The organism is Bacillus changyiensis, from assembly GCF_027706145.1.
Taxonomy (GTDB): domain Bacteria; phylum Bacillota; class Bacilli; order Bacillales; family Bacillaceae; genus Bacillus; species Bacillus changyiensis.
This window is the reverse complement of sequence record NZ_JAQFWW010000001.1, coordinates 287,640-402,982: the sequence shown is the minus strand read 5'-3', so window position 1 is coordinate 402,982 and position 115,343 is coordinate 287,640. Positions and strand designations below refer to the sequence as shown.

Genomic DNA, 115,343 nt, shown 5'->3' with positions numbered 1-115,343 from the left:
CCTTCAGAAGCTTCGCCTAAATACGCTGCGACACCGCCAAATTCAGTACCATCGATCAACTCTTCTTGTTTAATGCCCAATAAATCCATTGTCATTGTACACGCCATTAGCTTAACCCCCTGCTCGTTCGCCAGTTCGATCAATTGCGGCAATGATAGGGCATGGTGCTTCTTTATGACGTGTTTAATCATCTTTGGACCTAGACCAAGCATATTCATTTTTGATAATGGTAGGTGATCAGCACTTTTTGGCATCATCCAACCAAACATTTTTTCAATAGCTCGTTTTGCTATTGGTGTTTTGATGTTTTCTTTTTTTAAGGTGTTCAATCCCCAAAATGTAAAAAAGATCGTTACTTCATGGTCATATGCGGCCGCTCCATTTGCAATGATAAATGCTGCCATCGCTTTATCATAATCACCGCTAAACAAGATGATATTGGTTTTTTGATTTGGCATCTTTTCACCCTCTCTTTCATACCTCTACGGGTATATTAATATACACAAGGGGGTATGTCAATATTTTTTAAAATCTCAGTGAAAAGAAAGGACGGCCAAAAAATAATCACATCTTTTATCGTCATTGTAAACGTGATTAAACGGGCAGCCCTTAAATGCTAAAAAACAACTATACATGAAGTATTTCTTATGGTTGCTATTTATATTGGAGATAAAAATCAAGTCCGTGCACGATCAGCAACTTTGAAGGTACCACCTTGAGTATCACTTATTGTTGTTATTGCACCAACTGCTATACCGGTTAAAAGAATTGCACAAATAAACATTTTTTTCATAAAGATTCTCCCCTTTCAATTTGTCGCTTCGCTTCATTAGCTTGCCGATAAAACTCAGCTGCTCCCCAAGCATCTGATCGGCTAAACAGAATGTCACTACCGATTCACCGTAATGCTCTTTTTCAGCATAAACATTTTTTTCATTGAAGAAATCGACTGCTTCTCACACTTTAATTAAATGATCTTCAAGAAACAACCCCTTAACGATTTTTAATGCAATCATATATTCAGGAGGCTTACCTTGAAAGCCTTTTTGTCTCCATAGCAATTAACATTTGTTATTTGAACAATATCTCCAAGATAGATATCCTTATCCCGCACTCTTTATTTTTGGCTTGTTTTCCTTTATCAACTCTGGTAAAGCATTTAATATGCTTTTGTATTTGACAAGTTTTAAGTTTCATTATATTTTAGTCCGTGCATTTTTTTTAGGTTATGCTTGCATTTTTTTCTTTGATAAGATCGGACTCTTGAGCTTTGGCAAGCTGTGTGAACAGCAAAATTCCAACACCAGCGAGAAGTTGAATTAAACCACCAATTGCAATAACCTTACCTGATCCAATCGCTTCTGCTGCATATCCACAGATCACTGAACCTAATGGAAGTGCAAGGTTTCCAATCATATTGATAACAGCAAACACTTGCGGCTGATCATCTCCATCTACAGACTTTTGAATAATGGTGTACTCTGGAACATTGATTGAGCTTACTGCTGCCCCAAATGCAAAGGCAGCCAGGAATACAAGAGGTACAATTGTGAATAGCCCAGTGATAACGTAAGATGCACCTTCAATCATTCCAGCTGTTATAAAAAGAAATCCGTATCTGTTGATCTTCACTTTAGCCAGAATAAATCCAAGTGTAAATGCACCAATAGCTGTTGTAGCCTTCAGAAGCGTATGGATAAACGGTGTACCATTTAAATCTTCTGAAACATAAATTGCGGACAATGCTTCCCATGGTGCTGCTGCTAAATTCATAAAAATACAATAGATGGCTAAAGGGAATAAAATTCTATGATGTCTCACTAAAGAAAACCCTCTTTTTAATTTTGCCATGTATGTGCCTCTTTGATTGACATTGTCATGCTCAGTAGATGGCTGATCTGCTTGATACTTAATACAAAGAACCAAAATCCCAGAAATGATATAAAGTGTGAAGGAAATGATCATGATTGGTGCTGGACCGATTAAAGTGAGAAGACCTCCACATAGCGTAACAATTCCAAGCTTTACAATTTCAGAGGAAGACTGTATGATCGCATTTGCTTTTTGCATGAAGTCATCATGGACAATTTGCGGAATCAGTGTAATTGACGCAGGATTATATGTCGCACCTGTTGCTGAATGAATAATCATAAGTCCAATAATAAACCACATTGGAGAAAACCCGTTAAAATAACTAATTGGTATTGAGAGTACAATCAATGCCCTTGTTAAGTCAGAAAAGTACATCCAAAACTTTAATGTGCTTCTTGTCATTAAAGGACCTGTCACCGGTGCTAACATTGCTTCTGGAAGAAAAGTAACAGCAATTAATAAAGCAGTGCCAATCGCTCCTTTTCCACTAAAAATCAGAAACCACAAAATCGAGTAAAATGCAAAGCTGTCAGCCGAAACCTTGATGAGCCTAGAGAAAAAAAGAAGTGTGAAATTCTTATTCCAAACAGTTAATGACCTATTTAATTTTCCCATCAACCAAAGTCCACTCCCTACCCTTTTATACAACATTTAGATAATATGAATAATTTTAACACACAATCAATAAAATGATTTGCTTTTTTGGAAAATACATTTGTCCTCTTGTTTACATTCGGTGTCACGCAAACTTTTTTCAAAACAATTTTTTTTGATTTGTTTTTGGAATTTTTGTGCTATTCTTAACATAAAAAGGTTATTTTTAAAAAGAAAGGAATGAGGGGTCTTGAAAGTCATACCATCTTCTGTTGTAGGAATGAAAATTAATGCATGGTATAACGAAATTCAAAAATTAGACGTAATAGAAGCAGAACGGCTTAAAGAGGAAGTTCGTCAAGAGATAGAATACATGGAAGAAGATCAGGATACGCTGTTGTATTATCAGTTAATGGGATTTAGGCATCAATTGATGTTGGACTACCTTTATCCAAATGAAAAAAAAATGTCCCTTGCGGATTATCTTAGAGAGATAGAAGGACAGGGAAGAAAATTTTCTGGATTATTAGAGTATTATTTTTCTTTCTTTTCGGGAATGTATTATTTTTCAGAAGGAAAATACTTAACAGCGATTCAATCTTATAGACTGGCAGAAAAAAGATTATCGAAAATTTCAGATAAAATCGAAAAGGCAGAATTTTATTTCAGGATGGGTGAAGTGTTTTATCACATGAAACAAACGCATATGTCTATGTATTATATATCTCTGGCATATGAAATTTACAAAAAGCAGGCTACATACATGGTTCGCCGTATTCAATGTCATTTTGTTATTGCAGGAAATTATGATGATTTGCATATCCATGATAAGGCTTTGCCTCATTTACATAAAGCTTTGGCTCTTTCTCAAGAAATTGACAACTGGCCTATGATCACAAAATCACTGATAAATATGGCGAACTGTTATCAACGTATTGGAAGCTTTCAGGCTGTCCCTTATCTTCTTGAGGCTATTAAAGCAACAGAAAAAACAGGGTCAAAAGACATTACATTAGCTTATTATCTTTTGGCATTAATCCATTTCATTGATGATAAAAAAGCCGAAGCAGAGAAATGGTTTAAACAGGCTATAGATAGCGCCCAGAAGTTTGATGATAGTTTATCATTAATTTTGTTAAATTTTTTAGAGGTGTTGTTTATTAAGCAAGGAGATAGGTCAGAAGTGTTGGAATCTCTTGAACCACTTAGAAATAATCAGGGTTATCCTTATTTGGAAGAACTGGCTTTTGTGGCTGCGGAATTTTATACTAAGAATAGGCGTCCTGATGACTCTGTGTTTTTTTTAAAGCAGATGATGGAGGCCCAAAATCAAATTCGAAGGGGTGAATTCCAGTATGAAATTTAAAAGTTTTATTTCTGCTGTGTGCATTTTGGGAGTATTAACGATAGGGATAGGCGAATTTTTTCAAACAGATCATAGCGACATGCACGTTGCAATACGAAATCTTACTTAATTAAGGATAACTAAAAGTCAGTATAGGGTAGATCAATGCGATCTGCCCTGTTCTTGTTTAAAAGAAATAAACTTCATAAGAATCCTTAAGTTTATGGAGATATAGGGCTTAACAGAGCCAAAGGCTGACAAAAATTTGCTGCCCCCTCTATTTTTGGGGAATTACATTTAGAGAATATTTATTCTTCCTCGTCTTTTTCAACCTCAAATCCCTGAATGTGACCAAGTATCTCCCCGTCACTCTCAGAACGAAGTGAAAATCCCCCCATCTCTTCATGTGTCGTACAGGTAAACCATTCAAGATTGTTTTTAATAAATGTTAAGTCTTCTGGTAATGGTGCTACCCAGTCATATAAGGAGTTCGATAATTGTTGCAGCAATTGACAAGTATCTCGATTTGCCTTGATGACATATACAGTAACAGCTGGACCTCTTTTTATCGTCTGTGCCCATTGGTTTGTTTTATATGTTTCAATCACATGAGGTTGAAATTTTTCGAGGACCTCTTGATTGTAGTCGAATTCTTTCATTGTCACAAAGTAGAACTTATCTGAGTGATCACACAATACCTTGATGAAATAGCGATAAGTCTCACCTTTAGGATTTTTTATTAGATGCCAGTACTCCATTTTGCAACCTCTTTCATGTGATTTTTCAGAGAGTATGTATGTTTTATTTTAATCATTTTCATGCGTTTCTACTACTAACTCCATGGTTCTTTTTAGTGGCCATTACTCAACTGAACATGTTGAAATCAACCACAATTTTTACTCGTTTATTTCATCATGTTCCCGATAAAATGATGATCTTTGAGATAAAATAGTAAATAATATATGAAGACAGGCGGGATAAAATTGAACATCACGATCATGACATTCAACATTCACCACGGAAAAGGAATCGATAAGCGGCTTGATCTTGAGAGAATTGCCGATATTATGGCAAAAAGTGATGCTGATATTATCGGTCTTAATGAAGTCGATAAACATTTTTCAAAAAGAAGCGAGTATCAGGATCAAATAAATTTCCTTGCAGAACGATTGCAGATGAATCATGCATTTAGTCCGTCATTATCAAAGCCCTCCAAAGATGCCCTCACAGAGAGACAATACGGAAATGGTCTTCTAACCCGTTTTCCAATCATCACAGTAAAGAACCACCTATTAAGTTTTGGCCCAAAGTTTCATGAAGGAAGGTCTGTTCTTGAAACTGTTGTGCAAATTGAGGAAAAGCGCCTTTTCATTTTTGTGACACACTTGAGCTTAAATCCTCTTTTCCACCGTAAACAAACAGACTTTATCATTGAAAGAATGAAGCAGCTTGATGAGCCGGTCATTGTATTGGGAGATTGGAATATGAATCCGAATTCACGAGGCTGGACAAGGATGGCTGAGGAGCTTAGCGATAGTTGGAATCAGGCCGGAGCTGGTCATGGCTTCACATACCCGTCACAGCGTCCGAGAAAACGGTTAGATTACATTTTTGCCAGTCCTTGTCTTCACGTAGTAAAAACTGAAGTGATCAACTTGAATCCTCAAGCGTCCGACCATTTACCAGTCAAATCTGTTATGATCTTGTGAAGGACGGTGTCCCCAGGCGGTCCTTCACTAGTCACTTGAGCCACGGCATTTCGGGAATGAGAGCGGGAGAATTGTAAATATTAGCTCTTAATTTGTCCTTGATTCCAAGTGAATTTTTGTTTAAATCCTTTAAACTAAAATGAATACTGCCCAAAACGTTCAATGAGCGGTTTAGTGCAATCTGTCTCGGGTACTCATCAGGATCAGACCAAGCATGATCAGCATTATTATTAATCTTATAGGCTGCTTGTCCAATATATAAATGAACGGGGTGCCCTTTTACTTCATTTGTCCACCAATTGACTAAAATATGATAGGCTGCGGGCGGAAAATTGATACTCCAATAGATTTGTGGTGCGATATAATCAATGTATTGTTTTTGAATCCATTCTCTTGTGTCAGCATAAAGATCATCATAGTTTGTGACTCCAGCTGTTGTGTTTGAACCTGTAGGGTCATCAGCTATGTTTCGCCAGACACCAAACGGACTGATTCCAAATTTGACAAACGATTTTTCTTTCTTGATCATTTCACCTATTTGTTTGACGATCTGACTGACATTGTCCCTTCGCCAGTCTTCAATATTTGAAAAACGATCTTTACCATAGCGTGCAAATGTATCAAGGTCAGGAAAGTCTTTGCCAGCGATTTTATAAGGATAAAAGTAATCATCCATGTGTATGGCATCAATGTGATAGTTTTTAACAACTTCTTCGATCCCTGCAATAATAAAATCTTGGACTTCAGGAATACCGGGATTGTAATAAAGCTGATGGCCATATGCGACAACCCAGTCAGGATGTTTTTTAGCAGGATGATCGTTTGAAAGTTTTGTTATATCAGTATGATTCATTGTGATACGGAATGAGTTAAACCATGCATGAAATTCAAGGCCTCTATGATGTGTTTCGTCAAGTAAAAACTGAAGTGGATCATAACCAGGATCTTTTCCTTGAACACCTGTTAAATATTCAGACCATGGTCCATATGTTGACGGATAAAATGCATCAGCGGTAGGTTTAATTTGAACGACAACAGCGTTCATTCCCATCTCTACTACATCATCCAACAGTTTGATGTACTCTTTTTTTTGTTGTTCAGGTGAGAGACCTTTTTGCGAAGGCCAGTCTAAATTTGTGACTGTAGCGATCCAGACTCCGCGCATTTCTTTGATTTGGCTGTTTTTGCTCATTACACACCATCCCCTTTTTTCTATTATGATATGAATAAAGACCAAGACATATTAGTGTCTTAGCCTTTAGGATGAAAAATTTCTTTGACCTGAGTCATTAAGAATTGGATGAATGTCTCATCTCGAACTAACCATGCCGCATAATGCCGTTTAATAAAATACTCTGCCTCTTCAAACGAGGCGAAGGATTCTGGGTGTGTGACACCATTTAACTGGATGTTCCAACCATCTTCACAAGGAAAAAGATAAAAGCGATCTTCTTCTCTATTTACATAAAGAGCCCCAGAGTCAGACGCTTTCAAATTATACATATTTTTAAAAGCATCGGCTCTCACTGGTTCAAGCTGAAATGGCTCAGAAACATAAAGTTTGAACACTTCATTGGTTAATGGGCATCCAGATGCCTTCGCATGGCCACCTCCGCCAAATGTGGCGGCGATTTCTGAGACATCGATTTGGTCATGGATCGTGCGAAGGCTGACCTTTTTTCCACCCGGATTTAAAATCGCGATATAATCAAGGTGGGGGTTGTCTTTACCAAGTTCATTTCCTACCTCTGAATGATAGTTTTCGGCATAGACAATTCCAACGCAGTGTCCATTAATAAACGTTTGTACGATTTCTCGTCTTTTTCGACGAATGTATCGTTCAATTTTTTCTTCTTCCATATCGAGAATTTTTTCTTCGAATTCATTAAATGAAAACTGTTCGTTTTCTTTTAGACGGCGAATCATTTTTTCTTCAAATTCATCTATGGAGACCATAAAAAACAAATCATTTAACCGTTTTGCCTGAAGATCTTCTGTACGTTCCCATTCCCATGTATCATATTTCCGAACAAGCTCGACAAATTGATCCAATGCCTTCGTTTTTGTAAGTAGGCCGTTCTCAATTAAGTATTCGTAAAAAAGAGAAGTGGCTGATGCAAGTCGTCCATCTTCGTATTCAACTTTGACGATCCCCCATGGATACTGATTAAAATGCAGCGCGGTTTTATGATGATCAATCAGTTTGATTTTGCCGCCTGACTCTGCATAGTCATTCAATCGTTTTTCGTTGTCTTGATGTACAGATAAATCTGTGATAAACAGACCTTCTTGGGTTTTTCGTCTATTTTCAACAGCACCCAAAAACCTTTCCACTTGGATGTCTAAGCTTGTTACAGAATTGTAGCGAACTTCCACCTGTTCGCCAAAAGCTATTTTTGCGATAATTCCGCAGCCAACCCCATCTAGATCATTATGTGAATATACATAGTACATGGCACTGTCCACCTCAATTTTGTTGTCTTTCCTCTGTTTTACTATTGTAAAAAAACAGCAAATTTATGCAAGTCTTAAAAAAAGACAGCTTCCCTTTTAGAGAAGTCTGTCATTGAGAAATATTCAAATGGGCGGTTAACAGTTTGTGAGCATGTTCAACACGTTCTTCACTAGGAGGCTCGATTCCTGCTAAAGGATATTCGAGTCCAAGTGCTTCCCATTTGTAGACACCTAATTTATGATAAGGAAGAACTTCGACTTTTTCAACATTTGAAAGTGTTCCAATAAATTGGCCGAGTTCAGCTAAATCTTCATCAATGTCTGAGATCGTGGGAACCAAGACATGACGAATCCAGACAGGCACCTGATGATCGCTCAAAAATCGGGCGAAATCCAAAATATGGTCATTTGGCATTCCTGTTAGTTTCATGTGCTTTTTCCGGTTTATATGCTTTACATCAAGTAAAACAAGATCCGTGTACTGAATCAACTCTTTGATTTGTTCTTGAAATGATGAAGCATTGGAATAACATCCCCCTGAGGAATCAATCGCTGTGTGAATCCCTATTTTTTTACATTCTTTAAATAGCTCTATTAAAAATGGGAGCTGTAAAAGAGGCTCGCCTCCACTGACAGTGATTCCTCCGCCAGAGGATTGAAAAAACGGGAGATATGTTTGAATATCATCAACAATTTCTGAAACAGGCATTTGTTTTCCTGTTCCGATTTCCCAAGTATCAGCATTATGACAAAATTGGCAACGCAATAAACATCCTTGTGTAAAAATGATATAACGTATACCCGGTCCATCGACCGTACCGAATGTTTCAATAGAATGAATGTTTCCTTTCATGAGCGTGAGCACCTCTTTATTTAGAAACGGAGCGTGGGAAAACGCTCCGTTTTTCTATTACATAGATTCGTGGAACGTACGGCTGATGACATCTAGTTGCTGTTCTTTTGTCAACTTAATAAAGTTAACAGCATAGCCTGACACACGAATCGTTAATTGCGGATATTTTTCAGGATGATCCATTGCATCAAGCAATGTTTCTCTGTTAAATACGTTTACATTTAAGTGATGTCCTTCTTTGTGAGCATAGCCGTCAAGAATGCTGGCTAAATTTTGTGCTCTGCTTGCTTCATCTTTTCCTAGCGCTTTTGGTACGATAGAGAACGTGTTAGAAATTCCATCCATTGAATAGCTGTAAGGCAATTTTGCAACTGATGATAAGGAAGCTAGAGTACCTTTTGAATCACGTCCATGCATCGGATTTGCACCTGGAGCAAATGGTTCACCAGCTCGGCGGCCATCAGGTGTATTGCCTGTTTTCTTACCGTATACAACATTTGATGTTATCGTTAAAATTGACATCGTATGAATGGATTGACGATATGTTTGATGTTTACGCAATTTTTTCATGAAACACTTAACAAGATCAACAGCTATACTGTCAACTCTGTCATCATTATTTCCGTATTTAGGGAACTCACCTTCTGTTTCAAAATCAATGGCAAGACCATTTTCATCACGAATGACTTTCACTTTTGCATGTTTGATAGCGCTTAATGAATCAGCGACAACACTCAATCCAGCAATACCTGTAGCCATTGTCCGCATAATGTCAGTGTCATGCAAGGCCATTTCAATTCTTTCATAACTATATTTATCATGCATATAATGTATCACGTTGAGTGTATTAATATACAGACCGGCCAGCCATTCCATTGTTTGATCAAACTTTTGCATGACTTCATCATAGTCTAGCACATCGGCGGTGATCGGTGTCATTTCCGGACCGACTTGATGCTTGTGCTTTTCATCTTTTCCACCATTAATTGCGTAAAGCAGCGCTTTTGCTAAATTGGCACGTGCCCCGAAAAATTGCATTTGTTTACCGATTTCCATTGCGGATACACAACATGCAATTCCGTAATCATCACCATATTCAGGACGCATAATGTCATCATTTTCATACTGGATGGAGCTTGTTTTAATGGACATATTTGCACAGTAATTTTTAAAGTGTTGTGGAAGTCTGACAGACCAAAGAACAGTTAAGTTCGGTTCTGGTGCAGGGCCAAGATTATCAAGCGTGTGCAGGAACCGGAAAGAGTTCTTAGTGACAAGCGGACGTCCATCATGTGCCATTCCACCAATTGATTCTGTTACCCAAGTTGGGTCACCACTAAATAATTCATTGTAATCTGGTGTACGTGCGAATTTGACCAGGCGCAGTTTCATAATAAAATGGTCAACTAGTTCTTGTACTTCTTGTTCTGTCAATATACCATTTTGTAAATCTCTTTCAATATAAATATCTAAGAAAGTGGACACTCTACCTAAGCTCATTGCTGCACCATTTTGTTCTTTAATGGCTGCCAAATATCCGAAATATAGCCATTGGAATGCTTCTGCAGCATTGTTGGCTGGTTCTGAAATATCAAAACCATAGCTTGCAGCTAATGTTTTTAATTCAGTCAATGCACGAATTTGTTCAGAAAGTTCTTCACGAAGGCGGATGTTTTCTTCAGACATAATTGGTGTTGTACCAGCTAAGTCTTTTTTCTTTTCTTGAATTAAGAAATCTACACCATAAAGAGCGACGCGGCGGTAATCACCAATGATACGTCCACGGCCGTAAGCATCAGGTAAACCTGTGATGATCCCAACTTTTCTAGCAAGTCTCATTTCATCTGTATATGCATCAAAAACTCCTTGGTTGTGTGTTTTACGATATTCTGTGAAAATTCTTTCGACTTCTGGATCAAGCTCATACCCATAAGATTCACAGGATTGCTTTGCCATACGAATTCCGCCAAAAGGTTGAAGTGAACGTTTGAATGGTTCATCTGTTTGGACACCAACAATTTTTTCAAGATCTTTATTCAAAAACCCAGGATTGTGTGATGTAATTGTGGAAACGTTTTCAGTATCCATATCAAGAACACCACCATTTTCCCTTTCCTTTTTCGTTAAATCCATTACTTGTTCCCATAATTTTGTGGTAGATTCGGTTGGAGATTCTAAAAATGATTCGTCTCCCTCATATGGACGGAAATTGCTTAAAATAAAATCGCGGACATTTACCTCTTTTTGCCATACGTTTGTTTTAAAATCATTCCATTGTTTCACTTTTATCCACCTCTTCTTATTGTTAAAAAACTTGTATAACAGATTATGCATTTACATCATAATCTTAATATAACAGATTTGAATGTGAAAAAGATCACATAATTTGTGAAAATCGTAACAAATTTGAGGACTTTTTATGAATTAAAGCGATTACAAAATTGATTTTTATATGTAAAAATGAGGATATTCCAAATATCTGTACTATAATAATACATACTATTCGTTGAACTGTTATACAAAAACAATCACCTAATATATGTCATTTAATGGATAAAAAAGCCGAAAAAATGTCCGGCTTTCACCACTTTTAACTAGGTCCGACTAACTTTGTTTCGTTTCCGAATTTCTCCAAGGTGCTTTTCAAGACATAACTTCCTGCGGGAAGCCACTGGAATTCGTAAGAACCATTTGGATTGACAGGTTTTGTTTGAAGTAAAACACCTGATTGGTCATAAAGATGAATATAATGCTGTTGGTTTGTTAATTCTTTTCTCAATTCCTCATGAATGTCCCCTGATAATGTAAATCCTGATTCAACAGACTTGATCGTTTTGCACTGGCTGAGTATTTCTCTTTCTATTTGTTGTTTATCTTGCACTGAACGGGTTTTTGTTTGTTGATACAATTTTTCAATTGATTTGATATGACGATCGATGTCCCAATAATTCATCGCTTTCCTCAATGCCTGTTTTCCTATTTGTGAGCGGATCGAGCTGTGATCTAGCAAAAACCGTAGTTTTTCTGCTAGTGCTTCGCTATCAGCTGACTGAGCGATTAAACCGTCAGCTCCATCTGTCATGATTTCTTTCATACCACCAACATTTGTGGCGATAACAGGTTTTGCGGAAAACTGTCCTTCTAGTATGACGAGTGGAAATGTATCATGTAATGAAGGGAGGACAATAATATCACTTTTATTCATGAGATATGGAATATCATTTCGTTTTCCAAGAAAAGAAATGATAGAGCTGATTCCGAGATTGTTTGCTAATTGTTGAAGTGCGGTACGATCTGGTCCCTCTCCTGCTAGGAGACAGTGGAAATCTTCCCTTTCTCGGCTTAGTTTCCAGAGCGCTTTTAATAAGTAACGCTGCCCTTTTATAGGGACCAATCGTGCAGGGCAAAGAATCACTTTTTTGTCTTCACCTATTTTCGAGATCTTACTTGTCATAAATGGCTCTTTGGTTATTCCATATGGAATAACCTTAATGTTTAACGGTGTGACACCGATTTTGATTAACTGCTTTTTGAGCCATTCACATGGAACGGCAACAACATCGCCTGACATCGCCCCTATATATTCTTCAGTTTTCATGTATTGTTGTTCTTGACGGCTTTTCGCGTAAAACTCTTTTGTTATTTTTGATTCATGATATTTGAAGTTATGAAGCGACACAACGAATCGTGTATGGGAAGGTTTGGAAAGAGCAATTGCTCTTGCTGTCATAAAATCATGACAATGAATCAGATCATATTCGTTTAAGTCAAGTTGTTTAATTGCTTTTTCCAAACTTAGGCGCTCCATTTCGCGCCAGAAGATCCAGAGCGGATATTTAGTAGAGTAAGATGTCTGAAAACGATCAATTAGAGTGTTTTTTATTTTGTATTTATTGACTTTTTGCTGATTGGAAATCTGGATGTTTAGCCAGTCCTTGTCATGGGATAACAAATCGACAGTGTGCCCTTTGTCTTGTAACATTTTCCGTAGTGTATCTATATAGATGGATGGACCATTTGAATGTGGAGAGTACCGATAATATGCAAACAATAGTTTCATATATTTCCCCCTTGCCTGTCGGTCAGTTAGAAACCAGTCTCTTAGCATTATATGGCCGGTATTGAAAAAAGTACGTCAGAATAAACGAATTTTATCACAATCCAAGTAGTGGATTCAAAAAGAATTCCACTAACTTGGATTGTATGTAATCGTAATTTTCATTGAGCTGCTAAGATTTCAACAAGTTTGTCTTCAATGTCTTTGCCTTTGTCTTCATCCATTAGTTGGTTTAAGATGATGGAGAAAATCAGCGTTTTACCGCTTTTCGTATCGACATAGCCTGATAATGAGCTGACAGTTGCAAGAGTGCCTGTTTTTGCTCTGACTTTCCCTTTCACAAGCGGATTTTTGAACCGGTTTCGTAATGTTCCGCCCACCATTCTATCGCTATTTCCCCCGACTGGCAATGATCGAATATATGTGGAAAACCATTTTTCACCTTGAACAACATACAATAGCTTTGTGATTTGATCTGCAGAAATTGAATTAAGATGCGAAATTCCTGATCCATCTCTCAAAAGCAATTGGTTTGTATGAAGCCCTAATCTATCTAATGTTGTGTTTAACACTTCAAGACCTTTTTCCCAGCTACCTTCATGTTTGACCGTCTTTCCCATTTCTTTGACTAATGTTTCGGCATGACCGTTATTGCTAAGTTTCATGAAAGGAATCATAAGCTTTGCAAGCGGTATCGATTGATGAACGGTTATCCGTTTTGCTTGCTTCGGTGTAACGCCGATCTTTTCTGTTCCGATCATGTGAATGCCTTGTTGGTGAAGAGCTTGTTTAAATAAATCAAGTGCATAGTGGGAAGGTTTCCAGAGCGCGACCCATTTTCTTATTTTTGTAGTCTCTTTGGGAATCGTTCCATTCATTTCAATAATATTGGTTCCATGCAATCTTTCTATGTTGATTTTTTTCTTTTCTTCAGCTGTGACTGTTTTGGCATTGTTCATGATCTTAACTTGATTTGTTTGCGGCTGAAGTGTGACCTTCGGTTTTTGACCTGCCAGTCTGCCAGGACTTATTTCTAAAATAACTGTACCAGCATCATAATCTTCATTAGGAGAAGCAGTTAAAGCAGAGACTTGGGCCCCATAATATTCGTCTTCATCATCCCAGGTGAGATCAGCAGAATAGCGGACATCATCATACCATGAGTCATCCCCTATGAGATTGCCAAAGATCGTTGTTATCCCTTTTTTTCGAATCTTTTCAGCTATTCGTTTGAAATCAGCTGCTAACAGAGTTGGATCACCTTTTCCTTTTAAGTAAAGATCTCCTTTTAGACTGTTACCGATCTGATGTCCGTCAGTCAAAACCTCTGTCTGAAATGAATAATCTTCTCCTAACACAGAAAGAGCAGCTGCAGCTGTTAAAAGCTTCAAGTTTGAGGCAGGTCTAAGACGGATATCTCCCAGATGACTGTATAAAATTTCACCGGATGAAGCAGATCTAATGCTGATTCCGGCAAGCGTACCTTGTAAAAGTGGATCATGTTTTAAAAGTGGATCTATTTGATCTGATATTCTGTTGTTAGTTGCTGAGGCTGATTTATTCTCATGTATACCAGAAATAAACGCAAATACAAACAACATGAAGATACATAAACTAGCTTTAAGATTTTTGGTCATCCCGTTTCCCATCCTTTTTCGTATGTTTTCGTAATTTATGTCAAAAACGAGATTTGTATACTTGTGTTTGATTAGGATTGTTGATGTCATGATCAACAGCAAATGCGAATATCACTTTAAACATATATAAACACAGTAAACAAGAGAGAATAGCGGGAAGTAATTGAAATAAGAGAAGGATGCATATACTGGAAGTCGCCAAAAAAGCAGCTATGGTTCTTTGTCCTGGATGTTTTACCAAATGATTAACAAGCAGTGCAGATGTGATGGTATATCCCCAAACAGAAAGGCATATCCAAATATAAGGAACAAAGAGAAAGCCTAACACGATTGGCTGAAAATGAATTGAAATAAAAATAAGCCGGACTTTAGCATTTTGTTGATAGTAATGATTGGTTGATGATGTGAAATTTGCAAGCACCCCTCCTGTAATATCAAGCGCTAATATTGCGAGCAGCACGCTTTTCCAAACATCAAGATGAAGCCATTGGGAAGATGTCACAGTTAAAATCAATGCAGACATTCCAATTCCAAACAAAAGTGTTAAACATAAATCCAACAAAAAAATTTTTTTACCAAAAAACTCATGAAGTATTGCCGGTACTTTTAACGTTTTCATTGTTCTCATCCTCTCTATCTGACTGACTTGTTAGCCCATTTTGAAATATGTCATGGAGCCGTCAAATTTAAGGCGTAAAAAAACACCACTTATCGTTTAAAATGATAATAAGTGGTGCATGATTTAACTACTTAATAAACTAAACTGAAAAGACCTTTAATATGTGATAAATAACGGACATTGCTTGCTTCTTTCATTAAAGAAGCGGGCAGACCTTTAAGAGATGTTGCGTTTGCACCGATAACAGCGACTGCATCTTTACGTCCAAGACTTGCAAGTGTGCCTGAGTTTACAGGGTTAAATGATTCTAATGATTTATTTTCTAAATATGCATATAAATTATAGCCAATTAACTCACCCATTTGCCATGCAATTTGTGCTGTTGGTGGGTATGGACGATCATTCGGGCCAAAGACAACAGCGCTATCTCCTGCAACAAATACATTTTCATGAGATGTAGATTGAAGAAAATCATTAACTGTCGCGCGTCCACGATTGACTTCAAGTCCTGATTGGCCAACAAGAGGGTTTCCTTGGACACCACCTGTCCAGACAAACGTATTCGTAACAATTGTTTGACCGTCTTTCAATTCAACAGTATTACCTTTGACATTTGTAACAGGCAGACCTGTTAAGAATTCTACACCGCGTTTTTCAAGGCTAGCTGTTGCACGTTCAATCAGTTCATCAGGAAGAACCGGCAGAATTTTAGGACCTGCTTCAACCAATTTTAGCTTGATATCTTTAGGGTCTACACCATAATTTTTTGCAAGGTTCGGCAAGATATCAGCAAGTTCACCGACAAGTTCAACACCTGTTAAGCCGCCACCTCCAACTAAAATCGTTGCGTCAGCTTCATTTTTTGTTTTAGAGTACTCGCACACTCGTTCTTCAACATGTTGAAAAATCTTGTTCGCATCGTTTGCCGATTTCAGCACCATACTGTTTTCTTCAAGTCCAGGAATACCAAAGTAGGCTGTTACAGAACCAAGTCCGACAACAAGTGCATCATATGTTAAAGAAGTGCCATCAGAAAGTGAAACTTCTTTTTGATCAACTGAAAAAGAAGTGACTTTTGCAATTTTCAGATCGATATCTTTTCCTTTAAAAAGTTTTGTAAGCGGCATAGCGATCGCTTTTTCGGACACATTTCCAGCCGCAAGGCGATGCAATTCTGTAATAATTTGGTGAGTTGGGTATTGGTTAACTACCGTAATTTTCGCTTGTTCTTTGTTGTAATATTTACGAACTGTTAATGCAGATAGTAATCCGCCGTATCCAGCACCTAAAATGACAATATGTTTTGACATCATGTATCCTCCGTCCTTATTGTAAATGTATTCTGAAGGTTATTGTTGTTTTTGATTTTCGCGCTCTGACAAGATTTGTAGATAAGATTGGGCAAAACGGAACATTTTCTGAGCTTGTGGATCTTTTAGCATTCTTAACAAACCAAATAGACCGATCACCTCATTGTTTTGTTCTGCGCGGTCTTTTGCTTCAATTGCTGTTTGTGCGATATCTTTTGCCGTTTCTTTTACCGGCTCAAGTATTTCAGTAATGGCACCAACAGTATCATTTTTTAATACCTCATCAGTTGCAACTGATTGTGCAAAATCATAAGATTTTGTTAAAATGTTTACCAGTTCAGTCAGCTTTGGTAGCTGATCAACTAAAACGGTTAAAGATTCTTGTACTTCGGGCTTTAACAGCTGATCAATGAGATCACGTTGGCTTTGATTGACAGATTCTTTTGTTTGATCAATTGTTTCCGGCATAACCAATTCTCCTTTACGATAAAAAATATGCTGTTCTTTTCTTTGAAGGCGAGCTAGTTTGTGAATTTATGCACAAACTACACCATACGCCTTCTTATTTTTTTGCTGTTTTCAGTACACTAAAAACTTGCAAGCTATTTTACTATTAAATGATAACATTTTTTGAACAAAAAATGAACGTGATTGTTTCGAAAATGTAATAAAATTATTAAATCCTTGATTTATAAGGGGTCTTCAATTCCTTTTATTCCCTTAATTGTGTCATTTGCTTTGACTTTTCCCCTTTTTTTGCTTGTTCAGGGAAGGCAGGAGAAATCATTATTAGCATAATATAATAAAATATTAGTTTACATAATATTTTTATGGTATACACAGTGACTAATCTTCATCTTTTACATCCGGATCTTCAGGAATTGGTTCGCGAAGTATCGCTTCAATTAACTCTTTATACTTTTTCATTTGTTCTAAATGGGTGTTAAACTGCTCTTTGTAGATTAAATACTGCTCTCCATCATGAATGAAACGGATTTTCTTTTGGTTCATGAGCTGTTTGATATAGGCTTCTGTAACTGATAAATATTGTGCTGTTTCTTTAATTGTTAAATACATCGTTTCATTTCCCTTTCTAGTTGCTGTCAGATCAAATTCCGGCAGCTGTCTGATGTTTTATCATGTATATATCTTTCTCAGTAACTTTTGTTCTCATTTAAAAATGTCGTCTTCCGCAGTTAAACGTGTGTTATTTTATTGAAAAAACATTCTGCGCAGGAGAAAGAATGTTTTTAAACAAATGAACATCATGAAAGATGCATTTGATTAAGGGTACAAGCAAATAACAATCGGATCATTTCTACATGACTGGATGGTCTTATTCACTTTCAATTTCTAAAGATGATTATACATTCTATTATCATCATTTCAAAATGGGCTCCATAAAACCAACCTCTTGAAATTCAGTTATATTTATCATACATTTTGGCTCATCCCCTGTTTCAAGCGACCTATTTCATGATGGCTACATGTTAATTCTTCCTTGTTAAACAAATAAACCTTCCTTTGGAGTGTGTGAAGTTAATAGGGAAGGTTTATCTCCATTTTCTTTGAGCTGAAACGGCCCTTTGATGGGCCTGAACTCAACTGTTACAGCTGTTGGATCTCTTTTCGTTTATACAATTTAAATAGAAACTAACCTTATCTTTCTAATAACAAAAAAATGATTTTTTGCAGGATTATTTATAAGATCAATTTGTCGAACGACCCAATTTAAAACGACAATGGCTTTGATAATACACATCAAATGCCAAAGAAGAAGTCTTACAGGTAGAAAATTGACACATTTAACTAGCATTCATAGTGCTAATTTGGTAGCTGTTTAGCTATTTTAAAAGATAAAATGCTAATGTGCTGAAAGTCGAGTCATTTCTTCATACACATCTGGATTTTCCAATGTCGATAAGTCGCCTGAAGGCTCATTTAAATATGCACTACGAATCAGTCTTCTCATGATTTTAGCATTTCTTGTTTTAGGAAGACCGCTGACAAAATATAATTCTTTAGGTTTGATTGCTTTCCCCATCATGTTGCAGACAAGTTCTAACAGATCGTTCTTTAATTGTTCTTGGGAGATCTCTGTTTGTTTAAGAACAATGAAGCAGACAACTGCCTGCCCTTTTATATGATCAGGAATACCGATCACACCGGCTTCGACCACAGCCGGATGGCTTACTAAAACCGATTCGATTTCTGCTGGCCCGATTCTTTTCCCAGCTACATTGATCACATCATCAGAACGTCCGTTAATTGTCCAGTATCCATTTTCATCCCTTTTGACCCAATCACCGTGCACCCAAACATTTTTAAAGCGGTTCCAATATGTTTTTTCATATCGGTCTGGTTCATTCCAAAAACCATCTGTCATGCCGACCCATGGTTTTGTCAGCACAAGTTCACCAACTTCATTTATCATTTCTTTTCCATCTTCATTAAACACATTGGCGGCCATTCCCGGCAAGGTCGAGTTAAAGGTCATTGGCGTAATCGGTAGAAGCAGAACATTCCCTAATATACCACCGGATATTTCTGTTCCCCCTGAGTAGTTGACGATGGGGAGTTTTCCTTTTCCAACATGCTCGAAAAGCCATAACCATGGCTCAAGGTTCCAAGGTTCACCAGTAGAAGCGATCACTTTGAGACTGTTTAGTTCAGGAAAATCTTCACCATACTGAAGCAATGAGCGGATCAGTGTCGGTGAGACACCAAGGTGTGTAACATGATGGCGATGAATAAGTTTCCAGAGTCGATCATGTTCTGGAAAATCTGGTGCTCCATCATACAATAAAATGGATGCGCCATTTATTAAACCGCCAAAAATTAAAAATGGTCCCATCATCCAACCGATATCTGTAAACCAAAAAAACGTATCACCTTGTTTGACATTCATACCAAATCCGGCATCAAACGCGGCTTTAATTGGAAAACCGGCATGGGTATGCACCGTACCTTTCGGAGTGCCTGTTGTTCCAGATGTGTAAAGTAGCATGAGGGGATCAGTGCTTTCCATTTCTTCCGTTTTCTCTAGTGGTTTGTTCTTTAGCAGTTCATCCCAATTGATATCTAACTGTTCATTCCATGGTGTTTCGATATCATGAAGTTTGCAAACGATGACTTTTTCAATAGATTCCGCCATTTTTACAGCCTCATCTACTTCTCTCTTCATGTTGACGATCTTGCCTCTTCTTAAAAAGCCATTGGCGGTAACAATCATTTTAGTTTTACCAGCCTTTAATCTGATGGCTGCTGCATGAGCACCATAGCCAGAAAAAATCGGTAATACAACCGCCCCGAGTTTGGCGGCTGCAAGCATCGCAATAACGGTTTCGGGGAGCATTGGCAAATAGATGGCAATGACATCCCCTTTAACAATTCCCAGTTTTTTTAATCCTTGAGCTGTCCTTGAGATGACCTCATTTAATGCTGAAAAAGAAATCTGTTTCGTTTGCCCAGCTTCACTTTCCCAAATGATCGCTGTCTGTTTGGCAGTTTCTTGATGATGCGCCCATTTTTCGACTGCATTATATACAACATTTAAGCGGCCTCCAGTAAACCATCTTGGCCATTTAATGCCGCGATCAATATTTAACGTTTCGTTGTATCGCTTGTACCAGCTGATGTCTAGCGCTTTTTCAGCTTCTTCCCAAAACCAGGCGATATCATCTGTAGTGGCTTTGAGGAAGTCGGTATATTCGGAGAAACCGAGGGATTTCATCCATTGGAACAGCCTAGTTGATTGAATGAATTTTGAATCAGGTTGCCAAACTGCTTTTTCAGTCATCATGCTCCTCCTTTTTCGTTTTCTCATTAGACTGGATATACAGGATGTTTTCTTTCCGTAAAGATCATCGATTTTCCGGCATAGGCCGAAAGACGTTTGCTTAGTTCTGTGCGTAAGGAGTTGGCAGGAATGATAGCGTCGACAATCATTTCAGAAGCGAGCCTATAAATATCGATGTCTTTTTGATACTCCTCACGCTTTTCGGTAATGAATATGGATCGCTCTTCTTCGGGCAATTCTTTAATCTTATTGGCATAAACAGCATTGACTGCAGCCTCAGGCCCCATCACAGCAATCTGTGCTGTCGGCAAGGCCAAGCAGCAATCTGGTTCAAAGGCTGGTCCTGCCATAGCATATAACCCAGCACCATATGCTTTTCTAATAATGACGGACAGTTTTGGAACGGTTGCTTCTGCCATTGCTGAAATCATTTTCGCTCCGTGCCTGATAATTCCTGCACGTTCCACTTTTGTACCGATCATAAATCCGGGAATGTCCGCCAAAAAAAGCAGTGGGATATGATAAGCGTCACATAAATTGATAAATTTTGCCGCTTTATCTGCAGAATCATGAAAGAGGACACCGCCTTTAACCATCGGCTGATTTGCGATGATGCCTATTGGCTGTCCTTGAAGCCTCGCCAGTCCTGTAATCAGTTCAGGAGCAAACATTTTTTTAATTTCAAAAAACGAATCTTCATCAACCAGGCGGTAGATGAAATCCATCATTTGAAATGGTGCATTTTGATTTTTCGGTATGATATCTTCTAATGGTGTTTCATACATTTTTGGGGGTTTTGTTTCACAGACTGGAGCTTTTTCAGTATAATTCGCTGGAAAATAAGCCAGATAGCGGCGTGCCGCAAAAATCGCTTCTTCCTCAGTTTTGCTGAGAATGTCCCCACACCCCGATACAGAGCAATGCATTCTTGCACCACCCATTTCTTCGAGTGAGACTTTTTCCCCAATCACCATTTCAGCCATGCGTGGAGATCCTAAATACATCGAGGCGTTACCTTCGACCATGATAACAACGTCGCAAAAAGCCGGGATATAGGCACCTCCCGCAGCAGACGGGCCAAACAATAAACAGACTTGGGGAACACGGCCGGATAGTTTCACTTGGTTGTAAAAAATGCGGCCTGCTCCTCTTCGACCTGGAAACATGTCGACTTGATCAGTGATTCTTGCACCGGCTGAATCAACTAAATAAAGCATTGGACAATTTAACTTTTCGGCAGTTTCTTGGATACGAATGATTTTTTCAACGGTCCGTGCCCCCCATGAACCGGCTTTAACAGTTGAGTCATTGGCCATAACACAAACTGTTTTCCCTCCGATTTGCCCGATTCCTGTTACGACTCCATCCGCTGGTAATTCGTCAGAAAGACAATTGGCAAAGAATGCCTCTTCAAGTTGAAGATCATTGTCAAGCAGCAGTTCCAGACGGTCTCTGACAAACATTTTTCCTTTTTTTTCATTAGTAATATGATATTTTTCTGCTCCGCCCTTCAATATCTTGCTCATCCGTTTGTTCAGTTCTTTTTCAGCTGACATAAGGTTTCTTCTCTCCTTTTCAATCTCATTCTCCTTTATATTGAGGCTTTCGCTTTTCTAAAAAAGCTTTCAGTCCTTCTGTTCGATCATTTGTTGGAATGGTCAGTTCGTAAGCTTTTTGTTCGATGGAAAGTCCTGTTGCAAGATCTATTTCGAGCCCTTTGTTGATGGCGAATTTTGCTTGTCTAACCGCAATCGGACCGTTTTCAGCAATTTTTTGTGCGATATTTTCTGTTTTTTCTTTTAGTTCTTGTAATGGGACGACATATTCGACAAGCTGAAGATCTTTTGCATCTTTTGCTCGGAGGCGGTTACCGGTAAAGATCATTTCCTTTGCTTTTCCTCTACCGATTAAACGTGGTAAGCGCTGCGTTCCACCTGCTCCTGGAATAATGGCTAATGTTGTTTCTGGAAGGCCGAGCTCGATATGGTTAGCAGCTATTCTAATATCACAAGCTAATGCCAGTTCAAGGCCGCCTCCTAAAGCACTACCGTTTAATGATGCGATAACAGGCTGAGGTAATTCTTCAATCTCCTTAATCACGTCTTGGATGAGGGAAACCGTCTGTTTTGTTTCCCCATGGTTCATGTGTGCTCTTTCTTTTAAATCAGCACCTGCACAAAATACTTTTTCTCCTGTTCCCGTTATGATGACAGAGCGGATAGCTGAGTTGGATTTAATGCTATTGAGATGACGGTGAAGTTCTTCAAGAAGAGATGTTGATAGGGAATTGGCGGCATGCGGTCTGTTTAGTGTTAAGGTGGCGATTGATTTATAAATAGAAAAAAGAATGTTTGGTGCCACTCATCATACCTCCGTTTCTTTATGAAAAACAGTCTAATGATTTGGCTGCCTGCAAATTATGGCTTGGTAGCTGTCTACCTGTTTTTTCTTCGATCCACTTGGCAGCGAGCAATAGCTTCCCAAGCTCAACTCCTGTTTCTATGCCCATTTGGGCACACATATAAATCAGATCATCTGTTGCAGCATTGCCTGATGAGCCAGGTGCGTATGGACAACCACCTAGTCCACCACATGCTCCATCAAATGTAGTGATTCCCATATTCATCGCTGTGATGATGTTGGCAAGTGCCATGCCTCTTGTATTATGAAAGTGGAGAGCAATTTTTTCTTTCGGAAAGCGATTTAACAATGTTTCCAAGATAAGCTCTACTTGTACGGGATTAGCGGCACCGATCGTATCTCCGAGGGAAAGTTCATCAATTCCCATTTCAAAAAGAGTTTCAGAGATACGAACGATTTGTTCTAGTGGCACGTTTTTTTCATAAGGACAGCCAAAAACGGTGGATAAATAGGCTCTTGTGGTAAGCTTGGCTTCGATCGCTTCAGTGATCACTTCTTTTAGAATTGGAAATGTCTTGTTGATTGGTTTATTAATGTTTTTTTGATTGTGCGTTTCACTCGCTGACATAAATACTGCCGCTTCATCAATATTTCCTGAGATCGCTCGTTCAAGCCCTTTTCGATTTGGAACAAGTGCGGCATATGTCACACCGGGCTGACGTTTGATTCCTTTAGCAACATCGAGTGCATCTCGAAGAGGTGGAACCCATTTAGGGTGAACAAATGATGTAATTTCAATATAGGAAAGCCCTGTCACAGAAAGCATATCGATCCAGGAGATCTTATCACTCGTACTGAGGAGGACCTGTTCATTTTGCAGACCGTCCCGCGGTCCGACCTCTTTAATGGAGATTTTTTTTGGAACATTCATCTGTTTGCCTCCTAGCATGATTGAAGCTCTAATAATACATCACCTTCATCAGCAAATTCCCCCTCCTTTTTTTTAACTTCAATGACGGTCCCGCTTGTCTCAGCAATGATGGGAATCTCCATTTTCATAGACTCTAAAATCGCAACTTCTTGCCCTTTTTCAATTTGATCGCCCTTACCCACTAATATCTTCCATATGTTTCCTGCCATATTGATGACAACAGTATTCATAAAGCGCCTCCTTTCTTTTTTATTTCAAGAGATGCTGTTGGACAAAGTTCGTTTGGACACCACCTTTTTGAAAGTCTGGTGATCGTACAATCTCTTCAAGCAGAGGGATGTTTGTTTTAATTCCTGCCACCTTATATTGCGCGAGCGCTTTTGTTAAAGTTTGAATCGTCTCTTGTCTGTTTTTTCCTTTGACAATCATTTTAGAGATCATGGGGTCGTAATATGGGGTGATCTTCATCCCAGTGGATATCGCACATTCATGACGGATATTCGGGTGTTCAGGCAGGTTGAATTCAGTGATGGTTCCTGGTGATGGAAAAAACGTCTTTGGATCTTCAGCATAGATTCTGACTTCAATTGCATGACCGTCTCGCTTAATATCATTTTGTGAGAAAGTGAGCGGCTTACCCAAGGCTGCATAAAGTTGTTCCTCTACAAGATCAAGACCAGTAATTTCTTCTGTGACCGGGTGTTCGACTTGCAGGCGGGTATTCATTTCAAGAAAATAAAAACGGTTGTTTGAATCAACTAAAAACTCGATCGTCCCAGCATTGGTATAGCCGATCGATCGTGCCGCTTTTACAGCAGTTTCTCCAAGTTTTACTTTTATGTTTTCGTCTAGTAATGGAGCTGGGGCTTCTTCGATCATTTTTTGCTGTCGTCTTTGAATCGAACAGTCACGTTCCCAAAGATAGACACCTTTTCCATATTGGTCTACTAATATTTGAATTTCGATATGGCGGGCCTGCTCAATATATTTTTCGATATACATAGAACCATCACCAAAAAAATCTGTAGCTCGTTTTTGGTTCCCTTCATAAGCTTTTTTCAATTCGTTTTCATTGTGAACAAGCTGCATGCCAATCCCACCACCACCAAAAGCTGCTTTTAGCATGATGGGATAGCCAATCATATTCGCCATCTTGATCGCATCGTCTAGATTTGATAAGCTTTCGGTTACACCTGGAACAACTGGAACTCCAGCTTGTTCCATCGCTTTTCTCGCTGTAATTTTGTCCCCCATTTTTGCGATCACTTCCGGTGATGGTCCAATAAATGAGATATTCTCTTGATGGCACCTTTTTGCAAACTGGCTATTTTCCGAAAGCAGTCCATAGCCCGGATGGATAGCGTCTACACCTGCTTGTTTTGCTGCTTTGATGACCTTTTCAATACTTAAATAGCTTTCATTGACATGCGGTTTTCCAATCAGCCATGCTTCATCAGCCATTTTGACATGTAATAACTCAGCATCTGCTTCAGAGTAAACAGCTACTGTTTGAACACCAAGCTTCTTGCAAGTACGAATAATACGAAGAGCAATCTCGCCACGATTAGCAATCAGTATTTTTTTATACAAAAAGTCTCCCCCTTTCATGTTAGTCACGGATGAAAGATAAAATTACAATTGAAAATATTTTATTGCTTGTTCTCTTAACTTGAATTTTTGTATTTTTCCAGATGCCGTCATCGGAAAGTCGTTAACAAATGCGATATGACGTGGAATTTTATAGCGGGCGATTTTTCCTTTACAATAATCTAGTAATTCTTGGGTTGTTAATGATTCCCCGCTTTTCACTTTTACCCATGCGGAAACTTCTTCACCAAGTGTTTGATCAGGTACACCGACAACCTGGACATCAAGAATTTTCGGATGCTGATATAAAAATTCTTCAATCTCCCTTGGATAAATATTTTCGCCTCCTCTAATAATCATATCTTTTAATCTGCCAGTTATTTTGCAGTATCCATCTTCATCCATGACAGCTAAGTCACCTGTATGAAGAAACCCATCCTCATCAATAACTTGAGCCGTTGCTTGCAAATCTTTATAGTAACCTTTCATAACATGATAGCCTCGTGTACACAGTTCACCTTGTGTTCCCCTTTTCACTTCTTGGTTTGTTCCTGGTTGTGTGATTTTCACTTCGATATTTGGCAGGGCGCGACCAACGGTTTCAACTTTTCTTCTAAAAGAATCATCAAATCTTGTTTGGGTAATCACTGGTGAAGCCTCTGTCTGCCCATAAGCAATCGTAATTTCAGACATCCCCATCTTGTCAATCACTTCTTTCATTACTTCAACTGGGCAGATAGACCCTGCCATGATTCCAGTTCTTAAAGAGGATAGATCGAACAATTCAAAATCTTTTTCACTTAGTTCCGTGATAAACATCGTTGGAACACCGTGAAGTACAGTACATTTTTCCATTTCAACCGTCTGCAGTACAGTTTTCGGATTGAATTCTTGAACGGGTACCATTGTACCTCCGACAGTTACACATACTAAATTTCCGAGTACACAGCCAAAACAATGAAAAAAAGGGACGGGTATACACATTCGATCCATTGTTGTTAAGTTCAAACATTCCGCAATATTGATGGCATTGTTAACCAAATTATAATGGGTGAGCATGACTCCTTTTGGAAAACCGGTTGTTCCCGACGTATACTGGATATTGATCACATCATGTTGATCAAGGCTTTCCATTCTTTCTTCAAGCTCTTGTTCACTTATGTCATCAGCAAGCTTCGCCAAATCATCCCAAAGATACATTCCAGGATGTTTGTTTTTTCCTATCATGATGATATTTTTTAATAAAGGTAGTGTGCTAGATTGAAGATCACCAGCTGCGGAGTTTTTCAATTCTGGAACCACATCATCAAGAATTTTAGTAAAAGAAGTGGTTTTGTAAGATTCCATTAATATGAGTGTGGTTGAAACAGAATGTTTAAGTACATATTCAAGTTCTGATGATTGATGATTTGTATTTATGGTGACAAGCACCGCGCCAATTTTGGCAGCAGCAAACTGTGTTAAGAGCCATTCCGGTGTATTCGAAGCCCAGATGGCGACATGTTCACCTTTTTTAATACCTAGTTTCATCAATCCTTTTGCCGTTCTACGACACAGTTGATCAAATTGTCTGTATGTTATGTTGAGGCCGCGGTCGGGGTAGACAACGGCTTCATGATCAGGTATCTGGTTCGCTGTTTTTTCTAACAGTTCTCCGATCGTCAAATGAATCCGTTCTGCCACTTGTTTCCCCCCTTTTATTAGTAAGCGCTTTCACTGTGATGCTTGTTTTTTTAAACCAAGTTGTCTAGCAATGACAAGCCGTTGAATCTCTGATGTCCCTTCTCCAATTTCCATCAATTTTGCATCACGTAATAAACGTTCAACCCCATATTCTCTCATATAACCATATCCACCATGAATCTGAATCGCTTGATTGGATGCTCTAACAGCCATCTCTGAAGCATACAGTTTAGCGAAAGCTGCTTCTTTTGTGAATGGTCGTTTTTGATCTTTTAACCAGGCGGCTTTCAGGACCATATTTCGTGAAAGTTCAATTTCCATCGCCATATCGGCAAGTTTAAATTGAATGGCTTGAAAACTGGAAATCGGCCTGTTAAATTGCTTTCTTTCATTTGCATATTTTAATGAAGCGTCAAATGCAGCCTGAGCAATTCCAACCGAAAGTGCAGCAATCGAAATTCGGCCGCCATCGAGCGTATATAAAAATTGTTTAAATCCTTTGGCAGGACTACCTAATAGGTTTTTTTTCGGAACACGAACATTTTCTAATATAAGTTGTGAAGTGTTAGAACCGCGAACTCCCATTTTGTCATATTCACTCTTAATCGTAAATCCTTTGACATCAGTTGGAACAATGATAGCTGAAATGATATTTTTTCCCTGATCATCTTTGCCGGTTACCGCTGTGATAATGACCGTTCGAGCATACCCTGCATTGGTGATCCAGCATTTTTCTCCATTGATCACATAATCATTTCCGTCTTCTACAGCTTTGGTTTGTGTGCCTCCAGCATCAGAACCGGCATTTGGTTCAGTTAAGCCAAACGACCCCAGCCCTAGACCTTGTGCAAGCGGAACAAGATACTCTTGTTTTTGTTCTTCCGTACCAAAATAGGCAATCGGGGAAGCCCCTAGTGAAACAGCAGCAGCATAGCTGAGCCCTGTACTGCCGCACGCTCTACCAATCTCTTCAACGGCCAATGCATAAGAAATCGTATCACCACCTGAACCGCCATATTTTTCTGGAAACGGAATTCCCAAAAGTCCAAGTTTCCCCATTTTCCGAAAGGTTTCGATGGGGAAATCTCCTGTCTTGTCAAGATGTTCAGCATGCGGTGCAACTTCATGTTTTGCGAAATCTCTAGCAAGTTCGCGAATCATTTGTTGTTCTTTACTTAATTCATAATTCAATGGAATGCCCCCTTTTTATCGTCTTGATGGATGAGCTTTCTATTATCATATTAGGGAAACATGTTCTTCATGCTTTTAAACGAAGTGAAAAAATAAATAAGGCTGTCATCATTCCAAATTGAATTGGAATGATGACAGCCTAAAGTAAAATGCTATGCTCTAATATGACCGTTACCTGTCATCACATATTTACATGTGGTAAGTTCTTTTAAACCCATCGGTCCACGTGCATGAAGTTTTTGGGTAGAGATGCCGATTTCTGCCCCGAAACCGAGGGCTCCCCCGTCTGTAAACCGGGTTGAGGCATTATGGTAAAGTGCTGCGGCATCTATGATGCTTAAAAATGCTTTAGCTGTTTCTTGATTTTCTGTAACGATTGCTTCTGAATGCTTTGTTCCATATGTTTCGATATGGTCGCATGCTTCATCAAGATGACCGACAACTTTAATGGCAATCTCAAGACTTAAATATTCATTTTTCCAATCGGTTTCATCAGCAAGGGAAGCTCCTGGAATAAAGCGCACAGCTTTTTCATCCCCATGAACCTGAATTTGATGTTTATTTAAGACTTCGATTAATTCTGTCGCATTTTGCTCCAACCACTTTTCATGAACAATCAGTGTTTCCAGAGCATTGCAGACGGCTGGGCGGTCTGTTTTTGCATTGATGAGAATGTTGAGTGCTTTTTCTGTATCAGCTTCACTGTCAATATAAAGATGACAATTACCAACTCCTGTTTCAAGAACAGGAACTGTCGCATTCTCGACAACCTGTTGAATTAAGGCGCCTCCTCCACGAGGAATTAATACATCTATATGCTGTTTCATTTTAAATAAAGCTTTTGTAGCGTTACGATCCGTACTTTCTATGAATTGAACAGCATCTTTCGGTACTCGCGTATCAGATAGAGCGCTATGCATGACAGAGACGATCGCTTTGTTAGAATGAATAGCAGATGATCCACCTTTTAAAATAATTGCATTTCCCGATTTTAGCGCAAGCCCTGTCGCATCGACCGTTACATTTGGCCTTGCTTCATAAATCATCCCAATGACACCGAGTGGAACACGGATTTTTTCAACTTTTAGTCCATTCTCAAGCGTCCAATTGGATATCGTCTCACCGACCGGGTCATCCAGTTTTGCGACCTCTTTTAAGCTGTTGGCAAAATCAATCACTCTGTTTTCATTTAGTGACAACCGATCAATATAGGCTGCATCATATTTCTTCCGAGCGGCTTCAATGTCTTTTCGATTTTCCTTGAGGATAAAATCAATGTTTTTTTCAAGATGTTCGGCAAGTGCATACAGCGCTTCGTTTTTTTCCTGTTCCGTAACCAGTCGCAATGATTTCGCTGCTTGATTTGCCTTTATTGCTTTTTCCTCAATTGTTTGTGCTATGTTGACATCAATAGTTGCCATGTATATTCCTCCTCATATTTTTAGAGTGGGGCTGATAGCTCTAAATGACAAACAAATGCTTCTCTGTCAACGACAGCCTGTGAAGAAGAGGCTGTTTCCTGATTCACATCCTTCTTCCATTTACGAAGTTCTGCTGAAGAGAAATTGACAATTCCCAAACCGATCTCTTCTCCTTCTTGATCCAAGATTCGAACGACTGAACCGTTGCTAAAACGTCCGTTTATTTCGTAAATACTAGAAGGATACAGGCTTTTTTTACGGTCGATGATAAACTCTTTGCTTTCATTACTGACAATGATATCGCCTTCTGGACCAGAGTTAAAAGCGATCCATTGTTTTTTATGGTTAAGAGTGAGCGTATCAGCATTTGATTCAAAATATGTTCCACGTGCGGTTCCATTCACTGCTTTTTGCAAAATATCAGGATGATCAGCCTTTCCTAAAAATCCTTTAATACCTGAGGCCATTGTAATTTTAAAAGCGTCCAGCTTTGACTTCATGCCACCGGTTCCAATGTCACTTCCGGCATCACCTGCAGATGCTTCAATTTCTGGCGTGATTTCACTGACTTCTTTGACAAGACGGGCACCTGAAGTTTGCCGAGGATTTGCGTCATACAGTCCGTCAATATCTGAGAGGATCGTTAAAAGATCTGCATCAATTAGACCGGAAACTTTTGCTGCAAGCGTGTCATTATCTCCAAATTTGAGACGATTGACAGTGACTGTGTCATTTTCGTTAATAATCGGGATAATTCCCCGCTCCAAAAGGACATTCATCGTGTTTCTGACATTGTTGTACCGTTTTTCATCTGAAAAATCGCTTCTTGTAATTAAAATTTGTGAAGCAATATAACCATGTGATAAAAACAGTTTTGAATAAGACTCGATTAATAAACCTTGCCCGATCGCCGCAGATGCCTGTTTTTCCGGTAATGTATCAGGCCTGTCGATAAATCCGAGTTTTCGGTAACCTGCTGCGACTGCACCTGAGGAAACGAGCAGCACTTCGTGTCCTGCATCCTTCAAACTGACAATCTGTTCAACTAACTTTTCAAGCTTTTTTCTGCTAATTTCACCATTGAGGCTTGTTAATGAACTACTTCCCACTTTGACAACAACCCTCTTTCGATTAGAGGTCATCTTATCACTCCTGTAGAATTTTTCCTTCTCTTTTAGGTGTTTATCTTGCTGTAACTAATTGTTTCAATTCGAGGCTGATGGATTTCGATCGTTTCGCGGCGTGTTTGATCGCCTGCTCGATAGCTTCGCCTCCACCGCTTTCTTGTAATGCTTTTAAACCGGCGGCAGTCGTACCGTTAGGAGAGGTAATGTTGTCTTTGAGAACAGTAGTGTCTTCCGAGCTTTCCAAAAGCATTTTCGCAGCGCCTAACAGCGTTTGTGCACCGATTTCCCGAGTTAGTTTTCGGCTTAAGCCAGCATCTGACCCTGCTTTTTCAATATGCTCCATTAAATAATAAAAATATGCGGGACCGCTTCCGGCTATTCCTGTGAAAATATCCATCTTGCTTTCATCGATGATATAGACTTCCCCCATACATTGCAGTAATTGTTTTGCAACTTGTGATTGTTCAGCTGTAACACCGCTTCCTTCAGAAATTGCAGTGGCTGAAGCACCGATCGTACTCGAAGTATTAGGCATCACTCTTGCAACAGGCTGGTTGGTGTGCAAGGCGTTTTCAATAAATGAAATAGAAATGCCAGCTAAAACTGACAAAATGAGTTGATGAGGTTGAACATGCGGTTTTATGGACATCAGAGCTGCCTCGGCATCTTTCGGTTTCATTGCTAAGATGATGCAATCCATCTTCTCATAATCAAGCTCTTCTTTTTTGAGGCCCTGTATTCCATAGTTTTGTTGAAGTTCCTTTAAGCGGTGGTGATTCGTATGGTTTGTAACATAGATTTGGCTTGGAGAAAGTTTTTTAGACTGGACGATGCCTGAGATCATCCCTTCTGCCATTGAACCTGCCCCAATAAAAGCTACATTTTTTTGAATAAAGATCTTTAACATCTCCCTTTGTTTTGTTCGCATTCTGTTCGTATTTTTTTGAACATGGTTAGTATATTAACACTTTAGATTATTATGTCAAGTATGTGGATTTTGACTGGACGGAGTGCTTCATGCAGAAAATGAAGATTTTTGCAGAATGATGGTCTTTGTTAACAGTGAAAAATAGATCATTTGTCATACAAATAGATTTTCATCAGGTCAGCTTTATGTCAACTAGTGACAATACCTTTAGGAGTTAAGTCGATTGACTTAGTAGAAAAGCATCATTTCAGATGAAAGCTGAAAAAACGAGCTCGATTGATGTCGAACTCGCTGTCTGTCAGTATGTTGAAACATAAAACTGATGTTCATCTTCTCTCCATTCGGCATACAGAACATCACTGTATTTATTAATATTGTAGTTGGATAATTGTTTTTTCAACCATTCTTCATCAAAGCCAGCCATGTGCAAGTTGTCTTTTGCAAGCTTGCCGTCAAGGATAATGGAAACAGGGAGACGTACTTGTTTAGCAGTAATATTTAAGTCTTTATTTGTTGGTACATCGTATTGATGTTTTAAGAGAACACTTATTGTTCCGTCCGTTTCTAACAGCGCATATTCAACTTCATGAAGGGAAAAACAGCCTTTCTCACGAACTAACGTTTGTAACTGATTAAGATCCAACTTGTTTTTTTTGAGGGCGTTGTAGTCGACTTTTCCTTTGTTAATCACAACGCTTGGCTGTCCTTCAAGAAATCCTCTCATTCCTTGAACTTTTTGCGATAGTATCTCAATTGAATAGATAAGAACACCCCATACGATAATGGCAAAGAGAATTTTCCAGATGGTGACTGATTCGTCAAAAATCGCATTTCCCACCATTTCACCCAATATTAATGCAGAAATAAAATCAAACGGAGTAATTTGAGCAAATTGGGTTTTCCCCAGTATTTTCGTCATAAAAAATAAAGCGGCGAATCCAACTGTTAGTTCAACTGTTAAATGTAAATAGTCCATTTTTCGGGGCCCTCCTCCTCACTCATTGTTTACCATCTGTAGGCAGTTTAAACCAGTTGAATTGTTGAAAAACAAATTCTAATGAACTGTATATAGGATTCAAAAAAAGTTAACTGAAATCCCTCCACGCAGCTGGTTCTCTCTCCCGTTTTCTTGTTCTAATGATATACTTTATTTTATCTTTTCTATTGTTTTGAGATTTCCATTTGCCTGTGTGCTTCATAAGACTGACAGACCCAAGGGTAGCAAGAAATACGCACAAAACAATAGAGATGGAATAAGGATCAGCCTCAAGAAATATTTTGACGAGACTATAGGAAATCACAAGCGAAAAAACAGGAGAAACAAGCCAGACTTTTAGCAATTTTTCAATCACGCTTTTACGAAAAATGGAGCAGCCTTTTTCAGATAGACCAATTCCAATAATGCTGCAGGTTGTCACTTGTGTTTGTGGAATCGGAATCCCTAACAGTGATGCACTGATGACTAACATTGCACCGAGTCCGGAGACAGCTGATCCTTGTAAAAGAGTGAAATTAGTAATTTTTTTTCCGTTTGTTTCAATGACTCTCTTACCAAGACAGATGGCTCCGAGAGCAACGAACAATCCGCCAATACATGTGCCACTATCGACTGACAGCAATCCAGCTCCTACCAGTGGTCCTACGGAGTTGGCAACATTGTTCATGCCTGCTGAAAATGCCTCAAAAAAACCGGTTAAAATCACCAGCACTGTCAGGATTCGTGTCCACTTTTTTTGCTTCAGCCAAATGAACCTTTGTTCGATGTCTTTAATCAATAGATTAGCAAAAAATGCTAAAGCAAAAGCCACAATTGGAACAATCAGCCAAAACATCACGATGATCAGTAGCTTATCAGTAAACACCGCATGAAAGGCAATACCGACCCCGACAATTGAACCAACAGTCACTTCGCTTGTGGAAAGGGGAATGCCAGTCATGTTTGCGATAAATAGTGAAACTGCTGATGCTCCAAGGATAATGATGACAAGATTCACATTTAATATTGATGATGGGATAATGCCTGAACCAATCGTTTTGACGACTTCTTTTCCACCGATGATGGCTCCGAGAAAAACACCAACACCACTGATCCAAAGGGCAATGTTTCTTTTCTTGATTGCACCTGATCCATAGGCAACTCCCATTGATGCTGCCGCTCCACTTGCTCCAATATTCATGGCAAAAAATAAAGCGATGATAAATGCTAATATGGTTATTGTCATCTGTTATACCGCCTTACCGAAGTTGATGTAGCCCACATTCTGTTTTTCCGTGTTGGGCCCACCTTCCTGCTCTTAAGTCTGCTCCATCATCTACAGGAAGTGTACATACCTCACAACCAATACTCGGATAATGATGATCATGCAGTTTATGATAAGGAAGCTGATTTAATTTAATATAATTCCAGATGTCATCCCATCTCCAATGAATGAGAGGACAAATTTTAATCAGTTTAAACTGATCATCCTTGTTGATATAGTGAACATTTCTTCTTGTTTCCGACTGTTCTCGTCTTAGTCCGCTAATCCATGCATCCATGTTTGAAAGATGTTCCTGAAGCGGCTTTATTTTACGAATATGACAACAGAGATCAGGGTGGTGTTTCCATAGCTCACGACCGCATTTCTCTTCTTGCTCTTTTAAAGTCATTCTCGGCTTCAGGTGTTGGATTGAAAGGGCGGGATACTTAGCTTCGATTTGTTTTATCAGATCATAAGTTTCTTTAAAATGCAGACCCGTATCTAAAAAAACAATATTCGCATCTTTTTTAATCTTAGAAATTAAATCGATTAAAACGATTCCCTCTGCTCCAAAACTACAGGCGTAAACGATTTTGTCATATGTGTGGTACGCCCACTTTAATACTTCCATTTCACTGTCAAAGCGATTGATCAGTTGATTTGAGATATTCTCATTCCATGTTTCATATGTTAAACCATCGTTCATCATGACTCCCTCACTTTTATCCACCGTAAAATTTTATTTTTGAAAAATCCTCCCAACTTCAAACGCTGAAGAACATATAGGCAGATTATTCATAGTCTGAAGCAAACGTGCCTTGATTTTCCATTTTTAAAACCAGAGTTTTTGGTGATGGTGAGGAACCTAATAAACAGACCGTGAATATAATTAATTTGAATTCAGATATGGATAAATACCCATTAAAACGAAAAGAGACTTAATGGATGACTCAGAGCGTTTTATGGTATCTACATGGAGGTGAAAAGTGAAATCACTTCTTACCTACTTATGGAAGAAATGGCCATTAGAATATTTGTTCATAAATGAAAGTTAAAGATTGTGAGGGGTAATCATGATTTCTTCTGAACTGAAACTGCCTAAGAGACAACTCAAACCGAGAACGAATGGGATGACAATCTTAATTGATAACGGTGTTCCTCTAAATTTGTTTAAGGACACCATTCAAGGTGCAGCCAATTATATCGATTTCGTTAAATTTGGCTGGGGAACTTCTTTAATCACGAAATATTTGGAGGAAAAGATTTCTTGCTTAAAGCAAAATGATGTGAAATTCTTTTTTGGTGGGACATTATTTGAGAAATTTTTAAGTCAGGACAAAATTGAAGACTATTATCGGTATTGCCAATTATATGGTTGTGAGTATGTTGAAATTTCAAATGGGACGATTTCGTTATCCAATAAAGAAAAAGCAAGTTTTATCACTGATTTTTCAAAAGAGTTTTGCGTGTTCAGTGAGGTGGGAAGCAAAGATAGTACCATCAGCAATCAACAGGAATCTTCCGAATGGATTGATCATATTATTGAAGATCTTGAGGCTGGTTCTAAAAAAGTGATGACAGAAACGAGAGAAGGCGGAACGAGCGGTTTATGTAAAAGTGATGGAGAAATGCGTTCTCATTTAATTGAGGAAATCTTGAGATCTGGGATCCAGCCAAATGACTTAATTTTTGAAGCGCCGACAAAAAAAATGCAGACATATTTTATTGAAAAAATAGGTCCGAATGCTAATCTTGCGAACATTCCTTTTCAAGATGTCATCCCTTTAGAAACACTTAGGCTTGGTCTACGCTCAGACACCTTTTATTTGTTTGAATAGGTCCGTTTTTCCTCGGACCTTATTTTTTATTACGGTAACCAAAAACGGGCATAAACAAAGGACGTAGACGAATTTGGTAAACCACATCGATCAATCTCGTGGAAATCCATTGGCAAATAAGGGCTTGAATCACAATGCCCCAGGCAATCACTGAGGCGGTTAACAGAAAAATAAAAGCGTTCATCATAAATAAAGCTGTTCCAGGCTTCCCACCCCGATAGATGGAAAGTAGTAATGCTAAGGCGCCGAATCCGCCGTTTGAAATATTATATTTATATAGTATTCCGATGCCGCATCCTAAAAAAAGAGCGCCATAAAATAAGTCCAGCCAAATATTGTTGGTTATGACCGCAGGAAAAAAAGATTCAAAAAGCTGCACAGATACCGATGTCATCGTAATTGCCCCCATTGTACCGATAACTGTGATGGGTTCAAGCCATTTAATGGCTGTTAAAAGTAAGGAAAAATTGACAGCCCAGACCGTTAATCCGTGCGGAATCTGAAACCAAAAGTTTAGTAACACGGCAATTCCTGCGGCTCCACCTGATGGAATATGATTTGGGAATAAAAACAGCGCCATACCTAGTCCTTGTAAGACACTCCCCCATATAATTGCTTGGATAATCTTCATTTTTCTGCCCATATGGATGTTCCCCTCTACATAACTTGTCCTCTGTATACTATATAAAGGGAAGATCTACAATATACCCTCTTTTCTAACAATCATCCATAGTTTGTCCCGTCCCACAAATAGGCTTGGATCAGTTCTGTATCGACCTCTATTTTCTCAGGAACTTGTAGATAACCATTATTCACTTCCATTTTCACAAGTGATGTGAATGGATTGTCCATCACATCCCATTCAAGCGGTTCGATGTTCTCTCTCTTCATTTTTGTCCAGGGTGTTAAACATGCTTGGCTGAAGGCTGCATATACTCGTGATAGAGCACCATCATAACAATGCGGGGAAACACGTCTGCCAAAATGGCGGGCAAGTTTGAGCACATGACGAAAGTCTTCTATTCCATTTCCATGCATCACATCAGGCTGGATCATATCAAGAGCATGTTCACGAAGAAGCGGTAAAAACTGGTTTGCGCCTTGCATGTTTTCTCCGCCAGCAATCGGAACAGAAAGGGTTGAGCGTAGCAAGCGATATTCTGTTAAATCATTAAATGGCATCGGTTCTTCAAACCAAAGTAAATTGGACCATCCTGAAAAATAGCGTTCCCATTTGCGTGCAGACGCAAGATCATAACTTTGATTGGCATCAATGAAAAGGCCGAGTTGTTTCTCATACATATATTGAATGGACTGAATGTGCAGAAGATCTTCTGAAAATGATTTGCCTCCTGTTTTGATCTTGATTTGTGAAAACCCATCTTGGACAGATTTATCAATAAGTCGAAGGGAATGTTTGATCCAATCTTTCTGGTTCGTATAAGATTGAAAAGAAGCATAGACCGGAATCTGCTCCCTCAGTTTGCCACCCCATAAATCACAGATCGACAGCCCAGCTTTTTTTGCTGTGATTTCTGTTAAAGCCATACTGACAGCGGCTGCTGCACGTTGATGCCACTTTTTGATTTGCCCGATAAGTTGGGTGTGCTTGACCGCTTGTTTTCCAATTAAAAAAGGGATGATCCTCTTTTTAAAGCCCACATCTAAAAGAGGTAACCAATCAACACATTCCCCCCACCCTGTAATTCCTGAAGCAGTTGTCACCTGAATTAAATAGTTTGTTCTGTAATGTTTGTAACCGTTCGCATCTCCATAAGGTTCTGAAAGTTTGTAGAACAACGGAAATGTGTCAACTCTTTCAATTTGCATGTTTTTTTCCCTTCTGCATTACCTAGCATTAGCAGGTTGGAGTTTTTTGGGATCTTTTCGTCCTTTTTTAGTAGTGTCTTCTTTTTTGATCTGGATCATGGTGAGAACTAAGATTCCAGCGACAAAACTAAGTCCACTAACTGTTAGAAACATTCCGAGTTTTGACCATTCCATCAACCGACCGAAAATCGGGGGACCGATGGCAACTCCTAAAAACCTAACTGAACCGTAAAGCGATGTCACAAATCCCCGCCTCTCTTTACCGACAGCACCTGTAATAAAACTGTTGACACATGGTAGAACAAAACCTGTTCCGATACTGCTGATGACAAGGATTGAGATAAACGGAATCAAAGCAGAAAAAAATGATAGTGTTCCATAAGAAACGGTAATAAGGCCGAGACCGATGATCATCATTTTTTTCATCAATCGCTGATCTTGTCCAATTTTACTGCCGGTTATATATGAAGTCGTACACATGACAAGCAGTGGGATAGCCAATATAAGTCCTTTTTTTACACCATCTGTCTGATATGTTTTTTCTAAAACATCAGATAGGTAAAACATAATTCCAAATAATGTGAATAAGCAAACTGCTCCTGCCAAATACGCGGTAAAAAGCCATCTCCCTTCATGTTTAAATACGCTAACTAAACCTTTCACATACTTCCCAAAAGGCGGAGGATCTTTCTTTTTAGCTTTTTCTTTTATAAAAATCCAAGTTAGAACGATCGGAGCGATACAAAAGACCGGAAAAGCAAAAAATACCCAGTACCAAGCGATCAGTGCAATTAAAGCGCCTAAAATAGGTGATAAAACTTTTCCGAAACCATTTGAAGCTTCGACAAGTCCAAGCACCCTGCTTTCATCAGAACCTTTAAATAAATCACCTGTCAAAGCCATTGCCAACGGTGCTGTTCCTGCGGCTCCTAGTCCCTGTAGCCCTCTGCCAAGAAGGACCCAAAAAAAAGCATTTGAAAAAGTTGTTGATGCAAAGCCTGCCAGGATTCCCCCTGCACCATAAAGAAATAGACAGGGAATAATAATCACTTTACGTGAAAAGCGGTCTGCTAAATAGCCAAGCATTGGAATAAAAACAGCAGCGGTAACTGAAAACACGGTAATCACAAGACTTACTTGAAATTGTGAAAGATGTAGTTCTGACTTGATTTTAGGCAAAATCGGAATTAACATCGAGTTCCCTAGTGTCATGATTAACGGGATCGAACCAATCGCAACTACGGTCAGCCTGGAGGTTTGTTTTTCTTCCATAAGCTTGAAACTTCCTTCCTTTGTCCAAAGTAAACTTGAATGTCTTGATTAGAATTTCCGCATAAAATCATTGTTATTCTACGATAAATTCTTGTTCCTAGGTTTTTCTTGATGATGTCGCCTTAGCGGTTTAGAGTATAAATCGATATCAATTGCATACTTCGGGCGACTTTTTACTTCTGTAAAAATGGTGCCGATATACTCACCGATAATTCCGATTCCAATCAATTGAAGTCCTCCTAAAAACCAAATGGATATGATCAGTGATGCCCAACCAGCATTTGTTGTACCTAAGATCTTTTGGATGAGCGCATATACACCTGCAATCCCGCTGAACAGAAATAAGAAAATGCCAACGAAAGTAAAAAAACGGATCGGTGCAACACTGAAAGAAGTTAACCCGTGAAATGCAAACGAGAGCATTTTTTTCAACGGATATTTCGTTTCTCCAGCTTGCCGTTCCTTTCGATCATAAAATACTTTAGTTGAACGAAAACCAATTAACGGTATAATGCCGCGGAGAAACAGATTCGATTCATTAAAACGGCTAAGTTCTTTAAGTGCTCGTTTGTTCATCAGACGAAAATCAGCATGATTGTGAATGAGAGGAATACCTAGCCTATTCATCAAGCGATAAAAACAAATGGCTGACGTGCGCTTAAAAAATGTATCTGTTTGTCGGCTACGGCGAACACCATAAACGATTTCATAGCCTTCTCGGTATTTTTCAATAAACTCGCGAATAACAGAAATATCATCTTGAAGATCAGCGTCAATTGAAATCACGCAATCTGATTTTTGCTTCGCTTTGTCAAGTCCAGCCAAAAGTGCTTTTTGGTGTCCTGAATTACGTGCTAATTTAATGCCTGTAACAAATTGATTTTTTGTACTTTCCATCACAATTAGTGACCATGTCCGGTCTGTTGAACCATCATCAACAAATAACAGTTTACTGCCTGCTGAAATGAGTTTTTCTTCTGCTAAGTCGTTTAAAACACCCGTCAGCTGTCTCGCTGTTTCTAAAAGAACGTCCTCTTCGTTGTAACATGGGATAACGATTGTTAATAAAGGCTGTGCTGGATTCAAATGTGCCTCCTCCTTTTTATCTAGAAGTCAGTTTGCTTCATATAAATAGATGTTCCAGGCTGATGTAGGATGAGTAAAGCGCTTTAAAAATGTCAATCTGTTTTGTTTTGCATTTATAATAGGAATGGAAGAAACAATATAACGCCCTCCCATTTGTTTAAATACCCCAGTATTTAACTCAAGGTTAGTAATTTTTTTCTTGGAATTTTTTTTGAATGCATAATGTTTCCCAAGTTCATTGACAAAAACATAGCAACGGCTTCCCCATTCATCAAAATAGCGTTTTAAAGTTGGACTTTTCTCCAGTTCTTTGGCAATAATTTTTCGAAATTGGTATTTGTATTTCAGCGGATATATGTTGGCATAAGTATCAAGTGTATAAAAGCCGTTGTACTGCGCGATCGCTGGATGAAGACCAATGCTCACCACCCTGTATGAATGCTCAGGTCGACCGATAAATTTCTTAATCTGCCCAAATTGTTTAGTTGCATAAAACTCTCGAAATGTAGGTGAATGATAATGAACACCATAGGTCAGTTCTTCATGAAATGGGATCAGAACAATAATCTGAGCAATAACCACAATATAAACAAACCGTTTCCACTGCTTCGTCATCTTCCATAAGATATAACATGCCACTGCAAAGCTGACATAAATGACAAGTGGCCGTAAAAAATGAAACCGTGCAAAGTTAAATGCCGCCAAGAAGCTGAATGTTTCTTTTGGTAATGCCCATAGTTTGTTAAACCAAAACGCATACCAGAAAGAAAGTGCATAATTGATGAAAACTAATAACATAAACATTTTTTCTTCTCGCCGTTTTGGTTTGCCTCTTAAGATCAGGATTACAAAAGTCAGCAAAATGATTGGGAGAATCACTGCGGTATGAACCGTCATCACATGATTATGACCAAAGACAAAATTTTTAACAGACAGGCGCAAAGAATGCCAAATATCATGTCTTGATGACACAAATTCAACACGGTGCATGGTTTCTTCAGGTGCAAAGAGTGAGTAAACAAGCCGATATTCTATCGCAAGAAAAATCCCTGTCATCATTGCGATACTTCCCAGAAAAGGAAGATGAACATCGCGTTTAGTGATTAAATCATAAAGCCAGAGCAATGATACAGCCACAAGAAAAAAGAAAAATCCGAGAACGATACTGGCGTAAAACGGTAAAAGAGCAAGAGTAAGCCACTCTTTCCAAGAATAGTCTCGCATTCGAATATTTAAAAAAGCCCATAATGCGAGAGGATGCCCCATCGTACTCAGCATTCCTGACGGCCAAAAAGGTGTCAGGGCGAATGCAAGCGAAACACCAATTCTAATCAAGTATGCTTTTTCATCACGAATAACATGCCGCTTCAGAAGCAAATACATTCCAATAAAAGCAAAAATACGTGTAATTGATTGGCTGATTGCATAAGCAGTCATTGAAGGAAATAAAGCATGCAGCCAGACGATCCCACTCCATTCTGTACCGAAAGCATCACGAGGAAGTCCATTCATGATCTGGGGAATGACCGCTTTAACACCTCCATGCAATTGACCGCTCTCGGCCAGTACCTTATACCAAGCGATATTTGAGTCCAAATTATCATGAACCCGGATATGAGCATCTTCATTTAATATGTAAACTGGCAACATGTAGATGACAATGACACTGAAGGCAATAAAAAACCAAACTTTCTCCCGGCTGATCTTATGAACCGATAGCGGCATAAAAACAACACCTCCATCATTATCTATTCTGTGTGCGGGAAGAAATTGTTGGAATCATTTTAAAGATAGTATTGCTGGAGTCGTTTTGAAAAATGCATCAAAATAAAAAAAGGCTCTACAGCCTTAAAGTCTTCTCTAAGTTGTGGAACTGAGGTCCTGAATAGAACATTAGAAGTAGAAAAAAGTGATGGTCGACTGCCGACCATCACTCAATTTCCCATGTCAGAGATACGAAAATGTTTATAACTTGTTTATAATAATAGGTGCAATCACCATCGTGATGAAAAGCGTAGCAAAAGAATAGTATAAAACATATTCTGATGGGACTGTACTTTGACCCTTTAACATGAAATATCCGGTAACTCCTAAAAGAATAAGATGAGAGAGGATGAACATAAAGCCTGTAAAAAATTCGAGGATGTTTGGTCAAACAAATACGATTTATCTGTATAAAGACGATACGCAATCGACTTTATAAAACGCGAAAAGTATGGTATGTTTTTATAAAAATACAAAGGTGTGAATAAAAATGAAAAAATGGGTTTGGTTCCTCATTGGTCTAGTTTCGTTAGCCCTGACCTTAATTGCTTCAATTTTCACACAAAATGACAACCTGATCATTAAGGTTTCTGGAACAGTTGGCATCATTTCCATTCTCATCTCTGGAATCTTTTTAGGAGCCTTTGTCAATGGTGACAAACAACGAGCTAATTATTTTTCAGAAACAATAGAAAAACAAGAACAATCATGTCAATAAACATACTACTTATGGGATTACCCCATATTTTTGCTAGCATCATTTTTCTTATGATTTAGATCATTTTCATTCATTATTAGACTTTTTCATTTCCTGTTATATTTTCTTTTCCACGTTATTTTTTATTATTTTATCCTGTTGTCTTTCACTATCAAATGAAACTTTTGTTATTATCCCGTTATTTTAAAAAATAACATACTACTTAAAAACAACACTCGTTCCTATCATCATTCAAGGAGATAATACATGATATTTATGCTTTTTTAACCAGGGCATTCACTAAATTTAGAAATTCATTGTTTGAATAACCTCTAACCCGTTCAAATGAACTATTAATCTGTTCTTGTTTCTCATCAATATTGTTTGTCTGCTCTTAAAACAAGAAGTTCGTATATAACTCTCGTTGATTTGATGATCAATGATTAACCTTTTTGAAATTCGACCGTCTATTTGATGAATACGTTAGAAATCTCTAAAAATTTCAACTGATGTAACAGGAATAATATCCTATTTCAAAAGATTCATTTTCTTACATATGTCTCTTCATCCCACAACATTTATAAAAAGAATGGTAAACTTTTGTATTGGTTACTTACTTTAAAAATGAGGAGAATGGAATGAAAACTCTTGATGTTAAAGCGTTGCGTGAAGGAATTGATAAAACGCTTGACGAATTAAAAGTTCAATCTAAAGAAATCAATAAAATTAAAAAGAACGTTGATGGTATCGTAGCCTTAGATGATGCTTTAAAGGGAAAAGGCGGTGAGGCGATTCGCAATTTTTACGAAGAGTGTCACACCCCTTTTTTGCGGTTCTATGATTTGTTTATCGAAGAATACACATCAGCACTTAAAAAAATCAAAAAATCGTTACAATCACTAGAATCCCATGACGACGGATTGATCTCACAACAATTTCTTGAGAACGACCTTGAAGATGGTTTAAATAAAGCCGACAGAGAAACGAAAAGCATGGTTTCCTCAACGAATGACGTCATCAAAAAAGTCAAACATATTGTCGATTTACCCGAGTTGGATGATAGTGAGTTTGATAAGCATCAGAAACAAGCGTTGAAAGAGATCAACGACACACTTGAAAAGCTAAACACATTCGATAGAGAGCAAACAAACGAGTTGAAGACAGCTTCAAACGATCTCCAGACGATGAAAACTTACATGAAAACACTAGGGAAAATGTATACGTCAGGCCCAAGAATTGAGATTAATACTTATGAGAAAGGGTCGATTTTAAAATCTGAAGGCGTTTCAGACCTTTCAGATCTCACTCCCCTTCAGCAGATGGAAGATCCAAAGTTAGCTATGAATATGATGCTGAGAAAACTAGCAGAACAGGAGAAAGATGAAGTCGAGTCCGTTTTTACCTCTAAGAAAATTGATACTAGCCTCCAAACGATAAATGGAAAGCTGTATAATATAATGGGGCACAAACCAACGGTTTCTTTATACGTCACAGATGATATCGGTACAGGCAAAGACTTTGTTGGCGGAAAATATACGACTTATTCAAACGGTCAAATTGTTCGCGAATACATGTCTGATGGAACTGTAAAATACGAAATCGTTAGCCGGATTCCAGAGAGCAGAGTGAAAAACGAGTCGAGTGAAATTGAAAACCCATGGGATAACCCGTTATATGAAGGTGGTACGTGGTATCTTCCATATGAACATCAAAAAGAATATCATAAGGAGATAAAGGATATCTACAAAGGTGCTGGTGGAGCTACAGTAGATTTAGGAAAAGATTTTGTTAGCGGTGTAATTAATGTTGGTTATAATCTTGCAGCATTGGGTGATTATTTGTACCATAGTTCAGGCCCAGAACAAGTACTTAGAGATACTCAATCAGTACTATCAAAGGCACCGATCTTCCTTGAAAATGTAAAAGAAGAAATACAAGACAGGTGGGATAAGCAAGTAACGCATGGTGATACCGAATCAAAAGCACATTATTTTACATATTTAGGAGGAACTATAGCTAGTTTATTTGTGAGCTCTGCGACAAAAGTAGGAAACATAGGAGGAAAAGCCTCAAAGCTTGAAAAAGGCGCTAATATCTCTAAAAAGGCTGCTTCAAAGATTAAAAAAGTAAAAAAACCTTTAGTTCCAAAGATGCAATTAGCAGGAATCCCGATAAATGTTTTTAGTTTTGAAGGATTACAAAAGGCAGCTATTCAGTTCATCAAGAAGTCGTTTGATTCTTATATAAGTCCTAAAGGCGGAAAAGCTCATGGTGGGCACGGCATTAAGAAGACTCCGAAGGTTGGGCATGGCGGAGAACCTAAAACTCCTCATCAGCCAAAACCGAAGGATACTCATGAGGTTTCTAAGCCGAAGAAGCATAAGTCTAAGGAGAAGCCAAACACCTATACTGGCGGAAGAACTCAAAAGGAACTCGACGATTTAGCAGGTGATCCTTCACATGGTGGAAGAATTGAGGAGCAAGGATTAAAAGAAAGAGAAATAGGTTTAGATTTAGAAAGTGGAGGAAAACTGGGAAAAATAGTTCGTGATCCAACTGACCATAAAGGAGCAGAATTTATTGATACAGCAACAGGTATTAAATGGGATGTCAAGAGTTTTGTTTCTTATCCTAATGGTCATACCTCTCCAAAAAAAGGGGCTTTTACGGTTAAAAAGGCTATAGGGAAAATTGAACAGGAATTTAGTAGAAACCATAATGTAATAATAGATAAAAGAGATCTAATACCTGAACATGTAGATCAACTTAAAAAGGCAGTTAAAGATAATGGTTACTCAAATCGAATTATTTGGTATCCTGAATGAGGAGGTTTTCAATAAGTGAAAGACATTATTGAACAATTAGATTTACATCAAATATATGTAAAAACGATTGGTGAAAAGGGAAAGAAGCTAGTGATTGATGAAGTGGATTTGCGAAACATAGACTTAACAAAATATCGATTGGATCAAGCGTACATCACAGAATGTATATTTAGTAATATGAACTTGCAAGAAAAGGATTTTCATTCATCTGTGCTTTGTTCCTCAATATTTGAGTCTGCAAATGCAACAAAGGCTGATTTCTATAAAACAGATTTATCATATACGAATTTTTCAATGGCTAATATTAGAAATACAAGGTTTGCTAAAGCTGACTGTTCTGAGGCTATTTTTGATAATGCTGACTTAACAAACACTAATTTAATGGCTTGTTCTTTTTATTATACTAACTTTCAAAATGCAAAACTTCAAAATGCAGATGTGAGTTCAGCTTACTTTGAAGACACTTTACTGAGTGAGGCAAATCTTTCAGGATTAAAAGGGTTAGATGAAGCTATTATCAAAAGTATAAATATTGGAACTACTGATCAACCTATAATTCTTGAAGGTGAAGAGGCTAGAAAATGGTTACAAGACAACATTATGAAGTAGATATGAAATATGTTTAGATAAAACAACTTTTAATGTCTTATTCTAACTAGAATGAGAAGGAATAAGCTTTTTTACTTGAATTAAACTAGGGGAAAAATGGACTAATTTATACGAAAAAGCCAAAACTCCTTATCAACCAAAATCAAAACCACACGAGCCAGTTCACAAGGTGAAAAGCATGAACCGACCAAGGGAGGAGAAGCTATTTCTAGACTACATCTCAAGCGAATCGATGCGTCACCGTATTCAATACTGTTTTAAAAGGGGAAGCAATGAGCCATTTTCTTTGGTAAACATTCGGTGTTGTTGGTTCCTTTCACTTATGAAACTTACTTTATTCTAAGATGCAATAAGACTGTCGAAATGTCCGACAGTCTTAGGCTCTGCTTGGTTACCACTGATAGAACGGATAGAACGGAGAAAAAAATGGAGAATAATAGTATGGATAAGGATAAAATGGTGGACGCGGTCTAGGGCGTGGTCTCGGACGAGGATATGGATATGGATAAGAATAATAGGGTTGCTGTTGCTGCCGAAAGTTTTCCATCCCTTCATAACCATGTGCAAACATTTGCTCCATTATAAAGTACCTCCTTTTTTTATCGAATACTTTAGGCTATGCCAAACTCACAAAAAAAGAGTACGTACAAATCAAATAAAAAACAGTCTGACTTTTTAGCCAGACTGATGTATCTATTTTAAACCCCTCTGTTTTTAAGGTAATACAGAACTCCCCATCAAATATTTGTCTACTTCACGCGCCACTTCGCGTCCTTCATGGATGGCCCAAACGATTAAACTTTGGCCTTTTCTTGCGTCTCCTGCAGCGAATACGCCTTCGACATTTGTTTTGAAATCCCCATATTTTGCGTCAACTTTGTTTCTGACTGTGTTTATGCCGAACTGTTTTAATAACGGTTGTTCTGTCCCTTCAAAACCGATTGCGATAAACACGAATTGAGCAGGCCAGATTTTTTCGGTTCCTGGAATTTCATGAAATTCAAATTCCCCTTGCTCGTTTTCCACTTTTTCCATTTGAACGGTGTGTAATTCTTTTAAATTACCGTTGTTATCAGAAACCAGTTTTTTTGTTTGAATACAGTACTTCCTTGGATCGCTTCCAAATTTCGCTTTCGCTTCTTCATAAGCATAATCAAGTGTATAGATATGCGGTTGCTCTGGCCACATATTTTCAGCAGTTCTTGTATCAGGAAGTTTTGGATGTTTACCGAACTGGACGACGCTTCGTGCTTTTTGGCGCAAAGCGGTTGCAACACAGTCAGCTCCAGTGTCTCCGCCTCCGATCACAATCACGTCTTTGTTTCTCGTATTCATAAATTTCTTATCTTTGAAATTCGAATCAAGCATACTCTTAATTGTGCCAGTTAAATAATCCATCGCAAAGTGAACGCCGTTTGCTTCACGGCCCTCTATCAAGAGGTCACGTTGTTTTTGCGCACCTGTGCACAAAATAATGGCATCATATTGTTCTTTCAATTCAGCGGCAGTTATATCTTTACCGATCTCAGTATTGATAACAAAATCAATGCCTTCTTGTGTTAACAATTTGATCCGGCGTTCAACAATGCTTTTCTCAAGTTTCATGTTTGGAATTCCGTACATCAACAGACCACCTGGGCGGTCTGCTCTTTCATATACAGTTACAGAATGTCCCGCCTGATTCAGTTGATCTGCACTTGCCAAGCCGGCTGGACCAGAACCGACAATTGCAATTTTCTTGCCAGTCCGTTTTTGTGGAATTCGCGGCTTAATCCAACCATTTTCAAAGCCTTTGTCAATAATTGTCCGCTCGATGCTTTTAATCGAAACAGCCGGATCTGAAATCGCCACTGTACATGATCCTTCACAAGGTGCTGGACAGACACGTGAGGTAAATTCGGGAAAGTTGTTTGTTTTCAGGAGCCGTTCAAGTGCTTCTTTCCACCTTCCCCGATAGACAAGATCATTCCATTCCGGAATCAGGTTATAAATTGGGCATCCGGACGTATAGCCCTTTATATCCATTCCGATTTGGCAAAAAGGTGTCCCGCAATCCATACAGCGTGCGCCTTGCCGTTTTGCTGCCTCTTCAGAAAATGGCGCTGAATATTCATTCCAGTCTTGAATCCGTGTGAGAGGATCTCGTTCAGCCGGTTTTTCCCGCTTGAATTCGATAAATCCTGTTGCTTTACCCATGTTCCCCTCCCCCTTTCTTACTGTACCACTGCTTCTTTTGCAGAGGCAGCATGAGTTGGAATCTTTTGCTTTGTACCAGCTTCAAAAGCATACATCATCGCTTCTTCATCCGTTAATCCAGCTTCTTTTTGTTCTTTTATCCGCTCCATCATTTGTTTGAAATCTTTCGGAATCACTTTCACAAATTGAGTCACAGTTTGTTCCCAATCATTTAGCAGTGAAGCTGCCTTTTCGCTTTGTGTGTAATGATAATGTTTTTGAATCATTTCTTTCAGTTCTGCAATCTCTTCCGAATTCAGAAGCGTTTCAAACTCAATCATTTCCTGGTTGCATTTCCGTTTAAATGCTTTTTGATCTTCAGCAAAAATGTAGGCGATTCCACCTGACATACCTGCCCCAAAATTTTTGCCGATATCTCCCAGAATGACAACACGTCCGCCTGTCATGTATTCACATCCATGATCTCCAATGCCCTCGACCACAACATTTACTCCACTGTTTCGGACAGCAAACCTTTCTCCAGCAAGTCCGTTTATATAAGCTTCCCCACTTGTTGCACCGTAAAACGCAACATTTCCGATGATGACATTTTCACGGAAAGTAGGATTGAAATGATCCGGTGCTTTGACAGCAATTTTTCCACCTGATAAACCTTTTCCAACATAGTCATTGGCATCCCCTGTTAAATAAAGTGACATACCTTTAGGTACAAATGCTCCAAAGCTTTGACCTGCTGAGCCTGTGAAGTGCAGTTTGATCGTATCATCAGGTAGACCTTTTTCCCCATAGCGTTTCGAAATTTCACTTCCGGTCACCGCCCCTGTGACGCGGTTTGTATTGTGAATTGTAAACGATGCTTCTGACGGAATACCATCCATTATTGAACTTTTAACCGCCGGTAAAATCTCTGTCATATCAAGTGATTCAGAAATTTTATGATTTTGCGGTGTCCGGAATGTACGCATGCCTTTTGGTTGGTAGAGCAAGTTTGCTAAATCTAATTGCCCCGCTTTCCAATGTGCTTTTGTACGTTCACTGATGTGGAGAACATCTGTGCGGCCTACCATTTCATCAATCGTTTTGAATCCTAGACTCGCCATCAATTCGCGCGCTTCTTGAGCGATAAAACGCATATAATTGACGAGGTGATCTGGATCTCCCTTGAATTTTTTGCGAAGTTCCGGGTTTTGCGTTGCAACCCCGACAGGGCAAGTATCTAAATGGCAAGCCCTCATCATAACACAGCCGAGAACCACGAGCGGTGCTGTGGCAAAACCAAATTCTTCTGCTCCTAATAGTGCAGCCATGACGACATCTCTGCCTGTCATTAATTTTCCATCTGTTTCTAATACTACACGATCGCGCAAACCGTTTAACATTAATGTTTGGTGTGCTTCAGCCAAGCCAAGTTCCCACGGAAGTCCGGTATGTTTAATACTTGTCTTTGGAGACGCTCCGGTCCCCCCGTCATATCCGCTGATGACAATCACATCTGCTGTTGCTTTTGCGACACCGGCAGCAATTGTACCAACACCAGCTTTGGCAACGAGTTTGACACTGATCCGTGCATCACGGTTGGCGTTTTTCAAATCATGGATGAGCTGTGCCAAGTCTTCAATCGAGTAAATATCATGGTGTGGTGGTGGTGAAATCAAACCGACACCAGGCGTTGATCCCCTAACATTGGCAACCCATGGGTAAACTTTGTTTCCTGGGAGCTGACCGCCTTCCCCAGGTTTTGCCCCTTGAGCCATTTTAATTTGCAGCTCATCGGCATTGACCAGATAGTGGCTTTTTACACCGAAGCGACCTGACGCAATTTGCTTAATGGCACTGCGGCGATGATCGCCATTGGCATCAGGAGTAAAACGATCTGGATCTTCCCCGCCTTCTCCACTGTTACTTTTTCCGCCTAAACGGTTCATCGCAATCGCCAATGTTTCATGTGCTTCTTTGCTTAGAGAACCAAATGACATTGCTCCTGTTTTAAAGCGACGAACAATGGAATCAACAGATTCAACTTCTTCAAGCGGCACTGGTTTTCGTGTTTCATCAAATGAGAAAAGGTTGCGTAAAAAACCGATTCTTTCTTCATCTGCCGCTTGTGAATACTGTTTGAATAGACGATAATCGCCATTTCGACAAGCCCATTGTAACGTGTGAATCGTTTTTGGGTTAAAAGCATGATGTTCCCCGTCTTTTCTCCATTGGAAATCACTTCCTGAATCAAGAGTTGTACTGTAAGTGTCAGCATAAGCTTTTTGATGGCGAAGAATGGCTTCTTTTGCAATCGTGTCTAAATCGATACCACCAAGTTGTGATGCCGTTCCAGTAAAGTATTGATCAATCACATCTTGGTTGATGCCAACCGCTTCAAAAATTTGTGCACCACGGTAACTCTGTACAGTCGATATTCCCATTTTAGACATCACCTTGACGACACCTTCAGTGACACTCTTGCTGTACTTTGTGACAGCTTCTTCATAGCTAAATGGAAGAATGTCTTCTTCGATGATATGTTTAAAAGTCGCATATGTGAGATACGGATGGATCGCATCAGCTCCATAACCGATCAATGCTGCAAAATGGTGGACTTCCCTAGCTTCACCTGATTGGGAAATAATACTCACTTTCGTCCGTTTACCAGTTCGAACTAAATATTGATGCAATGCACTTACAGCAAGGAGTGCTGGAATCGGTGTTTTTTGTTCATCCATTTTGCGATCTGATAGGATGAGAAGTGTCACACCTTCTGCAATTGCCTTATCCGCTTCTTTAAACATGTCTTCAAGACCGCTTTTTAAATCACCTGTAAATAGCGTATGAATCGTTTTGTTTTTAAAGTGCTGGTGGACAAGTCCTCTAAGCGAGTTAAACTGAGCATTTGTTAAGACTGGTGTATACAGTTTAATCCGACGGCAACTACTTTCATTCGGATGAAGCACATCTCCTTCTGCTCCGAGCCATGTTAAAGTTGATGTTACGATCTGCTCGCGAATCGCGTCAATCGGTGGATTTGTAACCTGTGCAAAGAGCTGTTTAAAATAATTAAACAGTGATTGCGGGCGATCTGATAAAACGGCAAGCGGAACATCGTGCCCCATCGATCCGAGTGGATCTTTACCTTCTGTAATCACTGGAATTAAATATTTTTGAATATCCTCATATGTGTAACCAAACGCTTTTTGTCGCATGAAAAGGTCGGGAACTGATTTTTCTTCACTTTCCTGAATATCATTTGCAACATGAACAATTTCTTTGCTGAGCCATTCTTGATAAGGAAACTCGTTAGAAATTTCTGACTTGACTTCTTCATCAGAAATGATCCGTCCTTCTTCAAGATCGACTAACAACATTTTTCCTGGATTGAGCCGGTCTTTATATAAAACATTTTCCTGATCAACATCAATGACTCCGACTTCAGAAGAAAAAATCAGATAATCGTCTTTTGTAACATAATAACGAGCTGGTCTGAGTCCGTTGCGGTCAAGAATGGCTCCGATTTGTCTGCCATCAGTAAACGAGATCGCTGTCGGACCATCCCAAGGCTCCATTAAAGAGCTGTGATATTCGTAAAATGCTTTCTTGTTCTTTGACATATAAGGATTTTCGTTCCATGGTTCTGGTATCAACATCATAGCAGTATGTGACGGTTTTCTTCCCGCCAATACAAAGAATTCAAAAGCATTGTCTAAAATAGAAGAATCACTGCCATTTTCATCTAAGATCGGTAAAACTTTCGGTAAATCTTCACCAAACGCTTCTGAAACAAACTGCTGTTCTCTCGCTTTCATCCAGTTCATATTGCCGCGGAGAGTATTGATTTCTCCATTATGAATGAGATAGCGGTTCGGGTGGGCTCTTTCCCAGCTTGGAAACGTATTTGTACTAAAACGGGAATGAACCAGTGCAAAAGCTGAGACAAAATCTTCGTCTTGCAAATCTTCATAAAAAGCATCCACTTGTTCAGGTGTTAGTAGTCCTTTGTAAACAATCGTTTTGCTGGAAAGGCTGGCGACATAAAACGATTTCCCATGGTCTTTTGCCCAGTGTTCAGCTTGTTTACGAATCACATATAATTTTCTCTCAAATGCTAAATGGTCATTGATATGTTCATTAGCACCAATAAACACTTGACGAACAATAGGAGCGCTCTCAGCGGCAACTTTTCCGATTTTTCCGACATTTATAGGGACAGTTCTCCAACCAAGTACAGACTGTCCTTCTTCTTCAATCAAGTGATTCATGTGAGCTTCGATTTTCCCGCGCTCTCTGTCATCCTTTGAAAAAAAGATCATTCCCACACCATAGCGCCCTTTTTCAGGCAATTGAAAATCAGAGCAAACTTTTTTAAAAAAAGCATCAGGTATCTGCATCATGATGCCTGCCCCATCTCCAGTATACGGGTCACTGCCCTGCCCGCCCCGGTGATCTAATTGACAGAGCATTTGTAATCCTTTTTTGACAATATCATGATTTGGCTTGCCTTTAATATGAGCGTAGAGACCAATTCCGCATGCGTCATGTTCAAATTCAGGACGGTAGAGACCTTGCGCTTTAGGTAGTTGTTGATCCGTCATCGTTCCTCTCCCCCGTTCAGGTTACCGTTTTTCCCGGTCATAAAATCTTACAAACTCTAACTCCATTGTAGGTTTTCAAATCCATACAAACAATATATAATTTAGATTAAACTAATCTCATTTTGATATAAGCAGGTGAAAGGGATGGAATTACGCCAACTACATTACTTTATGGAAGTAGCTGAAAGAGAACACGTATCAGAAGCTGCCATGCACCTTCATGTTGCTCAATCAGCCATCAGCAGACAAATTGCAAACCTTGAAGAAGAGCTTGGCGTGGCTTTATTTGAGCGGGAAGGTCGCAATGTCAAATTAACCCCGATCGGAAAGCAATTTTTAATTCATATTAAAGCGGCTATGAAAGCGATTGATTATGCAAAAGAACAAATTAATGAGTATTTAGATCCCAATAGAGGAACGGTAAGAATTGGCTTTCCGACAAGCCTTGCCAGCCAGTTTCTGCCGACTGTCATCTCTGAGTTTAAACATGAGCATCCAAATGTTGCTTTCCTCCTAAGACAAGGGGCATATAAGTTTTTAATTGAAGCGGTCAAAAATAGGGATATTGATTTGGCGTTTCTCGGTCCTGTTCCAATGAATAACCCCGAGATTAAAGGAGATATTTTATTCACGGAAAGCATTTTTGCTCTTCTCCCAGTTAACCACCCACTCTCAGAGCAAAAAAGCCTTCACTTAGGCGATCTCAGGAATGATAACTATGTGCTTTTCCCTGATGGTTACATTCTTCGCAAGATGGCTGTTGATGCCTGTAAACAAGCAGGCTACACACCGAAAATTTCTTCAGAGGGTGAAGATTTAGATGCGATCAAAGGCTTGGTTTCTGCGGATATGGGCGTGACACTCTTACCTGAAAGTGCTTTTAATGAAACACCCCCCCGCTTTACAAAGAAAATACCGATTGACTACCCTCAAGTGAAACGCACAGTCGGAATTATTACTCCGAAAAATCGGGAGCTCTCCCCTTCAGCAAAAGATTTTTATCAGTTTGTCAAACAGTTTTTCTCACATCTTCAACGATATCAATAACACATCAGTCAGCCGAGCGTTCAGCTTGGCTGACCTAAAAACTTACACACGATTTCAACTCACTTATGTAGTGTATGATCTTACTAAAATGCCTTTCAATGAATCGCTAAATAAATTTTAACCCTAGTACAATTGGATATAGACTCTCAACTAATATCTGGTTTTTTCGAGACAATATGATATAATTGTAAGGTAATATTATCCAAATAACTTGTAACAAAAAGGAAACAAGTAGAAAAATCTGTGTCTATTTTTTTGACGGTAGTATCAACATTTCTGACCGTATCAATTTAGATACCAACAGAAAATAATAGAAGAGTAAAATTAGCAGAGGGAGCCTTCATCCATTCAAATCAAGGATTCTACTATACAAATCCACTCTTTTAAAGGATGGTTAGCCAATCCATGTCAAGAAGAGGAAACTGTTGGAACAACGCCCCACAAGAATTAAATCTGTGAAACACTAGCTGAACTAAAGTTATATGATCTAAAAAAAAATGACCCCTGTAGAATCCAGGAATCACCTTTACAAAGGGTACATTTTATTGCGGGCTGGCTTTATTTTTTGGCATCTCAACACTCAATAAATATTCAAGTAATGCTTGTTGTTCTTTTTTAGAAAAACCATTTTTAGCATCTACCCAAAATTCATGTCCTTTGCCCGTGACTCTGACAGTTTTTAAGTCCGGTGAAGCGGAATTACTGTTGATCACCTGTTGTCTTAAGTCTCTGTCAATCATCGCTAACAAGCTATGATAAGGATCGGCCAGTTTTCCTTTACTAAGCGTTCCTGGAATGCCAATCTCTTTTAACGAACTTCCGACCGCTACACCACCATCATGCAAATATGGTGCACTCCAATAAAGTCCAATCAGACTTGGGACCTTATAACCACCTGGTGAGCCGTTTTTAGCCCATGCCAGTTTGATTTGCTCTTGATTAAGGTGGTTTGTCGGAACATTTAAAACCTTAGCATCTTTCGGAATAGGCACATTTGTATTTGGTGCATATATTTTACTTTCACCAAATATCCTTTCTGTTTTTTTAAAAGCTTGTGCCCTTGTTGGTTCAGTCCCAACTTTTCTTGCTGAAATCACTTGGTTATTTGTTAAATAACTTCCAGCATGACAAGTGATACAACCTGCTCTTGTAAACACGTTTCTCCCTTGTTTCATCGTATGTCTACTTGCTTTCTGTGGTGGTGTTGGTGGCTTTAAAGTGTTTTGCCAAGCAGAAACAGCATGATTTTGTTCATTTACTTTCTTGCCTTTTGAACTGACAATAACACCATCTGGTGCCATCAATGTAATTTTAGGAAAGCTCGGTGGTTTGATCATTTGATTGACACCGGGAACATCTGGTGTAGGATCAGCTTTGGCGAAAAATTCCGATGGTGTTTTGCCGCTTTTCGGATTGTAGCGGTATTTTTGACCAGCAGCATGCTGAAGAATGGTTCCAATGTAAGCGTCCTGGCTCATCCCAAACAAAGCTTTACTTGCTGGAGCCTGTGAGAGACTGTCTGAGTTTTGCGCATGAACATTATTGCTAAACACGCTTAGGCCTTTAAATGGACCCGCCATCGCAACCCCGCTCCAACTAAATGGGTGATCTCCTAATGTAAAGCAATCAGGAATTTGCGTTGGATTACTTTTCATATCAATTGATGAGTCGAAATATCCTTTTGCCCATTTTAGAAACACTTGATCAACTGCTTTTTCTAATTTTTCCGGGTTGGGCAAGTGTTCAGTCTTCCCATTTCCTGTACTGATAACAGGGCTTTGAGAATTCATGAATTGTTTAATGTTCTTCACTTCAGCATGTGTAAAAAAAGCAGCAGAATTTGTTGCTAGTGCTAACATCAACCCTGTATTCAAATCAGAATTTGTGACACCTTCCATCACCTGTATTGTCTTTGGATCTGTTGTAGCATGACAAGCTGCACAACTAATCCCGACTTTTACTTTCCCTTCCGAATATGTAATTGGCATACCAAGAGGAGCATAAGTACCTTTTACTACATCAATTCCTGTATCAATCTTCTCCCCTTTATTAAAGGTCCTGTTGCCCACCTTGACTGTTTTTGCTAGTTCGACTTGTAAATTGGTTGTCCCTTTTCCGTTTAGCGCTGTAATTGCTTTTACCATATTTGTGAACGTTATCGGTCCATCGAGAATTCCGAGAATATCTGTTAAAAAAACCTCGTTTCCAAATGTTTCTTTATAAAAGGTTTCCCTACCCAAATCAAGAAGCTGATCATTGATTTTAACCGCCCCTTTGTCGCTTGATAAGTTCATCTGCTTGGCTTTTTCATTGGTAATGAAATTTCCCCATACATCATATCCAGTCGACCGTTTTTCTTTTGAAATCACTTTCTCTTTTGGTGGCATATAAGCATATTCGAGTTCGAAGTGCCTTATTGTCAAAAAAAGAATAACTACGATGATTGGGATGACCCCAATGATATAAAGCCATTTACGTTTTCGCATCATGCCCTCCTCCTTTCTTAATTCATTATTTTTCCCAATCACTAAATAAATCACTTGTTTTTTTAGGAAAGCATGTTGATTTTGATTGTTCAAAGGTTATTCATTGACTTCTTTTTGGCAATGGCATTAATATGATGATAGCCATTTAGTTTATTTACTTAATTAACTTTTTTAGAGCAGGTGCTATAAATGAAACAACAACTTCATACAGTTCAGGAATTAATGAAAGGTCTTCAGCGACTGCGTGATTTAGAAATGAAACAATCGCTCCCATCGAATGAGTCAAGAGTGTTAATGTTCTTAACTGAAAATGCTGAGAGTGAAGGAAAAATGGTCTCGGATATTCATCAAGTGTTAAATGTCTCTTCTCCATTTGTGACCCAATTATTAAACAAGCTTGAAAAAAAAGAACTTATTTATCGCCGAATCGATCCAAAAGATCGCCGGATTGTCCGCATTTTCTTAACTGACGCAGGCAAAAAATTAGCACTTCAAGTGCAAAACAAACTAAATCAATCGTTTATTCAACTGGTGACTTATCTCGGCGAGAAAGACAGCAAACAGTTCGCCGATTTGATTCATAAAGTAGCTGATTTTATTGAATTCGAGAAAAAAACAGATGAAAAGAAGGTTGTAAAATGATTTCTCTTTTAAAATATTTAAAACCTTACAAGCTTCAGATTTTTCTTGTCACACTTTTCACACTACTGTCGATTTTGCTTGAACTGTATCTGCCGACATTAATGGCAGACGTCGTTGATGTTGGCATTGTCAATGGTGATATTCCCTACATCTTGAAAACGGGTGTATGGATGGTGCTTTGTTCCGTTTTGGCGATATTCATGACTGTAGGCAAGGCTTTTTTTGCTTCAAGGGCATCACTCGCTTTCGGGCGGGACATCAGACGAAAGCTGTTTGTTAAGACCGAACATTTTTCAATAGACGAATTTGGTAAGTTCGGGTCTAGTTCACTTATGACGCGGACGACAAACGACGTCAAACAAGTACAGGATGTTCTAAATATGATGCTTTCAATGATGACAAGAGCCCCCTTAATGCTGATCGGTGGGATTGTATTAGCAGTATCTAGAGATGCACAGCTATCTATCGTATTTTTGGCAGCCCTTCCAATACTGGCAGGATTGATTTTTTTAATCAGTAGAAAAGCTGTTCCCTTGTTCGGAATGTTACAAAAAAAGACAGACCGGCTGAATCTCGTCCTTCGTGAAGGACTGACAGGAATCCGGGTGATTCGTGCCTTTAATCGTGTAGATGTAGAAAAAGACCGGTTTAAAAATGCAAACAAAGAATTTCGCGATACAGGAATCGCTGTAAACCGAATCATGGCTTTCTTATTCCCTGTGATGATGATTATGATGAATTTTACAAACATTGCAATTGTTTGGTTTGGTGGAATTCGGATTGATCAAGGTAACATGCAAGTAGGAAACTTAATGGCGTTTCTCCAATATGCTGCAATGATTTTAATGGCTTTAATTATGCTCGCTGTGACATTTGTGATGATTCCACGCGCACAAGCTTCCGCTAACCGGATCAATGAAGTGCTGACCGTTGAGCCACAGATCACAGATCCAGAAGAGCCATTAAGAAATGACGGTTTGTGCGGCTTTGTTGAATTTCAAAATGTGACATTTCGATATAGAGGAGCAGAAAAACCAGTTCTCGAAGATATATCGTTTCAGGCAAAACCTGGTGAAACAACGGCTATTATTGGGAGCACAGGTGCTGGAAAAACAACAATTCTCCAATTGATTCCAAGGTTTTTCGATATAGAAAAAGGGGCAGTGCTTGTGAATGGCACTGATGTTAGACAGATTCCCCAACAAAAGTTGCGTGCAAAAATCGGCTATGTCCCACAGAAAGCTTCTTTATTCAGTGGAACAATTCGAGAAAATATCTGTTTTGGTAAAGAAGATGCTACAGAAGCAGAAATATTAACAGCGCTTAAAATAGCCCAAGCCGCGGAGTTTGTTGAAAGCAAAGAAAATGGGATTGATTCTTACATTGAGCAAGCAGGAGCCAATCTATCAGGTGGGCAAAAACAGCGGCTTTCTATTGCAAGAGCATTAGTCAGAAAACCGGATATTTATTTGTTTGATGATAGTTTTTCGGCGCTTGATTATAAAACAGATCAAAAACTTCGACAAGCATTAAAAGAAACAACTGCACATGCCGCCGTGATCCTTGTCGCTCAAAGGGTCAGCTCTATTACGGAAGCAGATCAAATCATCGTTTTAAATGAAGGAAAAATTGTCGGAATTGGCACACATCAACAATTGCTGGCTGAAAACAATGTTTATCAAGAAATTGTAGCATCACAACAAACTGAGGAGGAAAGCGCATGAAGCAAAAACAAGAGCATCAAGTCTCCTTCTCACGGAAACCAAAAGAATTTAAGAAAACACTGCTAAGACTTGCCGGTTATTTAAAGCCGCGGACATTTCAACTCGTATTTGTCGCTCTTGCTGCGATTTTATCAACTTTATTTAATGTGATCAGTCCCAAGCTACTTGGGGATGCAACCTCCTCTCTCTTTGCAAGTTTTAGCAAAGGAACAGCTGTTCAGTTTCATTTTCTCGGCCGGCTTATGCTGATCTTAGCGGGACTTTATTTACTTTCTGCCTTCTTTACTTTCTTACAACAGTATCTCATGGCCGGAGTTGCTCAAAAAACAATTTTTGAATTGCGTCAAGAAGTCAACGAAAAACTGACGCGCCTTCCTTTGAAATATTTTGATCAACATTCACATGGAGATACACTTAGCCGGGCGGTGAATGATATTGATACTATTAATACTTCACTTCAGCAGGCACTGACACAAATGATCACATCGGTGATCACTATTGTTGGGATCATCATCATGATGCTGTTGATCAGCCCAGTCTTGACGCTGGTTGTATGTATCACAATTCCACTAAGTATGCTTGCAGTCAGACTGATCGCATCATTCTCACAAAAACACTTTGCTGACCAGCAAAAACAACTTGGTGCAATGAATGGCCATGTTGAAGAAATGTTTACCGGCCATCAAGAAGTCAAAGCATTTGGTCATGAGGATAAAGCAATTCAGCAATTTGATCAAATGAATGAACGTTTATACGCTTCCGGTTGGAAGGCACAATTTACTTCTGGATTAATGATGCCGATGATGACATTTATCGGAAACCTCGGTTATGTTTTTGTTAGCATTATGGGGGGGATTTTTGTTTTAAATGGAAGTTTGTTAATCGGTGGTGTTCAAGCTTTTATTCAATACACACAACAGTTTTCACAGCCTCTCATTCAAGTTGCAGGAATTGCCAATACCATTCAATCAGCTATTGCTTCAGCAGAACGGGTCTTTAACCTTTTAGATGAAGAAGAAGAAAAACGAGAAAGCCCTGCGGCTGTCGACACTGAGAAATTAACAGGTGATGTTTTATTTGAACATGTTACATTCGGATATGATGTCGCCACTCCTGTTATTCATGATTTAAATCTTGCTGTCAAAGAAGGCCAAACGATTGCGATTGTTGGGCCGACTGGGGCTGGGAAAACGACAATTATTAATTTACTGATGCGGTTTTATGAAGTAAGCAGTGGGACAATCAAAATCGGTGGGATAAATCTGAGCGAGCTGTCACGGGAACAAGTGAGAAGTATGTTTGCAATGGTCCTTCAAGATACTTGGCTTTTTAATGGAACAATCCGCGACAATATTGCTTATGGGCGTGAAGATGCAACAAACGAGGAAATCATTCAAGCGGCAAAAAACGCTTATGCAGATGACTTTATCCGTACTTTTCCTGATGGTTATGACACCATATTAAGTGAGGATGCGCAAAATATTTCACAAGGGCAAAGACAATTATTAACGATCGCCCGCGCGATTTTAGCAAACCCGAAAATTTTAATTCTTGATGAAGCAACAAGCAGTGTTGATACCCGAACAGAAATGAATATTCAACAAGCCATGAACGAACTAATGAAAAACCGAACTAGTTTTGTGATCGCTCACCGTCTCTCTACCATTAAAGATGCAGATTTAATTTTGGTGATGAACAACGGAAGCATCATTGAAAAAGGAGACCATGAAGAACTTCTCCGGCAAAATGGCTTTTACGCTGATTTATATTTTAGTCAATTTTCTAAGGATGAAGCTGTCAGCTAGACAAGAAGTGGCGTTCACTCGTTATGTAGTGACGCCGCTTTTGAGCTTTTTAATGTCGAATTTGTTCTACTTATGATTGCATTCACTTTTTAAAATGTGAATGACTTTTAACATGTGTTCCCGTTAAAATATACAGAGCAGTTTTTCTGAATATAACCTTCTGAGCTTTGATCAACGATCAACTGAAGTGGTTTTTCCACTTGCATTCTCGTCATCATCTGGTTCATTTCAATTTCAGGAATTATTGATTAAACGTATCGATAGCAAAATTATAGATAATCTCCATCGTATGTCCACCAGTTTCTGCATGGCAATCCTCCCTTGGTTGAAAATTTCACATGATTAGATAAAATATCAAGCTTTAAGATTGGCAGAACATTTGTTGTAAATATAAAAAAGAACTAGTATACTTTTATAGTTGTCCCATCGTGCGGGGAAAATGGTAAATGGAGGTGGAGAAAGTCGTTTATTTTAGCCCATCCTCATATAAGAAATAAACATACTAAACATATCGGTAAAATCATAATTAGAGGAGGAATGGTATGGATCAGAAGATTAATTCAAAAGCGATACTGATCACCTTTATGATCGGTGCATTTTTTTCAATATTAAATGAAACTTTACTTAACATTGCTTTAACAGAGATTATGGCGGTGTTTAGTGTTAATGCTTCAACTGTTCAATGGTTGGCAACAGGTTTTATGCTGGTCATGGGTATTTTAATGCCAATATCTGCATTACTTATCCAATCATTTACGACAAGACAAATGTTTATCGGGGTCATGACTGTTTTTTTGTTAGGAACGATCACTGCTGCTTGTGCGATTAATTTTCCAATGCTGTTAGCTGGACGGATGATACAGGCTGTGGGCACTGGGTTGTTGATTCCTATCGTGATGAATGCGTTATTGTTAATTTATCCCCCTGAAGTTCGCGGGAAAATAATGGGGACTTTCGGATTAGTGATAATGTTTGCTCCGGCAATCGGACCCACTTTATCAGGAGTCATTGTTGACATTTTAGGTTGGCGCTGGCTGTTTATTAGCGTGATTCCTTTCGTGGTCTTTTCTATTCTGTTTGCGTTTAAATATTTGCAAAATGTCGGAGAGGTTACACGTCCCAAAGCTGATATTTTATCGATTATTCTTTCAACAATTGGGATTGGAGGAATTGTCTATAGCTTTAGTAGTGCTGGAGAAACTTCGGAAGGTTTTCGTTCTGTTACTGTTATTTCACTTATGATCATAAGTCTGATTAGCTTATTCATCTTTGTGCTCCGGCAATTGAAATTAGATGAACCATTATTGGATGTACGCGTATTTGCTTATAAAAATTATGCACGCGGTATCTGTTTATTTGTGATTGTCATTATGGCGATGTTTGCTTCTGAAATTGTAATGCCAATGTATTTACAGGGACCTATGGGTGTTTCTGCAAAAACTGCAGGGTTATTACTCTTGCCAGGTGCATTATTAAATGGATTAATGTCACCGGTCATGGGTACTTTATTTGATAGATTTGGACCACGAAAACTGATCATACCTGGTGCGATTGTTTTAACCGGTGTTATGTTCTTCTTTAGTAAAATAAGCCCAGCTGTCCCAATTTGGTCTTTCATGATCATATATATCGTCTTAATGCTGTCCATTTCTGCGATCATGATGCCTGCACAAACCAATGCTTTAAATGAACTGCCAAAACATTTATATCCACATGGAACGGCAATCGCCAACACATTACAGCCTGTCGCTGGTGCACTAGGGGTTTCCGTTTTTGTCAGTATCATGAGTCAAGGGAAACAAAGTTTTCTTGCCGAACAGCAAGCGCCATTAAGTAAACAAATCATCAATGAAGCGATGACCCACGGTCTGCACCATGCCTATTGGTTTGCCTTGGCTTTATGCGGTATTGCTTTTGTGATTACATTATTTATTAGAAAAGCAGTTTCACCTGATAGTAACCAACCTTAACTTTAAACAAATCCTCCGACTGTTGTCGGGGGTTTTGTTATTTTCTGATCCTCGTGTGCAGTCGGAGCTTCTTGGGAACAGAGTAAACTTGACAGTAATGAACAGTAGCCTCTCTTATGTACTTACGATTTTTCTAGGCTTAAAGTATGTATTCGTATCAATATCTTTTTACTACAAATCGGTCAAGTCCCCCCTCTTCAATGTTGGACGGTTTCTTACTTTCTGGGTCTCGATTCAGAACAAATCTGTCTTGTGGATTTTTAGCGACTGTTTAACTGCCTCCATTATATTTTCTAAGGTTATCTTCCCCATCTAAACTACCGTATTGAAATATTTAGAAGGATAAACAAATGATGATATAGAAATTAGTTTTTGTTTATAAATGACAAAAAAGGAGTTAGTGCTATGAAAAAAACCGTTTTTTTTTCTAGTATGCTTGCTTGTACGTTCTTATTCTTTAACCTTTTTCCTTCTAGCGGATATGCGGCGGTACGAAATTATCTTGGTTCTTGGGATTTAAATGGGAATGGAAAACTTGAACAAGTGTTTAATTACAACGGTACAGCGATTGAAGTTGTCAGCCAAGGACAATCAACAAAGTTCCCTATTTCCAATCCAGTTTGGCACCTGGCAACGGTTGCAAATACGAACGGTACCCAAGGTGATGAACTGATAGTGAAAGCGGGAGATCATCTTCAAATCATTCATTATAAAGGGAAGTACTCGACTGAATATCCAGTTTTTAATGGAATGTGGGAAGTCGTTAGTACTTCAAACACGGATCATCGCGGTGGTGATGAAGTCATTGTGACTGCTGGTGCCAATTTAAAAGTCATCAGCGACAGTTTAAGAAATACGCACGAATATTATATAACAAATGGTGTCTGGTATGTCGGGGGCATTGACGATACAAATCAGCAACCAGGCAGTGAAATTGTTGTTAAAGCAGGAAATGATCTTAAAATCATCTATGACGGAATGAAGAGGATAAAAACATATCCAATCTCAACGTCCGCACAGTACTGGAAAATTGAAGGTGTGATAGACACTGATGGCAAATCAGGAGCAGAAGTGATCATGTCTGTCGGTGATCATCTTATGATTGTTAGAGATAGAAGCGGTGTGAAAAAAACATATCAAATCACCAAAAACGGGGTTTGGTCAGTTCGTGAGATTACAGATGTTGACGGTATCGCTGGAGCGGAAGTCCTGATCGATATTCCGAATTCAAACCGAAAAATGGTAATCGACCGAACAGAAACAATAAAGAATCTTAAAAAATAACTTAAGGAGGACGTCTTATGAAAAAGCAGATTTGTTTATTATTAAGCCTATTCATCAGCTCATTGTTTATTTTTCAAACACCGTCTGCTGCTTTAGATAAAGTATATCTTGGTTCTTGGGATTTAAACGGTGATGGTATGAAAGAAGCGGTTTATAATGTCGTCAGTTCAATTGAAGTAGATGAAGCAAATGGGAAAAAAACAACATATCCGATTTCCAGTGCCAGCTGGGCGCTTGCTAAAGTTGCAGACACAGACGGGATGAGTGGTGATGAATTGGTTGTTGCAAGCGGCAAAACAACAACTATCATTCACCATAAAACGAAAAAAACAAAGCAATATTCTGTTTCATACGGCAATTGGGCGATTACCCATGTAGCTGATACAGACGGGCAGCCTGGTGGAGAAGTGATTGTAATCGCCAGTAATAAAATCATGATTATTAATGACCGCACTGCATCTTTTAAAGAACATGTCGTTCCACCCGGAAACGGTGGATTTTGGAATCTTGTCAAAGCAGCAGACACAGATGGTAAAGCCGGAGCTGAATTAATCGTTACAGTTGGTCAAAAGCTTTATATTCTCAATGACAGATCGAATACATTTAAAAACTATGAAATTCCGTATTTTTCATGGACTTTTCACGATGTTCAAGACACCGATGGGAAGCATGGCGGGGAAATCATTCTAAAAACATATCAATCTGTTTTTTTAATCCGGGATTATAACAAAACGACTAAAAACTATCAGATTGGAAGTGGAGCTTGGAAGATTGCCGACATTCAAAACATCGATGGTGTTTCTGGGAAAGAAATTCTCATTTCCGTACCACAAAAAGGATTAAAAATCATTACTGATCGAACTGGTGAATTAACGGATAGATAAACCAATGAAGATCCCCCTTTTCACCAAGTTTAAACAATTTTCCCATCAAGCAGGACTTTTGTATTGGTTTTAAAGTCTTATTGTAAATATGAGCAAGAACAAGTATACTTTTATAGTTGTCAATTATTCGGGAAAATGATTGATATAAATGGAAATGTTGTCTATTTTTAGACCATCCACTCAAAGATTAAATTTGTGCAAAATGAACGACTACATTCAAGCCTGTAGCTGTCAGTCAGGATCATGAAATTTCTTGCCGACTCCGTTAAGCAAACAAATCATAAATGAAGCCATGACCCATGTCATATTCATGCTATTGGTTTGCCTAAATACGTAGTGCTTTTATGCTTACATTAACTTTTACAAATCCTCCGACTGTTATCGGGGGATTATCCTTATTTTCCTGATTATCCCTTTTTAAAAATATTTAAAAGATGTCGATACAATAAATGTCAGGGGTCTTTAACAAATCTCTCAAAATATGTGGAGGCAAAAAACATGCGAATCAATCATAACATTGTCATGAACAACACTCATCGAGATATTGTAGTGGAACACACAGAAGAAATATCTTCCGGTCCACAGATCAACCATGTTGGGGATGATGAAGTTGGACTTGCGATCTCAAAAAAATTGAGAGGACAGATTAAAGGTCTTGAGATATCTGTTAAAAGCTTCAAGGCAGAATCACCAGCAAAAGAATTGAAATTTCATTAATATTAGTAGAAATAGTATCACCGCATAAAACTTACTGTCTTGAATAAATTTCATTCTTTCCCCTTTACTGTTTTGTTTACCCACTTGTCCTCTTAGGTCTAGTAGAAACATTCAATGTCTCTCCCCTGCTTCTTTTAATAAAACAATCGAACATTTGTTTTATTTTTTCTTGACTTATGGAAGGCTCTTCTTTAAAATCATAATATCTTAGCGTGAATGTTAAGGTCGAATTTGTTTAAAGGAGCGCAGTTACTTTGTCACATACTAAACATCAAAGGTTAGGATTGATTGTAGCGGGTTTATTGCTGGCGATTTTTATGGCTTCAATGGACAACACCATTGTTGTGACTGCCATGGGCACAATCGTTGGCGATCTTGGTGGACTTGACAGTTTTGTCTGGGTCGTATCCGCTTTTATGGTCGCCGAAATGGCTGGCATGCCGATTTTTGGGAAGTTATCTGATATGTATGGCCGCAAACGTTTTTTTCTTTTTGGTAGTCTCATGTTTATGGCCGGATCTGCTTTATGTGGAACAGCAACAAATATTGAACAACTGATCATCTACAGAACGATACAGGGCATTGGCGGTGGTGCACTCATTCCGATTGCCTTTACAATTATCTTTGATATTTTTCCCCTTGAAAAACGAGGCAAAGTATCAGGACTGTTCGGAGCTGTTTTTGGGCTATCCAGTATTTTCGGCCCTCTCATCGGTGCCTATATTACAGATCACATCAGTTGGCATTGGATTTTTTACATTAATCTACCACTTGGTCTTATTTCTTTTATTTTGATTCTCTTATTTTACAAAGAAGCAAAACAGCACGAAAAACATAAAATTGACTGGTTTGGTATCGTCACACTTGTGGGAGCAGTTGTATGTCTCATGTTCGCACTTGAACTTGGCGGTCAACAATATGCTTGGGATTCAAGTGTCATTCTCACGCTCTTTGGAGGATCTGCTCTATTATTTACTTGTTTCTTTATGATTGAACGAAAAGTGAGTGAACCGATTGTTTCTTTGCAAATGTTTAAAAACCGGCTGTTTGCTGGAAGTACACTTGTCGGCTTTTTCTATGGAGGAACATTTATTTCGGCAACGATGCAGATCCCCATTTTTGTCCAAGGCGTTTATGGCGAATCTGCGACGAACTCAGGGCTTGTTCTTTTGCCAATGATGCTCAGTTCTGTTGTGTCAGCCCAACTTGGTGGTTTCTTAACAACAAAAATGAGTTATCGAAACATTATGATGATCTCTGGGCTTATCCTGATCAGCGGTTTTTCATTATTAAGTACATTAGATATGGAAACTCCCCGTTTGTTATTAACACTTTATATGATTGTTGTTGGCTTAGGTGTCGGGTTTTCTTTCTCTGTCTTGAGTATGGCCGCTATTCATCATTTTGATCAAAGCCAGCGTGGCTCAGCAACTTCAACGAGTAACTTTGTCCGCTCACTTGGTATGACAATCGGGGCCAGTGTATTTGGTATCATCCAGAAAAACAGTTTTTCAGATCAATTATCAACTTTTTTTAATCAATCTGAAATGACGGGTTTTTCTTCTCCAAATGATGCTGGTCAGATTTTATCAAGTGCAAGATCATCCATTCCACCTGAAATTTTAAATCGGATTACGGAAGCCTTATCAAGCTCGATTGTACATACCTTTACATGGGTCATTGTACCCGCGTCAGCAGCCTTTTTATTCGTTCTGTTGATGCCGAAAGATCGCGTCCAATTAAGGGCGAAAAAATAATGACTGAAAGCTGGAGGATTCTCCAGCTTTTGTTATGAGTGTTTTTCGGATGTTTGCTCTTTTTTCTTGCTTATTTTGGCGATGATGAATAGCGGGATCGGTATGACCCCGAATAAAACAGCTGCTACATAACCAACATAATCACCTAATAAAAAAACACCATTTACATTTTTAGGATATAATGAAATCAAATACATAACCGGCAATACACCATACATGATCGATCTTATTTTTTTGCTAAACAGCTGACTTAAACCAAGTGATGCGGTGTAATAAGATATGGCAAATGTCGAAAATAACTGCATAATCCAGATGACTAGAAACAATGATTCAAACCGTTCAAACGCTAATCCGGAAATTTCAAAACTTCTCATCAGATCAATTGTCGGCCATGTTCTCCCCATTACTCCGTCAATAGATAATGCACCGATAACAAAAACAACGGTGGCGAGATAAATGAACATTGTAATCGTTATCCCAATCAGAACAACATTAACACCTTTTTCCGGTTTTTTCATAAAGGCAATCAAAAAAACCATGACTTCTGCGCTGATAAAGGAAAGTGTTGTTGACTTAGTTCCTTTTAGCACAGGTATGATACCTTTTCCCAAAACGGGACGTAAATTGTCAAGTTCAAATATACCAACACTCATGAAAATAGCCGTGATAAAAATAATGACTGTAATCGGAAAAATGATTTCAAATAGACGAGCAATAGATCCCATTCCATCTTTAATGGAATAAAATCCAACCCACATCATCACCATGATGATCGCCCAGTGAGGCGTTTTACGGAGTAAATAAAAGCCAATCATTTCTGCCATAATTCGCGCTTCAAACGCTGCAATCGTCACAAAGTGTTCAATAAAAAACAGACTGATTAATATACTGAGCCATTTCCCAACAAGATGGTCACCATATTGAAAAAAGGTTTTTTCTGGGTATTCTTGACTCAGTTTTGTTAAAATGATCCCGCTAATGGCAGTAATGATACCACCAAAAATGACGGCAAGCCAAACATCTGGTGCCCCAGTCGCTTCTGCACCTGTTCGCGGCAAACTGAGAATCCCTGCTGCCATCGTATAACTGACAAAGACAACGATCGCCTGTGAAGTTGATATTTTATCTTGAAAACGAATCATAGCGAAATATCACCACCTCTCCTGAATTGAATCTATTACTGATCACCTACTGTTCCATAATCTTTAATTGTCAAGTCTACATGATAGTTGATCGGAATCTCAGTAAATATTTCATCCCAATTTTTCTTCAGTTTTTCCCACAGTCTTGGCTCATGGATTCTTACACTATTTCCAAATCCTGCTAAATCAGCTTTGTACTCTTTTTGCATTTTGTCAATCGAGTGTTTGATTGATTGACGAGCTGTTCGTTCAGAATTTTTTTCGACTCTTTCTAAAAACTTATTATCAAAAGCTTTTTCTGCCAAGATCCTATTTTCTGCAAGATGACCATCTGATGTAATGTTTACATCAAATGCTAAAAGCCGGTTTCCCTTGACAATCGGCTTGATTTCACTTTCTAAAGATTCGATTGTATAGACGGTGAGTTTTTTTGTTTTGTCCTCATAACTTGTTACAGTACCGCCGGTCCCCTTGCCTTTAATCCACATCACACCATCTAAATCATGCTCGTCTAAATAACCGATCAGTTTATTTGTTTTTCCGTTGACTGCTATTGCTCCAGCATATTTAATTTCACCATCAGCCGCAGCAACATTTTGCAGCAAATAGCTTGATCCATTCCTAAGCGTACCTGTTAATTTGGCAAGTGTGATTGGAGGCAAAATCTTTTTTGCTCGATATCGATTATTAATAATTTCCCGTAAGCGAAATGCTGGCATTTCACCTACGTCCTTTAACTCTAATGTATCTCTTGCTTTCCCTCTTGTCGCAAGGACAAGACTGCTTGGTCTTATTTCATCATCGCGAAGATATTGATCAAGTAATTCTTCTAATGAATATGTACGAAGCAGCTCAGCGGCCACGACAATCACCTTTAAATGGGGTCCAAATACAGGTCTGTCTTTCCGCAACGCTATTTCTCTTACATTTTGTTGAGTGGCATCACCTGTTTGATAAACGTTAATATACGATTTTTGGTCTCCGCCGCCGACTCCACCAGCAGCCTTTGAACCTGCTGTCTGTTGGTTGACATATTGATATGTTAATGTAATCTCGTCATGTTTCGGATAGTTACCGCCAACATTATTAAATTTTTTTTCAATGGAGGTTTCCTCCCCCTTATCCATCCCAATCGCAAATGTTAAGCCCAGTTCTTCAATTTCACGGCTGCTCCAGCATCCGCTTAAAAAAAAGAGCAAACCAATAGAAAAAAAAAGAAGTATTTTAGTGATTGTTTTCATGCTTTCTCCTCCTCATCTTTGAGATCAATAGCAAGATTAGAGGTAATACTCCGCCGATCCAGACCCCGCTATTTCCAATCAAGTCTCCAAATGCAAACATGTTATTAATATTTTTTGGCATCATGGCAATCAAGTAAATAACAGGAAGTAAACCAAACAACACCTGTCCAAGATTTTTTTTGAAAAGTTGAGAGAGGCCTAGTGCAGCACCGTAAAAGGAAATAACAAATGTATTAAACAGCTGCATAATCCAAATGACGAGCAACATAGACTCGAAACGTTCAAAGATTAACCCTTCCACTTCAAAGCTTCGCATCAAATCGATTGTCGGCCATGTCCGGGCAACAACTCCATCAATTGATAAAGCACCAATGACCATCACAACGGTTATCATATAAAAAAGCAGCGGAACAACTGTACCTACTAAAACGATCTGCATCGATTTGTCCCGTTGTGCCATAAACGGCATCAAAACGAGCACGATTTCCAGTCCTGAGAAGGAAAGGGCGGTCACTTTCACTCCTTTTAGCACTGGTAAAATGCCTTGACCTAATACAGGGCGTAAATTGTCCAATTCAAAAATGCCGAAGCTCATCAAAATTACCAACAAAAACAAGATCACTGTGATCGGAAAAACAATTTGAACCAGGCGAGCAATCGGGTTTATGCCGCCGATCGCCAAATACAGACCCACCCAAATAAAAATCATCGCTGGTGCCCAACGAGGTGTCCCTTCTAATAAAAAGAAAAGTGTAATTTCCAACATCGAACGAATTTGAAAACCGGCATGGGCTAATAAATAACTGGCAAATAAGAAACCGATCAAATATCCGATCCATTTGCCGGTAATATCCTGAGTATATTCGTAAAAGGTTTTTTCAGGATATTGTTTGTTCAGTTTGATCATGAAGAATCCGGCCGTTAGTGCAATGATTCCCCCAAAAACAAGAGTCAGCCAAACATCAGGTGTCCCTACCTCTGTTACCGATGTTCGCGGAAGTGTTAAAATTCCTGTCCCTAGCACGAAATTAAAAATGAGACCAGTTGTTTGTGTAGTGGAAAGACGTTCGTCCGACTTGTTCATGATGAATGGCTCACTCCTTTCCCTGTCTTATTCTTTTCTTTTCGTGTCTTGCGGTCTCAACATTTTCGGCCTGCGTTTCATCATTAAAAGTGGCATTCGAATAACAAAATCTTTCCAATCATTAAAGCGATATGGAACAGCAGGTGCTGCATATGGAACACCGAAACTTTTTAGCTTCACTGCATGACTGGCAAGCATGAGGAAAAACATGATCACACCGTACAATCCAAAAATAGCGGCACAGATCATGGCCACAAATCTTAGCATTCGCAAAGAAATTCCCGCGCTATATTGTGGAATGGCAAATGAAGAAATCGCTGTGACCGCAACGACAATGACCATAATCGGACTGACGATACCCGCTTGTACGGCAGCTTCTCCAATAATGAGACCACCGACAATTCCGATCGTTTGACCTACTGGCTTAGGTAACCGCAAACCTGCTTCACGCATAATTTCAATGGCTATCTCCATAATCAGTGCTTCAATCAGAGAAGGAAACGGTACTCCTACTCTTGATCCGGTAATGGAAACGACCAGTTCACTGGGAATCAAACCTGGGTGAAAAGAAATAAACGAAATATATAGTGCAGGACCTAGCAGTGAAGCCATTGCCGCACCAAATCTTAACATACGGACAAGTGACCCAGCGATCCAACGCTCATAATAATCTTCAGGCGATTGCAACATCATACTGAAAGTAACAGGGACAATTAATACAAAAGGTGTCCCATCCAAGAGAATCGCAACTCTACCTTCCATTAGAGCTGCCATCACCCGATCAGGACGTTCCGTACTTTGCACTTGTGGAAATGGGCTGAGATAGTTATCTTCAATCATCTGCTCAACATATCCAGATTCAGGAACAGCATCCATGTCAATCTTTTGAATTCTTTTTTGTACTTCTTTTATAATCTCCGGGTCTGCAATTTCTTTAACGTAAGCGATAACAAGACTTTTTTTAGACCTTTTTCCGACTTGAGAATGAATGAGCGACAGATTTTGATTTCTACCTTGTTGTCTTAATAATGATGTGTTTGTACTAAGCGATTCTGTGAAACCTACACGTGGCCCTCTAACTAAAGCTTCTGATGCAGGCTCTTCAATATTTCTCCTATTTCCCTTTGCTGTTCCTAACATAAATACTTCTTGTGAACTCTCAATTAACAACGCTGTCGCACCCATCAGCACTTCTTGTACTAACGAGTTGATATGATTGACCTCTGTGACCGTACTGATCGATAAGATTTGTTTTTTGATCAGATCAGACAGATGATTTTCTATCTTCGAAATCTCTATTTTATATTCTTTAGAGAAATCAGCCATTAACATTTTCATAATATGTTGATCAATTAGTTCTTTATCTGAGAGACCATTAATAAAAACAATTGCCGCCCGGAGACCTGTACGTCCGATCTCAAATTCACGGAAATTGACATCTGCTTGGTCTCCTATTTCGGCCTTGATCATGTCCAGATCATGTTGATAATCTCCACTCATAAAACCAGTCGTGTCAAGTGATGGTACCGGATTTTTAAGGTGATTTTGTTCAGCAGACTGCCGCTTGATTCGTCTTGTCTTCGACTTCCACCATCTCATTTATTCACTCACCCTCTGGCGCACGCAACCAATGAAATACTTTTGAGATGCCATACGGAACCAAAAAAGTCAAAAAAGCCTGCATGATAATCACCCAGTCTGGAAAATAGGATAAAATTGTTTTCCACATTTTGATCACCCTTCATCAATTCTTTTCTTTATCCTATTATTACCTTGGATGACTTCTATAAATGTGGTAATTTAATCCACTAGTTTTAAAAAGCCATTTCCGTATAAAACGAAAATGGCTTTATTTCTTATATTTGTTTATCAAGTGTTTGTTTTCTCTTTAACAGTATTAAATATTCTTGATCCAGTTCAGCATATTTTTGATCTTGAGGAGAAAGGTCTGCTAACTCCGCGAGGATGACAGCGATACGATTTTCGATTTTGAGAAGTTCCTCTTTTATAGGCTGCTTTTGTCTTTGTTGACCTACTTGCATTCCTGTTTCAACCCGTTTAATACACCCCTCTTCAAATATAAGAAACTTGTCACACAATTTTTCTATAAAGTAGACATCATGTGAAACAATGATGATCGACCCAGCGAATTTTAATAATGTCTCTTCAAGCTGCTCTCTGCTCGGTAAATCTAAATGGTTAGTTGGTTCATCTAAAATCAGAACATGATAGTCCTTTAACATCAAGGATGCCAGTTTGATTTTTGTCCGTTCGCCCAAGCTAAACGTTTCGATTTTTCGATGAAATCGTTCTTTTTTAATCCCCATGTTAGCCAAAATGGTTCGCGCTTTTTTTATTTCTTGCTCATCAGATAATTGTAGTATTTCTCTCACCGATTGCTCTTCCTTTAGATCAGAGACATCTTGACTTAAATACGCAACTTTTACAGATGGGCTTTTCCACAGTGTTCCATCTGTAGCTTGTTCCATTCCTAACATCATCCGAATCAAAGTCGTTTTTCCACAACCATTATGCCCAATTAATCCAATCCTCTCACCATGCTGAATATAAAAGTTGCTGTTTGTAAACAACATTCGTCCATTAAATGCTTTTGTAACATTTTTAGCCGTATATATCCGTTTACCTCTTTTTTCACTTGAAACAAACTGAAAATTGATTGCTTCTTCTTGTGGCTTTTCTAGTTTGTGTTTTTCAAGTTCTTTTTTTAACCGATTTATTTTCGATTTGGCTTGATTGTCTAATTTTTTAGCTTTTACCCGGTAATATTCTTTAAAACCATCCTTTTTAGTTGATTCCCGGTGGGCCTTTTCAGACCAATTTTGAAACTTCGCAATTTGCGATTCGATTTTGTCTGTTTGTTTTTGCTGAACTTTATATTGATGGAGGTACACTTCAAAAAGCCGTTTTTTCTCTTTGTTGTATGCAGAGTAGTTTCCTTGATAAACATCCAACTCTCCATTTTCAAGTTCGAAAATAGTTGAAACTGATTGATCTAAAAAATACCGGTCATGGGAAATCATCAATACAGCGCCTGTAAATGTTTTCAGTTCTTCAATTAGCCAATTGATCCCATTTAAATCCAGATGATTTGTCGGTTCGTCAAGGATCAGAAGATCAGGAGCTGTTTTCCAAACAGAAGCGAGAGCTAACTTTAATTTCTCTCCACCGCTCAAATGATGAATCTTCTCGTTTTGCCAGTTCTGAATTTCTAGTCCCAGCTGACTTGTCATCTGAAATAAATCTCCATTGCCATCTTCAGTCAAAATGTGATAGAAATCATTGATGGAATAGTCTATTGATTGCTCCAAATAACCAATTTTAAGGCTGCTTTCTGTTTGAATAGATCCGTCATCAGCTCCTACATGACCTGATAATATATTTGCGATGGTTGTTTTCCCTGTTCCGTTTAATCCGACTAAACCAATTCGTTCGCCCTGTTTGATTTGGAACTGTATGTTTTTTAGAACGTGTTGATCTCCAAAACTTTTTTGTAAACCGCTTACTTTCATTAAAACTGTCATCATCTCACCTCTTACATGTTAATGGCAAAACAAAAAACCTCTTCACGAAAAACTTGGAAGAGAAAAATATGCCAATTTTATGCATGGTGACAGAATGAATAACCTTACGTAAAGGCAGACGCCAAAAAGGCATAAAAGGGCAGATTCATCCTATTTTCCAAGTTTCCGTTTTTTAAAATTAAAACGCTGGAAAATAAGATGAATGGTCCATGTCCCCTATACCTTTTCCTTTCAATGTAGTTATACAACAGTATACGAATAGAGGAAGTCTTTGTCAATTAGACTTATCATGTGGTTTGCCAATCATACCGACTCGGTGAATTTTTATGTTTGTTTGAACTTTGATGGGCATAGTCGTAAATTTCTCATTCCAGTTCCCTTTGACTTTTTTCCAATAATTTGGATGTGAACGATGTAAAGCTTCACCAAATCCGTAAATATCGGATTTAAATTCCTTCTGAGTTTTTTTGATGACCTTGGCAATCTGCTGTTTCAGCCGCTTGTTTGCCCTCTTTTCTAAATAATCGAGCGTTTTTGAATTTGTTAAATCAAGGTTACACTGAACTTCGCCAACATTGGCTTCCACATTGATTTGAACGTTTCCTTTTAATGAGCCATTTTTAAGTTTCGTCGATACATCAGCTTTCGTATGAATCACTTCAATTGCTGCTTTCCCCCTCCCCCCTGAACAAAATACTTCTTGAATTGTACTTTTGACATCACCTAATACATAGTTAGCTGCTTTACTGTCTTTTTCATTCATCCAACCGATCAGTTTATTATCTTTAAAAATGGCCATACCATCATATTTCAGTTTGACTTCTGGGTCACTTTGTTGTATGTTTTCTGTTCTTTGTCCTTGTTTAGTGCTCCCGATCACGCGCAATCCAGTAACATGAGGATTAATTCCCTCATTTACAGTATCTGAGATGAGTTTATCCAGTTTTAATGTGATGGAAGGCGCCCAGACCTTTTCAGATGTTTCAAGGGCTGAAAACAGTTTATTTGCTGGTATTTCTTCTAATGCTGTCAAAACTCTTAATGCGTCCTCTGCCTTTGTTTTTTTGGCGATGACAATGAAGAAGTCAGGTCTAAATTCATGGTTCCTCGATACAAAATCAAGGATATTTCCAATTCCATCTTTCGCCAAGTCCTCGCCAATAACGAGAATCCGTAAATGGGAAAAATATAATCGTCTAGCCGCCGATTTTGCCATTCTTCTGATCGCTTCAAAAATGGTGTCTCCTTTTTCCCGATAAGTAATCACCGGTGCTTCCTGTCCTTTACCCTGTTTAGCCGCAACCTGTCCAGGATTAATGACCTGCGTTGTAACAACTTGCTTTCCGTTTTTTTTATCGATCGACATCCCACCGACAATTCCCAACTCATTTAATTCTAATCTATTCCAGCATCCTGTTAAAAGCTGAACAGAAAGCAAAAGAGACAACACTAATATGCTGGTTTTTTTCAACTCGTTTCTCCTTTCTGTCTTTCATTTCTTCTGTTTTTCTGAACCAGGCTTTGGTGATGGAGTTTCTTCACGCCTGATATCTTTTTGGCTGATGAGACGCGGACGGGAAAATAAGAACCAGCGTGGCAGTCGGAAAATCGCATCTTTTTGATCAACAAGAATAAATGGAGCAAATGGAGCCATATAAGGCAGACCGAATGAGCGCAAACTGCATAAATGAATGGCAAGAGCGATTAAACCGGTAATCATTCCAAACAAACCAAAAGAAGCGGCCAATCCCATAAAGATGAATCTCAGGATTCTCACTGAAATTGACAGATTAAAGGAACTGACAATAAAACTAGATATCGCTGTAACCGCAACAACAATGACCATGGCGGCAGAAACAATTCCAGCATCAACCGCCGCGGTCCCGATTACTAGTGTCCCAACAATTGAAACAGCTTGTCCGATTGTTTTTGGCATGCGAACACCAGCTTCTCTAAGAATTTCAAAGGTGATTTCCATTAAAAATGCTTCAATAAAAGCCGGAAAAGGAACCCCTTCGCGCTGAGCCGCCAAGTTAACAAGCAACGGTGTTGGCAGCATTTCCTGATGAAAAGTTGTGATCGCTATGTATAATGATGGTCCAAAAAGTGCGATGAAGAACCCAATATAACGCAGAATTCTGAGAAGTGTCGTAATATCTGCCCGTTGATAATAGTCGTCAGCTGTATGAAAAAACTGAACGAACAATGCCGGGACTATTAACGCATGTGGACTTCCATCAACAAAAATCGCGATCCGACCCTCAAGCATTTCACCTGCTGCAACATCAGGTCGTTCTGTGTGAAAGATCGTTGGAAACAGTGTAAACGTTTCATCTTGAATAAGCTCTTCAATATAGCCCGTTTCCAAAATACTATCGATTTTAATTTGATCAAGACGTCTTCGGACTTCCTCGACAATTTTGTCATTGGCGAGGTCCTTTATATATGCAAAAGAAACCTTTGTTTTAGTTACAGTACCAATTTTTTTTGTTTCAAACCAGAGGTTTTGATCGTTAATAATGCGTCTAAGCAGTGCCGTGTTCGTCCGTAAACTTTCGGCAAACGCTTGTTTTGGACCACGAACAGTGTTTTCAACTGATGCATCCTGAACACCGCGGTCTTTTCCGCCTTTCATATTAATTGCAAATGCACGCCGATAGCCATCCAGTAATAATATGACATGCCCTGTTAAAAGTGCGTCAAATAGCGTATTATAATCGGTTAAATTTCTTAAATCACTGACTGTTAAAACAGACTCTTCGATCAGATTAAGTGGATTGTCTTCCAAAGAAATGTCCGTTCCACGTAAATTGAGCATTAACGATTCCAAGATAAAATTTTGGATAGAAGGCCCATCCGTTATGCCACTTGAATAAATGATCGCTGCCTTTAGACTTCCACCCTTTCCGATTCGGAATTCCCTAGTGACAATATCATCGCTTCTGCCAAGTGCATCTTGAATTTTTCTAATATTATCTTTAAGAGATTCTTCAAGCCCGCCTTCTTGATTTGCAGTTTGCTGGTTCACATTTTCTAAATATTGATTGTATCGTTTTTTGAAAAATTTCATCATTTCTCCTGCCGTTTTATCATTTTATGATTAATATTCCATTATTTATAAAGATCATACCCTTTCATCAAACTGTTTATAAACAATCATTTTTGTTAATGACTGAAGATATATAGGTGTGTGCTGGAGGTTGAAGCAACATGGAGAAAGCGAAGATTAGCCCCTACCAATTATTTACTTTAATTGTCTTATTTGAGCTAGGAACAGCATTAATTGTTCCTTTAGGAGTAGAAGCCAAACAAGATGCTTGGCTTGCAGAATTGCTAGGTTTAGCAGGCGGTATCGTGTTATTGCTCCATTATTTTTACCTCTATCATCAATATCCGGATTTACTGCCAACTCAATATATCCGAAAAATTTTTGGACAGTATCTCGGTTATCTGGTTAGTCTTTTATATATCGTGTTTTTTATTTATGGTGCATCAAGGGATTTACGTGACGCTTCTGAGCTGTTGTTACTGCAATATGATCGAACACCCATGTTTGCTGTTAGTGCAATTATAATGCTGCTCGTTAGCTATGCTTTATATCACGGAATAGAAGTTTTAGCAAGGACTGGGGAATTAATCATTGTGTTAGTCTTTTTTATGATTACCTTGACCTTTATCTCAATCATTGGTTCAGATGTGATTCGTCCAGAAAATCTGCTACCTGTTTTAGAAAATGGTTGGAAACCAGTCTTGAACACTGTGTTTCCCTATCGTATTTTTTTTCCACATGGCGAATTAATTTGTTTTATTGCCGTTTTTCCGTTTTTAAATACACCTAAAACAGGCATGAAATATGGACTAATTGCGACGATTTTAAGCGGCTTGATTTTAACAGTGACAATTACTTTCGAATTGACAACATTAGGGGTAGCAAATTTATCTACTGCCACATTTCCATTTCTCCAGTTTGTCGAAAAAATTAATATAGCTGGATTTATTCAGGGTTTACAAGGATTTGCTGTGATCTTACTTGTGATTGGAGCTTTCTTCAAAGTTGCTGTGTTTGCCTTTGCAGCCGTTAAGTGTGCAGGAGATTTGTTTCATCTTAAAAATTCCAGAAAATTAGTGATTCCCATTAGCCTCATCATCTTAGCTCTTTCATTTGCCATCGCGGAAAATTTTATCGCCCATATGGAACAAGGAAAAACCGCTCTTCGTTCTGTCTTTCCCTTGTTCGGATTTATCATTCCACTATTATTAATTGTTGTTGATTTTATTCGAAAACGGATGGGACATAAATAGGAATTCAACTCAATCATTTTATAAGTTAAAAACTTATAAAAACATGATCATTGACCGATATAAATTCCATAGTTTAAAAAAAGGAGTCATGATTATGAAAAAAGTATTAGACCGGATATTTCGTCCGTCAATTTCTAGAAAACTCATGTTTTCATTTTTCTTTATTTTAACAGTTCCTATTTTAGTACTTGCTTTTAGCTCATATCATACAGCAAGCCAATCGCTTGAAGAAGAAATTATGAGAAGTGCAAGAAATAGTGTTGATCAATTAAATCAGCTGATTGACCAAAACCTTGAGAAAAAAGCAGAAACGATTACATATTTTAGTAAAGTAATAGATGAAAAAGCCTATAAAGAAAAAGGGCAAAAAACTTTGCGAGCAAAGCTTGACCAATACAAAGCGCAAAATAAAGATGTTGAAGGTATTTTTACAGGGTCAAAAGATAGCGTATATGTTAACCAGCCTTATCGGAAAATGCCGAGTGACTATGATCCACAAAAAAGGGTCTGGTATCAACAAGCTGTTGAGAAAAAAGGCGAAGTCATTGTGACAGAGCCTTATGAGTCTGCATCAACAGGTCATATGGTGATTACAATTGCCAAAGCAAATGAAGACGGATCGGGTGTTGTTGGCCTTGACGTTAATATTGATAAATTAATTGAAGCATCAAATAAAGTCAAACTTGGTGAAGAAGGATTTGCTTTTATCTCAAGTGCCAATACAAAATATGTCGCTCATCCATCAATTAAAGCCGGCACTCAAGGAAAAGGTGACTGGGTCACACAAATGTACAGTAAAGATAATGGTGCATTTGACTATGTTTTTGAGGGCAGAGAAAAACGAATGGAGTTTGCCACAAACAAATTGACCGGCTGGAAAATCGGTGGAACGATGTTTACCGAAGAAATTTCAAATGCTGCAAAACCCGCGCTCCATATGGCAATCTATGTATTAATCGGTGCAATTATACTAGGCAGTATTTTAATTTTCTTTATCATTAGAGGGATTAGCAAACCTATGAATCAGCTAGTATCCTCAGCAAAACAGATTAGTAATGGTGATCTCACCCAAAAAATCGAGGTCCGTTCCAAAGATGAAATCGGTCAGCTTGCCACAAGTTTTAACGAAATGGCTGAATCGTTGCGGATATTGATCGGTACAATTCAAGAGTCTGTGTCCAATGTGGCGTCATCTTCTGAACAGTTGACAGCAAGCGCTGATCAAACAAGCAAGGCAACAGAACATATTTCATTGGCAATTGAAAAGTTCTCAGACGGAGCAGAAAGCCAAAGTGAAAAAGTAGAAACAAGTTCACATCAACTCAATCAAATGAATGGCATGTTACGGGAAATGAATGATGTCTCAGAATCGATCACAGAATCATCTGTTCAATCGACAAAGATTGCTGAAAGCGGTGGAGAGCTTGTTCAAAAAACTGTTGGGCAAATGAATTCAATTGATCAGTCAGTCAAGCAAGCTGAAGGTGTTGTGATCGGGCTTGAATCAAAATCAAAAGATATTACAGCTATTTTGCGTGTTATTAATGGTATTGCTGATCAAACGAATTTGCTGGCATTAAATGCTGCGATTGAAGCAGCACGTGCCGGAGAATCAGGTAGAGGTTTTTCAGTTGTCGCTGAAGAGGTACGGAAATTAGCTGCTCAATCAGCAGATTCCGCCAAAGAAATCGAAACCTTGATTCAAGATATCGTCAAAGAAATTGAACACTCTCTCAATATGTTCAAATCAGTCAACCAAGAAGTACAGTCAGGACTGAAGATCACAGAAGAAACTGAAGCAAGCTTTAAACACATTTATGAGACGACAAACGAAATTGCGGGTAAACTGCAAACGATGAATGCTGCTGTTGAACAATTATCTGGCGGTTCTCAAGAAATATCAGAAGCAATTGAAGAGATTTCTGATGTCTCCAGAGAAAGCACTGCAAGCATTCAGGACATTGCTGCTTCAGCAGAAGAACAACTGGCTTCCATGGAAGAAATCAGCTCATCTTCTGCGACACTTGAACAAATGGCAGAAGAACTACGCGATTTAACGAAAAAATTTAAAATTGAATAAAACAGAGAGGCTCTTTGATCATCGTGATCAGGGAGCCTTTTTTTCACAAGGTTTGGTTAGCATTCCATTATCTATGGCGTGAAATAACGAATTTCCTTTTAACAAACCTGAAAACCCTTCTAGAAAATTCACAAGAAAACAATTGTTTTCCAAGTTTATCTCGTCATTCTAAATACATAAAATCACAGCTGATATTCTCCCCTATTGACAATTTGTTATATTTAATGGAATAGGTTGTTTCCCATCTATATCTTTATATCCGTAATCTAATGCAATTTGGGCCGCTACTTGTTTTGTTCCACTCTTTTTCAAAACATTTAAATCAGTTGCTAGAGCGGATATCGCTAATCCAACAAATTCTGTTGATTCAGAATGAGATAGGTCAAAAAAGTCTGCTGCCTTGATGACTGACTCAGTTCTTACTAGTCCTGGATAAATCGTCACCACACTAATATGATGTTCTTTGAGTTCATGTGCCATTGTCTCAGTCATTTTATTAGTTGCGGATTTTGCCATCCCATATGCAACGCCCATATCGTTTCTTTCTGCTGACCAGTAAGATAGATTAATGATAAGTCCATTCTTTTGTTTTATCATCGTTGGTACGGTATAGGCAGTTGTTACGTAGTGTGCTCTCACACCTGATTCATACATACTATCAAAGCGACTAATTGGAACTGTCCAGAATCCGTTTTCATTCCAAAATTCAGTTCCATCATTAAAATATTCATATCCCCCCCAAACATTATTAACCAATATGTCTATTTTCCCTTGCTCTGAAATAATCCTATCCACGACCATCTTTGTTTGCATATCATCTTTGTGATCACATTTAATACCATATCCAGTACCACCTACCCGGTCAATTTCCTGTTCTGTCGTTTGCAGAGAACCTCCAAGATTTACTGCCCCTTGGAACTCCTTTTCCGTTCTTCCAGTAAAATATACAATGGCTCCATTCTTTGCAAGTGTTATAGCAGTTCCCTTCCCTATTCCCCTGGTAGCACCTGTTACTAGTACAACTTTCCCACTTAAATTAAACATTGAATTTCTCCTTTTATCATGATTTGTCATAAGATTGCTATCTTTTTCTCTGTTATAGGATATAGATGAGATCCCCCTTTTCTTAACTTATCCACCTCTTTTCTACCTTTACAATACTCACAACATCATCAACATAACAAGTGTTATAGCCAGTTATCGAAAAGTTCTTTCCTGATTTTAAATTCTTTTACCTCTTTGTTGCCAAAGTTTCGGATAAATCCCCTTTTCTACGGTAATAAGGACAACCAACTTGACGAGATTCCCCTCTGTTTCATAGATTATCAGAAAGAATAATAAAGAGGTGGGTATGATGTTCGGGTCGCATATGGTTCAAATGGTTAGAGCGAACGCTCATAAACTAGATCGCCCTCTTAGGGAAAGTGTTTTGGGCCTTTATAAACCTTTTAAATGGACACCTTGTTTCTTCCACAGTTTATTTGAAAAAACGCTGATGAAAAATAAAAAACTATCAGTTATTATCGAATTTGAAGGCAACTGCTATCACCAAGGTTGCCAGTTTGTAAATCAAGTCATGCAACAAAAGAGACGAAACAAACTAAAAAATCATTTCCCCAATATCAACTGTTGCAGTGCCGAAGTCACACCTGCTGTGTTACAGTCTCTTCTCTCACAATGCCAAGATATTCGCAAAGTTTATTTAAATCGAACAGTCTACACGTTATTGGATGTTGCAGTCGAAGCAAGTCATGCAAAAGAAGTCATCAGAAATCAGCAAAAATTAACTGGAAAAGGGGTAACAGTAGCGGTCGTGGATACGGGAATATACCCTCATCAAGACCTTGAGGGAAGAATTAGAGCATTTAAAGATTTTGTCAATCAAAAAACGGAGCCCTATGATGATAATGGTCATGGAACCCACTGTGCCGGTGATGTTGCCGGAAACGGAGTTTCTTCTGCTGGTAAATACCGTGGACCTGCACCTCAAGCAGATTTGATTGGAGTAAAAGTGATGAACAAAATCGGAGCAGGTACACTGGAAAACGTGATTCAAGGAGTGGACTGGTGTATTCAATTTAATGAAAAAAATCCGGATGATCCGATAGATATCATTTCATTGTCCCTTGGAGCAGAAGCGATCCAATACGAAAATGAACAGGAAGATCCGGTCGTCAAAGCCGTTGAAACAGCGTGGAACGCTGGAATTGTTGTCTGTGCAGCAGCAGGAAATTCTGGTCCCGATGCTAAAACAATTGCTAGTCCCGGGGTCAGTAACAAGATCATTACGGTCGGCTCATTGGATGACCATGACACGTTAAATCGGGATGATGACACTGTAGCCCCTTACTCAAGCAGAGGTCCGACAATTTATGGAAAAACAAAACCAGATCTTTTAGTACCGGGCACTGATGTTATCTCACTACGTTCACCTGGTTCTTTCTTGGATAAACTGAAAAAGTCAAGTCGAGTTGGTACAGATTATTTACAACTGTCTGGTACATCAATGGCTACACCAATTTGTGCAGGGATTGCCGCGCTTATTCTTGAACAAGTCCCTAATGCAAAACCTGATGAGGTAAAAAGTCTCTTAAAGAACGGAACTGATCTCTGGAAAGACAGGGATCCAAACATTTATGGTGCAGGTTATATTAATGCAGAAAATTCTGTTCCAAAAGGCTAATGTTAAAGAAAAAACCCGCCCGTTTTCTGGATGAATTCGGGCGAGTTTTCCTCAGCAAGAGTCGACATCTATTCAACAAAAGAAGTGTTCAGTAAGTACCGAGGAGCTCCAAAAACACTCTGAGCACATCATTTATGCTACCGTGCCTTTTACTTTTCAATCTTTTACAGCTACATAAATCGCAACTTGAGCATTTTTTTGATCCATTATATGATCATATACTTCAAAATCTCCGGTATATGTCCGCAATGATTTTTTGTCCCATGTCCAAATTTCTTGCCATGTTTCTAGCACTACTTCCTCTACCAATCCCCGTCGCGAAACAAAGACGGCATATGTGGAAGCTGGGATTGTGATCACATTAAGGGTTGATTGTTCAGGTTGATGTTCAGTAAAGCTGCCGAGTGAGAAAGTATATGTGCCATATTCATCAGATTCATAATTTGAATATAAAGCGATCTGTGATCCTTCATTTTTTTCTTTCCATAGTGAGGGTATTTTCCCTGCTCCCGACATTTCAAGCTTATTGTTAGTCACTGTCGACCTTCCGACAAATCTCTTTTTATCTAAAACCTCAAAATGCGAGAAGCTCATCCTGTTTGTCCTTCCGTTTTTTCAGCTGAGTTCCAACGCTTTAAATGTGGTAGTGTACTTTCTAATAAAGTTCTTGCTTCAGTTTCTGACTTACCGGCCTCCTTTACATATGGTACACATAGATTGATCATGTCTTCTAGTGTGGCATCAGGTTGTTTAAAAGCACCTTTTTCATAGCAGTAAAGACAATATTCATGATTTTTACTCCCATCCGCTTCTGTTCCAAACAATTCTTCATTCATTGGCATTCCACAGCTTTGACAAAATAATTGATTCATATTTCATTCCTCCTTTATCTACATCATACAGAAAGAAACCTGACAACATTGTGTCAGGTTTCATATAAATCATAAATTTGTTTTGCGAGTTCTTTTACTTTTTGGCGAATATGTGCGGGGTGAAGAATCTCAATATGGGTTCCAAATTGCAGTAAGAATCCGTAAAGCCAATCATCTTCCGGATATGAAACAGACGCAATACAAGATCCGTTCTTATATGTAAGAGAATCATAGCCAAACCATTCTCTTGCTAAAGGTTCCCCTGACGGTTTGATCAGAAGCATGAGATCTGTCATATTTTCAGGTTTATGCCATTCTGTCTCCCAAGGAAGTTCGCTCAAATGAACTTCTCTTCTTGTAAACTGATCTTGAAAAATATGAATATCTTTTATCCGAACGAGTTTAAAAAAACGAAAAGCTTGTCTTTCAAGACAAAAGGCATACAGGTACCAATGCCTCGCCTTTAAGACAAGAGTATGAGGTTCGACACGGCGCTCTCCTGTTTGGCCGTCTTTATTAACGTATGTAAGCGATATAATATTTGAATGGTCTATCACTCGATTGAACAACTGTATTTTTTCTTTTATTCCCTTACTTTCTCCCCATGAAGAAATATCAATAAACCATTTTTCCGTCTTTTCACGGAATTTAGGCCATTCTTCTTTTGAGACGAGCAGACGAATCTTTTGCAATACGGCTCCATCATGAAAAGATTGATAAGTTGATGATACGCTTTCAAGGGCGGTTGTGATTGCAGCTAGCTCATCCGCCGAAAGAAGCTTGTTTTCCAAACGATACTGTTCCATGATGCTAATTCCGCCGCCTGATCCTTGAGACGTGATAATCGGGATACCGGCCTGATTTATCGCTTCAATATCACGGTATATTGTTCTGACTGAGACCTCGAATAAGTCAGCAAGTTCTTTTGCCTGTATTTGTCGCCTGCTGATTAACAAGACAACAATCGCAAGTAAGCGGTCAATTTTCATAACACCAATCATCCTCCCTTTTTCATTTATTTTTTCGGTTCCAATCTGAAGAAGTTGTACATATATTTGAATTAAGGGAGGTTTAAAAAGGTTGCAGTTCAGTTTTTACAGCCTAAATTTGCTGGTTGCCGTCTGCTTTATTGTTTTTCTAAAATTGAAACGAGCGCTCGGTTTTCAGCCCATTCAGCAGGTTCGGATCGTGATCAGAATGTTTCTCTTCTCTATCCTTGCTGCTCTATTGCTGACTATGAGCGCTTTTAATCCCTTAGCATACCTTTATGATACAGTTGGAATTTTTGTAGGATTGTTATTAACAGTATTTGCTCTCAGACACATTTCATTTGAATACCGAGATGGAACGCTTTATTATCGGACACATTTGTGGGTTGAGCTTGCGATTTTGTCTATATTTTCATTTCGGCTTTTTAATCGAATCATGAATCTCAAGTTTCTCCAAGCATTAACGGAAGGGCATTCCTCGGCGTGGGGTGAGTTCTTTTCAGAAGATCCTGCAACAATGATCTGTTTTTTTGTACTGGCTGTCTATTACATTGGTTTCTCTTTTTTTATTCTTAAAGAGCAAATTAATCATGCTGGGTATGATTGATCATCTGCTTTAAGACATCCAATACATGTTGATCCTCCGGAGAATAGAAAATAGACGTCCCTTCCCTTCTGGATTTCACAAGCCTCAAGTTTTTTAAAAACCTGAGTTGGTGGGAAACAGTTGACTGAAGAAGACTAAGTTTTTCTGCAATTTCATTTACTGAATACTCCCCCTGAGAGAGCAAATGAAGGATTTTGATTCTCGTCGGGTCTGAGAGTGCTTTAAACGTCTGTGAGACAAGAAATAAAGTTTCTTCATCAAGTTCAATACGCTTCTGTTTTTGATTTTGTTCGTTCATGTTTTTCACCTTTTCCGTACGATATGTTCATACATATCATATACTAAAAGAGGCCGTATTGAAAAGTTTTCACTCTTTTTTTGATAGCAAACTAGCATCCCCAAAATCACGAGATGCTAGTTTTTTCCGTTCCGGTAGACATCTTCCAACTGAGAAAAAGAAATATCTCCAGCAGCACAATCTACGGCTGCATCAACAATTTGATCAAATTGTTCACCTGAATCACTTTCTTGTTTTAACCATCTTTCGTATTTTTCGATCTCCTCCTCCTGCCTTTTTAAGTCATCTTCTTTTCCATAGTAGTCAGAAGCATTCATTGTTTCGATATTTTTTTTGACAATTTCAACATAGTTTTTCAATTGATCCATCTTAAAAATCTCCTTTCTTTTTCCCACTAAACTCATCATTTACCGAATGATTTGTTTTTATGCACTGGTTATATAGACGGATAAATAAAATATTTAAACATATATCATTTGGTGTTAACTCTTAGAATATGTCATAATGAAAAAGTTGTGCAGACTTTTACAAGAGGTGAAACTATGAAGAGAAAGAAGATGGGGTGTGTTGCCAGAGCTGGCTGTTTAATTTTTTTCTTGTTTGTCTTCCTTATTTGCTTTATCCTTTTCGGTCTGGAACAATTGAAATGGCTTCCGCTCGACACTGAACCTATTATTATGGAGAGATTGAAAGACTATAAGCCTCTTGTAGAAGATAAACTGAAAGAAAATGGACTTCAACAATATACCTCCATTCTTCTGGGCATTATGTACCAGGAGTCAAAAGGTAAAGGTAGTGATCCCATGCAATCGTCAGAATCTCTCGGTTTAAAACGAAATGAAATAGACGACCCGAATACGAGTATTAAACAGGGTGTTCGTCATTTTGTAGATATGTATCAAAAAGGGCAGAAAAATGGAGTCGATTTAAAAGCAATTATTCAAAGCTATAATATGGGATCTGGCTATATTGAATATGTTGCGAAAAATGGAGGAAAGCATACGGAAAAACTGGCAAAGACATTTTCCAAAAAACAAGCGAAAAAAAACCCCGAGCTCTATAACTGTGGAGGAGACAAGGACAACTTCCGCTATCCTTACTGTTTTGGGGATTTTTCTTATGCTGAGAAAGTGATGGAACGAACAAAGAAAATCGAACAACAGATTGAAGGTTTAACAAGCCATTCATAAAACTGGGCGTATGGATATGTACGTCCAGTTTTTTTCAAAAAACGGAACATAAGCATCGCCTGCTAAATCGCATGCCATGCTTTTATGTCCGCAACATGAACGACATCATGTTGTTAAAAATCCACCTTTTGTTAACATGTTTCTTACTTCATTTTTGCTAATTAAAAAGTCTTCTGAGCTTAACTTTTGTGTTTGCAGTGGTTCTGAGTCAGCGTATTGTTCGTTTAGCTCAGGAATCATGATCGATGGTAATACAATCAAAAGGTCAGTTGTATGTGTAACAGTGTGTTGGCACTCATGTCCAGAGATCAGCACTTCATGTAGTTTTTCTCCTGGTCTTGCTCCACTTTCGATAATGGAAGACCGGTCATTTCCATACGTTTCAAGCAATATTTCTGCTATGTCGATCACCTTGCATGCTGGTGAATTCAAAATGAATGTTTCTCCACCAGACCCGATGTCCGCCGCCTTTAATAACAGTTGAATCGTTTTTTCTTTTGTAATGAAGAAACGTGTCATCCTTTTGTCTGTGATCAACACCTGATTCTTCTGCTTTATTTGATCTTTAAAAAGCTGAAGAACACTCCCACTGCTACCAAGGACATTACCTCCCCTTACACAAATAAAGGCTGTATCTGAATTCAAGTGGTTGGCATAAATAATCAGTTTTTCACCAATCGCTTTTGTCATTCCATAAAAATTAACAGGATCAGCCGCTTTATCTGTTGACACATTGATCACTTTTTTAACGCCGTTTTTAATTGCCGCTTCAATGACATTTTCGGTTCCAGTTACATTCGTTTTCAAGGCTTCAAGCGGCTGTTCTTCACAAACCGGTACATGCTTCAGGGCTGCTAAATGAAATACGTAATCGACCCCTTTTAAACCCGTTATCAATGCCGTTCGATCACGAATATCACCGATTAAAAAAGTTAACCGTTGATCTTCAATAAGCCTTCTCATTCGAACTTGTCTGTCTTCATTTCTAGAAAACACAATGATTTTTTTAGGACTTAAAGATAGTAACTGAAGGATCAGTTCATGCCCCCATGAACCTGTTCCCCCGGTAATAAAAATGACTTTATTTTCAAACATCCGCATTTTCTCCCCTTTATTGGTATCATCTTTGTGTTTATTAAAATTAAATGATCTTCACATCAAGAAGCATCTCTTTCCAATACTCATCATTTGAGTGCCAGATGTCTTGATCAGGAAGTTCAACAGCGCAAATTTTTTCTAATGACCAGTCCTTTTCAACGATTCCAGTTACATTGGTGTGGTTGATGAGGAGAACGCTAAAATCATTTTGAACCAAATCATTCAATACTTCTTCAAGTTCTTGCGCTTCATTGTAAGTGCCGCTCGTTCTGATAAAAAGAACACGCTTTGCAGAAGATATTTTTTCTAAAAAACGGTTAATTCTTCTATTTAGTTTTTCCATCACTTCGGAATATGTTGCTAAGTGGTCAAGCGTATTGCGGTCTGCTTTAAAATCGTGTGCCGAATCAACCTTATAAAAATCATCAGTTACAAGTATGTGCTTTTCTTTTGTAGCAATTGCGGTCGAATATCCAGTTACTCTTAAGTTTTGCGGTTCCATAAAACCGTCAAATTGATTTCGTAAAAGGCGGTTAAGCTCTGTCAGCGATGGTGTCCCCATCCAGTCTAGAGGGCCTGAATAAGGTCTCATATTCAATTTCCGAAGCTGAAGAGCCGTCAGGCAAAGATGCCCCAAGCTGAAAACAGCATCATATTCACCTTTTATTTGTTGCAAATTCATACTCCCACTCCTTCAAATCATTAGATAAAACAACCGAAAATGCTGTATTGAAGTAATTTGCAGTTTTTTAAACAGCCTCTCTTGAATCAAAATCAATTCATATGTTTTTAGTATTGTATGTTCATAGCTTTTGATTGGTAAAAGACAGTGACCTATCTTCAATTTAAATAATTCAAATAAGAGAAACCTTCGGAATACCGAAGGTTTTTGAGAAAGATCATGATTTCTTTTGTGATTTGAAGAAATTCATTGTGTCTTGATTAGGCAATGTATAATCGGTAGGAAGTGAGGCTTTAATGGATTCAAGTACTTTTTGATTGCTCTCAACAATCTTCTTGTTCATCTCTTCAAAGCTAGCTGTCAGTTCGCTATAGATATCGTCTTGGCTACTGTTGTCATCTGTTTCACTTGAAACCATTTCTTCGTTCTGATCGGTTACTTCTTCAAGCAAGCCATTTCGAAAAGAAAATAATAAATCTAAATATTTATCCCACCACTCCATATCAATCTCATCTTTAGATAACAATTCAAGTAAATGTGTCTTTATTTGTCTTTTCATATCACATGTCTCCTTTGTTTTTAATTGTTTTTTGATAAACAGTCAAAATATGGTTGACAGCATCATCCATATTCCAATATTCCAGAGCGAATTCACGGGCGTTTGCACCTAACTCTTTTCTTTGTGCTTCATCTTCCAGCAATCGATTCAAGCAGTTTGCTAGCGCTTCTTTATCCCCTTTTGGGGTTATAAGACCGGTCATTTCATGTTCTACAATTTCAGGAATTCCACCGGCATCACTAACAATGACAGGCAGTCCGGCAAGCTGTGCTTCAATCACTGATAAAGGTTGGTTTTCCAACAGGCTCGGGAGCACAAAAATGTCAGCAAGCGTCATTAAATATGGAACATCATTTCGATTTTTTAGAAATGTGATATCATCACTAAGACCCAACTGATCTGCTTGTACGCGGAGCCCTGCCAGTTTCTCTCCTTCCCCAACAATCCAGCATACCCAATCATTGCGAATTTCTTTTAGTTGTTCAAGTGCTGAGATTAAATGATGCACACCTTTGTTTTGAGTAAGTCTACCAGCAAAAAGAATGATTTTTTTATCTGTATAGGGCACTTCAGCAGTTTTCTCTGTCATGCGTTCTAAAAATTGATCGATATTGTAACCGTAATGAAATATCTCGATTTGTTCTTCGGAAACGCCAAACTCTCCTGTCAGAACATTCTTCATCCACTTGTTAGCCACAACTGTCACATCAGCACTCATTGCCCCGATTTGTTCAAGATAGTCAAAGTATGCTCTTGCTAGATCTGATGTAGATGATCGATGAATGGTCTCAAGCTGGTATCTAATTTCATATGCGACACAGCCGTGAAGAGTAGTGACAAGAGCTGTCTTTTCTGGCTTCACCCTTTTAAGACATCCGCTTGAGATGACATCCTGAGCATGAATGAGATCATATTTTTCCAACCCAAAATGTAAGGCCGCCAGTTCAAGCGTATAACGTTGAATTTCAGTGTATTCGACTAAATGATTCTTATATATTTCCGGAAACTTTTCATTGTCCAATTTTGCGTTTACCAAAGATAGTAGTTGAGCTTTATCTACTTTTCGGTTTTCATTAACAATATGAACAACTTGATTATCTTCTCCAAATCCAAGCAAATCCACATCATGACCTAGTGACTCAAGTTTTTCTTTTAACTGGACCATGTATGTCCAAACGCCACCTACATGAGGTATATTCCAATAAGTGGCAAGCAAAATTTTCATAAGCATCTCCCTTTTCTTTTCTATCCAATGCTCTAATTATTTATATTGACTACTTCCTATTCTTGTGTAGGACGTTTATCTAATTTAACGGGATTATTTTCAAAAGAGGTCATAAAAAAACCGGCAACTCGAGTTGCCGGTTTTTTTAATAGTAAGGGGAAATCATCATATAAACAATAACACCAGTAATACTAACATATAGCCATAGCGGCATTGTCCAACGGGCGAGTTTGCGGTGGCGTTCGACCTGCATGTTTAGCCCTCTCAATAATGTAAACAAGGCCAGCGGAACAATGATGGCTGATAACACAATATGAGTGATCAAGACAAAATAGTAGATTGGCCTTATGATGCCTTCACCACCAAAATGAGTATCAGGCATAAGTGAATGGTAAATCAAATATGAGACAAGAAAGATTGCCGTTGTGGTAAATGCTGCAATAATAAACCGTTTGTGCGCTTGAATATTTTTCTGCTTAATCATTATCAGTGCTGCAACTAAAAAAATGAATGTAAAGCTATTACAGACAGCATTCAGTAACGGCAAAAATGTTAAATCCAAATGGGCGAACTTATCACTTTTCGGCATAAAAAACAGCAAGGCGATCACACCGTTGATGATGATCGTCAACGTCACAACAATACCAGTATAGTTCTTATTTTTTTCTGTACGACTCATAATAAATGATCTCTCCTAATGTGTAAGCTATGAAAATCGTATTCAATATCGCCTGACTTGTCAATGTTTTCGCTTTGTTTTATGTCGATAAAAAATTCCCCTCGGATCAATCCGAAGGGAATTCTGGATCTTTATATTAAAAACCGCTTGGTTGCATCATGCCATTAGCCGGCATGCCTTGGAGTTCAGGTAGTGTCACAATCTCGTCTTTTTTCGGTTTTGTACTAAATGTTACTTTACCATCGATATTTTTGTAAGTAGTTGACGTAGTAATAGTGAAAGACTTAGGATAATCTTTTTGATCAAAAGCCATCTTCATACTAAGATCTTGAGTAAGGAAATTGTCTTTATCATCAAATGTTGATGTTACTTTGAAGTTTTCAAATTTCACTTTTTCTAAATCTTCTTTATTTGTTTTTCCACCAGTTGTTTGTTTAATAGTGTCCATAACTTTCATCATAATGTCTTTAATTTTTTCATCTTGAATGCTGACTGTAATTTTTTGAGTTGCTCCCTGTTTTTTCTCTTTATCTGTCAAATCTTCTTTTTCGAACTTATCATCAGATATGTCATCTACCGCTTTTTGTAAAGTTTTCACTAAATCGTTTTGCATTTTTTCTGTATCATTTGATGCTGTCTTCATCTCGTCAAGCGGTAATTCAAGATACTTTCCTTTTAACTTTGTAACATCCAATCCTAGCTTGCTCTGTATCATAGGACCGAAGTTTTCTATTACACTATCTAGTTTGATATACCCAATTTGTTTCTTTTCATCCATATAAACCGGAATATCAAAATTCATTGGCTTACCAAATACATTTATTTTACCTTTAAAAACAACTTCGGATTGCTTCGTTTTGGTATTTGTTTTACCGCTAATTGTTAGTTTTGCATTGTTTATCATATCCGCTGCTTTTTGATCTTCAGCACCAGACAGGTTTGAAACATCTACTTTTAAACCAAGATCAGTTGAAAATTCATAAGTTTCCGCGTTCTTCATCTTCTTGTAAGCAGATGTGTACGTTTCTTTAAGCTTAGCCCCGTCCTGTTGACATGCAGCTAATGCAAACACGAGAACTGAGCTCAATAAAAATAAAAGCCAATTTTTCTTCAAGTTAAACGCTCCTTTAGTATGACTATTTTCTTAATGTAAACAAAGGTATTAAAGAACCAGATACCTTAATATTCTATCATAAACTTTAGTTGATTAAAATAGCTATCTTCATATTCTTGAGTATCTTTACTATTTAGTAAACCCATTTATTTCTTCTCGGCCGCTCTGGTCAACTAGTCCTTCAAGTTCATCCATTGTTACAATTTGATCTTCTTCCGGTTTATAGTCGAATTTGACTTTCCGATCTAAACTATTGTAAGTAGTTGAGAATTTAATATTAAAATCTCCCTGAAAATCTTTATGATCAACCCCAATTGAAACATCAGTTGTTAAATATCGAAGAGATTTTTCCTTATTAATTGATGTTGTCATGTCAAATTTCTTAAATTTGACATCTGTTAATTCCTGTTGTAAATCATTTAGATCTGATTCTTTAAATGGGTGATTAAGCTCTTTTCCAATCTGCTTAGCAAAATGAGTGTACGCATCTTTGATTTCCTTATCACTAAAACTTAATGTGACTTTTTGCTCAGTTCCCTGCTGTTTTTCCTTATCTGTCAAATCTTCTTCTTTAAACTTATCTTGTGGAAAATCGTCTGCAAACATTTCTAGAGATTTCAAGAATAATCGTTTTACTTTTTCTGTATCTTGCGAACGATAATCAGCTTTTTCAAGTGGGAACTCGAGATACTTACCTTTAACACTTTCGAGTCTTTGGACAGTTGATGGACCAAGAATAATTCCGAAATTTTCTATCAGGCTATCTAGTTTGATATAGCCTCGTTTTTTATTTTCATCCATATATACAGGGACATTAAAATTCATAGCTAAGTTTCGATAACTAAACTTACCTTTAAAAACAAATTCAGACTGTTTTGTGTCTTTATTTGCTTTGAAATCTACTGTTAAATCTGCATTGTTAAACACTTCAGCAACTTCCTTTGATACATCTGTTAAGTTTGAAGTATCAATATTGATATCGATATCAGTCGAAAAATCATATGTTTTTGAATCCACCATTTTTTTGATAGCGGTTGTGTATGATTGTTTTGGATCAGTTTGCTGACAAGCTGCTAATGCAAAAACGAGAACGGAAGTTACCAAAAGTAATAACCAATTTTTCTTCAAGTAAAACACTCCTTTTCCTGATTATTTTCAATAACTAATCAAGAAACCTGCTTGTATTCTTTCATTTCTTCAAAATTATAATGGATATATAATCTTATCATCCAATATGCATATCTAGTTCATCTCAGTTGCTTGAGTCATCAGCTCTTCAAATTCATCTTCTGTTAAAATTTGATCTTTATTCGGCTTGTATTTTAACGTAACATCACCATTGATATTTTTGTAAGAAGTTGAAAGTTTGAATCCTATATCCCCAGTAAAATCATTATGATCAACATGAAGTAAAATATCGGTATCAAAATTGTGAATATATTCTTTGTTATCCATGGTTGCGGTCATACTTAGTTTCTTAAAGTTGATTTTTTCAAAGAAATCTTTTAATTGATTCATCTCTGTATCCGTAAGCGGGTCTTTCAGTGTTTCTCCGCAAACATCTAAGTAATTCATAATAAATGTTTTAAAACCTTTGTTACTAAGACTTAATGTGACTTTTTGAGCTGATCCTTGCTGGCTTTTTTTAAAATTGTCTTGTGGTATATCATCCATAGCTTTGATCAATGATTCCTGTAGTTTTCGTTTGAGTCTTTCTTCTGTATGTGGATTTAGGGGTTGATCTTCTTCAAGCGAGAACTCAAGATATTTGTTTTTAACACTTTTTAAATGATTTTCGCTTGTGCCAAGAAAAATCCCAAAACTCTTCAACGCATTATCTAGTTTAATATAACCACGTTGTTTGTTCTCATCCAAGTAAACTGGGACATTAAAATCCATTGACAAATTTTCATATGAGAATTTACCTTTGAAAACAAGTTCTGACTGTTTCGTTTCTTCATTTGCTTTTATATCGACTGTTAATTTTGCATTGTTTATCACATCAGCAATCTCTTTATACTCACCTTGCAAGTTGGAAGTATCTATGTTTATGTCAGCATCAATCGAACTGTCATATGTTTTTGCATTCAGCATTTTTTGGAATGCTGTTGTGTATAATTGTTTTGGATCAGTCACTTTTCCCTCTGTCGTTTTATGATTTGCATCTTGCTGACAAGCAGCTAGTACAAGTACGAAAGCTAAAATTAGCCAAACACAAGACCATTTCTTTTTCTTCAATATTGAACCCTCCTCCTCTATAAGTTATCAAAATTACTACCAATATTCCTATGTATTTTATCATGAAAAATCTAAATTCTAGTTTAACATTACATTAAAATTCGCCCATATTCGACTTTTTTCATTAAAAAACCCCTAGATTATAACAGGCTCACGATATTACTTACTGTAGCTGTAACGCTATAATTGTGTAACAAAAAATTCCCTTCAGGGCGTATAACCTGAAGGGAATTGCATACTAACCTCTTCTTGCTCTAATGATTTCAGCACCAACCATCGTTTTAAATTCAAAAAGTGTTACAATATCTTGCTTTTCTGGTTTGATATTGATATTTACTTCTCCATCCATATTACTGAAGGAAGTCATTGCCTTGATTTTGAAAGATGCAGGTTTTTTATGGACATCAACTCCCATTGTGAAATCTGTTTGTTGAGTTAGAAGATTTTCCTTATCATCAAGTGATACTGTCCAATTTGATTTTTTAAAATTGACATGCTTAAACACATCATCAAGATCATTTTTCGTAAACTTTTCTTTTAAATTGTCTTGATAGACTTTGAAGATTTGTTGAATCACTGATTTAATCAGTTGATCATTAAGGCTAAGTGTGATTTTTTGAGCAACTCCCTGCTCTTTTTCTTTATCTGTCAAGCTCTCTTCTTTAAAATGACTATCAGACAGATTATCTATTGTATTATTAAGAGATTTTAATAGTTTCTCTTTCTTCTCTTCTGATGTTGCTTCATCTTGATGAAGTGGGAACTCGAGAAATTTCCCTTTGAAGTTGTCAAATTTCACATCTGGGTGATTGATGAGGGTGCCAAACTGATCAGCTAAACCGTCTAATTTAAGATAACCAAGTTGTTTTTGTTCATCTATCAAAACAGGAATATCCAGGTCCATTGTTTTGCCTTTAACTTTCATCTTACCTTTAACAGTCATTTCGGTCTCTTTTGTTTTCGTATTTGTCTTACCGGTTATTGTGATTTTTGAATTGTTTAGATCTTCAATTCCTTTCTGATCCTTCTCAGGGAGGTTAGGAATATCTAAGTTGAAATGAATATCGGTTGAAAACTCGTATGTTTCTGCTTCCAACAAATTGATATAAGCAGATGTGAATGATTCTTTAGGCTTAGGTTGACAAGCAGTTAATGCAAAAATGAGAACTGCGCTCAGTAAAAATAAAATCCAATTTTTCTTCAAGTGAAATACTCCTTTTGTCGAATAACTTTAAGTAATCTATCATATTTTTTGAGTTGCGATAGTCAATATCTTTTCAAATTCATCTTCTGATACAATTTGATCTTTTTTAGGTTTGTCCATTAATGTGATATCCTCGTTGATGTGTTTGTAAGATGTTGATAATTTGAACCCGATATCTCCAGAAAAATCACTATGCTGAACCTTAACTAATAGATCTGCATCAAAATTTTGAAAAGTTTCTTTGTCATCAATGGTTCCTGTCATTTTCAGTTTCTTAATGGTGATCTTTTTTAACATGTCTTCCATTTCGCTCAACTCCGATTTTGAAATCGGGTCGTTGATTGCTTTTCCCATGACATCAATTAATTTAATAAATGCTACTTTCGTCTCTTTGTCATTAAGGCTTAGTGTGACTTTTTGAGCTGCTCCCTGCTGTTTTTCTTTACCTGTCAGCTCTTCCTTCTTAAATTTATTTTGTGGTAAATCACCATTTACTTTATTTAATGACTCCCGAGATTTCTGTTTTATTTTTTCTTCCGTATATGAAGTGAAAGGTTGATCATCTTCTAGTGGAAACTCAAGATATTTATCTTTAACACTTTCTAAATGATTTTGGCTTGTACCTAGAAAAATCCCAAAATTCTTCAACATACTATCTAGTTTGATATAGCCGCGTTGTTTTTCCTCATCCATGTATACAGGAACATTAAAATCCATTGTCAAATTTCGATAAGAGAATTTTCCTTTAAAAACGAGTTCTGACTGTTTCGTTTCTTCATTTGCTTTTATATCGACTGTTAATTTTGCATTGTTTATCACATCAGCAAATTCTTTATACTCACCTTGCAAGTTGGAAGTATCTACATTGATGTCGGCATCAATCGAACAGTCATATGTTTTTGCATCCAGCATTTTTTGGAATGCTGTTGTATATAACTGTTTTGGATCGATCACTTTTTTTTGCTCACTAACCTTTTTAGTTTCAGTCGATTTTTGTTCTGTAGCTTTCTGTTCTGTCCCTTGCTGACAAGCAGCTAGTGCAAGCACAAAAGCTAAAACCAGCAAAACACAAGACCATTTCTTTTTCTTCAATATTAAACGCTCCTTCAAGTCATAAAAAATAATTGTAATATGCTTATGTATTTTATCATATAAAGTCTAAAATATTGTTTAATACTACCTTAAAATCACTTCATATCAACAAAAAAAGGTGCTAAGAGCCATATACTCGTTTCTACTTAAAGATTTGCAAAGACCATGTGACTTTATGAGCTGATCGCTCACAGTGATACCGACTAGTTAATATTTCCTAGTTTTATGCAACTAAAAAAATCCCCTCGGACCAATCCGAAGGGATTTACACTAAAACGCAATTCTCTCGTAAATTACTATTTAATTATACTTTCTTTGCATCAGTAGTTTATTCAATTCGGCTTGTGTTACAATTTGATTTTCTTTCGGTTTGTACTTAAATGTAATATCACCATTCACGTTTTTGTAAGTGGTTGATAATTTGAATCCTATATCCCCAGAAAAATTGTCTTTTTCAAATTGACCAACATTTACTAAAATATCTGTATTAAAATTTTTAAAAGCGTTTTTGTCATCGATTGTTGCTGTAAAATTCATTTTCTTGAAATTGATCTTTTTTAAGCCGTCTTTTAGTTGATTCATCTTGTTATCTTTAATCGGTTTGTTCATTGCTTCTCCTAAGACATTGACGAAATTAATGAACAATGCTTTAAAGTTCTCATCACTAAAGCTTAGTGTGATTTTATGGGCTGCTCCCTGCTGCTTTTCTTTATCTGTCAGCTCTTCCTTCTTGAAATTGTCTTTTGGTATATCTATTTTCCCTAAAGTCTCTAGTGTTTTCTGTTTTACTTCTTCTGTCTTTTGTGAAGTTATTTGTTGATCGTATTCAATTGGTACTTCAAGATATTTATCTTTAACACTCTCTAAATTTATTCCTTTTGCATTAAGAACAAACCCAAAACTTTTGATCATACTATCTACTTTTACATAGCAATGTTGTTTATTTTCATCTATGTATACAGGGAGATTAATATCCATTGACAGACCTTGATAAGAAAACTTGCTTTTCAAAACGACTTCATATTGTTTCGTTTCTGTATTCCCTTTTACATCGGCTTTTAATTTTGCATTGTTAATCACTTCCACAAATTCTTTATCCTCATCTTTTATGCTGGAAGGATCTACATTGATGTCGATATCTGCTGAAACATCAAAAGTTTTTGCAGCTTGTGTGTTTTTGTAAGCTGTTGTAAATAATTGTTTTGGATCAGTTATTTTTTGCTCAGTCTTTTTTTGCTCAGTAGGTTTCTGACTTGCAGCTTTCTGATCTCCTTGCTGACAAGCAGCTAATGCAAGTACAAAAACTGAAATTAGCACGAACAAAGTCCATTTCTTCTTCAATATTAAACGCTCCTTCATAATTAAGTTTTTCAAAGATCATACCAGATTTCCATATGTATCTTATCATAAAAAATCAAACTCTTAGTTTAAAATTACATTAAAATTCGATTATTTTAGACAAAAAATGATGTTCGAGAGTGGTGATTAGCGGTTTTAAAGTATTAAAAAAAACACTGATCATGATTTATGATCAGTGCCTTGTAATATCAACATCTATTAATGTAAGACTTTAATCTTAACTGAGCGAACGCCCCAATTTTTTGCAGCTGAATGGCTTGGGACAAATACATCAATTTTGTTACCTTTAATAGCTCCGCCAGTATCACCAGCAATAGCTTCTCCATATCCTTCAACATATACTCTAGAGCCAAGCGGAATCACACTTGGGTCAACAGCTATTACTTTCGCATTCTTATTTGCTCGCAAATTAATACCTGTCGCTGTAACACCAGACCCCACATTAGCAGTATATGCTGTCGCTGTAACCGTCATCGTTTTTGCCGCGCTTTGAGATGGGTTTGAACGTGGAGCTGCCTTTTTTGTAGGTGCTTGTTTTTGTTCAGGAACTGCCTTTCTTTCAGGCGCCTGTTTTTGTTCAGGTATCTTCTGTTTTACATCAGCTGTTTGATGATCCTTTGGTTCAACGGGCTGAGAAGTATCTTGAACCATTTTTTGACCATCGACAGAAATGGTTGTATTTGCATAAATCAGATCTGATTTTATGTCGTTCCAATTTTTAAGATCGCTCACGGTGACACCGAATTGTTCGGCAATTTTCCAGAGAGTGTCTCCTTTTTTAATTGTGTATTGTTTCTTTTCTATCTTTTTTTCAGAAACGTTCAGCTTTTGACCTGGGATGATGAGGTCAGTAGAAAGCTGATTCCATTGTTTTAAATCCTCTAGGTTTACACCTTGTTTTTGCGAGATACCCCAAAGTGTATCACCTTTTTGAATTGTTACTTCTTTTGCGGAGGCACTCGCTCCGAAAGCAGTTGATGATAATGCCGCAACTGCAACAAAGGACATAAACGTCTTCTTCATAAGTAAATCCTCCCTTGTTAGCTTTTTATTGTCCGGCTAACAAGAGCAATGGTATCATATGAAAATGTCAATTCAATAACAAAACAATGTGTTTTAGATTACAGTTATTTTACAAGGAGGATTTGTTTTGCTTGTAAAATCGGGTCTACACAGTCAAAATCCAGTCATAATAAGGTTTGATTGAGTGCGCAATTTTTTAATGAACGGTTATTTTTCACTCTAATTCATTTGTAATTTTTCCTTTATTTTTAGATTTATAGGCTTTAAGTTCCTTTAAAAATAAATCACCGTATTTTTTTCTTTTTTGTTCACCCACCCCTTTAACATTCATTAATTCATCTTCAGTCAAAGGAATTTTCGTGCACATATCTTTCAACGTTTCATCGGAAAAAACAATAAATGGAGGCACTCCTTGTTCTTGCGCAATTTTCTTACGCACCGTTCTTAAATGTTCAAACAGTTGATCGTCTTTAACAATTTGAACTGTATTCATTTTTTCTTTGCGCGTCACCTTTTCTTGTCCTAACAAAACAGTTCGTCCTTTATTGGTGACAAAGAGAATCGGAAATGTTCCCTCAGACATCTGTATGTATTGATCCGCTATTAAAAACTCAATAAAATCACTAATTTCCGATACAGATCGTTGCTTTAAAATACCGTATGTTGATAACTGTTGAAAACCATTGTCCATCACTTTCTTATTTTTTGATCCGGATAGCACTTGTGCAACCATTGTTTTTCCAAATCGTTCCCCCATTCGGATGATACAAGATAATACCATTTGTGCTTCTTTGGTGACATCTGACATCTTTCTTGTATCAAGACAATTGCCACACCGACCACAGCTTACTGTCTGTTCTTCTCCAAAATAAGAAAGAATAAACTGTTCAAGACAGTCTTCTGTATGACAAAAATCAACCATTTGCCTCAGTTTTTTCATGTCTTGTGCTTTAATTTCTTCATCTTCTATAGACTGCTCAATTAAAAACCGTTGTAGCCTGATGTCTTGAGGAGAAAATAGCAATATACACTCACTCGCAAGTCCATCACGCCCAGCACGCCCTGCTTCCTGATAATAACTTTCCATACTTTTCGGAATTTGATAGTGAATACAGTAACGAATATTAGATTTGTCGATCCCCATCCCAAAAGCAGATGTCGCAACCATTACACTCAATTCATCATTTAAAAAAAGGTCTTGCTGGCGCTCTCTTTCTTCATCATTCATGCCACCATGATAACATCCAGCAGCAATTCCTTTTTTAAAAATTTTTCTAGATATTCTTTCCGCTTCACGCCTTGTGGTGGTATAAATGATGCCTGCTTCAGAACGGTTTTTTAAAATATATGACTCAATGAAATGCTCTTTATTCTCCCCTTTAAGAATTTTAAATGTCAAATTATCTCTCGAAAAGCCCGTGAAAATAGTGTTTTCTTTTCGAATGCCAAGTTGTGCGCAAATATCCTCATGAACTTCAGGGGTTGCCGTCGCCGTCAAAGCAAGTACTATAGGGCGATTGCTAAGTGAACTTAAAAACTCTTTAATATGTCTGTAACTCGGTCGAAAATCGTGGCCCCACTGGGAAATACAATGTGCTTCATCTATGGCCACAAGAGGAATGTGGATCTCTGAAACCACACGGATAAAATCAGGTGAACTTAAACGCTCAGGTGTAACATAAAACAATGTATAGCCGCCTTGTTTGAGAATAGATAAGCGTTCATTTATTCTATCAATATCAAGGGAACTATTAATATATGTAGCTTTAATACCCGCTTGATTTAAAGCATCCACCTGATCTTTCATAAGAGAAATTAAAGGAGAAATGACAAGGGTTGTCCCCGCAAAAAGAAGTGCTGGGATCTGATAGCAAATCGATTTTCCACCCCCTGTTGGCATAATACATGCTGTATCAAGTTGATTGGTAACGACAGATTGAATTGCTTCCTGTTGACCTGAGCGCAATGATTGATAGCCAAAATAGTGCCGTAATAATGTTTCGGCTTTCTCTAACATGTTAACGAAAACCTCGCTTTAATCTTTTTTATGCTATCATCATAACACAATTAAAGTAGTAGATAATCTATTGATTAAAACAGGAAAATGACCGAGGGAAGTCTTATTTTTCAATAGAAAAACTTAAAAATCACTAATAGATTCTTAAATTTAAAATACCCATTTGCATCAGAATATAAACACGAGATTTTTTTATCCGATATAACGTGTTAAGGAGGTGATTACATGGATATTGCTGTTCTTTCTATGGCGATGAGTCAAGCAGCACTTGCCCAAAATGTTCAAGTCTCCTTGACAAAAACGGCTTTAGATGTTGGAAAGCAAAGTGCTGAGCAATTGATCGATATGGTTAAAGCACCCCATCCCGTTTCAGGCCATCATATTGACATGAAAGCCTAAAAGAGGACATGCATTCAGTTTTTGCTGAATGCATGTCTCTTTCCTGTCGAAAGTCAATAAAAAAACAAAACCTTCCCCTTTCTTTTTTTATTTTTTTGTATTATAATATATTTCCATGTCCCAGTAGCTCAGGTGGATAGAGCAACAGCCTCCTAAGCTGTGTGTCGGGAGTTCGAATCTCTCCTGGGACGTTGCAAATACAAAGAGGAAAACCCTTATGTGCCAAGGGTTTTCCTCTTTTTTCATTTGTTGTTTTTATCAAGATTTTCATGGGATTTTTTTAATGACAAACTCTGCTTAGAAAAGATAATTAAATCACGCGTTTAAAAAACGACCTTTCCTGAACATTCGTTCCCTTCCGATCTCTGAACCTTATAATCATTTTAGTGGATTGCCCTGTTGTCAAAGAAAGATAAATAGACCCTCCCTTGAGCCTCCAAACTTAAAGGGAAAGGTCTATCTAATAAGACACCTTTTTGAGCCAGCCCTTTGACGGGCCACTTTGTACAATGGACTCGACTGTTGAGAGCAGTCGGGTCTTTTTAGTTTATGCAAATGGTTAAAAATTCATCCTTACCATAATGATCAGCCAAGAAACATTTTTTTGCAATGAGATGGCTTATTTAAAGCTGATGATCTATCTTCCCACGAAGAAACTATCCAAACAACCTTTTAGCTATGTTATGTGCTTTCTAACCTGTACCAGTAAAAGTTTTTTCTAATCCATATGGTTAGTTATTCTTGGCTAAAATGAATGATTGATTGAAAACAGGATGGAAACATCACTCTGTTCCCACCTGCTAAAATTGTCTCTTTTATTTGCAGACTTATATCCTCATATTGTCATGATATAATAGCCGCAAATTTTGCATTGCATGCTTTTGCTAAATCTTGTGGTGATAATTTTAGTTGCATACCAATTTTCCCTGCACTAACAATCATATAATCTAATGCTTCTGCAGTTTCATTAATATAAGTAGGAAACAACTTTTTCATACCAATCGGTGAGCAACCACCGCGAACATATCCAGTTAAACCAAGAAGGTCTTTGATTGCAATCATTTCTATTTTCTTTTTGCCTATTACCTTTGCTGCCTTTTTTAAATCTAATTCACTTGCAACAGGGACAACAAAAACGTAATAATGATGATCTCCAGATGTTGCAACCAACGTTTTATAAACATATTCAAAAGAATAACCAATTTTTTCCGAGACAGAGATACCATCTACCAATTGTCCAGCATCTGTTTTGTAACTTAATAACTCATAGGAGATTTTTTGTTGTTCAACCAAACGAACTGCATTTGTTTTTGCCATTTTTTTAGCCATATTCTTCCCCCGCTATCATGTATATCTCCATAATTGTAACAGAAAAATATGAATAACAAAGGATCTGACTTTTTGTATCCAAAGCAACACTCTTATATATATTTGTTACTCAAATTATTACCTCTTTATCTCTTGCTGTCTCTCCTTTTTAATCCAACCTATGTTGTTTAATGAGATCAATTGTGTGAAAGAGTAAACTCTTATCTCCCCAGTTTCCATGTCCAGGTACTACTGTTTTGACGTGTGGATATTTTTCAATTACTTTTTTAACAGAGTCATCCCATTGTTCTACATTTGCATCTGAAAGGTTACCAAGATCATTTGCATCTAGTGACTTGATCAAGCACCCGCCAAATAATAGCTTAGATTTGGGAAGCCAAACCGTAATATTATCTTTCGAATGACCTTCCCCAGGATAAAAAGCTTCAATAACAATATCCTCTACTTTGATGATTGGCTTTACATCAAGTGTCGGTTTCGGCGAAGGATAACCATATTCTTTAGCTAGTTTTGCTGTTAATTTTGTACTACGCACATCGATTCCTTGTTTAAGTAATGCCCGAATACCTGAAATACTATCATCATGCGCATGTGTAATTAACGCCAGAACGACTTTTTTCTGCAAATGTTTTTTGATCATCTTTAATAACTCTTCGGTTTTTTGGTCGTTTCCCCATGCTGTATCAATCAAAACGACTCCTTGGGAAGTGGAAACGACTAACCCATTATGGTCATACGTTTTGCCATTCCACTCATTGTAAGATGTATGCGCCCATACATTGTCATTCAATTTTGTTAAGACAATCGTCTTATCTTGGTTAGTCATCTGTGTAGAAGATGTTGTTGAATGGGCACTTACAGGATTATGAAACGAGATCAAGGTAATGAATAATGTTAACAACAAACGACACACAATTTTCATCTACAATTCTCACCTTTCTAAATTGGGTTTTGTCAAACGTATCATACAATATTAGACATTACAGCATTCAATCCTTTAATAAAGGCTTGAAATGGATGTAAAAGCTGCTCTATACACGGATAAAGTTCTTCAGGTACAACTAAATGAATGGAATCTTTACATTTTGACTGTAAAGTCTAGGAATCTAGAATTTTAGAAGCTACTGATGTATAAAAGGAATCTATTAATTGGCTGACTTTAGCTAACGTTCTCCAAAAGACTACTAAACGAAGTGTAAGTTCCAAAGAATTGAGCGTAAATTATACTTTTTTAGGAAGCTGTCCAGTTTAGAAAATAGAAAAAAGCACTCTGCAGAGCATAACAGCTCTACAGAGTGCTTTATTGTGAGGAACTTCACGTTCATTGGAAAGGTCAATGTTCATTCATTTATCCGAATGTTGAAGATTATCTACAAGGTTTTCCGCAACAAGAATGGTCATGTGAAACTGGTTTATATTTTGAATAAGTGTGCGGATAGTAATGAACGTGCTCAAATTTGTGATGATGAACCTTTTTTGTATGCTGCGGATGGATGTGAGGAACGATTGCTTTAGAGAAACTATGGTGTTCACAATAGTTAGTAGGATACACAATTGGCGGCAGCACATGTGGTTTACAAGGATACATAAATACATTCTCCTTTCCCTTTGGTTTCATTCCTTCACTATTAAATTATGATAGAAGGAAAAACTTGTACTAATAAAATGGCTGATTTAGCGGCCTTTTTGTGACCTATTTTATAGGTTGCTACGATCAAACTGACCATATGTCTTAGTATAAAAAGCAGTAACATACGATTGTCAGTCCCTCTTGTAAAGAACTTAGTTGTTGTTTTCGCGTATCAGTCTTCTCGAGAAAAATGTTTGAGATTACATCTTCATTATCATTTGATCCTCTTTTAATCATACATATACTAATTGATGAAATCTTTTTTTGTTTCAAGTTTTAGTTATCTCAAATGAAAGTCCGACCATATCTACAAAATTCATTTGGAATTTGTATTGATCGGACTAAGGATTGTTAAACAGAAACGAGATCAAAAGTTTAAAGTTCGTGAATATTCACGATGTGAACGTTGGGACAGACTGCACTAGTCATTCGGAAGTTTAAGCTTTGCCGAATTTGTTTCCATGAGCTGGCCTATAAAGGGTAGATTCCCGGCGTTAAAAAAGCTAGTTGGTGATAACTGTCAGCCTCATATAAGCTGGCTTTTTTATTTTGTTTCTACCGGATGATGAACCGCTTCTCCCTTTTCTTTACAAACCGCACTTCGTTTTAAAGCAGATGCTAATAAAAAAATGAAGCTTACAAGTCCGATCCATAGCAATATAGAAACGGGTTGACTCAAACTTAAATCTTTATGAAAAAACAGTAAATCACGCAAACCGTCTGCAGCGAAACGCATTGGCAACCAAGGATAAAACCAATCGCGATAAAAGATTGACATAAATTCTGGTGCTATCGTTAATAATGGTGTTCCAAAAAAGAAAAGAATACCGAAAATACCTGCCCCGCCAACTCCAATCCACGAAATAACTGCAGAAACCATTAAGTATAAACAGCCATAACAGATAGTGATGAATAATGCAGTTTCGTGCATTTGCGGTATGTTGAGACCCACCCAATCATTCGCGATCCAAACAAGACTATATCCGATGATCATGGCAAGAACTGCGCCAATTAAGCCTTGAGCCACTCGTGTTAAAAGTGCATCGGCTCGGCTTGAACATTTTATTTTTTTTGCTGTTAGAAAGATGAGTACTGCCCCGATTAAACTGGCCATCCAAAGTGGCTGAATCAAAGAAATCGGTGCATTTCCATTCGCACTGTGACTTCCGGTTTGATTGACATTTTCAACTTTACTAGTGATCGGTGATGCTATGGCAGAAGCCTGTTCAACAGTAAGTGATGCACCTTGCTTTTTAAAATTTGTTAAAATCTGCTTCCGACTATTTTGATTGATCCGTTCGACGACTTGATTCAATACTTGTCCAGATGCATTTGCTGCCATTGTGTTAGCGCCTTGATTGATCACAATGTGAATCTTCGGAGCAGCTGGATTTTTAGTTTGGAATGTAGCCTGTTTTTGACTAAAATCTTTTGGAATGATAAGAGCAGCATAATATTTACGATTATTCAGCCCTTCATGAACAAGTTTCTGATTTTTGACTTTCACCCATTTGGCTACAGGCTCTTCATCCGATTTTGATAAATGAATGATTTTTTGAGCAATGTCCTCACCCAAATTCATTTTTACTTGACCCGATATTTTGATTCCCTGATCTTCATTCACAATGGCAATCGGCAGTTTTTTGGGAACAGGATTGACTGATGGAATTAATGTGAGTGAAAAAACCACTGTCACGACAAATACAATGATCGGTGCTAATAAAACAAATTTTTTCTTTAACAAATTCATTTGATACGACTCCTTTTCCTAAAAAATAAACACTGTGTTGATTAATGTTCTTTGTGTTTATTATAATTACTTTGTATGAGAACTCAATGAACAAAAAATCTAGATATGTCAATTAGTCGACACCGAACATCGAAATTGTTTATTTGTTTAAAAATTTTTTAATGGAGGATCACAAAAAATGGAAAAGAAAAAGGCTGACAGAAGAATTTATCGGACGAAAAGGCTGATTAGAGATGCGTTATCTGTCTTGATGGAGGAGAAATCTTTCGAAGAAATTACTGTAAAGGATATAACAGAAAAGGCTGATATTAATCGGGGGACATTTTACCTGCATTATCAAGATAAATACGATTTATTGGAGCAAAGTGAAGACGAAGTCATTAAGGAGATACAAAAATTAGGTGTGGAATCCATCAACTTTATAGAGAGTTGGAAAACTTCTGTGATTGAAACACCTCTCCCATTTATCATAAACGTCTTTGAATACTTCAAAAAGAATGCCGTTTTTTTAAAGTCGATTTTAGGGCCAAAAGGAACTGGCTCATTTCTTATCAAGTTTAAATCTGTATTGTCCACCAACCTAATGCGCATTAAAAAGACGATCAAGGGCGACACCCTTGTACCAGAGGAATATTTAATTTCTTACATTGTCGGTGCTCATATTAGTGTATTGCAGCAATGGCTTGGAAGCGGAATGAAAGAAACCCCTGATGAAATGGCACTGATCCTGTCAAGAATGACTGGTATGGGACCAGCATTTGCAGCAGGTTTAAGAACTAAATGAATGTATAACAAATCAAAATCAATCCACAATATAGAGCAAAGGTGGTGAGATCATGCATAAGAAAGGTATTAAAAACGGTAGTATTGAACAGCTTAAAAATGATCATGAAACAGAAAGTGCATTCCAACAAGATCAAAAAAACAAACAACAAAAAAAGCGATAAAGTTTGTAGGTGGGTGTTATAAATGATGAACCATGTCAAGGCATTCTCTATAAAATCCATCGCAAGCCTTGTTTTTTGGCGTTCCATTAGTTGATATGGTTGCCCTTACTTTAGTATTAGGCGTCGTCTCTTACTTAGTTGGCGATCTTTTCTTACTGCCGAGAACCAATAATATGACAGCAACAATTGGAGATTTTGGTCTTTCAATTGTTTTAATCTGGGCTATTCTTGGTATGCAGAACAATCCTCCGTATGCTTCTTTAGCTTTAGTGTCTCTCGCGCTTTTGAATATTTCTTTCATCTTTATATGACGGCAAATGTTTTAGACGTACACTTAAATGAAAAGCGGGAAAACAGAGGCGTACTACAATACCAACGTGAGGCAGGGGAAGAACTTTATCCAGTCTCACCTTCAAAAAAGCATGATAAAGAATAAGCCTGCACTTTGGCAGGCTTACTCTTAAAAAATGGCTGCTACTTTTTTCGCTTCTGTCAAACCGTCTTCAATCATTTTTTGTGCTTGATCTGGCGCTGCATTGTGACCTTCAATCACAATGGTGTGCAAGTTTTCAACACCGAAGAAACCCATTACTGTTTTCATGTAATTTAATGACATTTCCATCGCGGCCATCGGTCCTTCAGAATAAATACCGCCTCTTGCATTTAATAATACGACTTTCTTATCATTCATTAATCCTTTGGGACCTTCAGGAGTGTATGTAAACGTGACTCCTGCACGTGATAAATAATCGATATAAGTATGAAGTACCGCTGGTACAGTAAAATTCCAAAGTGGAAAAGCAAACACAATTTTATCCGCTTGGATAAACTGGTTTAGATACCGATCAGCAACTGCAACTGCTTCCGTTTCATCTTTTGTCAGTTCCATCCCCTTGCCTTTTTTAAATGTTCCATTAATCATATTTCGTCCGAGATATGGTAGGTTTTCTTGATATAGATCAAGTTCTATAATCTCTTCGTCTGGATGACTTTCTTTAAAGCTGTTAAGAAATGCATTGTAAAGTTTTACAGAGACAGCTTCCTCTGCTGTTCGATCATTTGCTTTTACGAATAAAATGGACATATTGTTTTCCTCCCCATGCTAACTTTTTGTTATCTACTTACTAATAGTATGTTACTTTCTTTTATTTGTAATGTCAACTATTTATTTCTGCAAAAATAAAAAAACCGTTCTTTCGCCGAAGCGTTGAACAGTTTTTCATATTATCCACATAAGTATTTTGTTATAAGCGCTTGAATTTCAAGGATGTCGGTATCTTTCGAAAATTCAAGATCAAAGACCTTACTGCTTGTCATCAGTATAAGAGCGGTGTCAGGACTAAACATGCTTACTTCCCTGATTGCAAAACCTTCAATTGAATGATAAGGAAGGCAAACACGTACTTTCTTTTTGGAAAACAGTTTATTGTCAAAAAAGATCATCCGCTTGTTTGTAAAACAAATTTGATCAATTTTTAGCTTACAAACAAGTTCAATTTTTTCTCCTTCGATAAGCAGCGGCTCAAACTTTTTTCCATCCGCTGTTTTACTAGCTGAAAAAACGCCCAATACAATACCCCTCTTTCTATATGTACAATTTATGATATACAACATATACGAGTTCCGGTTTTAAATTTATATTTTCATCTTAAGTTTTGTGTCTTATTCATTAGTACGCTGATTAAGGAGCTAAAGTTTCACTTTTTAATTGTTTTTTTTGTTTCATTTAAGCGTATTTTTTTCCAGCACAAAAGCCCGCAGAAAGACAGATCTTTCTGCGGACTAATTACGGTCTTCGTCTTCAATTGTACCTTCTATGTATGTGTCTGAAATCTGTTCTTCCGTTATAGAGATACCTTCTCTTTTTTCTTTCTGAGTTCCTTCGCCTAGGTTTTTACTTTTTTCCATGAACTCACCTCTTCATTCTTAGATTATCAATTAGTATTGATGATCTGGATGAGATTCATTCAAGGGCTTATATCTCTTCAAAATATTCCTTATAAAAACCTGCGATTTTGTTTGTATTATCGATGATAAATAAAAACTCTTCGGTTTCATTTTTCACCTCGTATATTTTTCCAACAGTCAGTGCTCTGTTCACAATGTATTTTTTTGCATCTGTGTGAACACATTTCACTTTTTTTAATGTTTGATTATTCTGCCACTTTTCATGAATCATACCAATGTCTCCTTTTTAAAAAACGATATCGTTTCCATTTTATCGTTTTTTCGTAGAAATGCAATGTCGTGTTGCTAGGCATCAATATTGATTTCATTTCCCTCTCTATTATAGAATGGTGGTATGCAGTTCCAAAATTAGTAATAAACCCCACTACCGCAGGTGTAATGACCCCAACACTGAACAAACCAGCAACAAAGAGACTCACATCAGGACAGGCTAAAATTTAAAGGAGGTTTGTTTACAAACATGAGTTCTTTAACAATGCAGGTCAGTAAAAAGCTGGAGTCATTTTTGGAAGGCACAAAAAAACTTTACATTAATGGGGAATTTGTACCAAGCACTCTAAACAAAACATTCGAAACCCCCAATCCTGCAACAGGAGAAACACTTGCCACCCTATATGAAGCAGGAGTAGAAGATGTTGATAAAGCAGTGAAGGCGGCAAGAGAAGCTTTTGACCATGGGGAATGGAGGACGATGGATCCGGCTGAGAGAAGTCGGCTGATGTACAAACTCGCCGATCTGATGGAGGAACATAAAATCGAATTGGCCCAGCTTGAAACCCTTGATAATGGAAAACCGATTGGTGAAACGACAGTTGCTGACCTTCCGCTGTCAATTGAACACATGCGTTATTATGCTGGCTGGGTAACGAAAATAACTGGGCAAACTATTCCTGTAAATGGAGCTTATTTTAACTATACACGCCATGAACCTGTCGGTGTCGTTGGACAAATCATTCCTTGGAATTTCCCACTTTTGATGGCCATGTGGAAAATGGGAGCTGCCTTAGCTACTGGCTGTACGATTGTTTTAAAACCTGCTGAACAGACGCCTCTTTCTGCCCTATATTTGGCAGAACTAATTGATCAAGCTGGTTTTCCAAAAGGTGTGATTAACATCATCCCAGGCTTTGGTGAAACTGCTGGGGAAGCGCTTACTAGTCATGATCTTGTTGATAAACTAGCATTTACAGGCTCCACTGAAATCGGTAAGAAAATCATGGAGAAAGCCTCAAAAACGCTCAAGCGCGTCACCCTTGAGCTTGGCGGAAAATCACCAAACATCATCCTTCCTGATGCAGATTTAAACAAAGCAATTCCAGGAGCATTAGCAGGTGTCATGTTTAATCAAGGGCAGGTATGTAGTGCTGGTTCTCGGGTATTCATTCAAAAAGATCATTATGACAAAGTTGTCGAAGAAATGGTTTCTTACAGCAAATCAATGCGTCAGGGTGCCGGCCTTCACGAAGATACACAACTGGGACCGCTTGTCAGCAAAGAACAGCATGAGCGAGTGCTTTCTTATATTGAAAAAGGAAGCCTTGAAGGAGCAAAAATCGCCACAGGCGGAACATGCCCTTATGAACAAGGATACTTCGTCTCTCCGACAGTATTTAGTCATGTTGATGATGACATGACAATTGCTAAAGAAGAAATCTTCGGGCCTGTCCTAGCAGCCATTCCATATGACACAATTGACGAAGTGATTGATCGTGCCAATGGAACGGAGTATGGACTTGCTGCAGGTGTTTGGACAGAAAACCTCAAAAACGCTCATCATATTGCCGACCAACTTCAAGCGGGGACGGTTTGGGTCAATTGTTATAATGTCTTTGATGCAGCCTCCCCGTTTGGCGGTTATAAGCAATCTGGCCTTGGACGTGAAATGGGCTCATATGCTTTAAACAATTATACAGAAGTTAAAAGTGTGTGGATGAATCTCGGCTAGTCATTCAGACAAAAAAGCACCGTTCTCTGTTTGGAGCGGTGCTTTTCCCTACTTACTTGAAAATCATGGCCGTCATTTGTTTCCAAAGTTCAAGTAGTTGTTCTTCATCACGGAGCAAGTGACAGTGAACGATAAAACCGATTGCCAGCATATCCAGCATGTAAAGCTGACGAGTCATGTCGTCTTCTCCTTTTCTAACAATTTCTGTTGCTGCGATGTTTTGCTTAACTAACTTAGTAAAAATCGATTGAAATGCTTGTTTTAATTCCTCATCAATAAAACTTTTACTGATACATAAAAACAATAAATAATAATGTTCATTTTGTTCTCGAACAGAATAAAAAATATGCTGTCCTAAGTCTTCAACAATTTCTTCCATGCTTGTCGCGTGTTGTAGAGGCATGTCACGTAAACACCGTTCAAATGCGTATATGGCTACTTCCTTTATCAGCTCATTAATATTGGGGAAATAATGATAAAAACTGCCTTTACTAACATCTGCTTCTTTAATAATCTTGTTAACCCCTATTTTTTCAAATCCTTCTCTTACAATAAAGGCTTTCGCCGCATTCAAAATATGTTCCTTTGTTTGTTCACCTTTTATCGTGGACATGTTCAGCAATCTCCTTAAAGTATGTTTTTAAATCATGTCTTCCATATAAAGGGGCAACTGCCTCTTCTGTCATCCCGTCTAGAAAAAACTTGATCAATGCATATTGCTTTCGACTGATTATCTTAAAAAATGGAAGTAAAGCCTTTAAGAGTGCAACAGGAATGTGCAATAACTTCTGCTTTTTATGACAGACCTGAAAAGCGATCTCTGCAATCTCGACATGCCGATAAATATTGGGACCGCCAATGTCAAGTTCCTTCTGATCATGATGCAAGACGGAATGAACACAAAACTGAGCAAGGTCTGCACCATGAATGGGATTCATTTGTTTCATCCCATCTCCTATTAAAACAACTCTTCCTTTTTGTGCCATTTTCAAGAACTCACTCATATCAGAAAAATATCCCGTCGGTTTTACAATGATGAAATTCATTCCTGAATTTTTAAGTTCTTTAACAAATCTTTGCTTTGCTTCAGCAATCGGATTGTTCATTTCGTCCCCTTTATAAACATGAATATACATAAACTTACGAACATTCGCTTTTTGCGCTTCTTCAAGCAGATGAAGGTTTCCTAAATAATCGACATTATGAAAGGTAAGACTTCCTTTCTGCCGTGTTAAGCCAATCGTTGAGCAAACAATATCAATTCCCTTGCAGACCCCCTTTAATGAATCAGGGGCTGTCACATCACCTACCACAACTTCGTCAATCAGGTCTGAGACGGCAGGCTCCAAAAAAGGCCCTGACATCATTAATTTTTGTTTATTCCTGACAAGTACCCGAACTTCATAACCTTTTTGTTTAAAAGCTTGTACTAAATATCTCCCTAGATATCCTGATGCACCTGCGACTAAAACCTTTTGCATAAAAATCGCTCTCCTTAAATGATATATATCTATTTTAGACCAATCAGTCTATTTTTTCAATGCTGTAGCGAGCTTTTCAATATCTTCATTGCATGACACATTCATTCTGCGAATACAGTAATATGAAGGAGATGAAGCAAATGCACTCTATAGTAGAAGAAGCAAAGGCTTTTCAACAAAACATATTGACAGAACTTCAAAACAAACAAAACCCAAACGGATCGTGGACGTTTTGTTTTGAAGGTTCAGTCATGACGAATAGTTTTTTCATTCTTCTGTTGACTTCTCTCAAAGAGCCTAATTCCACTCTGATTGCCAGTCTAGCAAAACGAATCAAATCAAAACAAAGTGAAGATGGAGCGTTTCGAAATTATCCTGATGAAGAGCATGGCAATTTAACTGCCACAGTACAAGGCTATATAGGAATGCTCGCTTCAGGTATATATAGTAGAAATGACCCACACATGCAAAAAGCGGAATTATTCATTAAATCAAATGGCGGCTTAAAAGGTGTCCATTTTATGACAAAATGGATGCTTGCCGCAAATGGGCTTTATCCGTGGCCGACATTATATATCCCAATGTCCTTTTTACTGATCCCCACTCATTTCCCATTACATATCTATCATTTCAGCACTTACGCAAGAATTCATTTTATACCGATGGCGATCACGTTAAATTTGAAATACTCTTTAAAAAATGAAGCAATTGGTTCACTTGACCACTTAGATCAAAACATGTCAAAAAATCCATTAGATTGGTTGAGTTTTCGTTTATTTGACAAAAGAAGTTTTTACTCTTTTCAATTCCAATGGAAAGAACTTTTTAAGTGGCCAGCACACCTTCACCGGCTCGGCTTTGAGATAGGGAAAAAGTATATGGTCGACAGAATTGAAGAAGATGGGACCCTGTACAGCTATGCAAGTGCAACGATCTTCATGATTTACAGCTTGCTTGCACTCGGAATGTCAAGACACTCACCTTTGATCCGAAAAGCACTTAGTGGGATCAAAAGTTTGGTGACTCCATGTAGTGGTAACGGTCTTTATTTGGAAAACTCAACTTCAACGGTCTGGGATACAGCTTTATTGAGCTATGCGATTCAGGAAACAGGAGTTTCGCAAAACAGTTCTGCCGTCTCACTTGCTACAGCATATCTTACAAAAAGACAACACCAGAAAAAAGCTGATTGGGCTGTCTCCAATCCATTTGTTAAACCGGGAGGCTGGGGATTTTCCGATCTTAACACAAATAATCCTGATTTAGACGATACAGCTGCAGCGTTAAAAGCGATTCCCATTCAAGGTCAGCCAACTGATTGGAACAGGGGCCTTGTCTGGCTATTATCAATGCAAAACAATGATGGTGGCTTTGCTGCATTTGAAAAGAATGTCTATCATCCAGTGATTAGACATTTGCCGCTTGAATCAGCTACCGAGGCTGCGGTTGATCCGTCTACAGCTGATTTGACTGGCCGTATTCTTCATTTTCTGGGGGGAAAAGTGGGCTTTACAAAAGAACATCCCATTGTAAAACGCGCTTTGGCTTGGCTTTATCAACATCAGGAAAAAAACGGATCATGGTATGGGCGTTGGGGAGTTTGCTATATTTACGGAACATGGGCGGCTCTGACGGGAATGAAAGCCGTCGGAGTTAAGAAAGACCATCCATCCGTTAAAAAAGCTTTAGCTTGGCTGAAGTCAATTCAGCTTGATGATGGCAGTTGGAGTGAATCATGTAAAAGCTGTGAAATTAAACAATTTGTGCCCCTTCTCTCTGGCACAACAGTTCAAACAGCATGGGCACTGGAAGCTTTGCTTCAATATGAAGATCCCTGTGACCCATTGATCAAAAAAGCAATTCGCTTTCTCATTGATACTCAACATGTCGATTACCCGACTGGAATTGGTCTTCCCAAACAGTTTTATATTCGCTATCATAGCTATCCCTTTGTATTTTCATTACTTGCTACAAGTGCATTTATAAAACAAATTGAAAAGAGGGAAAAACATTGAATAGAGAGGTATACAAAAAAGAAATCATGTCGTGGGCAGAAAACATAAAAGAACAAGTGAAAGATGGTGCATGTTTAGACGATCTTTTTCGATCATTAGCTGATCCAGCTTCAACAGAACACGAATGGCATGAACAAGCAACGATCGTTTATGATACGCTCGAGCGAAGTTCTTTAGGAAATCAGAAACGGTATGAAACGGTTCCGATCGGCGGCCACCGCCTACCAAAGCTCCCCTACTCTTACTCAGCACTTGAACCTTACATTTCCAAAGACATTATGTACCTTCATCATACAAAACATCACCAAGGCTATGTCGATGGTCTGAATAAGGCTGAACGAGAACTTCAAAAAGCGCGGCAAAATAATCAGTTCGAGCTTGTCAATCATTGGGAAAGAGAGCTTGCTTTTCATGGCGCAGGTCATTATTTACACACCATTTTTTGGTATGCAATGCATCCGCAAGGTAAAAGAAAGCCGACTGGTGAACTATTAGAAATGATCAATCGTTCGTTTGGTAGTTATGCGGCCTTTAAAAAGCACTTTTCCGAAGCTGCGAAACATGTAGAAGGGGTCGGTTGGGCTATTCTCGTTTGGGCTCCTCGCTCCCAACGTTTAGAGATTTTGATCGCAGAAAAACATCAACTCATGAGCCAGTGGGATGTGATTCCTTTGCTTCCACTTGATGTATGGGAACATGCTTACTATCTACAATATAAGAATGAAAAAGCCAAGTACGTTGATAATTGGTGGAACGTTGTTGATTGGCGGGAACCGGAAAGACGTTTTGCCATAGCAAAACGTGTTCAATGGGAGCCTTTTTAATCAG

Annotated in this window: 98 protein-coding genes, 1 tRNA gene and 3 pseudogenes (1 of these 102 only partly in view); 29 read left to right on the top strand and 73 right to left on the bottom strand. The window is 38.0% G+C overall.

Going from position 1 to position 115,343, the window contains the following annotated elements:
• On the bottom strand, window positions 1-458 hold the 5' portion of the coding sequence (locus PDT38_RS02055) for a DsrE/DsrF/DrsH-like family protein (RefSeq protein WP_270798684.1). Its footprint begins 22 nt before the window's first position; the window shows 458 of its 480 coding nt (coding positions 1-458); its start codon is at window positions 456-458; the stop codon falls past the left edge of the window.
• A 763-nt stretch (window positions 459-1,221) separates the two neighbouring features.
• Window positions 1,222-2,487 (bottom strand): MFS transporter, encoded by a 1,266-nt coding sequence (locus PDT38_RS02050; protein ID WP_270798682.1) that lies wholly within the window; start codon window positions 2,485-2,487, stop codon window positions 1,222-1,224.
• A gap of 229 nt (window positions 2,488-2,716) precedes the next feature.
• Here PDT38_RS02050 and PDT38_RS02045 point away from each other — a divergent pair, with 229 nt between their 5' ends.
• The gene (locus PDT38_RS02045) at window positions 2,717-3,832 is read left to right on the top strand and encodes a Rap family tetratricopeptide repeat protein (RefSeq protein ID WP_270798681.1); all 1,116 of its coding nucleotides are present in this window, start codon (window positions 2,717-2,719) and stop codon (window positions 3,830-3,832) included.
• Between the two features lie 287 nt (window positions 3,833-4,119).
• On the opposite strand, the gene PDT38_RS02040 is transcribed toward PDT38_RS02045, so the two are convergent.
• Window positions 4,120-4,569 (bottom strand): hypothetical protein, encoded by a 450-nt coding sequence (locus PDT38_RS02040; protein ID WP_270798680.1) that lies wholly within the window; start codon window positions 4,567-4,569, stop codon window positions 4,120-4,122.
• A 225-nt stretch (window positions 4,570-4,794) separates the two neighbouring features.
• Between PDT38_RS02040 and PDT38_RS02035 the strand changes: the two genes are divergently transcribed.
• Complete coding sequence (locus tag PDT38_RS02035) at window positions 4,795-5,520, top strand: endonuclease/exonuclease/phosphatase family protein (RefSeq protein ID WP_270798678.1); 726 nt, start codon at window positions 4,795-4,797, stop codon at window positions 5,518-5,520.
• A gap of 37 nt (window positions 5,521-5,557) precedes the next feature.
• Here PDT38_RS02035 and PDT38_RS02030 read toward each other — a convergent pair.
• From PDT38_RS02030 to PDT38_RS01915, 24 genes and pseudogenes are all read right to left on the bottom strand, one after another.
• Window positions 5,558-6,688: pseudogene (locus PDT38_RS02030) on the bottom strand (glycoside hydrolase family 10 protein); the annotation flags it as partial.
• 83 nt (window positions 6,689-6,771) lie between these two features.
• Window positions 6,772-7,974 (bottom strand): DHH family phosphoesterase, encoded by a 1,203-nt coding sequence (locus PDT38_RS02025; protein WP_270798677.1) that lies wholly within the window; start codon window positions 7,972-7,974, stop codon window positions 6,772-6,774.
• Between the two features lie 109 nt (window positions 7,975-8,083).
• Window positions 8,084-8,827, bottom strand: a complete 744-nt coding sequence (pflA, locus tag PDT38_RS02020) for a pyruvate formate-lyase-activating protein (protein WP_270798675.1) — start codon at window positions 8,825-8,827, stop codon at window positions 8,084-8,086.
• Between the two features lie 57 nt (window positions 8,828-8,884).
• Entirely contained in the window at window positions 8,885-11,110 is a 2,226-nt protein-coding gene (pflB, locus tag PDT38_RS02015) for a formate C-acetyltransferase (protein ID WP_394356209.1), read from the bottom strand.
• 307 nt (window positions 11,111-11,417) lie between these two features.
• Window positions 11,418-12,887: a glycosyltransferase family 4 protein gene (locus PDT38_RS02010; protein WP_270798671.1), complete on the bottom strand. Its 1,470-nt coding sequence runs from the start codon at window positions 12,885-12,887 to the stop codon at window positions 11,418-11,420.
• Between the two features lie 158 nt (window positions 12,888-13,045).
• Window positions 13,046-14,521 (bottom strand): D-alanyl-D-alanine carboxypeptidase/D-alanyl-D-alanine endopeptidase, encoded by a 1,476-nt coding sequence (gene dacB / locus PDT38_RS02005; RefSeq protein WP_270798669.1) that lies wholly within the window; start codon window positions 14,519-14,521, stop codon window positions 13,046-13,048.
• Window positions 14,522-14,561: 40 nt separating this feature from the next.
• Window positions 14,562-15,140, bottom strand: a complete 579-nt coding sequence (locus PDT38_RS02000; RefSeq protein ID WP_270798667.1) for a hypothetical protein — start codon at window positions 15,138-15,140, stop codon at window positions 14,562-14,564.
• A gap of 131 nt (window positions 15,141-15,271) precedes the next feature.
• Window positions 15,272-16,450, bottom strand: a complete 1,179-nt coding sequence (locus tag PDT38_RS01995; protein WP_270798666.1) for an NAD(P)/FAD-dependent oxidoreductase — start codon at window positions 16,448-16,450, stop codon at window positions 15,272-15,274.
• Between the two features lie 39 nt (window positions 16,451-16,489).
• The gene (locus PDT38_RS01990; protein ID WP_270798665.1) at window positions 16,490-16,918 is read right to left on the bottom strand and encodes a DUF1641 domain-containing protein; all 429 of its coding nucleotides are present in this window, start codon (window positions 16,916-16,918) and stop codon (window positions 16,490-16,492) included.
• A gap of 378 nt (window positions 16,919-17,296) precedes the next feature.
• Window positions 17,297-17,527: an excisionase family DNA-binding protein gene (locus PDT38_RS01985; RefSeq protein ID WP_270798664.1), complete on the bottom strand. Its 231-nt coding sequence runs from the start codon at window positions 17,525-17,527 to the stop codon at window positions 17,297-17,299.
• 787 nt (window positions 17,528-18,314) lie between these two features.
• Window positions 18,315-20,249 carry an AMP-binding protein gene (locus PDT38_RS01980; RefSeq protein WP_270798662.1) on the bottom strand — a complete coding sequence of 645 codons (1,935 nt, stop codon included), beginning with the start codon at window positions 20,247-20,249 and terminating at the stop codon, window positions 18,315-18,317.
• A gap of 26 nt (window positions 20,250-20,275) precedes the next feature.
• On the bottom strand, window positions 20,276-21,805 hold the full coding sequence (locus PDT38_RS01975) for an acyl-CoA carboxylase subunit beta (protein ID WP_270798660.1): 1,530 nt from the start codon (window positions 21,803-21,805) through the stop codon (window positions 20,276-20,278).
• 25 nt (window positions 21,806-21,830) lie between these two features.
• A complete protein-coding gene (locus PDT38_RS01970; protein WP_270798658.1) occupies window positions 21,831-22,610 on the bottom strand; it encodes an enoyl-CoA hydratase in 780 nt (259 codons plus the stop codon).
• A gap of 19 nt (window positions 22,611-22,629) precedes the next feature.
• The gene (locus PDT38_RS01965) at window positions 22,630-23,541 is read right to left on the bottom strand and encodes a hydroxymethylglutaryl-CoA lyase (protein ID WP_270798656.1); all 912 of its coding nucleotides are present in this window, start codon (window positions 23,539-23,541) and stop codon (window positions 22,630-22,632) included.
• A gap of 11 nt (window positions 23,542-23,552) precedes the next feature.
• Window positions 23,553-23,771 carry an acetyl-CoA carboxylase biotin carboxyl carrier protein subunit gene (locus PDT38_RS01960; RefSeq protein ID WP_270798655.1) on the bottom strand — a complete coding sequence of 73 codons (219 nt, stop codon included), beginning with the start codon at window positions 23,769-23,771 and terminating at the stop codon, window positions 23,553-23,555.
• Window positions 23,772-23,790: 19 nt separating this feature from the next.
• Window positions 23,791-25,131, bottom strand: a complete 1,341-nt coding sequence (locus PDT38_RS01955) for an acetyl-CoA carboxylase biotin carboxylase subunit (RefSeq protein ID WP_270798653.1) — start codon at window positions 25,129-25,131, stop codon at window positions 23,791-23,793.
• Between the two features lie 42 nt (window positions 25,132-25,173).
• Window positions 25,174-26,811: an AMP-binding protein gene (locus PDT38_RS01950; RefSeq protein WP_270798651.1), complete on the bottom strand. Its 1,638-nt coding sequence runs from the start codon at window positions 26,809-26,811 to the stop codon at window positions 25,174-25,176.
• A gap of 30 nt (window positions 26,812-26,841) precedes the next feature.
• The gene (locus tag PDT38_RS01945; RefSeq protein WP_270798649.1) at window positions 26,842-28,002 is read right to left on the bottom strand and encodes an acyl-CoA dehydrogenase family protein; all 1,161 of its coding nucleotides are present in this window, start codon (window positions 28,000-28,002) and stop codon (window positions 26,842-26,844) included.
• Between the two features lie 152 nt (window positions 28,003-28,154).
• Entirely contained in the window at window positions 28,155-29,423 is a 1,269-nt protein-coding gene (locus tag PDT38_RS01940) for a glutamate-5-semialdehyde dehydrogenase (RefSeq protein WP_270798648.1), read from the bottom strand.
• A gap of 20 nt (window positions 29,424-29,443) precedes the next feature.
• Window positions 29,444-30,565, bottom strand: coding sequence for a glutamate 5-kinase (gene proB / locus PDT38_RS01935; RefSeq protein WP_270798646.1), 1,122 nt, complete (start codon window positions 30,563-30,565; stop codon window positions 29,444-29,446).
• Between the two features lie 40 nt (window positions 30,566-30,605).
• On the bottom strand, window positions 30,606-31,457 hold the full coding sequence (gene proC, locus PDT38_RS01930; RefSeq protein ID WP_270798644.1) for a pyrroline-5-carboxylate reductase: 852 nt from the start codon (window positions 31,455-31,457) through the stop codon (window positions 30,606-30,608).
• A gap of 319 nt (window positions 31,458-31,776) precedes the next feature.
• Window positions 31,777-32,454: a DUF421 domain-containing protein gene (locus PDT38_RS01925; protein WP_270798643.1), complete on the bottom strand. Its 678-nt coding sequence runs from the start codon at window positions 32,452-32,454 to the stop codon at window positions 31,777-31,779.
• A 109-nt stretch (window positions 32,455-32,563) separates the two neighbouring features.
• On the bottom strand, window positions 32,564-33,700 hold the full coding sequence (locus PDT38_RS01920) for an inorganic phosphate transporter (RefSeq protein WP_270798641.1): 1,137 nt from the start codon (window positions 33,698-33,700) through the stop codon (window positions 32,564-32,566).
• A 13-nt stretch (window positions 33,701-33,713) separates the two neighbouring features.
• The gene (locus PDT38_RS01915) at window positions 33,714-34,424 is read right to left on the bottom strand and encodes a phosphoadenylyl-sulfate reductase (RefSeq protein WP_270798640.1); all 711 of its coding nucleotides are present in this window, start codon (window positions 34,422-34,424) and stop codon (window positions 33,714-33,716) included.
• A gap of 367 nt (window positions 34,425-34,791) precedes the next feature.
• Here PDT38_RS01915 and PDT38_RS01910 point away from each other — a divergent pair, with 367 nt between their 5' ends.
• Window positions 34,792-35,556 carry a phosphosulfolactate synthase gene (locus tag PDT38_RS01910; protein WP_270798638.1) on the top strand — a complete coding sequence of 255 codons (765 nt, stop codon included), beginning with the start codon at window positions 34,792-34,794 and terminating at the stop codon, window positions 35,554-35,556.
• Between the two features lie 19 nt (window positions 35,557-35,575).
• Here PDT38_RS01910 and PDT38_RS01905 read toward each other — a convergent pair whose 3' ends face one another.
• From PDT38_RS01905 to PDT38_RS01885, 5 genes are all read right to left on the bottom strand, one after another.
• Window positions 35,576-36,199 (bottom strand): YitT family protein, encoded by a 624-nt coding sequence (locus PDT38_RS01905; RefSeq protein ID WP_270798636.1) that lies wholly within the window; start codon window positions 36,197-36,199, stop codon window positions 35,576-35,578.
• A gap of 80 nt (window positions 36,200-36,279) precedes the next feature.
• On the bottom strand, window positions 36,280-37,386 hold the full coding sequence (locus PDT38_RS01900) for a mandelate racemase/muconate lactonizing enzyme family protein (RefSeq protein ID WP_270798634.1): 1,107 nt from the start codon (window positions 37,384-37,386) through the stop codon (window positions 36,280-36,282).
• Window positions 37,387-37,404: 18 nt separating this feature from the next.
• On the bottom strand, window positions 37,405-38,658 hold the full coding sequence (locus PDT38_RS01895) for an MFS transporter (RefSeq protein WP_270798632.1): 1,254 nt from the start codon (window positions 38,656-38,658) through the stop codon (window positions 37,405-37,407).
• Between the two features lie 78 nt (window positions 38,659-38,736).
• Window positions 38,737-39,744 (bottom strand): glycosyltransferase family 2 protein, encoded by a 1,008-nt coding sequence (locus tag PDT38_RS01890; RefSeq protein WP_270798630.1) that lies wholly within the window; start codon window positions 39,742-39,744, stop codon window positions 38,737-38,739.
• A 27-nt stretch (window positions 39,745-39,771) separates the two neighbouring features.
• Window positions 39,772-41,394 (bottom strand): DUF6044 family protein, encoded by a 1,623-nt coding sequence (locus PDT38_RS01885; RefSeq protein WP_394356233.1) that lies wholly within the window; start codon window positions 41,392-41,394, stop codon window positions 39,772-39,774.
• Window positions 41,395-41,998: 604 nt separating this feature from the next.
• On the opposite strand from PDT38_RS01885, the gene PDT38_RS01880 reads away from it, so the two are divergent.
• The 3 genes from PDT38_RS01880 (at window position 41,999) to PDT38_RS01870 (ending at window position 45,639) form a co-directional block, all read left to right on the top strand.
• A complete protein-coding gene (locus PDT38_RS01880; RefSeq protein ID WP_270798627.1) occupies window positions 41,999-42,226 on the top strand; it encodes a DUF5316 family protein in 228 nt (75 codons plus the stop codon).
• Between the two features lie 617 nt (window positions 42,227-42,843).
• A complete protein-coding gene (locus PDT38_RS01875) occupies window positions 42,844-45,030 on the top strand; it encodes a ribonuclease YeeF family protein (RefSeq protein WP_270798626.1) in 2,187 nt (728 codons plus the stop codon).
• 15 nt (window positions 45,031-45,045) lie between these two features.
• Entirely contained in the window at window positions 45,046-45,639 is a 594-nt protein-coding gene (locus tag PDT38_RS01870) for a pentapeptide repeat-containing protein (RefSeq protein WP_270798624.1), read from the top strand.
• Between the two features lie 391 nt (window positions 45,640-46,030).
• Here the strand turns inward: PDT38_RS01870 and PDT38_RS01865 are convergent, their stop codons facing one another.
• From PDT38_RS01865 to gltB, 3 genes are all read right to left on the bottom strand, one after another.
• Window positions 46,031-46,219, bottom strand: a complete 189-nt coding sequence (locus PDT38_RS01865) for a hypothetical protein (RefSeq protein WP_270798623.1) — start codon at window positions 46,217-46,219, stop codon at window positions 46,031-46,033.
• Between the two features lie 134 nt (window positions 46,220-46,353).
• A complete protein-coding gene (gene gltD / locus PDT38_RS01860) occupies window positions 46,354-47,835 on the bottom strand; it encodes a glutamate synthase small subunit (RefSeq protein ID WP_270798621.1) in 1,482 nt (493 codons plus the stop codon).
• 17 nt (window positions 47,836-47,852) lie between these two features.
• Window positions 47,853-52,415 (bottom strand): glutamate synthase large subunit, encoded by a 4,563-nt coding sequence (gene gltB / locus PDT38_RS01855; RefSeq protein ID WP_270798619.1) that lies wholly within the window; start codon window positions 52,413-52,415, stop codon window positions 47,853-47,855.
• A gap of 144 nt (window positions 52,416-52,559) precedes the next feature.
• Between gltB and PDT38_RS01850 the strand changes: the two genes are divergently transcribed.
• Window positions 52,560-53,462 (top strand): LysR family transcriptional regulator, encoded by a 903-nt coding sequence (locus tag PDT38_RS01850; RefSeq protein ID WP_270798617.1) that lies wholly within the window; start codon window positions 52,560-52,562, stop codon window positions 53,460-53,462.
• Between the two features lie 542 nt (window positions 53,463-54,004).
• Here the strand turns inward: PDT38_RS01850 and PDT38_RS01840 are convergent.
• Window positions 54,005-55,948 carry an electron transport protein gene (locus PDT38_RS01840; protein WP_394356208.1) on the bottom strand — a complete coding sequence of 648 codons (1,944 nt, stop codon included), beginning with the start codon at window positions 55,946-55,948 and terminating at the stop codon, window positions 54,005-54,007.
• A 189-nt stretch (window positions 55,949-56,137) separates the two neighbouring features.
• Between PDT38_RS01840 and PDT38_RS01835 the strand changes: the two genes are divergently transcribed.
• From PDT38_RS01835 to PDT38_RS01800, 8 genes are all read left to right on the top strand, one after another.
• On the top strand, window positions 56,138-56,590 hold the full coding sequence (locus PDT38_RS01835) for a MarR family winged helix-turn-helix transcriptional regulator (RefSeq protein ID WP_270798612.1): 453 nt from the start codon (window positions 56,138-56,140) through the stop codon (window positions 56,588-56,590).
• Window positions 56,587-58,314, top strand: a complete 1,728-nt coding sequence (locus PDT38_RS01830) for an ABC transporter ATP-binding protein (protein ID WP_270798609.1) — start codon at window positions 56,587-56,589, stop codon at window positions 58,312-58,314. Before PDT38_RS01835 ends, PDT38_RS01830 begins: the two co-directional genes overlap by 4 nt.
• Window positions 58,311-60,119: an ABC transporter ATP-binding protein gene (locus tag PDT38_RS01825; protein WP_270798606.1), complete on the top strand. Its 1,809-nt coding sequence runs from the start codon at window positions 58,311-58,313 to the stop codon at window positions 60,117-60,119. The genes PDT38_RS01830 and PDT38_RS01825 overlap by 4 nt, the downstream gene beginning before the upstream one ends.
• 542 nt (window positions 60,120-60,661) lie before the next feature.
• The gene (locus PDT38_RS01820) at window positions 60,662-62,089 is read left to right on the top strand and encodes an MDR family MFS transporter (RefSeq protein WP_270798604.1); all 1,428 of its coding nucleotides are present in this window, start codon (window positions 60,662-60,664) and stop codon (window positions 62,087-62,089) included.
• Window positions 62,090-62,494: 405 nt separating this feature from the next.
• Complete coding sequence (locus tag PDT38_RS01815; protein WP_270798603.1) at window positions 62,495-63,373, top strand: PA5033 family protein; 879 nt, start codon at window positions 62,495-62,497, stop codon at window positions 63,371-63,373.
• Window positions 63,374-63,390: 17 nt separating this feature from the next.
• Complete coding sequence (locus tag PDT38_RS01810) at window positions 63,391-64,257, top strand: PA5033 family protein (RefSeq protein ID WP_270798601.1); 867 nt, start codon at window positions 63,391-63,393, stop codon at window positions 64,255-64,257.
• Between the two features lie 498 nt (window positions 64,258-64,755).
• Window positions 64,756-64,974 carry a hypothetical protein gene (locus PDT38_RS01805; protein ID WP_270798599.1) on the top strand — a complete coding sequence of 73 codons (219 nt, stop codon included), beginning with the start codon at window positions 64,756-64,758 and terminating at the stop codon, window positions 64,972-64,974.
• A gap of 317 nt (window positions 64,975-65,291) precedes the next feature.
• Window positions 65,292-66,731, top strand: a complete 1,440-nt coding sequence (locus PDT38_RS01800; protein ID WP_270800090.1) for an MDR family MFS transporter — start codon at window positions 65,292-65,294, stop codon at window positions 66,729-66,731.
• Between the two features lie 32 nt (window positions 66,732-66,763).
• Here the strand turns inward: PDT38_RS01800 and PDT38_RS01795 are convergent, their stop codons facing one another.
• The 8 genes from PDT38_RS01795 to PDT38_RS01760 all read right to left on the bottom strand — a co-directional run bounded on the left by PDT38_RS01795 (window position 66,764) and on the right by PDT38_RS01760 (window position 76,810).
• Window positions 66,764-67,873 carry a spore germination protein gene (locus PDT38_RS01795; RefSeq protein WP_270798598.1) on the bottom strand — a complete coding sequence of 370 codons (1,110 nt, stop codon included), beginning with the start codon at window positions 67,871-67,873 and terminating at the stop codon, window positions 66,764-66,766.
• Between the two features lie 35 nt (window positions 67,874-67,908).
• The gene (locus tag PDT38_RS01790) at window positions 67,909-69,114 is read right to left on the bottom strand and encodes a Ger(x)C family spore germination protein (RefSeq protein WP_270798595.1); all 1,206 of its coding nucleotides are present in this window, start codon (window positions 69,112-69,114) and stop codon (window positions 67,909-67,911) included.
• Complete coding sequence (locus PDT38_RS01785) at window positions 69,098-70,201, bottom strand: spore germination protein (protein ID WP_394356232.1); 1,104 nt, start codon at window positions 70,199-70,201, stop codon at window positions 69,098-69,100. The genes PDT38_RS01790 and PDT38_RS01785 overlap by 17 nt, the downstream gene beginning before the upstream one ends.
• A 24-nt stretch (window positions 70,202-70,225) precedes the next feature.
• Window positions 70,226-71,797: a spore germination protein gene (locus PDT38_RS01780; RefSeq protein ID WP_270798592.1), complete on the bottom strand. Its 1,572-nt coding sequence runs from the start codon at window positions 71,795-71,797 to the stop codon at window positions 70,226-70,228.
• 4 nt (window positions 71,798-71,801) lie between these two features.
• Window positions 71,802-71,927, bottom strand: coding sequence for a hypothetical protein (locus PDT38_RS01775; RefSeq protein WP_270798591.1), 126 nt, complete (start codon window positions 71,925-71,927; stop codon window positions 71,802-71,804).
• A gap of 127 nt (window positions 71,928-72,054) precedes the next feature.
• A complete protein-coding gene (gene abc-f / locus PDT38_RS01770; protein WP_270798589.1) occupies window positions 72,055-73,740 on the bottom strand; it encodes a ribosomal protection-like ABC-F family protein in 1,686 nt (561 codons plus the stop codon).
• Window positions 73,741-74,014: 274 nt separating this feature from the next.
• A complete protein-coding gene (locus tag PDT38_RS01765) occupies window positions 74,015-75,211 on the bottom strand; it encodes a Ger(x)C family spore germination protein (protein ID WP_270798586.1) in 1,197 nt (398 codons plus the stop codon).
• A 21-nt stretch (window positions 75,212-75,232) separates the two neighbouring features.
• Window positions 75,233-76,810, bottom strand: coding sequence for a spore germination protein (locus tag PDT38_RS01760; RefSeq protein ID WP_270798584.1), 1,578 nt, complete (start codon window positions 76,808-76,810; stop codon window positions 75,233-75,235).
• 140 nt (window positions 76,811-76,950) lie between these two features.
• Between PDT38_RS01760 and PDT38_RS01755 the strand changes: the two genes are divergently transcribed.
• Window positions 76,951-78,042 carry a GerAB/ArcD/ProY family transporter gene (locus PDT38_RS01755; RefSeq protein ID WP_270798582.1) on the top strand — a complete coding sequence of 364 codons (1,092 nt, stop codon included), beginning with the start codon at window positions 76,951-76,953 and terminating at the stop codon, window positions 78,040-78,042.
• A gap of 94 nt (window positions 78,043-78,136) precedes the next feature.
• Complete coding sequence (tlpB, locus tag PDT38_RS01750; RefSeq protein ID WP_270798580.1) at window positions 78,137-80,122, top strand: methyl-accepting chemotaxis protein TlpB; 1,986 nt, start codon at window positions 78,137-78,139, stop codon at window positions 80,120-80,122.
• 201 nt (window positions 80,123-80,323) lie between these two features.
• Here tlpB and PDT38_RS01745 read toward each other — a convergent pair whose 3' ends face one another.
• Window positions 80,324-81,166 carry an SDR family NAD(P)-dependent oxidoreductase gene (locus tag PDT38_RS01745; protein WP_270798579.1) on the bottom strand — a complete coding sequence of 281 codons (843 nt, stop codon included), beginning with the start codon at window positions 81,164-81,166 and terminating at the stop codon, window positions 80,324-80,326.
• A gap of 310 nt (window positions 81,167-81,476) precedes the next feature.
• Here PDT38_RS01745 and PDT38_RS01740 point away from each other — a divergent pair, with 310 nt between their 5' ends.
• Window positions 81,477-82,805 (top strand): S8 family peptidase, encoded by a 1,329-nt coding sequence (locus tag PDT38_RS01740; protein ID WP_270800089.1) that lies wholly within the window; start codon window positions 81,477-81,479, stop codon window positions 82,803-82,805.
• A 156-nt stretch (window positions 82,806-82,961) separates the two neighbouring features.
• Here PDT38_RS01740 and PDT38_RS01735 read toward each other — a convergent pair whose 3' ends face one another.
• From PDT38_RS01735 to PDT38_RS01725, 3 genes are read right to left on the bottom strand one after another with little or no spacing between them, the layout of a single operon-like run.
• Window positions 82,962-83,399: a GyrI-like domain-containing protein gene (locus tag PDT38_RS01735; RefSeq protein ID WP_270798577.1), complete on the bottom strand. Its 438-nt coding sequence runs from the start codon at window positions 83,397-83,399 to the stop codon at window positions 82,962-82,964.
• Complete coding sequence (locus tag PDT38_RS01730) at window positions 83,396-83,677, bottom strand: zinc ribbon domain-containing protein (RefSeq protein ID WP_270798575.1); 282 nt, start codon at window positions 83,675-83,677, stop codon at window positions 83,396-83,398. Before PDT38_RS01730 ends, PDT38_RS01735 begins: the two co-directional genes overlap by 4 nt.
• Before the next feature lie 53 nt (window positions 83,678-83,730).
• Window positions 83,731-84,666, bottom strand: a complete 936-nt coding sequence (locus PDT38_RS01725) for a helix-turn-helix transcriptional regulator (protein WP_270798572.1) — start codon at window positions 84,664-84,666, stop codon at window positions 83,731-83,733.
• Between the two features lie 91 nt (window positions 84,667-84,757).
• Between PDT38_RS01725 and PDT38_RS01720 the strand changes: the two genes are divergently transcribed.
• The gene (locus PDT38_RS01720; RefSeq protein ID WP_270798570.1) at window positions 84,758-85,273 is read left to right on the top strand and encodes a sporulation protein; all 516 of its coding nucleotides are present in this window, start codon (window positions 84,758-84,760) and stop codon (window positions 85,271-85,273) included.
• Here the strand turns inward: PDT38_RS01720 and czrA are convergent.
• Both czrA and PDT38_RS01710 read right to left on the bottom strand, forming a co-directional pair.
• Window positions 85,251-85,571, bottom strand: a complete 321-nt coding sequence (czrA, locus tag PDT38_RS01715; RefSeq protein WP_172295730.1) for a Zn(II)-responsive metalloregulatory transcriptional repressor CzrA — start codon at window positions 85,569-85,571, stop codon at window positions 85,251-85,253. The genes PDT38_RS01720 and czrA overlap by 23 nt on opposite strands.
• A gap of 116 nt (window positions 85,572-85,687) precedes the next feature.
• Window positions 85,688-85,939 (bottom strand): YnfE family protein, encoded by a 252-nt coding sequence (locus PDT38_RS01710; protein ID WP_270798565.1) that lies wholly within the window; start codon window positions 85,937-85,939, stop codon window positions 85,688-85,690.
• Between the two features lie 174 nt (window positions 85,940-86,113).
• Here PDT38_RS01710 and PDT38_RS01705 point away from each other — a divergent pair, with 174 nt between their 5' ends.
• Window positions 86,114-86,761 carry a lysozyme family protein gene (locus PDT38_RS01705; protein WP_270798563.1) on the top strand — a complete coding sequence of 216 codons (648 nt, stop codon included), beginning with the start codon at window positions 86,114-86,116 and terminating at the stop codon, window positions 86,759-86,761.
• Window positions 86,762-86,866: 105 nt separating this feature from the next.
• On the opposite strand, the gene PDT38_RS01700 is transcribed toward PDT38_RS01705, so the two are convergent.
• From PDT38_RS01700 to recQ, 13 genes are all read right to left on the bottom strand, one after another.
• The gene (locus tag PDT38_RS01700; RefSeq protein ID WP_270798562.1) at window positions 86,867-87,856 is read right to left on the bottom strand and encodes a polysaccharide biosynthesis protein; all 990 of its coding nucleotides are present in this window, start codon (window positions 87,854-87,856) and stop codon (window positions 86,867-86,869) included.
• 46 nt (window positions 87,857-87,902) lie between these two features.
• On the bottom strand, window positions 87,903-88,541 hold the full coding sequence (locus tag PDT38_RS01695) for a DUF1796 family putative cysteine peptidase (protein ID WP_270798560.1): 639 nt from the start codon (window positions 88,539-88,541) through the stop codon (window positions 87,903-87,905).
• Window positions 88,542-88,758: 217 nt separating this feature from the next.
• A complete protein-coding gene (locus tag PDT38_RS01690; RefSeq protein ID WP_270798558.1) occupies window positions 88,759-89,100 on the bottom strand; it encodes a hypothetical protein in 342 nt (113 codons plus the stop codon).
• Between the two features lies 1 nt (window position 89,101).
• Complete coding sequence (locus tag PDT38_RS01685; RefSeq protein WP_270798556.1) at window positions 89,102-90,325, bottom strand: glycosyltransferase family 4 protein; 1,224 nt, start codon at window positions 90,323-90,325, stop codon at window positions 89,102-89,104.
• Between the two features lie 145 nt (window positions 90,326-90,470).
• Window positions 90,471-91,004: a DUF420 domain-containing protein gene (locus tag PDT38_RS01680; RefSeq protein WP_270798554.1), complete on the bottom strand. Its 534-nt coding sequence runs from the start codon at window positions 91,002-91,004 to the stop codon at window positions 90,471-90,473.
• 136 nt (window positions 91,005-91,140) lie between these two features.
• Window positions 91,141-92,118 (bottom strand): hypothetical protein, encoded by a 978-nt coding sequence (locus PDT38_RS01675; RefSeq protein ID WP_270798552.1) that lies wholly within the window; start codon window positions 92,116-92,118, stop codon window positions 91,141-91,143.
• A 129-nt stretch (window positions 92,119-92,247) separates the two neighbouring features.
• The gene (locus PDT38_RS01670; RefSeq protein WP_270798550.1) at window positions 92,248-93,246 is read right to left on the bottom strand and encodes a hypothetical protein; all 999 of its coding nucleotides are present in this window, start codon (window positions 93,244-93,246) and stop codon (window positions 92,248-92,250) included.
• Between the two features lie 114 nt (window positions 93,247-93,360).
• Window positions 93,361-94,356, bottom strand: a complete 996-nt coding sequence (locus tag PDT38_RS01665; protein ID WP_270798549.1) for a hypothetical protein — start codon at window positions 94,354-94,356, stop codon at window positions 93,361-93,363.
• Between the two features lie 238 nt (window positions 94,357-94,594).
• Window positions 94,595-95,560, bottom strand: coding sequence for a hypothetical protein (locus tag PDT38_RS01660; protein WP_270798547.1), 966 nt, complete (start codon window positions 95,558-95,560; stop codon window positions 94,595-94,597).
• A 39-nt stretch (window positions 95,561-95,599) separates the two neighbouring features.
• Window positions 95,600-96,652, bottom strand: a complete 1,053-nt coding sequence (locus PDT38_RS01655) for a hypothetical protein (RefSeq protein WP_270798544.1) — start codon at window positions 96,650-96,652, stop codon at window positions 95,600-95,602.
• 300 nt (window positions 96,653-96,952) lie between these two features.
• Complete coding sequence (locus PDT38_RS01650; protein WP_270798541.1) at window positions 96,953-97,993, bottom strand: hypothetical protein; 1,041 nt, start codon at window positions 97,991-97,993, stop codon at window positions 96,953-96,955.
• A 216-nt stretch (window positions 97,994-98,209) separates the two neighbouring features.
• On the bottom strand, window positions 98,210-99,034 hold the full coding sequence (locus PDT38_RS01645; protein ID WP_270798539.1) for a 3D domain-containing protein: 825 nt from the start codon (window positions 99,032-99,034) through the stop codon (window positions 98,210-98,212).
• 214 nt (window positions 99,035-99,248) lie between these two features.
• Window positions 99,249-101,051, bottom strand: coding sequence for a DNA helicase RecQ (gene recQ / locus PDT38_RS01640; protein ID WP_270798537.1), 1,803 nt, complete (start codon window positions 101,049-101,051; stop codon window positions 99,249-99,251).
• Window positions 101,052-101,276: 225 nt separating this feature from the next.
• On the opposite strand from recQ, the gene PDT38_RS01635 reads away from it, so the two are divergent.
• Both PDT38_RS01635 and PDT38_RS01630 read left to right on the top strand, forming a co-directional pair.
• The gene (locus PDT38_RS01635) at window positions 101,277-101,450 is read left to right on the top strand and encodes a YjfB family protein (protein WP_270798535.1); all 174 of its coding nucleotides are present in this window, start codon (window positions 101,277-101,279) and stop codon (window positions 101,448-101,450) included.
• 117 nt (window positions 101,451-101,567) lie between these two features.
• Window positions 101,568-101,641: transfer RNA gene (locus PDT38_RS01630), tRNA-Arg, on the top strand.
• A gap of 652 nt (window positions 101,642-102,293) precedes the next feature.
• Here the strand turns inward: PDT38_RS01630 and ybaK are convergent.
• From ybaK to PDT38_RS01615, 3 genes are all read right to left on the bottom strand, one after another.
• Entirely contained in the window at window positions 102,294-102,779 is a 486-nt protein-coding gene (gene ybaK, locus PDT38_RS01625; protein ID WP_270798534.1) for a Cys-tRNA(Pro) deacylase, read from the bottom strand.
• Window positions 102,780-102,927: 148 nt separating this feature from the next.
• On the bottom strand, window positions 102,928-103,701 hold the full coding sequence (bla, locus tag PDT38_RS01620; protein WP_270798533.1) for a subclass B1 metallo-beta-lactamase: 774 nt from the start codon (window positions 103,699-103,701) through the stop codon (window positions 102,928-102,930).
• A 444-nt stretch (window positions 103,702-104,145) separates the two neighbouring features.
• Complete coding sequence (locus tag PDT38_RS01615) at window positions 104,146-104,367, bottom strand: CotD family spore coat protein (RefSeq protein WP_270798531.1); 222 nt, start codon at window positions 104,365-104,367, stop codon at window positions 104,146-104,148.
• Window positions 104,368-104,741: 374 nt separating this feature from the next.
• Between PDT38_RS01615 and rpsN the strand changes: the two are divergent.
• Window positions 104,742-104,893 (top strand): annotated as a pseudogene (gene rpsN, locus PDT38_RS01610) (type Z 30S ribosomal protein S14).
• Window positions 104,894-104,953: 60 nt separating this feature from the next.
• Here rpsN and PDT38_RS01605 read toward each other — a convergent pair.
• Complete coding sequence (locus PDT38_RS01605; RefSeq protein WP_270800087.1) at window positions 104,954-106,153, bottom strand: YhgE/Pip domain-containing protein; 1,200 nt, start codon at window positions 106,151-106,153, stop codon at window positions 104,954-104,956.
• A gap of 184 nt (window positions 106,154-106,337) precedes the next feature.
• On the opposite strand from PDT38_RS01605, the gene PDT38_RS01600 reads away from it, so the two are divergent.
• From PDT38_RS01600 to PDT38_RS19365, 3 genes and pseudogenes are all read left to right on the top strand, one after another.
• Window positions 106,338-106,943, top strand: a complete 606-nt coding sequence (locus PDT38_RS01600; RefSeq protein WP_270798530.1) for a TetR/AcrR family transcriptional regulator — start codon at window positions 106,338-106,340, stop codon at window positions 106,941-106,943.
• A 52-nt stretch (window positions 106,944-106,995) separates the two neighbouring features.
• On the top strand, window positions 106,996-107,106 hold the full coding sequence (locus PDT38_RS01595) for a biofilm-forming protein (RefSeq protein WP_270798529.1): 111 nt from the start codon (window positions 106,996-106,998) through the stop codon (window positions 107,104-107,106).
• Between the two features lie 95 nt (window positions 107,107-107,201).
• Window positions 107,202-107,542, top strand: a pseudogene (locus PDT38_RS19365) (DUF2512 family protein).
• Window positions 107,543-107,566: 24 nt separating this feature from the next.
• Here the strand turns inward: PDT38_RS19365 and PDT38_RS01585 are convergent.
• From PDT38_RS01585 to PDT38_RS01570, 4 genes are all read right to left on the bottom strand, one after another.
• Complete coding sequence (locus tag PDT38_RS01585; protein ID WP_270798526.1) at window positions 107,567-108,190, bottom strand: FMN-dependent NADH-azoreductase; 624 nt, start codon at window positions 108,188-108,190, stop codon at window positions 107,567-107,569.
• Between the two features lie 140 nt (window positions 108,191-108,330).
• The gene (locus tag PDT38_RS01580) at window positions 108,331-108,675 is read right to left on the bottom strand and encodes a PH domain-containing protein (protein WP_270798525.1); all 345 of its coding nucleotides are present in this window, start codon (window positions 108,673-108,675) and stop codon (window positions 108,331-108,333) included.
• A 213-nt stretch (window positions 108,676-108,888) separates the two neighbouring features.
• Window positions 108,889-109,014 carry a DUF4025 domain-containing protein gene (locus tag PDT38_RS01575; protein WP_270798524.1) on the bottom strand — a complete coding sequence of 42 codons (126 nt, stop codon included), beginning with the start codon at window positions 109,012-109,014 and terminating at the stop codon, window positions 108,889-108,891.
• A 67-nt stretch (window positions 109,015-109,081) separates the two neighbouring features.
• Entirely contained in the window at window positions 109,082-109,285 is a 204-nt protein-coding gene (locus PDT38_RS01570; protein ID WP_270798523.1) for a DUF6501 family protein, read from the bottom strand.
• A gap of 249 nt (window positions 109,286-109,534) precedes the next feature.
• Here PDT38_RS01570 and PDT38_RS01565 point away from each other — a divergent pair, with 249 nt between their 5' ends.
• Complete coding sequence (locus tag PDT38_RS01565) at window positions 109,535-111,019, top strand: aldehyde dehydrogenase family protein (protein ID WP_270798522.1); 1,485 nt, start codon at window positions 109,535-109,537, stop codon at window positions 111,017-111,019.
• 52 nt (window positions 111,020-111,071) lie between these two features.
• Here PDT38_RS01565 and PDT38_RS01560 read toward each other — a convergent pair whose 3' ends face one another.
• Both PDT38_RS01560 and PDT38_RS01555 read right to left on the bottom strand, forming a co-directional pair.
• Complete coding sequence (locus PDT38_RS01560) at window positions 111,072-111,632, bottom strand: TetR/AcrR family transcriptional regulator (RefSeq protein WP_270798521.1); 561 nt, start codon at window positions 111,630-111,632, stop codon at window positions 111,072-111,074.
• Window positions 111,613-112,500, bottom strand: coding sequence for an SDR family oxidoreductase (locus PDT38_RS01555; RefSeq protein ID WP_270798518.1), 888 nt, complete (start codon window positions 112,498-112,500; stop codon window positions 111,613-111,615). The genes PDT38_RS01560 and PDT38_RS01555 overlap by 20 nt, the downstream gene beginning before the upstream one ends.
• 140 nt (window positions 112,501-112,640) lie before the next feature.
• Between PDT38_RS01555 and PDT38_RS01550 the strand changes: the two genes are divergently transcribed.
• The gene (locus PDT38_RS01550) at window positions 112,641-114,515 is read left to right on the top strand and encodes a terpene cyclase/mutase family protein (protein ID WP_270798516.1); all 1,875 of its coding nucleotides are present in this window, start codon (window positions 112,641-112,643) and stop codon (window positions 114,513-114,515) included.
• Window positions 114,512-115,339 carry a superoxide dismutase gene (locus tag PDT38_RS01545; RefSeq protein ID WP_270798515.1) on the top strand — a complete coding sequence of 276 codons (828 nt, stop codon included), beginning with the start codon at window positions 114,512-114,514 and terminating at the stop codon, window positions 115,337-115,339. The genes PDT38_RS01550 and PDT38_RS01545 overlap by 4 nt, the downstream gene beginning before the upstream one ends.
• The last annotated feature ends 4 nt before the right edge of the window (window positions 115,340-115,343 follow it).

What these genes read in the sequence shown, in the direction of transcription:
- PDT38_RS02050 (WP_270798682.1), bottom strand. Translation starts at nt 2,487, where the DNA reads ATGGGAAAATTAAATAGGTCATTAACTGTTTGGAATAAGAATTTCACA.
- PDT38_RS02040 (WP_270798680.1), bottom strand. Translation starts at nt 4,569, where the DNA reads ATGGAGTACTGGCATCTAATAAAAAATCCTAAAGGTGAGACTTATCGC.
- PDT38_RS02025 (WP_270798677.1), bottom strand. Translation starts at nt 7,974, where the DNA reads ATGTACTATGTATATTCACATAATGATCTAGATGGGGTTGGCTGCGGA.
- pflA (WP_270798675.1), bottom strand. Translation starts at nt 8,827, where the DNA reads ATGAAAGGAAACATTCATTCTATTGAAACATTCGGTACGGTCGATGGA.
- PDT38_RS02010 (WP_270798671.1), bottom strand. Translation starts at nt 12,887, where the DNA reads ATGAAACTATTGTTTGCATATTATCGGTACTCTCCACATTCAAATGGT.
- dacB (WP_270798669.1), bottom strand. Translation starts at nt 14,521, where the DNA reads ATGACCAAAAATCTTAAAGCTAGTTTATGTATCTTCATGTTGTTTGTA.
- PDT38_RS02000 (WP_270798667.1), bottom strand. Translation starts at nt 15,140, where the DNA reads ATGAAAACGTTAAAAGTACCGGCAATACTTCATGAGTTTTTTGGTAAA.
- PDT38_RS01995 (WP_270798666.1), bottom strand. Translation starts at nt 16,450, where the DNA reads ATGTCAAAACATATTGTCATTTTAGGTGCTGGATACGGCGGATTACTA.
- PDT38_RS01990 (WP_270798665.1), bottom strand. Translation starts at nt 16,918, where the DNA reads ATGCCGGAAACAATTGATCAAACAAAAGAATCTGTCAATCAAAGCCAA.
- PDT38_RS01985 (WP_270798664.1), bottom strand. Translation starts at nt 17,527, where the DNA reads ATGTATTTAACAATTAAAGAAACAGCACAATATTTATCAGTTACAGAA.
- PDT38_RS01980 (WP_270798662.1), bottom strand. Translation starts at nt 20,249, where the DNA reads ATGACTGAAAAAGCAGTTTGGCAACCTGATTCAAAATTCATTCAATCA.
- PDT38_RS01975 (WP_270798660.1), bottom strand. Translation starts at nt 21,805, where the DNA reads ATGTCAGCTGAAAAAGAACTGAACAAACGGATGAGCAAGATATTGAAG.
- PDT38_RS01965 (WP_270798656.1), bottom strand. Translation starts at nt 23,541, where the DNA reads ATGAATGTTCCAAAAAAAATCTCCATTAAAGAGGTCGGACCGCGGGAC.
- PDT38_RS01960 (WP_270798655.1), bottom strand. Translation starts at nt 23,771, where the DNA reads ATGAATACTGTTGTCATCAATATGGCAGGAAACATATGGAAGATATTA.
- PDT38_RS01940 (WP_270798648.1), bottom strand. Translation starts at nt 29,423, where the DNA reads ATGGCAACTATTGATGTCAACATAGCACAAACAATTGAGGAAAAAGCA.
- proB (WP_270798646.1), bottom strand. Translation starts at nt 30,565, where the DNA reads ATGACCTCTAATCGAAAGAGGGTTGTTGTCAAAGTGGGAAGTAGTTCA.
- proC (WP_270798644.1), bottom strand. Translation starts at nt 31,457, where the DNA reads ATGTTAAAGATCTTTATTCAAAAAAATGTAGCTTTTATTGGGGCAGGT.
- PDT38_RS01925 (WP_270798643.1), bottom strand. Translation starts at nt 32,454, where the DNA reads ATGGACTATTTACATTTAACAGTTGAACTAACAGTTGGATTCGCCGCT.
- PDT38_RS01920 (WP_270798641.1), bottom strand. Translation starts at nt 33,700, where the DNA reads ATGACAATAACCATATTAGCATTTATCATCGCTTTATTTTTTGCCATG.
- PDT38_RS01915 (WP_270798640.1), bottom strand. Translation starts at nt 34,424, where the DNA reads ATGAACGATGGTTTAACATATGAAACATGGAATGAGAATATCTCAAAT.
- PDT38_RS01910 (WP_270798638.1), top strand. Translation starts at nt 34,792, where the DNA reads ATGATTTCTTCTGAACTGAAACTGCCTAAGAGACAACTCAAACCGAGA.
- PDT38_RS01905 (WP_270798636.1), bottom strand. Translation starts at nt 36,199, where the DNA reads ATGGGCAGAAAAATGAAGATTATCCAAGCAATTATATGGGGGAGTGTC.
- PDT38_RS01900 (WP_270798634.1), bottom strand. Translation starts at nt 37,386, where the DNA reads ATGCAAATTGAAAGAGTTGACACATTTCCGTTGTTCTACAAACTTTCA.
- PDT38_RS01895 (WP_270798632.1), bottom strand. Translation starts at nt 38,658, where the DNA reads ATGGAAGAAAAACAAACCTCCAGGCTGACCGTAGTTGCGATTGGTTCG.
- PDT38_RS01885 (WP_394356233.1), bottom strand. Translation starts at nt 41,394, where the DNA reads ATGTTGCCAGTTTACATATTAAATGAAGATGCTCATATCCGGGTTCAT.
- PDT38_RS01880 (WP_270798627.1), top strand. Translation starts at nt 41,999, where the DNA reads ATGAAAAAATGGGTTTGGTTCCTCATTGGTCTAGTTTCGTTAGCCCTG.
- PDT38_RS01875 (WP_270798626.1), top strand. Translation starts at nt 42,844, where the DNA reads ATGAAAACTCTTGATGTTAAAGCGTTGCGTGAAGGAATTGATAAAACG.
- PDT38_RS01865 (WP_270798623.1), bottom strand. Translation starts at nt 46,219, where the DNA reads ATGGAGCAAATGTTTGCACATGGTTATGAAGGGATGGAAAACTTTCGG.
- gltD (WP_270798621.1), bottom strand. Translation starts at nt 47,835, where the DNA reads ATGGGTAAAGCAACAGGATTTATCGAATTCAAGCGGGAAAAACCGGCT.
- gltB (WP_270798619.1), bottom strand. Translation starts at nt 52,415, where the DNA reads ATGACGGATCAACAACTACCTAAAGCGCAAGGTCTCTACCGTCCTGAA.
- PDT38_RS01850 (WP_270798617.1), top strand. Translation starts at nt 52,560, where the DNA reads ATGGAATTACGCCAACTACATTACTTTATGGAAGTAGCTGAAAGAGAA.
- PDT38_RS01840 (WP_394356208.1), bottom strand. Translation starts at nt 55,948, where the DNA reads ATGCGAAAACGTAAATGGCTTTATATCATTGGGGTCATCCCAATCATC.
- PDT38_RS01835 (WP_270798612.1), top strand. Translation starts at nt 56,138, where the DNA reads ATGAAACAACAACTTCATACAGTTCAGGAATTAATGAAAGGTCTTCAG.
- PDT38_RS01830 (WP_270798609.1), top strand. Translation starts at nt 56,587, where the DNA reads ATGATTTCTCTTTTAAAATATTTAAAACCTTACAAGCTTCAGATTTTT.
- PDT38_RS01825 (WP_270798606.1), top strand. Translation starts at nt 58,311, where the DNA reads ATGAAGCAAAAACAAGAGCATCAAGTCTCCTTCTCACGGAAACCAAAA.
- PDT38_RS01820 (WP_270798604.1), top strand. Translation starts at nt 60,662, where the DNA reads ATGGATCAGAAGATTAATTCAAAAGCGATACTGATCACCTTTATGATC.
- PDT38_RS01815 (WP_270798603.1), top strand. Translation starts at nt 62,495, where the DNA reads ATGAAAAAAACCGTTTTTTTTTCTAGTATGCTTGCTTGTACGTTCTTA.
- PDT38_RS01810 (WP_270798601.1), top strand. Translation starts at nt 63,391, where the DNA reads ATGAAAAAGCAGATTTGTTTATTATTAAGCCTATTCATCAGCTCATTG.
- PDT38_RS01805 (WP_270798599.1), top strand. Translation starts at nt 64,756, where the DNA reads ATGCGAATCAATCATAACATTGTCATGAACAACACTCATCGAGATATT.
- PDT38_RS01800 (WP_270800090.1), top strand. Translation starts at nt 65,292, where the DNA reads ATGGCTTCAATGGACAACACCATTGTTGTGACTGCCATGGGCACAATC.
- PDT38_RS01795 (WP_270798598.1), bottom strand. Translation starts at nt 67,873, where the DNA reads ATGATTCGTTTTCAAGATAAAATATCAACTTCACAGGCGATCGTTGTC.
- PDT38_RS01790 (WP_270798595.1), bottom strand. Translation starts at nt 69,114, where the DNA reads ATGAAAACAATCACTAAAATACTTCTTTTTTTTTCTATTGGTTTGCTC.
- PDT38_RS01780 (WP_270798592.1), bottom strand. Translation starts at nt 71,797, where the DNA reads ATGAGATGGTGGAAGTCGAAGACAAGACGAATCAAGCGGCAGTCTGCT.
- PDT38_RS01775 (WP_270798591.1), bottom strand. Translation starts at nt 71,927, where the DNA reads ATGTGGAAAACAATTTTATCCTATTTTCCAGACTGGGTGATTATCATG.
- abc-f (WP_270798589.1), bottom strand. Translation starts at nt 73,740, where the DNA reads ATGACAGTTTTAATGAAAGTAAGCGGTTTACAAAAAAGTTTTGGAGAT.
- PDT38_RS01760 (WP_270798584.1), bottom strand. Translation starts at nt 76,810, where the DNA reads ATGAAATTTTTCAAAAAACGATACAATCAATATTTAGAAAATGTGAAC.
- PDT38_RS01755 (WP_270798582.1), top strand. Translation starts at nt 76,951, where the DNA reads ATGGAGAAAGCGAAGATTAGCCCCTACCAATTATTTACTTTAATTGTC.
- tlpB (WP_270798580.1), top strand. Translation starts at nt 78,137, where the DNA reads ATGAAAAAAGTATTAGACCGGATATTTCGTCCGTCAATTTCTAGAAAA.
- PDT38_RS01745 (WP_270798579.1), bottom strand. Translation starts at nt 81,166, where the DNA reads ATGTTTAATTTAAGTGGGAAAGTTGTACTAGTAACAGGTGCTACCAGG.
- PDT38_RS01740 (WP_270800089.1), top strand. Translation starts at nt 81,477, where the DNA reads ATGTTCGGGTCGCATATGGTTCAAATGGTTAGAGCGAACGCTCATAAA.
- PDT38_RS01735 (WP_270798577.1), bottom strand. Translation starts at nt 83,399, where the DNA reads ATGAGCTTCTCGCATTTTGAGGTTTTAGATAAAAAGAGATTTGTCGGA.
- PDT38_RS01730 (WP_270798575.1), bottom strand. Translation starts at nt 83,677, where the DNA reads ATGAATCAATTATTTTGTCAAAGCTGTGGAATGCCAATGAATGAAGAA.
- PDT38_RS01725 (WP_270798572.1), bottom strand. Translation starts at nt 84,666, where the DNA reads ATGAAAATTGACCGCTTACTTGCGATTGTTGTCTTGTTAATCAGCAGG.
- czrA (WP_172295730.1), bottom strand. Translation starts at nt 85,571, where the DNA reads ATGAACGAACAAAATCAAAAACAGAAGCGTATTGAACTTGATGAAGAA.
- PDT38_RS01710 (WP_270798565.1), bottom strand. Translation starts at nt 85,939, where the DNA reads ATGGATCAATTGAAAAACTATGTTGAAATTGTCAAAAAAAATATCGAA.
- PDT38_RS01705 (WP_270798563.1), top strand. Translation starts at nt 86,114, where the DNA reads ATGAAGAGAAAGAAGATGGGGTGTGTTGCCAGAGCTGGCTGTTTAATT.
- PDT38_RS01700 (WP_270798562.1), bottom strand. Translation starts at nt 87,856, where the DNA reads ATGTTTGAAAATAAAGTCATTTTTATTACCGGGGGAACAGGTTCATGG.
- PDT38_RS01695 (WP_270798560.1), bottom strand. Translation starts at nt 88,541, where the DNA reads ATGAATTTGCAACAAATAAAAGGTGAATATGATGCTGTTTTCAGCTTG.
- PDT38_RS01690 (WP_270798558.1), bottom strand. Translation starts at nt 89,100, where the DNA reads ATGAAAAGACAAATAAAGACACATTTACTTGAATTGTTATCTAAAGAT.
- PDT38_RS01685 (WP_270798556.1), bottom strand. Translation starts at nt 90,325, where the DNA reads ATGAAAATTTTGCTTGCCACTTATTGGAATATACCTCATGTAGGTGGC.
- PDT38_RS01680 (WP_270798554.1), bottom strand. Translation starts at nt 91,004, where the DNA reads ATGAGTCGTACAGAAAAAAATAAGAACTATACTGGTATTGTTGTGACG.
- PDT38_RS01645 (WP_270798539.1), bottom strand. Translation starts at nt 99,034, where the DNA reads ATGAAGAAGACGTTTATGTCCTTTGTTGCAGTTGCGGCATTATCATCA.
- recQ (WP_270798537.1), bottom strand. Translation starts at nt 101,051, where the DNA reads ATGTTAGAGAAAGCCGAAACATTATTACGGCACTATTTTGGCTATCAA.
- PDT38_RS01635 (WP_270798535.1), top strand. Translation starts at nt 101,277, where the DNA reads ATGGATATTGCTGTTCTTTCTATGGCGATGAGTCAAGCAGCACTTGCC.
- ybaK (WP_270798534.1), bottom strand. Translation starts at nt 102,779, where the DNA reads ATGGCTAAAAAAATGGCAAAAACAAATGCAGTTCGTTTGGTTGAACAA.
- bla (WP_270798533.1), bottom strand. Translation starts at nt 103,701, where the DNA reads ATGAAAATTGTGTGTCGTTTGTTGTTAACATTATTCATTACCTTGATC.
- PDT38_RS01615 (WP_270798531.1), bottom strand. Translation starts at nt 104,367, where the DNA reads ATGTATCCTTGTAAACCACATGTGCTGCCGCCAATTGTGTATCCTACT.
- PDT38_RS01600 (WP_270798530.1), top strand. Translation starts at nt 106,338, where the DNA reads ATGGAAAAGAAAAAGGCTGACAGAAGAATTTATCGGACGAAAAGGCTG.
- PDT38_RS01595 (WP_270798529.1), top strand. Translation starts at nt 106,996, where the DNA reads ATGCATAAGAAAGGTATTAAAAACGGTAGTATTGAACAGCTTAAAAAT.
- PDT38_RS01585 (WP_270798526.1), bottom strand. Translation starts at nt 108,190, where the DNA reads ATGTCCATTTTATTCGTAAAAGCAAATGATCGAACAGCAGAGGAAGCT.
- PDT38_RS01575 (WP_270798524.1), bottom strand. Translation starts at nt 109,014, where the DNA reads ATGGAAAAAAGTAAAAACCTAGGCGAAGGAACTCAGAAAGAAAAAAGA.
- PDT38_RS01570 (WP_270798523.1), bottom strand. Translation starts at nt 109,285, where the DNA reads ATGATTCATGAAAAGTGGCAGAATAATCAAACATTAAAAAAAGTGAAA.
- PDT38_RS01565 (WP_270798522.1), top strand. Translation starts at nt 109,535, where the DNA reads ATGAGTTCTTTAACAATGCAGGTCAGTAAAAAGCTGGAGTCATTTTTG.
- PDT38_RS01560 (WP_270798521.1), bottom strand. Translation starts at nt 111,632, where the DNA reads ATGTCCACGATAAAAGGTGAACAAACAAAGGAACATATTTTGAATGCG.
- PDT38_RS01555 (WP_270798518.1), bottom strand. Translation starts at nt 112,500, where the DNA reads ATGCAAAAGGTTTTAGTCGCAGGTGCATCAGGATATCTAGGGAGATAT.
- PDT38_RS01550 (WP_270798516.1), top strand. Translation starts at nt 112,641, where the DNA reads ATGCACTCTATAGTAGAAGAAGCAAAGGCTTTTCAACAAAACATATTG.